Annotated in this window: 86 protein-coding genes (2 of these 86 running past the window's edge); 46 read left to right on the top strand and 40 right to left on the bottom strand. The window is 36.1% G+C overall.

The features are described from left to right. From BBI01_RS00965 to BBI01_RS22980, 3 genes are all read left to right on the top strand, one after another. On the top strand, positions 1-1,631 hold the 3' portion of the coding sequence (locus tag BBI01_RS00965; RefSeq protein ID WP_065392822.1) for a T9SS type A sorting domain-containing protein. Its footprint begins 1,000 nt before the window's first position; 1,631 of the gene's 2,631 nt are visible here — the last part of the coding sequence; the start codon falls outside the window, past its left edge; the stop codon is at positions 1,629-1,631. 124 nt (positions 1,632-1,755) lie between these two features. After that, on the top strand, positions 1,756-2,889 hold the full coding sequence (locus BBI01_RS00960) for a hypothetical protein (protein ID WP_065392821.1): 1,134 nt from the start codon (positions 1,756-1,758) through the stop codon (positions 2,887-2,889). Between the two features lie 655 nt (positions 2,890-3,544). Next, positions 3,545-4,351, top strand: a complete 807-nt coding sequence (locus tag BBI01_RS22980; protein ID WP_185114336.1) for a phospholipase D-like domain-containing protein — start codon at positions 3,545-3,547, stop codon at positions 4,349-4,351. Between the two features lie 87 nt (positions 4,352-4,438). Here the strand turns inward: BBI01_RS22980 and BBI01_RS00940 are convergent, their stop codons facing one another. From BBI01_RS00940 to BBI01_RS00920, 5 genes are all read right to left on the bottom strand, one after another. Next, positions 4,439-6,298, bottom strand: a complete 1,860-nt coding sequence (locus BBI01_RS00940; protein ID WP_065392818.1) for a T9SS type A sorting domain-containing protein — start codon at positions 6,296-6,298, stop codon at positions 4,439-4,441. Positions 6,299-6,372: 74 nt separating this feature from the next. Continuing rightward, positions 6,373-8,241, bottom strand: a complete 1,869-nt coding sequence (locus BBI01_RS00935) for a T9SS type A sorting domain-containing protein (RefSeq protein WP_065392817.1) — start codon at positions 8,239-8,241, stop codon at positions 6,373-6,375. 77 nt (positions 8,242-8,318) lie between these two features. Further along, on the bottom strand, positions 8,319-10,184 hold the full coding sequence (locus tag BBI01_RS00930; protein ID WP_065392816.1) for a T9SS type A sorting domain-containing protein: 1,866 nt from the start codon (positions 10,182-10,184) through the stop codon (positions 8,319-8,321). 78 nt (positions 10,185-10,262) lie between these two features. After that, positions 10,263-15,158, bottom strand: coding sequence for a PKD domain-containing protein (locus BBI01_RS00925; RefSeq protein WP_065392815.1), 4,896 nt, complete (start codon positions 15,156-15,158; stop codon positions 10,263-10,265). A 397-nt stretch (positions 15,159-15,555) separates the two neighbouring features. After that, positions 15,556-16,266: a hypothetical protein gene (locus tag BBI01_RS00920; RefSeq protein WP_065392814.1), complete on the bottom strand. Its 711-nt coding sequence runs from the start codon at positions 16,264-16,266 to the stop codon at positions 15,556-15,558. A gap of 135 nt (positions 16,267-16,401) precedes the next feature. Here BBI01_RS00920 and BBI01_RS00915 point away from each other — a divergent pair, with 135 nt between their 5' ends. The 15 genes from BBI01_RS00915 to BBI01_RS00845 all read left to right on the top strand — a co-directional run bounded on the left by BBI01_RS00915 (position 16,402) and on the right by BBI01_RS00845 (position 44,286). Next, a complete protein-coding gene (locus BBI01_RS00915; RefSeq protein WP_065392813.1) occupies positions 16,402-16,683 on the top strand; it encodes a hypothetical protein in 282 nt (93 codons plus the stop codon). Between the two features lie 63 nt (positions 16,684-16,746). Continuing rightward, a complete protein-coding gene (locus BBI01_RS00910) occupies positions 16,747-18,075 on the top strand; it encodes a putative hexosyltransferase (protein ID WP_123862039.1) in 1,329 nt (442 codons plus the stop codon). A gap of 168 nt (positions 18,076-18,243) precedes the next feature. After that, positions 18,244-19,257, top strand: a complete 1,014-nt coding sequence (gene glsA, locus BBI01_RS00905; RefSeq protein WP_065392811.1) for a glutaminase A — start codon at positions 18,244-18,246, stop codon at positions 19,255-19,257. 730 nt (positions 19,258-19,987) lie between these two features. Next, positions 19,988-20,182 (top strand): hypothetical protein, encoded by a 195-nt coding sequence (locus BBI01_RS00900; RefSeq protein WP_065392810.1) that lies wholly within the window; start codon positions 19,988-19,990, stop codon positions 20,180-20,182. 68 nt (positions 20,183-20,250) lie between these two features. Beyond that, on the top strand, positions 20,251-27,291 hold the full coding sequence (locus tag BBI01_RS00895; protein WP_065392809.1) for a type I polyketide synthase: 7,041 nt from the start codon (positions 20,251-20,253) through the stop codon (positions 27,289-27,291). 19 nt (positions 27,292-27,310) lie between these two features. After that, complete coding sequence (locus tag BBI01_RS00890) at positions 27,311-31,576, top strand: type I polyketide synthase (protein WP_065392808.1); 4,266 nt, start codon at positions 27,311-27,313, stop codon at positions 31,574-31,576. After that, positions 31,564-31,863 carry an acyl carrier protein gene (locus BBI01_RS00885; RefSeq protein WP_002977699.1) on the top strand — a complete coding sequence of 100 codons (300 nt, stop codon included), beginning with the start codon at positions 31,564-31,566 and terminating at the stop codon, positions 31,861-31,863. The genes BBI01_RS00890 and BBI01_RS00885 overlap by 13 nt, the downstream gene beginning before the upstream one ends. Then, a complete protein-coding gene (locus BBI01_RS00880; RefSeq protein WP_065392807.1) occupies positions 31,854-32,636 on the top strand; it encodes an alpha/beta fold hydrolase in 783 nt (260 codons plus the stop codon). Before BBI01_RS00885 ends, BBI01_RS00880 begins: the two co-directional genes overlap by 10 nt. Continuing rightward, a complete protein-coding gene (locus BBI01_RS00875) occupies positions 32,629-35,031 on the top strand; it encodes a glycosyltransferase (protein ID WP_065392806.1) in 2,403 nt (800 codons plus the stop codon). Before BBI01_RS00880 ends, BBI01_RS00875 begins: the two co-directional genes overlap by 8 nt. 3 nt (positions 35,032-35,034) lie before the next feature. After that, a complete protein-coding gene (locus BBI01_RS00870; protein WP_065392805.1) occupies positions 35,035-36,318 on the top strand; it encodes a condensation domain-containing protein in 1,284 nt (427 codons plus the stop codon). Further along, positions 36,315-37,565, top strand: a complete 1,251-nt coding sequence (locus BBI01_RS00865) for a condensation domain-containing protein (RefSeq protein WP_065392804.1) — start codon at positions 36,315-36,317, stop codon at positions 37,563-37,565. Before BBI01_RS00870 ends, BBI01_RS00865 begins: the two co-directional genes overlap by 4 nt. After that, positions 37,562-38,095, top strand: coding sequence for a hypothetical protein (locus BBI01_RS00860; protein WP_065392803.1), 534 nt, complete (start codon positions 37,562-37,564; stop codon positions 38,093-38,095). The genes BBI01_RS00865 and BBI01_RS00860 overlap by 4 nt, the downstream gene beginning before the upstream one ends. 186 nt (positions 38,096-38,281) lie before the next feature. Next, a complete protein-coding gene (gene hsdR / locus BBI01_RS00855; RefSeq protein ID WP_065392802.1) occupies positions 38,282-41,500 on the top strand; it encodes a type I restriction-modification system endonuclease in 3,219 nt (1,072 codons plus the stop codon). A gap of 9 nt (positions 41,501-41,509) precedes the next feature. Next, the gene (locus BBI01_RS00850; RefSeq protein ID WP_065392801.1) at positions 41,510-42,970 is read left to right on the top strand and encodes a class I SAM-dependent DNA methyltransferase; all 1,461 of its coding nucleotides are present in this window, start codon (positions 41,510-41,512) and stop codon (positions 42,968-42,970) included. Next, a complete protein-coding gene (locus BBI01_RS00845; protein ID WP_065392800.1) occupies positions 42,967-44,286 on the top strand; it encodes a restriction endonuclease subunit S in 1,320 nt (439 codons plus the stop codon). Before BBI01_RS00850 ends, BBI01_RS00845 begins: the two co-directional genes overlap by 4 nt. A gap of 59 nt (positions 44,287-44,345) precedes the next feature. On the opposite strand, the gene BBI01_RS00840 is transcribed toward BBI01_RS00845, so the two are convergent. Further along, complete coding sequence (locus tag BBI01_RS00840; protein ID WP_065392799.1) at positions 44,346-44,753, bottom strand: helix-turn-helix domain-containing protein; 408 nt, start codon at positions 44,751-44,753, stop codon at positions 44,346-44,348. Between the two features lie 210 nt (positions 44,754-44,963). Here BBI01_RS00840 and BBI01_RS00835 point away from each other — a divergent pair, with 210 nt between their 5' ends. The 7 genes from BBI01_RS00835 (at position 44,964) to BBI01_RS00805 (ending at position 53,342) form a co-directional block, all read left to right on the top strand. Beyond that, positions 44,964-45,470: a hypothetical protein gene (locus BBI01_RS00835; RefSeq protein ID WP_065393320.1), complete on the top strand. Its 507-nt coding sequence runs from the start codon at positions 44,964-44,966 to the stop codon at positions 45,468-45,470. 381 nt (positions 45,471-45,851) lie between these two features. Next, a complete protein-coding gene (locus BBI01_RS00830; protein WP_065392798.1) occupies positions 45,852-47,021 on the top strand; it encodes a PDDEXK-like family protein in 1,170 nt (389 codons plus the stop codon). Between the two features lie 157 nt (positions 47,022-47,178). After that, positions 47,179-48,027 carry a GIY-YIG nuclease family protein gene (locus BBI01_RS00825; RefSeq protein WP_065392797.1) on the top strand — a complete coding sequence of 283 codons (849 nt, stop codon included), beginning with the start codon at positions 47,179-47,181 and terminating at the stop codon, positions 48,025-48,027. 568 nt (positions 48,028-48,595) lie between these two features. Next, positions 48,596-49,729, top strand: a complete 1,134-nt coding sequence (locus BBI01_RS00820; RefSeq protein ID WP_065392796.1) for a 1-acyl-sn-glycerol-3-phosphate acyltransferase — start codon at positions 48,596-48,598, stop codon at positions 49,727-49,729. Between the two features lie 416 nt (positions 49,730-50,145). Continuing rightward, on the top strand, positions 50,146-51,174 hold the full coding sequence (locus BBI01_RS00815; protein WP_065392795.1) for a hypothetical protein: 1,029 nt from the start codon (positions 50,146-50,148) through the stop codon (positions 51,172-51,174). Positions 51,175-51,177: 3 nt separating this feature from the next. Then, on the top strand, positions 51,178-52,104 hold the full coding sequence (locus BBI01_RS00810; protein WP_065392794.1) for a hypothetical protein: 927 nt from the start codon (positions 51,178-51,180) through the stop codon (positions 52,102-52,104). Beyond that, the gene (locus BBI01_RS00805) at positions 52,104-53,342 is read left to right on the top strand and encodes a hypothetical protein (protein ID WP_065392793.1); all 1,239 of its coding nucleotides are present in this window, start codon (positions 52,104-52,106) and stop codon (positions 53,340-53,342) included. The genes BBI01_RS00810 and BBI01_RS00805 overlap by 1 nt, the downstream gene beginning before the upstream one ends. A 78-nt stretch (positions 53,343-53,420) precedes the next feature. Here BBI01_RS00805 and BBI01_RS00800 read toward each other — a convergent pair whose 3' ends face one another. Genes BBI01_RS00800 through BBI01_RS00790 form a run of 3 tightly spaced genes read right to left on the bottom strand, consistent with a single transcriptional unit; the run spans position 53,421 to position 62,175 of the window. Beyond that, positions 53,421-59,552 carry an alpha-2-macroglobulin family protein gene (locus BBI01_RS00800; RefSeq protein ID WP_165602195.1) on the bottom strand — a complete coding sequence of 2,044 codons (6,132 nt, stop codon included), beginning with the start codon at positions 59,550-59,552 and terminating at the stop codon, positions 53,421-53,423. A gap of 25 nt (positions 59,553-59,577) precedes the next feature. Further along, positions 59,578-60,915: a hypothetical protein gene (locus BBI01_RS00795; RefSeq protein ID WP_065392791.1), complete on the bottom strand. Its 1,338-nt coding sequence runs from the start codon at positions 60,913-60,915 to the stop codon at positions 59,578-59,580. A 54-nt stretch (positions 60,916-60,969) separates the two neighbouring features. Then, positions 60,970-62,175 (bottom strand): hypothetical protein, encoded by a 1,206-nt coding sequence (locus tag BBI01_RS00790; protein ID WP_165602194.1) that lies wholly within the window; start codon positions 62,173-62,175, stop codon positions 60,970-60,972. 287 nt (positions 62,176-62,462) lie between these two features. Here BBI01_RS00790 and BBI01_RS00785 point away from each other — a divergent pair, with 287 nt between their 5' ends. Next, positions 62,463-63,008: a hypothetical protein gene (locus BBI01_RS00785; RefSeq protein WP_065392789.1), complete on the top strand. Its 546-nt coding sequence runs from the start codon at positions 62,463-62,465 to the stop codon at positions 63,006-63,008. Positions 63,009-63,122: 114 nt separating this feature from the next. Here BBI01_RS00785 and BBI01_RS00780 read toward each other — a convergent pair whose 3' ends face one another. The 3 genes from BBI01_RS00780 to BBI01_RS00770 form a co-directional block, all read right to left on the bottom strand. Continuing rightward, positions 63,123-63,980, bottom strand: a complete 858-nt coding sequence (locus tag BBI01_RS00780) for a GLPGLI family protein (protein ID WP_165602193.1) — start codon at positions 63,978-63,980, stop codon at positions 63,123-63,125. Positions 63,981-64,072: 92 nt separating this feature from the next. Continuing rightward, on the bottom strand, positions 64,073-65,563 hold the full coding sequence (locus BBI01_RS00775; RefSeq protein ID WP_065392787.1) for a serine hydrolase domain-containing protein: 1,491 nt from the start codon (positions 65,561-65,563) through the stop codon (positions 64,073-64,075). Positions 65,564-65,650: 87 nt separating this feature from the next. Further along, positions 65,651-66,250 (bottom strand): helix-turn-helix domain-containing protein, encoded by a 600-nt coding sequence (locus BBI01_RS00770; protein WP_065392786.1) that lies wholly within the window; start codon positions 66,248-66,250, stop codon positions 65,651-65,653. Between the two features lie 165 nt (positions 66,251-66,415). Here BBI01_RS00770 and BBI01_RS00765 point away from each other — a divergent pair, with 165 nt between their 5' ends. Next, positions 66,416-67,051 carry a LysE family translocator gene (locus BBI01_RS00765; protein WP_065392785.1) on the top strand — a complete coding sequence of 212 codons (636 nt, stop codon included), beginning with the start codon at positions 66,416-66,418 and terminating at the stop codon, positions 67,049-67,051. A gap of 77 nt (positions 67,052-67,128) precedes the next feature. Here BBI01_RS00765 and BBI01_RS00760 read toward each other — a convergent pair whose 3' ends face one another. Then, positions 67,129-68,847, bottom strand: a complete 1,719-nt coding sequence (locus BBI01_RS00760) for an amidohydrolase (RefSeq protein WP_065393319.1) — start codon at positions 68,845-68,847, stop codon at positions 67,129-67,131. 263 nt (positions 68,848-69,110) lie between these two features. On the opposite strand from BBI01_RS00760, the gene BBI01_RS00755 reads away from it, so the two are divergent. Both BBI01_RS00755 and BBI01_RS00750 read left to right on the top strand, forming a co-directional pair. Next, positions 69,111-69,974, top strand: a complete 864-nt coding sequence (locus BBI01_RS00755) for a helix-turn-helix domain-containing protein (RefSeq protein ID WP_065392784.1) — start codon at positions 69,111-69,113, stop codon at positions 69,972-69,974. Between the two features lie 101 nt (positions 69,975-70,075). Beyond that, positions 70,076-70,798: a siderophore-interacting protein gene (locus tag BBI01_RS00750; RefSeq protein WP_065392783.1), complete on the top strand. Its 723-nt coding sequence runs from the start codon at positions 70,076-70,078 to the stop codon at positions 70,796-70,798. Between the two features lie 46 nt (positions 70,799-70,844). Here BBI01_RS00750 and BBI01_RS00745 read toward each other — a convergent pair whose 3' ends face one another. The 4 genes from BBI01_RS00745 to BBI01_RS00730 form a co-directional block, all read right to left on the bottom strand. Further along, positions 70,845-71,423, bottom strand: coding sequence for an NAD(P)H-dependent oxidoreductase (locus BBI01_RS00745; protein ID WP_065392782.1), 579 nt, complete (start codon positions 71,421-71,423; stop codon positions 70,845-70,847). Continuing rightward, on the bottom strand, positions 71,420-72,445 hold the full coding sequence (locus BBI01_RS00740; protein WP_065392781.1) for an NAD-dependent epimerase/dehydratase family protein: 1,026 nt from the start codon (positions 72,443-72,445) through the stop codon (positions 71,420-71,422). Before BBI01_RS00740 ends, BBI01_RS00745 begins: the two co-directional genes overlap by 4 nt. 53 nt (positions 72,446-72,498) lie before the next feature. Continuing rightward, positions 72,499-73,065: a Crp/Fnr family transcriptional regulator gene (locus BBI01_RS00735; protein WP_065392780.1), complete on the bottom strand. Its 567-nt coding sequence runs from the start codon at positions 73,063-73,065 to the stop codon at positions 72,499-72,501. Between the two features lie 289 nt (positions 73,066-73,354). Then, positions 73,355-75,124, bottom strand: coding sequence for an aminopeptidase P family protein (locus tag BBI01_RS00730; protein ID WP_065393318.1), 1,770 nt, complete (start codon positions 75,122-75,124; stop codon positions 73,355-73,357). A gap of 343 nt (positions 75,125-75,467) precedes the next feature. Between BBI01_RS00730 and BBI01_RS00725 the strand changes: the two genes are divergently transcribed. Both BBI01_RS00725 and BBI01_RS00720 read left to right on the top strand, forming a co-directional pair. Beyond that, on the top strand, positions 75,468-75,905 hold the full coding sequence (locus BBI01_RS00725; protein WP_065392779.1) for a DUF6526 family protein: 438 nt from the start codon (positions 75,468-75,470) through the stop codon (positions 75,903-75,905). Between the two features lie 202 nt (positions 75,906-76,107). Further along, positions 76,108-77,214 (top strand): DNA topoisomerase IB, encoded by a 1,107-nt coding sequence (locus BBI01_RS00720; RefSeq protein WP_065392778.1) that lies wholly within the window; start codon positions 76,108-76,110, stop codon positions 77,212-77,214. Between the two features lie 197 nt (positions 77,215-77,411). Here the strand turns inward: BBI01_RS00720 and BBI01_RS00715 are convergent, their stop codons facing one another. From BBI01_RS00715 to BBI01_RS00655, 13 genes are all read right to left on the bottom strand, one after another. Beyond that, positions 77,412-78,302 carry a helix-turn-helix domain-containing protein gene (locus BBI01_RS00715; RefSeq protein WP_065392777.1) on the bottom strand — a complete coding sequence of 297 codons (891 nt, stop codon included), beginning with the start codon at positions 78,300-78,302 and terminating at the stop codon, positions 77,412-77,414. Positions 78,303-78,441: 139 nt separating this feature from the next. After that, positions 78,442-80,688: a TonB-dependent receptor gene (locus BBI01_RS00710; RefSeq protein WP_065392776.1), complete on the bottom strand. Its 2,247-nt coding sequence runs from the start codon at positions 80,686-80,688 to the stop codon at positions 78,442-78,444. 198 nt (positions 80,689-80,886) lie between these two features. Then, the gene (locus tag BBI01_RS00705) at positions 80,887-81,774 is read right to left on the bottom strand and encodes an urea transporter (RefSeq protein ID WP_065392775.1); all 888 of its coding nucleotides are present in this window, start codon (positions 81,772-81,774) and stop codon (positions 80,887-80,889) included. 249 nt (positions 81,775-82,023) lie between these two features. Next, positions 82,024-82,725 (bottom strand): hypothetical protein, encoded by a 702-nt coding sequence (locus tag BBI01_RS00700; protein WP_065392774.1) that lies wholly within the window; start codon positions 82,723-82,725, stop codon positions 82,024-82,026. Between the two features lies 1 nt (position 82,726). Continuing rightward, the gene (locus tag BBI01_RS00695; RefSeq protein ID WP_065392773.1) at positions 82,727-83,524 is read right to left on the bottom strand and encodes an urease accessory protein UreD; all 798 of its coding nucleotides are present in this window, start codon (positions 83,522-83,524) and stop codon (positions 82,727-82,729) included. Continuing rightward, positions 83,525-84,163, bottom strand: a complete 639-nt coding sequence (gene ureG / locus BBI01_RS00690; RefSeq protein ID WP_050020179.1) for an urease accessory protein UreG — start codon at positions 84,161-84,163, stop codon at positions 83,525-83,527. It lies immediately after the preceding gene. 130 nt (positions 84,164-84,293) lie between these two features. Beyond that, on the bottom strand, positions 84,294-84,992 hold the full coding sequence (locus tag BBI01_RS00685; protein ID WP_065392772.1) for an urease accessory protein UreF: 699 nt from the start codon (positions 84,990-84,992) through the stop codon (positions 84,294-84,296). After that, on the bottom strand, positions 84,985-85,494 hold the full coding sequence (gene ureE / locus BBI01_RS00680) for an urease accessory protein UreE (protein ID WP_065392771.1): 510 nt from the start codon (positions 85,492-85,494) through the stop codon (positions 84,985-84,987). The genes BBI01_RS00685 and ureE overlap by 8 nt, the downstream gene beginning before the upstream one ends. Beyond that, positions 85,484-86,131: a hypothetical protein gene (locus tag BBI01_RS00675; protein ID WP_065392770.1), complete on the bottom strand. Its 648-nt coding sequence runs from the start codon at positions 86,129-86,131 to the stop codon at positions 85,484-85,486. The genes ureE and BBI01_RS00675 overlap by 11 nt, the downstream gene beginning before the upstream one ends. 84 nt (positions 86,132-86,215) lie before the next feature. Further along, entirely contained in the window at positions 86,216-87,937 is a 1,722-nt protein-coding gene (ureC, locus tag BBI01_RS00670) for an urease subunit alpha (RefSeq protein WP_065392769.1), read from the bottom strand. Between the two features lies 1 nt (position 87,938). Beyond that, a complete protein-coding gene (gene ureB, locus BBI01_RS00665) occupies positions 87,939-88,307 on the bottom strand; it encodes an urease subunit beta (protein ID WP_065392768.1) in 369 nt (122 codons plus the stop codon). A gap of 13 nt (positions 88,308-88,320) precedes the next feature. Continuing rightward, the gene (ureA, locus tag BBI01_RS00660) at positions 88,321-88,623 is read right to left on the bottom strand and encodes an urease subunit gamma (protein WP_065392767.1); all 303 of its coding nucleotides are present in this window, start codon (positions 88,621-88,623) and stop codon (positions 88,321-88,323) included. A gap of 153 nt (positions 88,624-88,776) precedes the next feature. Continuing rightward, the gene (locus BBI01_RS00655) at positions 88,777-89,142 is read right to left on the bottom strand and encodes a hypothetical protein (RefSeq protein ID WP_065392766.1); all 366 of its coding nucleotides are present in this window, start codon (positions 89,140-89,142) and stop codon (positions 88,777-88,779) included. Positions 89,143-89,552: 410 nt separating this feature from the next. On the opposite strand from BBI01_RS00655, the gene pruA reads away from it, so the two are divergent. The 3 genes from pruA (at position 89,553) to BBI01_RS00640 (ending at position 92,178) form a co-directional block, all read left to right on the top strand. Further along, on the top strand, positions 89,553-91,178 hold the full coding sequence (gene pruA / locus BBI01_RS00650; RefSeq protein WP_065392765.1) for an L-glutamate gamma-semialdehyde dehydrogenase: 1,626 nt from the start codon (positions 89,553-89,555) through the stop codon (positions 91,176-91,178). A gap of 370 nt (positions 91,179-91,548) precedes the next feature. Continuing rightward, on the top strand, positions 91,549-91,695 hold the full coding sequence (locus BBI01_RS00645; RefSeq protein WP_228393914.1) for a hypothetical protein: 147 nt from the start codon (positions 91,549-91,551) through the stop codon (positions 91,693-91,695). 282 nt (positions 91,696-91,977) lie between these two features. Beyond that, entirely contained in the window at positions 91,978-92,178 is a 201-nt protein-coding gene (locus BBI01_RS00640; RefSeq protein WP_065392763.1) for a hypothetical protein, read from the top strand. A gap of 388 nt (positions 92,179-92,566) precedes the next feature. Here BBI01_RS00640 and BBI01_RS00635 read toward each other — a convergent pair whose 3' ends face one another. Next, positions 92,567-94,198 (bottom strand): tetratricopeptide repeat protein, encoded by a 1,632-nt coding sequence (locus BBI01_RS00635; RefSeq protein ID WP_065392762.1) that lies wholly within the window; start codon positions 94,196-94,198, stop codon positions 92,567-92,569. A 294-nt stretch (positions 94,199-94,492) separates the two neighbouring features. Here BBI01_RS00635 and BBI01_RS00630 point away from each other — a divergent pair, with 294 nt between their 5' ends. Continuing rightward, a complete protein-coding gene (locus tag BBI01_RS00630) occupies positions 94,493-95,653 on the top strand; it encodes a thioredoxin family protein (protein WP_065392761.1) in 1,161 nt (386 codons plus the stop codon). Between the two features lie 70 nt (positions 95,654-95,723). Here BBI01_RS00630 and BBI01_RS00625 read toward each other — a convergent pair whose 3' ends face one another. Beyond that, complete coding sequence (locus tag BBI01_RS00625; RefSeq protein WP_065392760.1) at positions 95,724-96,746, bottom strand: 3-oxoacyl-ACP synthase III family protein; 1,023 nt, start codon at positions 96,744-96,746, stop codon at positions 95,724-95,726. Between the two features lie 73 nt (positions 96,747-96,819). Between BBI01_RS00625 and BBI01_RS00620 the strand changes: the two genes are divergently transcribed. Beyond that, positions 96,820-97,719, top strand: a complete 900-nt coding sequence (locus BBI01_RS00620) for a magnesium transporter CorA family protein (RefSeq protein ID WP_065392759.1) — start codon at positions 96,820-96,822, stop codon at positions 97,717-97,719. Between the two features lie 178 nt (positions 97,720-97,897). After that, positions 97,898-99,484 (top strand): patatin-like phospholipase family protein, encoded by a 1,587-nt coding sequence (locus tag BBI01_RS00615; RefSeq protein WP_065392758.1) that lies wholly within the window; start codon positions 97,898-97,900, stop codon positions 99,482-99,484. A gap of 43 nt (positions 99,485-99,527) precedes the next feature. Here BBI01_RS00615 and BBI01_RS00610 read toward each other — a convergent pair whose 3' ends face one another. Continuing rightward, the gene (locus BBI01_RS00610) at positions 99,528-100,058 is read right to left on the bottom strand and encodes an NAD(P)H-dependent oxidoreductase (RefSeq protein ID WP_065392757.1); all 531 of its coding nucleotides are present in this window, start codon (positions 100,056-100,058) and stop codon (positions 99,528-99,530) included. Between the two features lie 91 nt (positions 100,059-100,149). Between BBI01_RS00610 and BBI01_RS00605 the strand changes: the two genes are divergently transcribed. Next, complete coding sequence (locus BBI01_RS00605) at positions 100,150-100,527, top strand: winged helix-turn-helix transcriptional regulator (RefSeq protein ID WP_065392756.1); 378 nt, start codon at positions 100,150-100,152, stop codon at positions 100,525-100,527. A gap of 114 nt (positions 100,528-100,641) precedes the next feature. Further along, positions 100,642-101,151, top strand: coding sequence for a hypothetical protein (locus BBI01_RS00600; RefSeq protein WP_065392755.1), 510 nt, complete (start codon positions 100,642-100,644; stop codon positions 101,149-101,151). Between the two features lie 116 nt (positions 101,152-101,267). Here BBI01_RS00600 and BBI01_RS00595 read toward each other — a convergent pair whose 3' ends face one another. Beyond that, entirely contained in the window at positions 101,268-101,819 is a 552-nt protein-coding gene (locus BBI01_RS00595; RefSeq protein ID WP_065392754.1) for a DNA-3-methyladenine glycosylase I, read from the bottom strand. 307 nt (positions 101,820-102,126) lie between these two features. Between BBI01_RS00595 and BBI01_RS00590 the strand changes: the two genes are divergently transcribed. The 3 genes from BBI01_RS00590 to BBI01_RS00580 are packed head-to-tail and all read left to right on the top strand — an operon-like array spanning position 102,127 to position 104,505. Then, the gene (locus tag BBI01_RS00590) at positions 102,127-103,041 is read left to right on the top strand and encodes an alpha/beta hydrolase (RefSeq protein ID WP_065392753.1); all 915 of its coding nucleotides are present in this window, start codon (positions 102,127-102,129) and stop codon (positions 103,039-103,041) included. 17 nt (positions 103,042-103,058) lie between these two features. Beyond that, positions 103,059-103,436, top strand: coding sequence for a hypothetical protein (locus tag BBI01_RS00585; RefSeq protein ID WP_065392752.1), 378 nt, complete (start codon positions 103,059-103,061; stop codon positions 103,434-103,436). 52 nt (positions 103,437-103,488) lie between these two features. After that, entirely contained in the window at positions 103,489-104,505 is a 1,017-nt protein-coding gene (locus BBI01_RS00580) for a TQO small subunit DoxD (protein ID WP_065392751.1), read from the top strand. Positions 104,506-104,740: 235 nt separating this feature from the next. Here the strand turns inward: BBI01_RS00580 and BBI01_RS00575 are convergent, their stop codons facing one another. From BBI01_RS00575 to BBI01_RS00560, 4 genes are all read right to left on the bottom strand, one after another. Next, positions 104,741-106,318, bottom strand: a complete 1,578-nt coding sequence (locus BBI01_RS00575; RefSeq protein WP_065392750.1) for a DHA2 family efflux MFS transporter permease subunit — start codon at positions 106,316-106,318, stop codon at positions 104,741-104,743. A 147-nt stretch (positions 106,319-106,465) separates the two neighbouring features. Then, positions 106,466-107,569, bottom strand: a complete 1,104-nt coding sequence (locus BBI01_RS00570) for an HlyD family secretion protein (protein ID WP_065392749.1) — start codon at positions 107,567-107,569, stop codon at positions 106,466-106,468. Between the two features lie 16 nt (positions 107,570-107,585). Continuing rightward, positions 107,586-108,902, bottom strand: a complete 1,317-nt coding sequence (locus BBI01_RS00565) for a TolC family protein (RefSeq protein WP_065392748.1) — start codon at positions 108,900-108,902, stop codon at positions 107,586-107,588. Further along, positions 108,886-109,512 carry a TetR/AcrR family transcriptional regulator gene (locus BBI01_RS00560; protein WP_065392747.1) on the bottom strand — a complete coding sequence of 209 codons (627 nt, stop codon included), beginning with the start codon at positions 109,510-109,512 and terminating at the stop codon, positions 108,886-108,888. The genes BBI01_RS00565 and BBI01_RS00560 overlap by 17 nt, the downstream gene beginning before the upstream one ends. A gap of 108 nt (positions 109,513-109,620) precedes the next feature. Here BBI01_RS00560 and BBI01_RS00555 point away from each other — a divergent pair, with 108 nt between their 5' ends. Beyond that, on the top strand, positions 109,621-110,730 hold the full coding sequence (locus BBI01_RS00555) for a hypothetical protein (protein ID WP_065392746.1): 1,110 nt from the start codon (positions 109,621-109,623) through the stop codon (positions 110,728-110,730). Between the two features lie 153 nt (positions 110,731-110,883). Here BBI01_RS00555 and BBI01_RS00550 read toward each other — a convergent pair whose 3' ends face one another. Then, positions 110,884-112,002 (bottom strand): DNA polymerase III subunit, encoded by a 1,119-nt coding sequence (locus BBI01_RS00550; RefSeq protein WP_065392745.1) that lies wholly within the window; start codon positions 112,000-112,002, stop codon positions 110,884-110,886. 315 nt (positions 112,003-112,317) lie between these two features. Between BBI01_RS00550 and bamG the strand changes: the two genes are divergently transcribed. The 3 genes from bamG to BBI01_RS00535 are packed head-to-tail and all read left to right on the top strand — an operon-like array spanning position 112,318 to position 115,243. Continuing rightward, a complete protein-coding gene (gene bamG, locus BBI01_RS00545; protein WP_065392744.1) occupies positions 112,318-113,598 on the top strand; it encodes a BamG family beta-barrel-assembly machinery protein in 1,281 nt (426 codons plus the stop codon). Further along, positions 113,598-114,188, top strand: coding sequence for an LPS export ABC transporter periplasmic protein LptC (gene lptC, locus BBI01_RS00540; protein ID WP_065392743.1), 591 nt, complete (start codon positions 113,598-113,600; stop codon positions 114,186-114,188). The genes bamG and lptC overlap by 1 nt, the downstream gene beginning before the upstream one ends. A gap of 11 nt (positions 114,189-114,199) precedes the next feature. Continuing rightward, positions 114,200-115,243, top strand: coding sequence for an anhydro-N-acetylmuramic acid kinase (locus tag BBI01_RS00535; protein WP_065392742.1), 1,044 nt, complete (start codon positions 114,200-114,202; stop codon positions 115,241-115,243). A 56-nt stretch (positions 115,244-115,299) separates the two neighbouring features. Here the strand turns inward: BBI01_RS00535 and BBI01_RS00530 are convergent, their stop codons facing one another. Further along, positions 115,300-115,343 carry the 3' portion of an orotate phosphoribosyltransferase gene (locus tag BBI01_RS00530; protein WP_065392741.1) on the bottom strand. Its footprint extends 346 nt past the window's final position, so only the last 44 of its 390 coding nucleotides appear in the window; its start codon lies off the right edge, out of view; the stop codon is at positions 115,300-115,302.

Genomic DNA, 115,343 nt, shown 5'->3' with positions numbered 1-115,343 from the left:
TAAGAATAAATCAGACATTTGGATTTAATTTAGGAACGTTAAAGGTATATTATGCATTTGAGGAACCCGTAACATGTAATAATTGTAATGAGTACCTTCAGACATCAGGTTCTTCTCAAAAAGGCGATATTGTTTCCGGTTATAACTGGACTGGGCAATCTGGAAATTTCATTTTTGATTTTACTAATATTCAGAATCCTGAAAGAATTGTTGATACTAACGTCAATAATTATGCTACAATTAATGTTGCTCCAATCAACATATTTATTCCAAGAGCTTATGCTACTGTAAAAAATACAGAAGGAAAGGTATATCCGAAAGGAACATTTGCCGGATTTAATGTTATAAAAAGCGCAACACTAGCATCAATCGATTTCTTAAGAATGGTTACTATTGAGCTATATAAAGGAGAAACACTGGTAGGAAGTAAATCTGCTGGTGAATTGTTTAGTGGACAATTTTTCGTAGCACAATCCAATATGTATTGGGTGGCAATGACTGCTCCCGCACCTTTTGACAGAATGAAAATTACAGTTGCTCCTGGGTTAACTTTTGGTACCGGACATCAATATTATATTTATAATTCTTTTGTACAGGTAGATTCTGATGGTGATGGAGTTCCGGATTGTAATGATAAATGTCCTGGTGGGAATGACGCTATTGATACTAATGGTAATGGTATTCCTGACTGTGCTGAAAAATGTAGCAATGTAAATGACAAGTCTAATTCTACAGACTCAGATGGTGATGGCTTTAAAGATTCATGTGATGAAGATTCGGATAACGATGGTATTCCTGATGCTGTTGAAGACACCAATAAAAATGGTCTATATACAGATGACGATAAAGAGGGTGATTTGAATTTCATCAGTACGTTAGGAGATTCTGTACCGAACTACAGAGATTTAGATTCCGACAATGATGGTATTTTAGATCTTTTTGAATCTGGTATTCCTTTATCTGTAATTAATACAATTGACAAAGATAAAAATGGGGTTATTGATTCTGATATTGCAGTAGGAAATAATGGTATTGCAGATATTCTGGAGACTTCTCCTGATTCAGGAGTGATGAAATATCCTTTAGCTGATACAAATGGTAATGGTATTCCTGATTATTTAGATGTTTCAAGTAATTCTAATACATATGACCTGTATGCTATCGGAAAACAAAACCTTGATTTAATAGGAGCCGGATTTATTACTCCAATTGTGGATGCGGACAATGATGGTATTATGGATGCAAGAGATGCTTCTGTAACGGATCCTGCAGATACAAACAAAACTATATTTGGGGCACCGGGTTCACCTTTTTCACCTTATGCTACGGCAAAAATGACAGCTAATTCTTTCAAAAGAACTATGACTGCTTCATTAGAAGAAGAAAAGAAAGTATTGGGAGATTTTAAAATCTATCCAAATCCTGTAAAAGCAGGTGAAGATATTGCTTTTGGTTCTACTGATACACTAGAAGGACAATTTGTAATTTATGATTCCAGAGGTGCTGTTGTAAAATCTGGAGATATTCAGACAAGAGGTAGGATTTCTACTGATACTCTTACTGCTGGTCTTTATATTCTAAAAGTAAACGCTAATGGCATTACAAAATCATTCAAATTAATAGTAAAGTAATCTGAACTTACTTCAATGATAAGAGGCAGCACCAAAGGTGCGCCTCTTTTTTATCTTTTTCCAGAACACTTAAAACCAGAACACCTCTTTAGATATTAATTATATGAATGTAAAATTTTAAATAATGAAAAAAATATTATTAATCTCAATCCTTACATCAGGTTTCTTATATTCTCAGAATAGAGAATATAATTTGAATGTAAAATTCAATGAAAAAGATTTTCTTTCTAGCTTCCTTACAAGCAATTTAAAAAATGAAATAGTATCTCAGATTATTGCAGAGTCAGATTCTGTATGGATAAAAAAAACTGACCAAAACTATGTTTCAGTACTCGGAAAAATACTTGTTGATCGAGCCAAAAAGCAAAATGATAAGAATACGAATCTATTAAGTAAACAAGATAAGGAAGAATGGGAAGCGATGAAACCTGAAATTGCGAAATCTAATATGATTGAAATGTATCAGGATGTAGTAAACAGAACATTTGATATTTCTTTTATGAAAAATGCCCTGCAAAGGAATAACATCCATGATTTCACTTTAGAAAAACCTTCTTATAATGAATTTACCATTCATTTTAAAACAGATACAGAACGAAAAGCTGGAGAACGTGTAATCAAAGAAAATATCTTAGCCATCTACCCTATTCCGGATGAGAAGATTACTCACACTGTTTATAATTGCATTCAAGATCAAATGAAAAAGAAAAAAATAGTAAATAGTTCTATTGAAGGCAACTATTTATCTTTTCCAAATGACGAGCAAATAGATTATAAAACTTATTTTAAAGAATTTAGAAAGACTTGTTCAACTACTGATAATGACCTTTCTTATTTTCTCTTAACACCAAAAGGAAGTGATTACACAGCTAATATTTATGTTGGAAAAAAAATAAATTCCGTGCTTTTATTTCAAAACATGAAAATTGTAAAGGCTGTATATGATTTAAATTATAAAGGAAAAGAACAAATCTCGGAGGAACAGGCGGCAGAATACCGGAAAAAAGATAAAGTTTTATTTAGTTTTAAAGAAAATAAAGAAGGTGATGATTTAATGAAAACCTTAATAAAATCTGATAAGAACAATGGCTATATTCTAACTAAAAATAATACTGATATTTTGCTTCCCATTCAAAAAATAGAAAGTCAAAATAACGGAATCTATAGCTTTGAAATTACAGCTGCTCAATACAATTGGGAAAACATTTATGAAGACATTTTGTTTGAAGTTTTCAAAAACTCTGTTACCTTAAAATAGTATCATATTCTGTACAATAAATATTTTCAATCATCAAAAAAGGTTGTTACAGTAATAGTAGCAACCTTTTTTATATAGATTAAATTTAGATTATTAACTATAAAACCCAATATCTAATTGACTTTTTTACACTTTAAAAGTATAACTAAGCGCAAACCACCACAGAAAAAGACCGAACACCAAACAAATACTATTGCCAATGATTAGCAAAACGCCTAATAAAGTTATTCTTGATTGTATAGCTAAAATTAAAGCTGCTATGACTAACGAAATAAGAATAAATATGGCAAAATTTTCCAGATCATAGGTATATAACAATTCATCACATTTAAATAATAATATAGTGAAAAGAATATGGATAACAGTGAGAAGAAGACTTAATTTTAATGTTTTAGACATAGTTTATTTTATGATGGTTTTGTCTCTAATTACAATAATATTGTGGTAAAACAGAGTTTAATTCTTTACAAATATATTGAAATAGTGAAAAGAATTGTATTGATTTATGGGAAACCGTAAAATACGCGTTTAAAAGAAATGTAAGTTTGATCTTTAAAAAGTATGAAACCAGATTCTATTTCAAACGATGCTTTTTTTAAAGAAAAATGTATATTTGACGCCCGTTTAGCCGGGATGCAACCTAAGAAAAATAAAAGTGTCTAGAGAAAACAAAAGATTTTATTTTAAAATTGATACTGAACCCAGTGAAGGAATTGAGGTTTTTGTGGGACAAAATGCGGGAACTCAATTGAATAATGATATTCTGAACGCAAAAGAGGAAGTTTTAATTATCTCACCTTATATTGATGAAGTAAAACTGGATGACCTCATCGCTTTAAAAAACAGAAATATAAATGTAAGGCTGGCATTCAGTGATCTCCGTCCGGAACAATACAGGGAAATTCTTACTAAGTTGATTCATCAACATAGAGTGACTGATGTTAAGAAAAAAGAGAAAAGAGATAGCCAAAAAAACATGCTGTTCTTCTCCTCTATTGCCTTATTCTGTCTGGGAATTTTCTCACTTATTTATTTTGGGATGCACGTTGTGGATGACTTTACTGATTCCAATAATTTTCTTTCTATCCTTGTTTCTTTGGGGTCTTTTTTTGGTTTTTACAAATGTTGGGAGATGAAATCGGTTGTTGAAAAAATGGAAATTTACACGTATCATTATTCTGAAAAACTGAATTTCAAATTTATCCGAAACAGTCGTTATGACAGTAAATTTATTCATTCAAAAATTTATGTGATTGATCGAAAAGTGGCGTATCTCGGATCATTGAACTACACGAAAAGTGGATTTACTACTAATTTTGAATCGCGTATCCGAATTACACAAAGAGAAAAGGTAAATGAATTGGTAAGCTTTGTTCATGACATTTTTGAGGATAATGTAAATGTCCGAAGACATGAGCTTTTTTATCTTGGGAAAAAAATTTATAGTGAGGAAATGTATTAATTAATGTATTTTCTTGTATTTATAAAAACATCAGCGGGCTCCTTCGGAGCCCGCTGATTCTTTAAAGTAACTATTATCGAAAAGGGTTTATTTTTTAATGATTTTCTCTGTTACAACCGCTGATTTTGTTTGAATTTTAATATAATATATACCTATCTGAAGTGAAGAAAGGCTTATTTTTTCTTCTGTTGCTGATAAATTGCCTTGTGTTATCAATTGTCCGGTAGATCCATAAAGTTCATAGGAAACTAATGGTTCCTTACTTTTAATGTAAAGAATATCCTGTACGGGATTCGGATACAATTGTATTCCTGCTTGGGAAGCTGGAATTTCTGCTACAGAAAGCTGACTGCATACTGATTTTCCATATTTTGCAAAGAAAGCCTGAGACTTGCTTCCTATTACATTTTTAGTCATCATATTTAATCCATCACTAGGGTTTGCGAATAAATTATTGTGGAAAAAACCTCCCAGAATATAATTTCCATCAAGATCTGTGGTAATAGCTGTGAATTCATCCCAGCTTCCTGGCTGACTATGAATCTCCTGAGTGCCTATTATTGCCCCGGTATTTTTATTAAGACGTACAATTAAAGGATCTGCATAAAGACGGGCTTCCATTGCGAAGTTTCCCCAAACATCAGATCGGCTTCCTTTTGCGAATGCAATCTCATCTCCATTAAGTGTCAATCTTCCTTTTGCAAAACGGAATCCGAAATTGTTTGTCATTGTTTCCGGTGTTGTTGTCCATTGTACAATTCCGTCTGCATTAAGCTTCATCACAAATGGAATCGTTTCATTATAACTTCTCGGAGGAAAGGTATAGTTTCCAAAGGTAGCAGGAGCCGGTGTTCCATTAAAGTAATGTCCTGAAAGATAAAGATCTGAAGAACCGGAATCTTTTATGATGGAGTGAATTTCTTCATCCGCCACAGTATATCCGCAATTCAATTCTTTTCTCCATATTTCGGCACCGGTTGTACCATCAAATGCCAATACAAATGCCCCTTTTGTAATGGGAGTATTGTTGTATGAGAAATCTTCCAGCATGCTGCTTCCGTTAAGCCTGTTTCCTTCCAGATAATAACGGTTTAAGTTTTCATCATAGATTAAATTTGTTTTACCATTAAACATCCCTATCGCTATACCGCCAGTCATTGGTAACAAAAGTGGTGTAGCCATTGTCATATTACCATTATCATAATTAAACTTCACCAGATAATACTGATATTCCCAAGTATATGTTGAAGGCACAGTAACAGTCCCATTCAGATGAGTTCCTGCTCTGAGTCCTATAATAGTATGGATATTTTTGGATGAATCCATATACATCAGATAAGAATCTGTATTCCGTGTCTGAACACTCACATCTCCCTGTAAAGGTTTACTCCAAACTAAATTACCATTGGATGTATTATATTTCAGTAAATATGATGCTCTTAAGTTGGGATCTACCGTAGTTTGATCAACATAAGTAAAAGGTGGAATAATATGAGTGTCATCAAAATGAATAGGTACACCAGTGGGATCACCGACCATGGCTGCATTAAACATAGTAGATAAAATATATAAGCCTCCATTATTATCCAGCTTTATATTCCAGCCATATTCTCCGTCCTGTGAGCCTCCTATTGCTCTTGACCATCTTACATTGCCGGCACAATCAGTAGAAAAAAGGAATAAATCTCTGAGTCCATAATTGGTAACAGGTATCCCATCCACATTTTGACTCTGGGAATTCATAGACATCAAATAATAGATATTATTGTTATTATCCACCGCAATATCTTTAATAGACTGGTCATATATATAATTGAACCCCCAATCAACAGAACCGTTTACTCCACCTGCCTGTTTTGCCCATTGCCACTGGTAATTCTGGCTAAAGGATAATACAGGTAATAGTAAAAGAAATAACTGACATATATTTTTTCTAACTTGTTTCATAAAATTCATTTCGTTGTTTATACAATTACTTCTGTGAGAAGTAAAACTGTAGTGATTATTGTTTTTAAATGAGATTACTTTTTGATTATTTTTTCTGTTACTGTAGCAGATTTTGTCTTAAGCTTAATATAATATATACCTGTCTGGAAAGAAGATAGCATTAACTTCTCCTGAGTTGAAGTCAAATTGCCTTGTTGTACATACTGTCCTGTAGATCCATAAATTTCATAGGAGATCAGAGGTTCCTTGCTTTTGATGTGAAGAACATCCTGTACAGGGTTTGGATACAGCTCTATTCCTGCCTGAGAAGCCGGAATCTCTTCTACAGACAACTGGATGCATGCAGATTTAGCAAATTTTGTAAAAAACGACTGAGACTCACCTCCAATCACATTGACTGTCATTGTATTGACTCCATCATTAGGATCTACAAACAGATTATTATGAAAAAAGCCTCCCAGAATATAATTCCCGTCTCTGTCTACAGCGATTGCCGTAAACTCATCCTCTTTTTTAAAATCACTTAAAATTTCAGCTGCTCCTATTACATCTCCTGTTTCTTTATTGAAACGCACTAATAAAGGATCCTGATAATCTCCATTAGGTCTGGACATCGCATAATTTCCCCAGATGTCATTCCAGCTTCCTTTAGCAAATCCAATTTCATTTCCGTTAATAGCAATTACTCCTTTCAGACTTCGGTATCCTCCGAAAGAGGTAATACCATCGGGAATTTTCGCCCATTTTACTGCTCCGTCTGCCCCAAGTCTCATTACAAAGGGGGTTTGTCCTCCATAAGAACGTAAAGGAAAAGTATAGTTTCCAAAAGTAACATCCGTAGTAAGATCGTAATAACGTCCTGAAATATAAATATCTGAGGAAGAAGTATCTTTTATAATAGAATGAATTTCATCATCTTTTGAATTTGGCGTAGTGGTTGTAAATTCTTTTCTCCATAATTCTGCTCCGGTAGTTCCATTAAAAGCCAGCAGATAAGCATTTTTGGTAAATGGAATATTATTGTATGAGAAGTCTTCAAACTGAGTGGTATACTCACCCCATATTCTTTTTCCGGCAAGGTAATATTGATTTAAGCTTTCATCATATAATAAATTCACACGTCCAAATGGTTCCGCAGCACTTATTCCTCCCGCGATTGGAAGAAGCAGTGGCGGTTGAAGGGTCATATTTCCATTATCATAATTAAATTTAACCAGATAATATTGATAGGATGAGGTATAACTATCAGGTACTGTGATCATCCCATTCAGATGAGTTCCTTTTCTAAATCCCATGATAGAATGTATATTTTTAGCAGAATCCATATAAGTCATATGAACATCACAAAAGCGGCTTAAAATGTTCACATCACCCTGTAAAGATTTGCTCCAGGTCAGTTTTCCATCAGATGTTTTGTATTTTAACAGATAAGCAGATTTATATCCCGGGTCTGTTGTATCCATGTCTACGTAAGTAAAAGGAGGAACAGTATGGGTCTCATCAAAATGGATCGGAATACTATTTGGGTCAGTAGTATCTGCAAAACTATAAAGTGTAGTCAGTATATATAATCCACCATTGTTATCTAATTCAATATGCCATGCACTTTCTTTATTTCCTGAGCCTCCTATCGTGGTAGACCATCTTATATTTCCTTGACAGTCGGTAGAAAAAAGCAATAAATCTCTAACTCCATAATGTGTAACTGGTATTCCGTCTAAGTTCTGATCCTGGTTACCAATTGTTGTAAGATAGTAAACATTATTATCATTATCCACTGCAATATCACGGATGGATTCATCATACGAATAATCAAACCAACTATCCGGAGATCCAAAAGCACCACCAACCTGTTTTGCCCATTGCCACTGGTAATTCTGACTGAAAGAAAATATTGGCAGCAGCAAGAGTAGCATCCAGCCTAAACTGTAAAGTTTTCTCATAGCTCTAGTTTTAGTTTTGATAAAAGACAGTGCCCTTTTCAAAGGACACTATCTGGTAAAGTAATTAATTAAAGGTTTTATTTCTTGATAAATTTTTCAGTGACCACTGCTGATTTTGTTTTAAGCTTCATATAATAAACTCCTGTCTGAAGAGAGGATAATATTAATTGCTCCTGTCTTGAATGTAAGCTACCCTGTTTTACAGCCTGTCCTGTTGCTCCATAAATTTCATAAGATTCCAAAGGTTCTTTACTTTTGATATAAAGAATATCCTGTACAGGATTCGGATAAAGCTGTATTCCTACCTGAGAAGCTGACGTTTCTACAACTGACAACTGACTGCATGCAGACTTGGCATATTTTGTAAAAAATGATTGAGATTTTCCTCCACTTACATTTACGGTCATGGTATTTACGCCATCATTTGAATCTGTAAATAACTGGCTATGAAAAAAACCTCCCAGTAAATAGTTCCCATCTCTGTCTACTGCAATTGCCGTAAATTCATCCTGAACTTCAAAATCACTGTGAATTTCTCCAGCTCCTATTACAGAGCCATCTTCTTTATTTAAACGGACTAGTAAAGGGTCTGCCAAATCTGTATCCTGGCGGATCATAGCATAGTTCCCCCAAATATCATTTTTGCTACCTTTTGCAAATGCAATTTCATTTCCGTTGAGGGCTATCTTTCCTTTCATAAAGCGATATCCTGCACCACCTGTTATTCCGTCAGAGATCTTTGCCCACTTCACATTACCGTCTGCGCCAAGTCGCATTACAAAAGGAGTCTGCCCTTGATAATTAGATGAAGGAAGTGTATAATTTCCAAAAGTTGTAGCGCTGGTTCCTTTATAATAACGTCCGGAAATATAAATATCAGAAGTATTCGTATCTTTAATAATGGAATGAATTTCGTCATCTAAAGGAGTAATACCTGTATTGAATTCTTTTCTCCATACTTCTGCTCCGCTAGTTCCGTCAAATGCCAATAAATAAGCATCTTTCGTAAAAGGAATGTTATTGTATGAAAAATCTGCCATTGCATTTCCGTAATCTCCATACATTCTTTTGCCTGCAAGATAATAGCGATTCAGGGTTTCATCATACAGTAAATTTACTTTTCCGTCTACTACTCCTAAACTTAAATCTCCGGTAATAGGAAGTAATAATGAACCTGCCGGTGTCATATTTCCGTTATCATAATTGAATTTTATCAGATAATATTGATATGGTAAAGGGTAAGAAGCCGGAACATTGATCATTCCTCCTAAATGTATTCCCGTTTTAAAACCTACAATTGCATGAATATTTTTAGCAGAATCCATATACATCATCTGTGTATCAGACTGACGTAATGCCAGACTTACATCTCCCTGTAAAGGCTTGCTCCAAGCTAATGTACCATCAACTGTATTAAATTTCAGCAAATGACTGGTTTTACTTCCCGCATCTACCGTATTCTGATCAACAAAAGTAATGAAAGGCATTGTATGAGTATCATCAAAATGAATAGGAACAGCATTAGGATCTCCTGTATAAGCTTCATTAAGAAAGCGTCCCATAATGTATAACCCGCCATTGTTATCTACTTCTATATTCCAGGCAAATTCGTTAAACCCACTACCGCCTATAGTTCTTGACCATCTTATATTTCCCTGACAATCGGTAGAAAAAATAATAAGATCACGAAGCCCATAGCTGGTCACGGGTGTATTGTCTAAATTTTGATCCTGGTTCCATATACTTGCCAGATAATATGCATTATTGTTACTGTCTACAGCAATATCCCTTATTGATTCATCATCCAGATAATTAAAAAACAAAGTGCTGGCACCTGCTTGTCCACCTGCCTGCTTTGCCCATTGCCATTGATAATTTTGGCTAAAAAACAATACCGGCAGCATAAAAAACAACAGCCATAGTCTACTTTTAGATTGTTTCATAAAATTCAGTTTTAATTATTATGTATTATAAAAAGCAGTGCCCTCCAGAAGGAGAACACTGTTTTTTTAAATAATTTATTAATTCTTAATCAGCTTGCCTTGCAGTGATACATCTCCTGTCTGTACAATGACAATGTAAACACCCTGTAGCCAATCTGAAACTTCAAGCTCTACTTCACCGGAAGCGGCTTTCAGTTCTTTACGGTATTTGATAGTGCCTCGGGCATCAAAAACTGTAATTTGATTAGCCAGTATTCTTTCACTGCCTGTATTATAAGAGATTCTTGCTTTTTCCTTCGCAGGATTTGGCATAATTTTCAAAGAAGACTCTGATTTGATTTTCGCTGTAATCTCAGGATTCGTTACTGTGGTTTTTCCAAAGCTTTGTACCCCTGCAACTACTTTACAATCACCAGATGCAAATAATATCTCATCCATACCTCCAGGGAAGCTGGCATTCGGATAGAACAGCAATGGATTGGTGCTAAAATCATAAGTTCCTCCTCCCGGAATGGTAATTATAGACGGTACATAAGTTCCATAGCCATTAAGACTGGAAACCGTAACGCTCATTGGAAACCATCCACCATTGGATATAGAACCAAGAACTACATAGTGATCACCTTCCCACTTCATGGTTTCAATACTAGGAACCAATCTGCAGTCATATTCTATTCCACAATCCTTACTTGGGTAGTAATTCATAGGTCCTGAAGAAAACTCACATCCAAAATTCTCAATTTTAAGCCTATAAGTTCCTATAAAATCTAAATTCAGTGGATGGATAACATCATTAGTACCACTCTGAATATTGTTTGTAAACAATTGCCAGTCATGATGCTTAAATATTCCTTTCGGTCCTAAAATTTTACGCTCTTTATCAGGACATTCATCATAACATCCTGTAGGGAATACCCACATCAGACTTTCAAGACTTAATGGTACAACCACCTGACTAGAAACCTTACAACCACTTGGAGCTGTATAGATCACCTCATAGGCACCTCCTTCATTCACTGTAATCGTCTGTCCGGTCATTCCATTGCTCCAGTTATACTCTCCTACAGACGGTCCTGATGCTGTAAGCTGAACCGTATATGGCTGACACTGAGCTAAAGTATAAGTAATATTAGGTGCCGACGGCGGATTACTTACTGTAACCGTAAAGTTTTTGGATGCAATACAGCCTCCTGCTCCTGGGGTACGAACTTGTAATGTATACGTATAAGTACCCGCTGATAATGCTGGCGTAATATAACTGATCGGAGAAGTAGCAAGCGTCCAAGGTCCTAATATAGTAGAGCCTATACTCCATTGATATTCCAATGTATTATCAGTAACAATACCTGCTAATGTTGCAGAGCTTCCTGCACAGATATTTGATTTTCCTGAGATACTTACATACGGAGCTGTTTTTATAGTAACAACTGCCGGCGTAACACTCATACTATAATCTCTACATCCTTCTAATGATACCATGATAGGCCAGTAGCTTCCTGATTGAGTCGGTGTGAAAGACATCGCATTAGGAGCTCCGTTTACTGGCTCAGAACCATTCATCCATATATATTGTGTAGGGAAACCTAGTGATGGATTATGTACTATAGCTGGTACACTTCCTTCACATGCAATCAGGTTTGGCGGCGTAAGGCTTCCTCCAAAATTAGCACTTATTACTGTAATATTTTTTTCAGCTGAGCTATAAACACATCCTTGAGGAGTCTTCACTTCAAGTCTGATGGTTTTCGGACCCGCTGTGTTGTATGTAATATTAGCCGTAGAGCCAGGTGCTATATATGCAGTCCCGTCAAAGTACCATGTATAAATATTAGCAGGGTCATAAGATCCTGCTGTGAACGTATTCACACTACCCATACATGTAAAAGCTGGAGATAAGAAGCTCGTACTTGGAATAGGCTTCAATGTAATAGTCTGTGTAATCGTACACGGTTGAGTATTCGATACAGACGGTGCAGACATCGTCATCGTGAAAGTATATGTACCTGGTGCAAGATTATTATAAGTTACAGTTTGTCCGTTTTGAACAGGAAGTCCGTTACCGCTGAACGAATAATTAATTGCATTTGGATCAATATCAAATATTGTAGATGTATTATGCAGGGTTACATTATATCCGTTACCATTACAAGTCTGGCTGATATTAAATTTAGGTTCATAATGTTTCTTAACCTCTCTGGTAAAGCTATACCAGCATGATCCATATCTTAGACGAACAGTTACAATATGCGCTCCTGCAAGATTGGTCTGATATTGAGCTGTATTCTGCCCTTGAGCACTCACCAAAGTAAGCACACTGTCAGATCCCCATTGGATTTCATCTGGAGTAAGGTTATAAGTTAAATTATTTACAGAAATGGTATTACAACCAGTCCATTGAGGCTCAAATAAAACCTTAGGAGGAGCAGTACACCCCGTACCTGTTCCACAAGACTGGAATACAGTGATATCCTGTGAATAAACAATACAACCGTTAATATCCTTAGCTCTTACTTTGTACACACCAAAGATAGGTCCGCCACCACCAATGGTGTAAGAATTTGAATTGGCTCCTAGTATTTCAAGACCATCGTGTAACCATTGCCATTCCTGGATATTGGTAAGACCGGTAGAACTATTCGCTGTAAAAGTATAATTAAACAGATTAGGATCACATACTCCAATGTTGTACACTGGTGAAATTGTAATCTTGGTTTCCGGAAGAATAATAAAGTTAGCCGTTGCTGTAGGCTTATATTTACATCCGTTTGTTCCTGAATAAGTTACCGTAACCGACTGAGAAATATCTGCTCCCGTATTATTCTGAATATATCCATTTGGAATAGTATAAGTTCCGCTTGCATTAAATGTTGTAGTATAAGTAGAATTATTCGCAAAGGTGAACGTAACACCTGAAGCTGAAGTAATTGTTCCCTGATCAACAGTAAAAGTGATTGGTGAACCTAAACATATTTTTCCAACATTTGTAAAGTTGACTACCGGAAGCTTTAGCTTGGATACCGGAATAAAGATAATTCTTTCCTGCCCGCACTTTACAATTCTTAAATACAATCTTGTACCATATACATTCCCTGAAACTTCGTTAAGGTTTACAACAACATCTGCTGTACCCTGTCCTGAAGCAAAACTTCCGAAATTAGGGCTATCAGTGAATTTCCATTCCATAAAGTCTGGAACAATACCATTAAGAATAGCTGTAAATTTCTGCGTACTACTTGGACAGAAAGGACCAGGATTAGGCTTAATCGAAATCGATTTAAGATCTATAGGTAATATCTTTCGGCTTATTGCAGAAGAAAGACAGCCCGCTGTTCCCAACGTTCTGTAGCGTACTGCTACTTCATATGCTGAAGGTCCGGGGTTAAATATAACCGTTACAGAATTTCCTGTATTACTTCCTTGAATTGTTCCTCCTCCTACACTCCATACTGGTATTCTTCCTGGTGGAACCAGATCCAGTTTATAAATATAAGGTTTACCCGGGCAGATCAATTCATCCCCGATAATAGGTCCTTTAGGAGCATCCGGAGTTTCAACCACTTTTATAAAGATTGGTTTACTTTCACATCCTCCACCTTGATTAATAGCCGTAATCACATAAGAACCATAAATTGGAAAATTATAAGTAAGCGGACCTCCTCCTACTGGTTGTGTAATATTCACAGGCACTCCCCCACGGGTTACTTTCCATACAACAGGTACATTAGGTGTTGCGGTAAAAGTCTGATTTGTTCCTTTACAAATTTCGTCCGCTCCTCCGCTTATTACTACAGGTTCTTCTACAGTAATAGACATTTTTGTGTCTCCTTTGCAGAATAACAATGTATTTTTATAACTCGCTTCAAGGGTATAATTCCCTGGCTGAGTAGCTGTGAAAAGAATTTCGTTTCTCTGTTGATTAAAGGTCAGCTGACCACCTGTAGGACCATATAAATTCCAGGTAATATCAGTGGTAGGCCATTGTGGAAGAGAGTATTTGTATTGTTTATTCATACATACAAACTCTTCACCTTTGATTTTTGCATTTTTTAAAATGACAGGAATCTTAATGGTAGTCCATTCAGGGCATCCGCATTCAGATTTATACATTACGTATCCAAATCCGTCAGAAGGATCTACCTGATCCCATCTTACTTCAATTTCTTTACCATAATTATTCTGAATGGTTCCTCCGATTACCTCCCATTTACCTTCTCTACAACCATCCTCAACACTATATTTTTCAACGCTTCCTTCACAAACCACTGATGCGCAGTTGATTTGTACCGGTGGAGATTCCAGAATCTCAATATCTCTTTCTGTGGTAGACGAGCATCCACATTTGTTAGTAACCGTTAATTTAATAGTCTTGATTCCTGGAGAACTATAAGAATGAGAGGGCTCGAAAGCTGTAGAAGTCGTTCCGTCTCCAAAGTCCCAGAAATAGTTGATAATATCTGCACCTCCATTTTGTTGAGAAAGATTATCAAAATGAATTTCCGTGTTTTTACATGCGAATTTTTCCAGATTCATCAATTTGAAATCCGCAATTGGGCTATTCATCTTTTCAATGCAGATATTCTGTGTTTCGACATTTCCGTCAGTAAAAGTAATAACAGCCTGTACAGAACCGCTTCCGGGATCTCCCCAGGCTACTTTTGCCTGCATACTTCCTGTAGCCGGAACCACAGATAAATTGCCTCCTGAAGCAGTCCATTCAACTTTAGCAATATTAGTACCGTTCAATGTATACTTTACAATACTTCCGGCACAGACACGGACACAGTCTCCGGGTTTTATACTGGGAGTAGAGGTTCCATTGTTATCCTCTCCTTTCTCTCCTCGGAATTCCTGACATCCGACCTGAGAATCCCATGTAATAGATGTTTGGGCTCGTAATCCCCAGGGAATCAAAAGCCAACAGAGTAGCAGCCATCCGAAGACGCGCTGTCTACTGACATAAGTGGTGTTTTTCATGGTTATTAAAATGTATTAATTTTCATTTGAAAAATAACAAAAATAACAACACAAAAATCATTTATATGTGAAAAATATAAACAAAATACAACTTATATATCAACAATATAACAATTATCGTAGTTATATGTTATTTCACGCACGTTGTAATTATCTTTCAGAAACTAATTTATTTTCATTCTAATAAAAATTAAAGGAATTTTATTAACTTTTTTAAGATAAATCAAAGTAAAAAATTCACAAAATACAAACGCGAAACGCAATAATTACACAAATACCCACAAAAACATTACAAAAATAAACATGAAAAATGCTCAATAATAAACAATACCAAAAACAAAAAAAATCATCTTCACTCCTGAAAACGATTTTTACTATAACAGCATATCATTTCATACTATTCATTATCTAAATACACAAAATCTCCGGTATTCAGCTTTCCAAAAACTTCATTCTTAAAAGCCGGATTAATGACAAACAGATAACTTTTAAGATGCGGGTTCTTTTTACCTTCAGCAATCTTTGTCTTTACCGGATCAATTTCAATTTTCAAAGTACTTTCTTCATTATCACGAACAGTTACAAATCTGATGATCCGATCTTTCTTAGCCCATTCAAAAATAACCAGCCCATCTTTCCAACTTCCATTTAGTTTTTTAGGAGCTCCGTATTTTGTATTTAATAATTTTAGAAGTTTATTATTATCAGCCGATGATATCCCGTCTGCTACAGCACCAATAATCTTTATCTTTCCATCCATCGTAGCGGCAAGATTTATTTTCTGAAAAGAATATTCTTGAAAATCAGCCAATGAATATCTTGAACTCCAGTTAATCTGTCGGTATTCAAAACCAATAGGTTTTCTGCTTTCAGAGAAGACAAACGTGGTATCTTTTTGGAACATAAACGTCTCCGAATCATTCGCTTTTATTTCAAATGCATTATCATAGGTTTTAACTTTATTTTTCTCAGGGAATAAAGTTGAAATCCCTGTATTAAAGTCAAAACTCTCAAGATTTAAAGGTTCTTCTCCAATAGGATGAACTTGTTTTTGTCCTTTACAGGAAACAATCAACGTAAAAACAGAAAGTAGCAATATTCTTTTCATTATATCTTTATAATTCAACAAGTGATCAAAGTGATATTTATCTATAATAAAGGTAATATTACAAAAAAGTTTTAAACCTATTTTTATTTGATTTATGAATCCATTATTTTTATAAATTTAATCAATAGCCTCGTCATGAAAACAGATATAAATCAAAAAATCAATATTATCAATAACATTGTAAATGAATATTTTACAAACAATACTTCAATAAATAAAATTCCGGCAAAAGACTTAATGTTTCTTTTTGTTCAGGCAGGCGTTTTCACAAAAGACTATAAAAATGGACTTCCATTAAGGAAGCTATTGAGACAACTGGATACCGTATCCCAACTTAATCTTTTACCTAATATAGTAGCAGAAAGAAAACCTATTAACACCTATTGGTTTTTTCAAAGATCGAAAACTCTGGCTTAAATCTTATAATCCCATCGATTTATAATATAAAAAGAGCTTATTTTGCGAAAAAAAATGCCTGCTATGAAAAAATACTTCAAGGAAATAATGATCGTTTTCGTTGTAATTCTGTCACGATTGCCTTTTATTTTCAATAGCCTTGGCTCAGATTTGGATGGCTGGAGAGAAGTATACACCGGAAAAGTATTACATGAAGAACATATTTACCAGGTATCCCGCTTTCCCGGATATCCGTTTCCGGAATTTTTGTATTCATTAGTATATAACGCTCCATATTGGTGTATCAATTTATTATCAGTTCTTTTCACAGCCGGTTGCAGTTTATTTCTTTTTAAAATCCTGGAGCTCATAAAAGCAAAATTTTCACCGCTCATTCCTATCGTATTTACTTTCATTCCGGTTATTTACCTGAACAGCACAATAGCAATGGAATATAATTGGTCCCTGTTCTTTTTATTAGGTGCTATCTATTATATTTTAAAGAAAAACATCTGGATATCAGCACTTTTTTTCGGACTGATAGTCAGCACAAGGTTTAATAATATTATATTCCTTCCTGCACTTCTTTTCCTTACTTACTTTTACATAGAAAAAAGCATTAAAAAGGTTCTTTTATACTCTTTTTTATCCATTCTTTTTACTGGCATCTTATTTTCACCTGTCATCATAAAATACGGACCTCATTTTCTGCAAAATTCAGGAGATTCAGAATTTAATTTAGTAAGTATTCTGAGCTTAGCTACATTATATATATATGGCGCTATAGGAACTCTCGCTATTGGTCTGGGTTTAATAATGCAATTTTTCACAGGAGGCTATCAAAAAATAAAAGAATTAGGCAAAAATCATTTCATAACATTCTCTGCTATTCTGATCATTTCCAATTTTATTTTCTTTATCAAATACCCATTAGAACCAGGCTATCTCATTCCGTCGGTTCCCTTTGTTTTGATTCTTTTACAATATATAATGAAAGAAAAGATGATGAAATTTGTTTTATTTACCCTATTTCTATCACCTTTTTTTATTCATATCACCGCTGAAAAAATTCGTTTTAAAGGAATGGTATTAACAAACGAAGATTATGAAGATCAGGGATTACAATATTGCAGCAACCTGGTACAAGAGATAAAAAAACTCTCCAAAGATCATCATACCATCTTTCATGTAGGCAATCTCTCAGAACAGATTATGTTAGTAGGAAAATTTGATAAAACCTCTCATACAAAAATCGTTAAAAATCTTTCCAAAGAGCAGGAAAATGCTATTATTAACAAGAAAGTAAAACTCTATTACATCAACACAATTGATGGTAAAATTGAGAACGAGAAAAACCACATACTAGATCAACACGGAATATTGTTTTATAAAGATTTTGAATTAAACAGATAAAATTGAGATCCTTATTGAAATTCTCATTATAAAAGAAGAAAAAAACACCATTTCCATCTTCCAGAGCCCTCCTACCTGAATCTCGAACAAACCTTGCATAAAAAATGAAATACCTTATCTTTGTTTTTTCGAGACTTACATTTAAACTTTTATTCGAAAATATTCTACATGAAAAAAAACAGCATTTTATTTTCTGCAAAAGGAATCCTTATAGCCGGGTTTTTGTCCCTGAACACCGTAATGCATGCTCAAAAAACAGCAGACACTTCTACCATCTCAGAGAAAACCTTAAGTAATATTCTGGAAAAAAACAGAACCTATTCTTCCCAAGGGAAAGTAGCAGATTACATTCCTGAACTTGGCAAAATGGATGCAAAAGCTATTGCCTTTTCAGTAGTAGATCAAAATGGCAAAGTATTCAATACAGGTGATGTGAGCAAAAAGTTCACCATGCAGAGTATTTCCAAGATAATCGCGTTAATGGTTGCCGTTAATGAAAAAGGTGAAGCCAATGTTTTCGATAAAATGGGATACTTCGGTTCCGACAGACCTTTCAATCATTTTTCCAATCTTGAAACAACAGGAAAACCACTTAATCCAATGATGAATGCGGGAGCTATCCTTACAACATCCTTGATTTCCGGAGAAGGAGAAAAACCATTTTTAAAAGTCCTGGATATGGTTCGCTATATCACTAAAAATCCTACAATTGATTACAGTAAATCCGTATATGAATCTGAGAAATCTACGGGACACCGTAACCGTGGAATGTTTTACATTATGAAAAACAGTGGATTGATTTCAGGAAACGAAGATCAATTAGACAATTATTTTAAACAATGCTCCATCGAACTAACCACTGAGGATTTAGCTAAAATCGGTTATTTCTTTGCCAATCAATGCGTTCGTTATGATGGTGATTCAAAATATAAAAACGCAGACCTTGCCAAGCTAATAGAATCTCAAATGCTGACTGCAGGAATGTACGAATTCAGTGGAGAATACTCAAGAACCGTAGGTCTACCAAGCAAATCCGGTGTAGGCGGTGGGATTACCGTAAGTGTTCCGGGAAAAATAGGTATTGGAGTATTCAGCCCGGCATTGGACCAACATGGGAACTCTTTAGCTGGTTATCACATGATTTTAGATTTAGTAAAACAGTATAATTTAAGCATTTTCTAGTCACAAAACTTTCATTAAACAGAAGAAAGAACATTTTTCACTCTTCTTTTTTTGATTACAATACAGAAAAGGTAGCTCTAATTTGAGTTACCTTTTTTCATTTTCACCCAAATAATTCACAAACTGTTTACAATATATTTATCTGAGTAAAAAAATAATCAAAAATCTTCACTTTTTTTCAAGATAACACAACTAACCACTTACTTATTGATACAAAAACAAGACCTATTAATACAATAGACTAAATCCATTAAGATTAAAATTATCATTTCCTTAATCAAACCGATCAAATAAGTCACAAATCGCATCATTTTTTTTTCCCTCTATTCTATTACAATTCAATTTAATGCGACATAATTCAGGATTTTTTACACATTTCACAAAGCTTGTTTTTGTAGATTTCATCGACTTCTCCGAATGTTATTATTATGTAACATATAAAAAAACAAATCTCTACTTTTTGAAATATTTTATTTTTTATTTATATCTTTGCTTGACGTTCCTTTAATTATAATTATTTATATTTTGTGATTACTGTAATCGTACCGGCTTGTTTATAAGAATAAGTAATAAAACTATGTATTTTAATAGCATTTGAACAATTAATATTTTTGTGTTAAAAAATCATTATCAAATTGTATTTATGGTTGAAAATATATTATAATTTTATTATTTTTATTCACTCATAATTGATAATTACTCTTTATCCCTACAGGATTAAAGATAATTTATGAGACAATATATTATTTTCAATACTATAGATGAAATGAAAAACTTGACCAATGTAAGGCTAACGCCTTTTAAAAAGCCGAAAATCAACCTTACCCACAATCACTTCTGGGTTGATAGTTCATTATTACAAAATAATCATCAAAAAGACTTTATTTTTAAAGATACAACAAGAACCAATTTTATTTGTTCATAATAAACATCGCTCTATACGTCAAAGAGTTAAATGTTTGTTATGTAACTTTTTACTAACATATCAACGCCATGAAAAACTTAACTATTATCGGACTAACGCCTTTTGAAAGGCCGGATGTCAATCTTATGCCTAAGATGCATCAGGCGGGTATATTTCCTGTTCTGAGCTTAGGGTATGAATTGGCAACTGCCGAAGAAGCCTTAAGTCAAATTGACCAATTCGATATACCTTCTTATGGTATTCACATTTCTAATGAACATTTTTTGGCAATTCAATTTCCCGAGAATGTGAAATTTGTAATTCTGCCATTCGGTGTATCAATCAATCAGAATTCTTCTCTGGATATTATCTATCAGGTTACCAGTTTAGAAGAAGCAAGACAAGCTGAACAAGCAGGAGCAAAAGGGATTATCATCAAAGGAAATGAAGCCGGAGGAAAAATCGGATACGAGTCTACTTTTGTATTGTTTCAACGTATTATCAAGGAAATCAAGAACATCCCTGTATGGGTGCAAGGAGGAATAGGACTTCACACCGCAGCAGCTTTAAAAGCATTAGGTGCAGCAGGAGTTATTCTGGATAGTCAACTTGCTTTATTTCTTGAAAGCTCTGTTCCACAAGACATTAAGGATCTATCCTCAAAGCTGAACGGAACAGAAACCAAAATCATTGCCAATCACCGTGTATTAGTAAGACCTAACTCACCTGCGTTACCTGAGGATGTGAAAGCAGAGGTTCTTCAACAGTATTTTACAAATCTTGATATTAGCAAGAGCTACATCCCAATGGGACAAGACATCTCATTAGCTGTAGATTTGTATGAAGAGTTCAGAACTCTGAAAAAGCTTGCATTTGGACTTAAAGAAGCAATGCATGGGCACCTGAAACAGGCAAAAGCCCTTCAGGTGATCGATCAGAACAATCCATTAGCACAGGAACTTGGGCTTACTTATCCAATCGCACAGGGACCTATGACCCGTGTAAGTGATGTTCCCGGATTTGCCAATGCAGTAGCAAAAGCAGGAGCCTTACCTTTTGTTGCTCTATCCTTATTGAAAGGAAACTCAGCAAAGTCTTTAGTAATGGAAACCAAGGAGTTGGCAGGTAACAAAACATGGGGAGTAGGAATTTTAGGATTTGCCCCTCAGGAATTAAGAGATGAACAAACCTCTTACATTCTTGAAGCTCAGCCACCAGTAGTTTTAATTGCTGGAGGAAGACCGGCACAGGCTAAAGTATTTGAAAAAGCAGGAATAAAGACATTCTTACATGTTCCATCTCCTGCCCTATTGGACATTTTCCTTAAAGAAGGTGCCAAAAGCTTTATTTTCGAAGGTCGTGAATGTGGTGGACACGTTGGTCCGTTATCCAGCATGGTTCTTTGGGAAAAACAAATTGAAAGAATATTAAAAGAAGACCATCCGGAAAATATCAGTGTATTTTTTGCGGGTGGAATCCATAATGATTTCTCAACTGCATTCGTTTCCATCATGGCTGCTCCATTAGCTGCCAGAGGAGTGAAAGTGGGTGTTTTGATGGGAACTGCTTATCTGTACACTCAGGAAGCTGTACAGACCGGAGCTATTCAGGAAGAGTTCCAGCTACAGGCGATGCAGGCTAAAGATACTGTTTTATTGGAAACAGCTCCAGGCCATGAAACCCGTTGTTTAAATACTTCATTTGCCAACCACTTCAATACCGAGAAAGCTAAACTTTTAGCTGCCGGAACTGATAAAAAAGTAGTTTGGGAGCAATTGGAAAAATTAAACGTAGGCCGTTTAAGAATTGCAGCTAAAGGAATTGAACGCCAAGGAGATCAGTTAGTCAACATTCCTAAAGACGATCAATTGGATCTTGGAATGTACATGATTGGGCAGATCGCCACGATGCAAAACAAGGTGCTTACGCTTGAAGAGCTTCATCAAAACGTTAGTATCAACAACTACGAATACATCCAAAACGCTGAATTAGCAGAACTGCCAACATCCAGCGAAAAACCATTGGATATCGCTATCGTAGGAATGGAATGTATTTTCCCTGGTGCTAAAAACCTGGATGAGTTCTGGAGAAATATCATCCTTGGAAAAGACAGCGTTACTGAAGTTCCGGACGAAAGATGGAATAAAGAGCTTTATTATAAACCAGATTCAGACGAAGCAGACGTATCTCACTCAAAATGGGGTGGTTTTATTCCAAAAATTGATTTTGATCCATTAGCATTCGGTATTCCGCCACAATCTCTGGCTGCTATTGAGCCTACACAATTGCTTACTTTATTAGTAGCAAAACGTGCGATGGAAGATGCTGGATATGGTGAAAAACATATTAATAGAGAAAACATTTCTGTAATTATCGGAGCTGAAGGCGGTAACGACCTTGCCAACAGCTATAGTTTCAGAGGGTATTATAAACAAGTCTTCGGAGAACTTCACGAAGAAGTAAAAGAAGCTTTTCCACATACTACAGAAGATTCATTCCCAGGTATTTTGGCGAATGTGATCGCAGGTAGGATTACGAATCGTCTGGATTTGGGTGGAAGAAACTTTACTGTAGATGCAGCTTGTGCTTCATCTTTAGCTGCCTTAGATTTAGCTTGTCAGGAACTTGTGTTAGGAAAATCCGATATGGTTCTTGCCGGAGGTGCAGATTTACATAACGGAATCAACGATTACCTGATGTTCTCCAGTACGCATGCCCTTTCCAGAAAAGGAAGATGTGCTACATTTGACAGTGAAGCAGACGGAATTGCCCTTGGAGAAGGAATCGCGATCCTTGTTCTAAAAAGATATGAAGATGCGATCAACGATGGTGACCGTATTTACTCTGTAATTAAAGGAGTTGGCGGATCCAGTGATGGTAAAGCCCTTGGATTGACTGCTCCTAGAAAAGTAGGTCAGGTAAGAGCATTAGAACGCGCTTATACTCAAGCAGGAATCAGTGCAGCAGCAGTAGGATTGGTAGAAGCTCACGGTACAGGAACTGTTGTTGGAGACAAAACAGAATTAAGTGCTTTAACCAACTTATTCAGCCGTTCAGGTGCATTACCGGGACAAACGCATCTAGGTTCTGTGAAAACTCAGATCGGACATACTAAATGTGCCGCAGGATTAGCAGGTTTAATCAAAGCTTCTCTTGCTGTTTACCATGGTGTGAAACCTCCTACCCTTCACCTTAAGAATCCGAACGCTTATTATAACGCACAAACCAGCCCATTCTCTTTCCATGCGGAAACGGGGTTATGGACTGAGAAAAACAGATATGCGGGAATCAGTGCTTTTGGATTTGGAGGAACAAACTTCCACACAGTCATTGCGAACCATCCGAAAAAAGATGACTCAATTGCAATGCAGTCTTGGCCTTCAGAATTATTTGTATTCCGTGGGGATACTTATGAAGAAGCAAAAGGACAATCAAGCCAGATCAAAACATTATTGGAAATCAATGATGAGATTCCATTAAAAGATATTGCTTACAGCTTAAGCATCAATTCAGAAAAGCCAATTCAGTTCAGTATTGTAGCTGATACTGCGGTAGACCTGATGATGAAGATTGAGTTAGTATTGCTAGGGATAGAGACTAAAGATACTTTCACTGTCAGTAAAAAAGAAGGTAAGGTAGCCTTTACATTCCCTGGACAAGGAAGTCAGAGAATCAATATGGCTCGTGATCTATTCGTAGTCTTCCCGGCTATGCGTCAGATTATCGATAACTATCCTGAGCTTGAAAAAGTGGTTTTCCCTTCTACAACATTCAATGAAGCGGATTTAAAGCAACAGAAAGAAACCATTAAAGATACCCGTTTAGCACAACCACTTTTAGGAATTGTTGATCTTGCATTGGCTAAATTCTTAGAATCATTAGGAATCATTCCTGATATGCTTGCTGGTCACAGCTATGGTGAATTACCAGCTTTATGTTTCTCAGGGGTATTTGCAGAAGATCAATTAGTTGATTTAAGTATCCGTAGAGCTCAATCTATTCTAAACTCAGTAGAAGATGGTGATCCGGGTTCTATGTTAGCTGCAAGTGCTACTCACGAACGTTTACAACCGATTATTGCTAGGGTTGAAGGATGCTATCCGGTTAACTTCAACTCGCCTACTCAATGTGTTATCGCTGGAAGTACGGAAGCTATCAATAAATTGCTGGAAGTACTTAAACAAGAAGGTATTTCTGCTAAAAAACTAGAAGTGGCATGCGCATTCCACAGCCCGTTATTGGCAAAATCTAAAGGTTTATATGCTGATGTATTAAAAGACGTTCCTTTCCAGGAAATGCAGATCCCTGTATGGTCTAATACCACAGCAAACGTATATCCTTCGAATCCTTCTGACATCAAAGAAAGATTGACTGACCACTTGGTACAGCCTGTGAGATTCGTAGAACAGATGCAGGCGATGTATAACGATGGAGCGAGAATATTCATCGAGGTAGGACCAGGAAAAGTCCTTACAGGATTGGCAAAATCATGTCTTGAAAAAGACCAGTTGACTTTATATGTTGAAGACAGCAGCCGTAATAAATTCACTCATTTATTGTGCATGTTAGCACAGTATTTAGGAACAGGACGCAGCTTTAACATTGAGAAACTTTTCGATGGTCGTTTCGTTCAGATTGTTGACATTAATCAACCTGAATTGTACAAGAAAAGCCCTGCCATCTGGCGTGTTAACGGACAAGCTGCACATCCGACAACAGGTTCATTACCTGCTAATGGTGCACTCCCTATTATAAATCCTATTCCCATGAACAATTTTACCAATCATAATACGCAAGCTCCTGCACCGGAAGGTCTATCTACGGCAGAACGTATGCTGCAGGAATATTTAAACAGTATGAAACTAATGATACAGGCACAACGTGATGTGATGCTTTCCTTTATGGGACAGAATCCTCAGGTGAACCCTATGCCTGTTTACAATACTCCAATGCCAGCTCCTGCACCTGAACGTACCATTCCGGTACAAGCAGTTCAGCAGGAAAGAACTGTTGCAGTGGCTGCTACTGCTGTTGCCGTAAAAGCAGCTCCAAAAAGAGATATAAAAGCTTTATTACTACAGGTTGTAAGTGATAAAACTGGGTACCCGCAAGAAATGCTGGGTATGGAAATGGACCTTGAAGCTGATTTAAGTATCGATTCTATTAAAAGAGTGGAAATTATCGGTACACTTCGCAGTGAATTAGGCACACTAGCCAATGGTAATACCAATGAAGATATGGTGATGGAACAATTGGCAGCCATCAAAACGTTAAGCGGATTAGTATCATGGCTTACTGAATTCTCAGGAACTGAAACAACAACCGCTACTGAAAAAAACGGAACAGCTACTGAAGCGACTTCAGCACCACAGGCTAAGTCTGCATTATCATTAGAAGACCTTCAAAACGGTATTTTAAATATCGTAAGTGAGAAAACAGGATATCCGAAAGAAATGCTAGGTTTAGACTTAGATTTAGAAGCAGATCTTAGTATCGATTCCATCAAACGTATGGAGATCATTGCAGATCTTAAAAACAAGATCGGTTTCGGAGAAAATCTTGAGCAGGCGGATGATGTAATGGAGAAATTAGCAGCTATTAAAACCCTTCGTGGATTGGCAAGCTGGATCAGTGAAATGAGCGGTGACACTACCGAAACAAAAAACGAAGTAAAGAAAGTTAATACTCCTGAAGCTACGAATAATGTTTTATCTCGTCTTCGTTTTGACATCACGCCTACAGATGCTTCTTCAGTACAAAATACAGATATTCTGCAAGGAAAACGTTTCGCTATCACTCAGGATGACAGCCAACAAACCTCAGCTATCAAAAACGAATTGGAAAAACACGGAGCTATTGTAGAATTGGTAGAGGCAGACAAAGATCTTTCCAATGTTGACGGATTAATCATGCTGGACCTGTTCTCAGCAACCGATAAACCAAGCATTATTGATCATGTTGATTTAATTAAAAAACTGGATTTTGATAAAGCGAAATGGGTATACTTAATCTCCGATATTGCGGCTCATATCCAGAAAGTAACTGATGTAAGTGTTTTACGTCATCATCAAGGGTATCCTGGACTTTTCAAAAGTTTAGCTAGAGAATTTGATCACACCACTTGCAGATTCATCAGCTTAAGTACTCCTCAGGAAGTAGATCAGATTGCTGATATTACTCTAAAGGAAATTTTAACCAACGATAAACCTGCTGAAGTTATTTACAAAAACGAGCAAAGACATAAGGTAGACATTATCCCTTCCCCGTTGTCAACAAGTTTAAATGAAGCTCACATTCAGTTGGATCAAAAATCAGTAGTATTGGTACTTGGTGGTGCACAGGGAATCACTGCAGAACTGGTGAAACACATGTCTCAGGCATATCCATGTACTTATATTTTAGTAGGAAGATCAGCAGACCCAAGAAATGAAGTTTCTGCAAAAGAATTCGAAGGAATGAAGACTAAGGAAGAAATCAGAGCTTATTTGATTAAATCCGGAAAATTCACTTCTCCTGCTGAGATTGAAAAAGAGACCACAAAAATTTATAAAAACAATCAAATCCTACGCACCATCCGTGATATGGAAGCGCTTGGAAACACAATTATTTATCAGTCTTTAGATCTTTGTGACGAAGAAGGATTAAGCAATTTAATCAGCAGTATTTATGAAAAATACAGCCGTTTAGATGGAGTAATCCACGGAGCAGGTCTTTTAGAAGATAAATTATTCAAACAAAAAACGACCTCTTCTTTCGGACGTGTATTCGATACCAAAGTAAAACCACTTAGAGTATTGGCTGAACAACTTCGTACAGACTGCCAGTTCGTTGTGTTATTCTCAAGTATTGCATCCGTATACGGTAACAAAGGTCAGACAGATTATGCTGCGGCAAACAGTGTATTGGATGATTACGCTAACGCTCTGAATAAAAGATTAAAAGGAAAAGTAATCTCCATCAACTGGGGACCTTGGAAAGGAGCAGGAATGGTTTCTTCCACCCTTGAATCTGAATACGAACGTAGAGGTATTTCCATGATTCCATTGGATGAAGGAAAAGAAATCTTCCTTAACGAAATAAAATACGGAACTGAAAGCCAGGTGCTTATCATGTCAGGAAATAATTGGTAACCCTCTGTATACACTAAGCATGAAAAAAACAGATGTTGCTGTAGTTGGACTATCCTGCGTCTTTCCCGGGGCGCAGGATGCCCAAACTTTTTGGCAGAATATTGTCAATAAAGTAGATTCTACCCAATCCGCCCCAGCTGATAGGATAGATCCGGTGCATTTTAGCGATGCCACCAACCCTCTCGATCGTTTCTATTGCAAACGAGGCGGGTTTATTCCTGATTATGAGTTTAATCCTACCACTTTTGGTATTTTACCCCTTGCGGTGGAAGGAACAGAACCTGATCATTTACTGACCCTTGATTTAGTTCAGAAAGCTTTAGAGGATGCCGGAGTATTTCAAAAGAATACTTCCCTTGAAAAGACCGGAATTGTCATTGGGAAAGGAAATTATACAGGACCGGGAGCTACCCGTGCCATTGAAATTGTAAGAACCGGAGAACAGATTTCCTCTTTATTGCAGGAATTGCTGCCTCAGGTATCTTCTGCTGATATTGAAAAAGTAAAACATGCTTTCCAGGAACGCAAAGGACGTTTCGCAGCCGATACTGCCATGGGATTAATTCCCAATCTGGTAGCTTCATTGGTTGCCAATCGTTTTGATCTTGGAGGCGTTGCTTTTACCGTTGATGCTGCCTGTGCCAGTGCTTTAATTGCCGTAGATCACGCCGTACAGGAACTTCAGAGAGGTCGTTCCGATATGATGATCGCCGGAGGAGTTCACACCGGACAAAACGCTGCTTTCTGGAGTATTTTTGCTCAATTAGGAGCAATGTCCCGCCAAGAACAGATCAAACCGTTCAGTATGGATGCTGATGGATTACTGATTGGGGAAGGCTGTGGTTTCGTCGTGCTAAAACGATTGGAAGACGCCGTTCGAGATCAGGATAAAATCTATGCAGTGATTAAAGGTGTGGGCGTAAGCAGTGACGGTAACGGAACCAGCGTAATGAGCCCATCCATAAAAGGTCAGTTGAAAGCTTTAGAACAAGCCTGGATCAATGCTGATCTGGATAAAAATAAAGTAGGCTATCTTGAAGCTCATGGAACCGGAACTCCGCTTGGAGATAAAACAGAACTTCAGACCTTAGCACAGTTCTTTGGAAAAGAAGAAGCTGCCCCGGTAGCAGGAATTGGTTCTGTAAAGTCCAATATCGGACATGCCATGCCGGCTGCCGGAATTGCAGGACTAATTAAAACCTGTCTGGCTTTACATCATGATACTTTACCGCCAACATTGTACTGTGAGAATCCTACTGCTGACATGCAGAACACAAGATTTGAACCGGTACAGGAAGCTAAAAACTGGTCAAAAACCGGATTACCAAAAGTAGCCGCGGTAAACGCTTTCGGATTTGGAGGAATCAATGCTCACGTTGTTCTTGAAGGCTATGATATGCCTAAAAAAGACAAAGTATTGCTATTGGCAAGACCGACTCATGCAGAATTGGTTTCTGCATTACAAAATAACGATACCACTTTAGGAGAAGGAGATTTCAGAGTAGCGATATTCGATCCAACTCCTGCAAGAGTAGAAAAAGCCCTTAAAATTGTTTCTAAAAACCTGATCTGGAAAAATAAACAGGACATTTGGTACACTTCTACCCCATTGTTAAAAGATGGCGGTAAAGTAGCCTTTGTATTCCCTGGTTTAGATGGTCTGGCAAAAGGTGAAGTAGACAGCGTTAGCCGTTATTTCGGATTAACAGCGCCTATAGAAACTGAAGGTGAAGGTCTTTTAACCGATGCTTTAAACATCTTCAACAACTGTAGCATCCTTGATAATTCATTGAAAAAACTGGGAATCATTCCGGACATGAATGCAGGACACAGTTTAGGAGAATGGCTGGCAGGATATTCCTCAGAATTAGCAGAAGCCAATTCTGTAAAATCTTTAATTGATGTATTGAATCCTGAAACTTTTGAATTAAAAGATTCTAAATTCATTGCCATCGGAGCCGGAATTGATGTGGTACAGCCTTTTATTACTGAAATTTCAGACCTATATATTTCTAATGACAACTGCCCTAACCAGGTGATTCTTTGTGGCAGCAATGCCGCATTGGATGAATTGGTTCCGTTATTAAAATCAAAACAGATCTTCCATCAGGTACTGCCGTTCCAGTCTGGATTCCACTCTCCTTTTATTGCTGATAAACTGGATGTAATTCTTGCCGGAATGGAAAAAGCACAGTTCCAGAAAACGAAGATTCCGTTATGGTCTGCAACGACTTTAGAACCTTATCCTGCAGATCAGACAGCGATCAGAAAACTGAGTGCCGAGCATTTGGTAGAGCCTGTTCGTTTCCGTGAACTGACAGATAAATTATATGAAGAAGGCGCCAGAGTATTCATTCAGGTGGGTACCGGTGGTCTGATCGGATTTATTGATGATACCTTGAAAGGAAAAGCATTTAGTACGATTCCTTCTAGCGTTCCTGCCCGTTCTGCATTGGCACAACTACAACGTGTTGTCGCTTCGTTATTTGTAGAAGGGAAAACAATTGCTCTTGACTTCCTGGAAGTTCAGCAGCAATCAAAAAAAGTATCAGGAAAAGGCATTAAACTGGAATTAGGATCACCTATTATCCGAAACTTTAAAGAAGTAAAAGCCTTAGCTCAAGCCTTTGAAACACCAAAACAATACACCGCCTCAGCTTCAGCCATAACTGCTAAAAGTGGTCATCCGCTGGTACAGGCATTCCAGGACAATGTTAATGATATGATCCGTATGCAGGAAGAAGTTATTACTTTATTCCAGAACCGTCCGGAGATTACGATTCCACGTCCTGCTCAGGTGGCTCCTGTAGCACAATATGCTGCTCCACAAGCACCGAGAAGTACAACCTTCACAAAAGATCTGTACGTAACGCTGGAAAGTCATCCGTATCTGATCGATCACAGCTTATTGAGACAGCCTAAAGGATGGGCTCATGTAGCCGATATGGAACCGGTTATTCCGATGACCATGATCTTTGAACAGCTTGCAGAAATTGCAGAAGCAGAAATCCCGGGAACATTGGTTCATAAAATCATGAACGTAAGTGTATTCCAATGGATGAACGTAGCACAACCTTTTGAGAAAACCGTAAAAGGACAATGGCGTGGTGAAAATCATGCGTATCTGGATATTGAGAACTTCGCCAATGCAGAAGTTACCTTAAAATCTGGCCCGATTCCTACTCCAACCTTCAATCTTTCCATTGGTGATCTTTTACCCATTGAAAGAACTCCTGAAGAAATCTACGACATGCACATGTTCCATGGTGACAAATACCAGGGAATTACTGAAGTTTCAGCGGTTGGAACCAAAGGAATCATAGGAAAGATCAAAGGAAATGGTGGAAAAGGATCTCTACTGGACAATGCCGGACAGTTATTTGGGCTTTGGTTACAGCTTACTTTAGTGAAAGACCGTATCGCTTTCCCGGTGAAGATCAGGGATATTGAATTCTTCGGAGATATGCACGATCAGGATGGTATTTTTGAATGCACTTGTATGCAGACTGAACTTAATGATGAGTTTGCCATCGCAAATATTATCCTGAAAAGAGACGGAAAAGTATGGTGTGCCATCACAGGCTGGCAGAACAGAAGACTGGAAATTGATGCCGCATTATGGAATGTTTCCATGTCGCCATTGCACAACCGACTTTCTGAAGAGATTGCTCCGGAAGTATTTTTCTTCCACCAGGCTTATACCAGAGTCGCTTCATGGGATTTTATCCTGAAAAGATATTTCAACCAAACGGAAAAACAACATCATCTGCAATTATTACCCAACAAGAAGAAAAACTGGATGGTAAGCCGTGTAGCCGTGAAAGATGCCGTGAGAAACCTTCTCCGTCAGGAAAAAAATCACGCCTGCTTCCCGATCACCTTTGAAATCCGTTCCGATGAAGTGGGAAAACCTTACCTCATCAGTGATTTTACAGAAGACATTCATATTTCACTCGCTCACAAAGGAAAAGAAGCCGTGGGTATTGCAAGATATGGCAAATCTGTAGGAATCGATATGGAGCTTATGGAAGAACGCAGCGAAGGATTCTATGATCTGGTATTTACAGACAATGAATTAGCCTTATTAAAAGGAAAAGACCAGGCAGAATGGACGACCCGTTTCTGGGTAGCGAAGGAAGCCTACGGAAAATTCTTAGGAACCGGATTGAAAGGAAATCCAAAAGCCTTCGAAGTAGAACAAATAAAAGACGATCACTTGTGGATCAACACTATTGAAATCAAAACTATTAAACATAAAAATTATATTATCGGATGGACACTGTAAACGCAACATTAAAAATGAACCACGAAGAACTTTTTACTTTATTAAAAGGTTTTATTACTGAAGTGATAGGTGCTGAATTTGTAGAGGAGATGGACATTACTCCGGAAAGTTCATTCACCAAAGATCTTGAAATGGACAGCATTGAGATTGTCTCTTTCTCTGAAAAGATCAAGGCGCATTTTGGCGATCAGATCGACTTTACAGGTTGGTTATCTTCTATGGATCTAGACCAGCTTATTAATCTTGACCTTAGTATGATCATCAATTATATCTACGAATGCCAATAATCACTGTCAATAACAGACAAGTTCATATACAGGAACTCAATAAAGGAGCCGAACAAACCGTGGTCTTAATCCACGGTATGTTCAGTAACCTGTCCATTTATTATTTTAATATCGCCCCTATTCTGGCAAAACATTTCCATGTGGTGATGTACGATCTGAAAAGTCACGGTATGAGTGAACGCTTTTTGGATGGGTACGACCTTGAAAACATGTCATCCGATCTGATTGGTTTAATAGATCACCTTCAACTGGAAAAAGTACATCTTGTAGGCTATAGCTTCGGCGGTCTTATTGCTTTAAAAACAGCTTTAAAATACCCTGAACGTGTTAATCAGCTTGTGGTGATGGAAGCTCCGGATCCTCAGGACGAAAAAGCCCGTAATATCATTGATGAATACAGCAAGGAATTCCTTGAGCATTATGTAGCCAATTTTACAGATACTACCAAAGTACAGATGGGCAAAAGACAAATGGAAAAGAACCATCGTATGTATGAGTTTTTGTTTAATCAAACCAGCATCAAAGCAGATATGATTAAGGAAAAACATTTCCTTGGTGAAGCCGATTTCAATGGATTGACAGCTTCCACGTTATTGCTTTACGGTGCTGATTCCAACTGCAGACCTACAGGAGAATGGCTGCAGGCTCAAATCGGTTCATCCGAACTTGAATTAATCTCCGGCGATCACAATATTCCGATTCAGGAACCTCAGCTTATTGCAGAGACGATCGCTCAGTTTTTATCTAATATTTTAACGAAGAACCATGGCTAAATTTGCATTTATAGTTCCACCCTTGACAGGACATGTCAACCCTACCCTAAGCATCGGTGCTACTCTGTTGGAAAGAGGGCACGAAGTAGCCTGGATCAGCCTTGACCCTACGTTAGAGGCTAAACTTCCGGAGGGCGGAAAATTATTACTGATCCAATACGATCAGACCGACGCAGAAAAGAAAGAAAGCGAACAATATCTCGATATTATTTCCAAAAAAGTAGTCTACGGAATCGACAGCGTGAAGTTCCTTTACGAAGAGGTTCTTATTCCACTGAACAGACATTGCTATAATGGAATTGTTGCTTTATTAAAGACATACCAACCCGATTTAATCATCGGTGACCACCAGTTATTTGCCGCTCCGGTAGCAGCCAAAGTATTAGGAATTCCTTGTGCAACTTCCGTTACCGCTCCGGCTGCCATTAAAATCATGAATGAACTGCCTAAAGTTCATGAATGGGAAGTCAATCAGATCATTGATCTACAGAAAGAATTAGGCTTTGATGAAGAACGCTCTTTGGCCACTTCAGATCTTTTAACCCTTGTTTTAACCTCGAATTATTTCTTTGGAGAAATGGACAATCTGGAACCTCAATACAAATTCACTGGACCCGTTCTTACCGAGCGTCGTATCTCTTGTGAATTCGATTGGGACAGATTGAAAAATGCTACCAACAAAAAGATTTTAGTAAGTATCGGAACCACTTTCGATCACGATCATAAAAAAGCATTCTTCCAAAAAGTTGTGGATGCTTTTAAAGAGGAAGATTTAACCGTTGTGGTGGTTTCTGATCCACAGCTTTTCGAGCAATGGCCGGATAACTTTATGGTGTATCAACAGGTTCCTCAATTGGATCTGTTACCTCATCTTGATGGCGTAGTTTGCCATGGCGGTCACAATACCGTTTCTGAAACTTTATCCAACGGAATTCCTTTAGTCGTGATTCCTATTGCGTATGACCAGTCGCATGTTGCAGGACGTGTGGTGCGTACGGAAGCAGGGGAAAGACTTAATTTCAACAGATTTAAAGCCAATCATCTGAGAGAGGCAGTGCAACAAATATTAAATAACCCGAGCTATCGTGAGGCAGCTCAAAAAGTAGGACAATCTTTTATGGAAGCAGGAGGAGCATCTACAGCAGCTAATTTATTGGAAGAAGCCATCACAAAGGCTTCAAAACCAGAAAAACCATCTAAATTTCTATTCGTTGTTCCGCCGTTTTTCGGACATGTGAGCCCTACATTAAGTGTGGGAGCCAGTCTGATTGCCCGTGGCCATGAAGTAAAATGGTTCGGAATTACGCCTTTAGACAGCAAACATATTCCGGAAGGAGGTTCTTACTTCTATCCTGAAGAAGATCTTATTCCGTATCAGGAAGAAATCGCCCGTATTTTAAAAAGACAGGATGACGGACCGGCTTGTTCAGGTCCTGAAGTGATGAAATTAGCACTGGAAGAAACGTATGTTCCTTTCGCTAAAATGATGATGCCGGGATTAACCCGATTAACAGAAAGCTGGATGCCTGATGTGATCGTGAACGACTGTATCACTTTCGGAGGTGCGCTTTTCGCTCATAAACACAATATTCCTTGCGTAACGACTACCCCTGTTCCACCGGACGTGATGGGAGATACTGAAAAAAGTGCCCCTAAAATCTGGGAATGGCAGCAAAACCTCATTAAAGACCTGCAAAAAGAAGTAGGCATTCATGAGGAAGGTATTTACATCCACTCACACAAACTGAATATGGTATTTACATCACAGGCATTTGCCGGTTTTGATACCGTACCATCGCATATGAAATTCGTAGGTCCTGTAAAAGGTCGTCCGAACGATGCCCCATTTGACTGGGATAAATTAAATGCTTCTACCACTCCAAAGATCTTCGTATCGCTGGGAACGTTGTTGGTAGACATCAGAAAAGCTTTCTTTGAAAAAATTATTGCTGCATTTAAAGATCAGCCAGTAACGGTGATTGCCGCTACTCCACCGGAAATCTTTGAAGAATGGCCGGAGAACTTTATCGTGAACAGCTTTGTGCCTCAATCTGCGGTGATGCAAAGAATGGATATGGTCATTTGCCACGGAGGTTTCAATACGGTAAACGATACTTTCCGTAACGGATTACCAATGTTGATCACGCCTATCGCTTACGATCATTTCCATATTGCGAAATTAATTGAGCAGGCAGGTTGCGGAATCAGCATCCGATACAAGAGACTGCGTGTAGAAGCTCTTCGTGAAACCGTTTTTGAATTACTGGAAAATCCTAAATACAGAGCTGCTGCTCAGGAGGTTCAAAATACATTCAATCTTGCAGGAGGTAATGATAAAGCGGTAGAGTTGTTAGAAAACTTTGTACAGGAACATTCCACATTAGCGTCTGTATAGCCTATGAACCAACCTATTAAAAGAAGATTATTATTTGGTGAGCGAATGTTACTGGGAGACGGAACAGAACCGTTCAATGCGGTGATCCCTTTCAGGCTCAGAGGTACCTTTGCATTAAAGGATATCCAGCAGGCTTTGGCTCAGATCCAGCAAAAACATCCGTGGCTAAGAGCCCTTATTGCTCACGATGATCAAAATATCCCCTGGTTTGATGTTCCTGAAAATCCGATCTCCATTCCGGTGCGAATTATTGCCAGAAAAGGAGAAGATCAGTGGCAGGAAGAATCCAAAAGGGAATGGAATACTTTATTCGATCCTAAAAAATTACCTCTTATCCGGTTTGTCTGGATCAAGGGGGAAGACGTTTCTGACATGCTGTTTGCGTTCCACCATTGTTTATGCGATGGTGGTTCTGCAATGGCTTTCCTTCATGAGTTTTTAAAAGTATTGGATGATCCAAAAGCCGATATTGGGATAGAAAGCCCTATTTTAGGTATTCAGGACGTAGTTCCGGCGAATATTTTAAACAGCCGAAAGCAAAAACTAAAAGCCAAATTCATTGGAAGATTAGCGGCTACAGCCATTAAGGTTATTCCAACCGGTAAAAAATCCATTGATCGTCAAAATGATTATTTAATCAATTGGAAAGTAGATGAAACCGTAAGCCAGCAACTGATTTCCTATTGCAAAGCCAATGGCGCTACAGTAAACACGTTCTTAAGCGCTGCTTTGCTTCAGGCATTCAAAAAAGTAAAAGGAACCGGAGCTTTCAATAAAGTATCCTGTCCTGTAGACATCAGACGTTTTGCTACCCAGGTGAAGAACGATCATATTTTTGCTTTTGGATTGATGATCGTAGTTTCAGCCAATGAAAAGCTGAGCTTTATAGAAAATTTACATGCGATGCAGGCTACTGTAGAACGTAAAACCTCTAAGCTTAACCCTTATATTACCATGATGGTGATGGAATCCGGACATGATGCGTTGAATAATTTCACAAAGCTTTTAAAGAACGGTAAATCGTCTAATGACTGTATGTTTTCCAATCTGGGACGTATTCAGATTCCTCATGAGTATAAAGAATTTAGTGTAGATACTATTTTCAGTCCGTCAGTCATTGGACCATTAGGGAATACGACAACACTGGTAGTTTCTACTTACCGTGGAAAAATGGATTTTTCATTTGTAGGAAGTGAAGGATATTTACCGTATAACGATGCCCTTTCCATCCGTGATGAAATCATGCAGATCATTAAAACCCAACTGGAATATATCGCTGTATCATGATCAAAAGAAAGCTAATGATGGTGGAAAGGATCATGTATGTAGATCCCGAAACGCCCGTAAACTGCATATTTTCAGCCAAAATAAAAGGAGAACTTCCGGAGCAGAATTTTAAAACTGCTCTGGAAAAAATCCAGCAGAAACATGCGCTATTAAGAGTGGTTATAGACTCTAAAACTGAGAAATATCCCTTTTTTATAGAAGAAAAAGAGATTGCTCCTATCCCACTCCGCATTGTAGAAAGAAAAACAGACCAGGACTGGCTGACAGAGTCTCAAAAAGAATGGAAAATTTTATTTGAGGAAGAAAAAACACCGCTAGCCCGCGTAGTCTGGGTAAGGGGACAGGATGTTTCTGAAGTATTTTGGGCTATCCCACATTGCATTTCAGACGGAACCACAGGAGTGACATTAATGAAAGAGCTTCTTCAGCTTTTGGACAACCCTGCTTTGGAATTAGAACCTTATGAAGCTTTCACTTCAGTAGATGAATTTCTCCCTTCCAACTTTAATGTAAAAAGTAAAAAATTCAAAGCCAAACTTTATCTGACCTTTGCCAGATTCTTCTTTATGCTACAGCAAAAAAGCAAAAAGAGAAACCTTGGAAAAAACTATGTTCTTCACCAAAAACTGGATCCGGCAACTACGACTCAAATCACTCAAAAATGTAAAGCCAATGGCATTTCCGTACATGCTTTATTGTGTTCTGCGTTCATGCAGGCATTCCAGGAAGTAAAAGGGAAAGAAGCCAAAGGGAAAGTCATCAGTCCGGTAGATGTGCGTCATTTTATTCCGGAGATCAAAGAAGATCATTTATTTGCTTTTGCCCCAACGGTTGACCTTGCGATTAAAAAAGGAAGTTCCGACTTGTTGAACAATGCCAAGCAGATTAAAGAAGACCTCGTTCAGAAAATAGGAAAAATGGAAGCCCGCGAACTGCTGTGGATGGGTGAACAGATGCACCCGATTGTTGATCGTATGATCTCCATGCTTAAATCAAGCAATGGCGGCCATGATGTAACCCTCTCCAATATGGGCAGGATCAATATCCCGAACGATTACAAAAACTTCAGCATTGAAACCATTTTTAGTCCTACCGTAGCCTTTCCATGGCTGAACTCAAACACTTTGGTGACGAGTACGTACAACCATCAGATGGATTTTATATTTTTGTCCAACGAAGATTTTCTTCCTAAAGCGGAAGCCGCCAAAATAAAAGAGAAAGCCATAGCGCTAATGACCACCTCATGAAATTGAAATTTAAGCCGAAGCCGCCTAAAAAGCTCAAAAAAACTACCCTTAAACGCTTTCTCATCAAGCGTACGATTTATTATGTCCTTCCGAATGTATTTTTCAATTTCATCATCGCCTATGCCAGCTTCAAAGAATTAGGCTACACCCATTTTTTCTCCGGCGAACAAAATCTGGCCCGCCTTACCCTCCCCATGGCCTTATTTCTCCCCGTTGTCCTCACCATAGACATTATCAAAAGAGTAACCGATGCCGCCGGACAAGGCGCCATTGAATTTACCGTAGATGAACAGTTGAATATTAAAAAGTTGATGACCAAGCTGAGTATTCTGCATGGGGTGATTACCTGTTCTTTGGTATTAGCGATGCTTTTCTTAGGGCAATATAATTTTTCTAAGGATTATAAGTTGGATGCAACGGCGATGGCTGTTGTTGTAGGGATATTGGCAGGAGTGCTGTCTGTGGTGTTTGTGTATTTGCCGGTGTGGAGGTTGAGGAGGTGGATGTGTAGGAAGAGCATAGCTATATGAAATATACTTTATAGAAAAGTAATCATTATAATCTTGGTTCTAAGCATTTTTAATGAACTTTAGAAAAGAAGTTTCTACTTATGTTTTAAAGCCAAGATTCTTTTATTTATAGTAGGTTTTTAGTAAGTTTGTCTTTTATTAGTGATTTTTTTAAAAGACAATAACCTATACTATTAAAAACACCTAATGCCATCAAAATTTTTATTTCTAAAGGATCTTTATCCTGAGCTTTTTAATTGTGCAAGATTAGCAGAAACTTTGTATTATATAGATGCCAGTTCATCAATATCAAAATCAAGATTATTTTGTGAAAAACTGGTTGGTTTAATTGCTGGTTTTGAATCAGAAGATATTTCTCATTTAAATCAACACGATGCTATACAGTATCTGAATAATTATGAGATCTTACCTGATACAATAACTGATATTTTCCATGTAGTTAGAAAGTCAGGTAACAGAGCCTCTCATAATGGTTATAATAAATCTGATGAAGCTTTATTTATTTTAAAAAAAATATTTAGTCTGACTAAGTGGTTTTTTGAAACTTACGAAGAAGATACCATTGAAAACCTTGTCTATGAATTACCGCCCAATAAATCTGATGAGGAAATAGCCTCCTTAACAGATAAAGTTGATGAATTAACCATTCAATTAAAAAACTATGAATTAAAAATTCAATCACTGAATGTTTCAGAAAGTGGTATAAAAAAGAGAAGAGAGAAAGCTCAATTTTATGCTGATAAGATTAATCTAAGCGAGCTTGATACAAGAATCCAACTGATAGACGTTCAGTTGAGAGCTGCCGGATGGGAATGTGATACAGAAAATATTAATTACAAGAATAAAAAAACATTACCCGAAAAAGGAAAAAATAAAGCAATTGCAGAATGGCCATGCGGAGGAAAGTATGCAGATTATGCTTTATTTATTGGTACTGAACTCTACGGTTTAGTTGAGGCTAAGAAATATAATACTGATATTTCTACCAACCTTCGGCAGTCTAAAGTATACTCAGAAAATATCCATCCGCTAGCTGAAATTACTTTATTGGGGCAGTGGGATACTTATAAAGTTCCATTTCTGTATTCTACAAACGGGAAAAAATATTTAGAACAACTGAAAACTAAAAGTGGAATTTGGTTTCAGGATATAAGAAAGTCTACCAATCGTCCATATGCTTTAAAAGGCTGGTATTCACCGGAAGGTTTAAAAGAGCTATACAACAGAGACTCGGATGCAGCCAAAGAAAAACTCTTAGAAAGTGATTATGACTATTTGGCTTCTCCAAGCGGTTTAAGTCTTCGTGATTATCAGATAGAAGCTATCCAATCTGTTGAAAATAAACTGGCCGAAGATCCCTTTGATAAAAGAGCCTTACTTGTTATGGCTACCGGAACAGGGAAAACCAGAACTATCAATGGATTAATATATAGACTGATAAAAGCCAACAGATTTAAAAGAATTCTATTTTTAACAGATAGAAAGCTTCTGGCAACTCAGGCACGTGACAGTATTAAAGAAAATAAAGTTGAAGCTCAACAGTCTTTTGGTGGAATTTATCAGTTTGATGACCTCGGGACAACCATTCCGGACTCAGAATCCCGTCTCCATTTTGCCACCGTTCAGAGTATGGTAAAAAGACTCTTCTATAATGAAGGAGAGCCATTAACTGTGGACACTTATGATTGTATTATTGTTGATGAAGCACACCGTGGTTATCAATTGGATAAAGAGATGAATGAAGATGATTTTGGAATCCGAAATGAAGACGACTATGTAGCACAGTACCGTAAAGTTCTTGATTACTTTGATGCCTTTAAAATAGGAATGACTGCTACTCCAGCCCTTCATACAACAGAAATTTTTGGAGAATCTGTTTATAATTACTCTTATAGAAGAGCTGTAATAGACGGCAATCTGGTAGATCATGAACCTCCATTTAATATTAAAACTTATCTTAATACCGAAGGAATTACATGGGAAAAGGGAGAAAAACCTCAGGTATATGATGGCGAAACCGGAGAAATAACAGATTTGGATGAGCTGGAAGATGAATTGAAATTTGATGTAGAGCATTTCAATAAACAAGTTCTTAATGATAATTTCAACAGAGCTGTAGTTCAGGAGCTTGTTAAACATTTAGATCCTGAAGGTAATGAAAAAACAATCATCTTCGCAGCAAGAGACAGTCATGCAGATACCATAATCAATATGTTGGGTGAAGAGTTTGAAAAAATTGGAGTTGATGTTCATGAAAAAGCTATTCAGAAAATTACGGGTACTGTTTATGATAATGCACAATTAACCAGAGATTTCAAGAACGAAAGATATCCGAATATTGTTGTTACAGTAGACTTATTAACTACCGGAATTGATGTTCCATCTATATGTAATGTTGTATTTATGCGTCGTGTACGTTCCCGTATATTGTACGAACAAATGTTGGGAAGAGCCACACGTCTTTGCCCTGAAATAGGAAAAGAATCTTTTAAAATATTTGATGCAGTTCGTTTATATGAAGCATTAAAAGATTACACCCAGATACAAACAGTAGGAAATCCTTCTTATAGCTTCCAACAATTGGTAGAAGAAACTGAGAGAATTTCCGATGAGCAGCGTTTATATAAACAAGTTGAACAAATCATTGCAAAATTGCAACGAAAGTCCAGAAACCTAACGACTGAACAAAAAGAGCATATTTCTTATCATACAGATGGAAATACTATTGAAGGATTAATACAAACTTTGAAGAATACAGCCAGTTCTGAAATAAAAAATACAGTAGAACAATTAAGCTCACTTTGGAATTATCTTGATACAAAAGTATACAAGAAATATTCTCAATTCGTTTCTACCCATGAAGATTCTGTAATGGAAGTTACCCGTGGGTATGGAAATGCAGATAAGCCTGAAGATTATATAGAAGGTTTCAAAAAATTTCTTCAGGAAAACAGCAATACGATTACGGCAATCAATATCATTTGCAATAAACCTCAGGAGCTAGACCGTAAGTCATTAAAAGAATTAAAGTTACTTTTAGATGAAAAAGGTTTTAATGAAACTTCTCTAAATACTGCTTGGAAATCCACAAAAAATGTGGATATTGCGGCCGATATTATAGCTTATATCAGAACTCTTTCTATGGGAATTGACCTCATAACCCCTCAGGAACGTGTTCAGAGAGCCATTAGCAAGTTAAAATCAAAACATCAGTGGACTGCTGTACAATTAAGATGGATAGACCGTTTTGAAAAGCAGTTGATGGCAGAAACCATTCTTACAAAACAGGACTTAGATTTAAGACCATTTGTAGATGAAGGAGGTTTTACAAGGCTAAATAAGATATTTAATAACGAATTAGAAGAATTGATAACAGAGCTGAACAGTGAACTGTATTCAGCATAGAGATGTAAAATGAGCGCACAGGAAATAGCCAATAAACTTTGGAACTTATGTAATGTGTTGCGCGATGACGGCGTAACGTACCACCAATATCTTAACGAACTTACTTTTATCCTTTTCCTTAAATTATCTGAGGTAAAAGGATTTTCAGATCAAATCCCTGAAGAGTACAGATGGAGTAAATTTGTAGAGGAAACAGATAATGTAGAAGCTTTTAGATTATACCGTGATTTTTTAGCTAATGTAAGTAGCAAGACAGAGAGTCCATCTATCAAAGACATCTACACTAATGCCTCTACTACACTTACTAAACCTGTAAACTTCAATACTTTGGTTCAGGCTATCGATAAGCTTGATTGGTATGAAGAATCTGACCGTGACGTGATGGGAGATATCTACGAAAGTTTGTTGGAGAAAAATGCAGGAGAAAAGAAAAGTGGTGCTGGGCAATATTTCACTCCACGTCCATTAATTAATGTAATGGTAAAACTCATGGCTCCAAAATTAGGCGAAAGATGGAATGATCCTGCCTGTGGAACCTTTGGATTCATGATTTCTGCAGATCATTATCTGAAAGAAAAATACGATTACCGTTACGTTCTCTCTTCTGAAAAAATCAAATTTCAGGAAGAAGAAGCGTTTTCTGGAGTAGAACTTGTTGCAGATGCCCATCGTTTAGCTCTAATGAATGCAAGATTACACCAAATGGAAAGCAACATTCTTTTAGGTGATACATTAACCAGTTTAGGTGAAACTCTAAAAGGTTTTAATGGTGTATTAGCAAATCCTCCGTTTGGCACAAAGAAAGGAGGAGAAAAACCTACCAGAACAGACTTAAAATATATATCTAGCAATAAACAGCTTAATTTCTTACAGCATATTTACAGAAGCCTTATTACTGATGGGACTGGACGTGCTGCTGTAGTTTTACCGGATAATGTTCTGTTTGAAGATGGTGACGGACAACGCATCCGAAAAGATCTCATGGAAAAATGTAATTTGCATACTATTTTACGTTTACCAACAGGTATTTTCTATGCAGCAGGTGTAAAAACCAATGTTCTTTTCTTTACCAGAGGAAAGAAAGAAGAAAGAAATACCAAAAATGTATGGTTCTATGATATGAGAACCAATATGCCAAACTTTGGAAAAAGAACACCTTTTACAGAAAAAGCATTTGAAGATTTTATCAAAGCTTATACCGGAGGATTAACTGCTGAAAACGTAGTAAAAGAATATGAAGGAGCAATAGATGAAGAAAAAAGAAACCAGGTAAAAGACGAGCGCTGGCAATGCATTTCTCGTGAAGAAATTGCAAAGAAAAATGATTCTTTGGATTTAGGATTGATTGCAGATGAAAGTTTAACAAAATCATCCGATATAGGAGACCCATTAGATATTGCTAACGATGCTTTAAAGGAGCTTTTACTGATACAAACTGAGTTGGAAAACTTGATTAAAGAACTGAAATGATTACAGAGTTACCAAAAAATTGGATTGAAACAAATCTAGGAACTGTAACAACTAAACCACAATATGGATGGACTACAAAATCACAAAATTTTGGGGACTATAAATATTTAAGAACAACAGATATAGGTAAAGGAAATATTAAGTGGGATGAAGTTCCATTTTGTGTTGATTTACCTAAAAATCTTGATGACTATATTTTAAGCAAAAATGATATTGTCATTTCACGTGCAGGATCAATTGGATTTAGCTATTTAGTTGAAGAAATTGAATCCAATGTTTTATATGCATCATATTTAATTAGGTTTAAGCCTTTAATTTATCCTAAATTAATTTCTTATTTCCTACAATCAAATTCATATTGGAAAGCTGTATCTGATAGTGCGGTTGGAATTGCTGTAAAAAACATTAACGCCCCTAAACTACAATCAATACCTTTTCCTCTCCCTCCGTTACCAGAACAAGAACGTATTGTAGCAAAGTTAGATGCTTTATTTGCACAACATGAAGCAATGAAAAACGCATTGAAGCGTATTCCTCAATTGCTTAAAGATTTTCGTCAACAGGTTTTGAGGCAAGCAATTACTGGTAGATTGACTGAAAAATTGAGAATGGAGAAAAACACTCATAAATGGGAAGAGATTAATTTTGAGTCAATTATGATAGGTACTCCTAAAAATGGGGCATACTATCCAAGAAATCAATATGGAAGTGGTACAAAAATAATTAGGATCGACAACTTTTATGATGGTAAATTAAAAGATTGGGAAGTAGTTCAAAAAGTTGAAATTCCAGAAAAAGATAAAGAATTCTATAAACTTGAGACTGATAATATTTTGATCAATAGAGTAAACAGTATTGAATACCTTGGAAAATGTATGCTCGTTGAAAAAATACATGAAGATGCTATTTTTGAAAGTAATATGATGAGGATCATCTTAAATAAAAATAAAGTTTCCCCTCAATTTATAAAAACTTTTTTAGTAAGTCCATTAGGGTTAAAAGAGTTAAAAAAGAACGCAAAAAACGCAGTAAATCAAGCAAGTATAAATCAACAGGACATAAAAAACGTTCGAATTAATCTACCGCCGTTAAAAGAACAACAAGAAATCGTTTCTCGTGTAGAAAGTCTCTTTGCCAAAGCAGATACTATAGAAAAGTACTATAAAACTCTAAAAGAAAAAATAGATAGTCTTCCACAAGCCATTCTACACAAAGCTTTCAAAGGAGAGCTTGTACCGCAACTTCCTACGGATGGAGATGCAAAAGACCTTTTAGAAGAAATTCTAAAACTGAAAAAAGAATTGAAGAAGAAATAAAAAACATACAAAAAAAGCTCAACGAAAATGTTGAGCTTTTCAATTTATAATATCTTAAGTTATCCCTTCTCAATCAACCTCTCCATCATCTCATCCTTCTCCTTCAGCATCCTTTCATAAAGAGCAATCTTTTCATCATACAATTCCACAATTTTATCTATTGGATTAAATGTACAATTATAGTTCATAGCAGAAGCTACAGAGTTATCTTTAAAATCGTGGAATGTATTTGAAATTATATTGATAGCTTGTTCCTCGTTAAAATTCTGAAATGCTTCCACCGGAATTTTCAATACTTCAGAAATTCTTTTCAGTAAAGGGTCTTCAATAATTTCTTTCTGTTCCAGCAGAGAAACTTTCTTCTGGTTCCAGTCGTCCCCAAGGTCAAGAGTCAGTGCTTCCTGCTTGATACCCGGCATTTCTCTGAATTGTTTTACATTGCCTTCTTGATGTATTTTGTGTTCGATGATGCTACTTGCTTTACTATTAGCTTTTGATCAATCTTCTTTATTTTTCTTTTTATGAAGTCTTTTTTACATCAAAAATCTTCAAAATGCAAACCCCATTATCCCGTTTTCACTATCTCATGAATGACCCCTGAAAAGTTATGGTGTCACCGCTTTTCCAGACCTCTTCCTTATTATATTTGGAAGGAACAAATCAAAAAACATGATCTTATGGCACTAGACAATTTAATCAGTGTAAGCTTTTCGAAAAGCGACTTAGAAACTATTGATAAGGCTATTCAGGACATCCAGACTGTCCTTGTAGGAAAAACCATTAACCTTACTCCGGACCAGAGACAACAGTACGGGAGAATTGCAGAGCAGAACAAGCTTTTTGTAAATAAAGCCAAAAGCTATATGGAACAGTATGCCCAACATGTTCCGGGATTTCTGGACAAAGCAGAATTTGACAGGGATTATATCGCCCGGGAGCAGGTAGAACAAAGGTTACAACTATTAGATTCCATCACAGAGCAACTGTCTGATACCAAAGTATTATTAGATCATGACAACTACCACAATGCGATCAGTTTTTACAGAAATATCAGGTTCCTGTCTGAAGAGAATGTTCCGGGTACCAATGTTGTCTATGAAGATATGAAGCAATTTTTTATAACACCACAGCAGCCTCAATCTCCTCCACCACCGCCCTCTAATAATGATAATCCGCAAGGATAATATTGAAATAACAGTTACATTACAAAGCACGTTTTCACGTGCTTTTTTCATGCCCTCCCCCTTCACTCTGCCTTTAAAGTCCCTCTAAGGAGTTATACAAGTAGCTCCAGACCCTTAAACAACGGTCTACAGCCCTTTCACAAGCCCCGATAGCCGTTTATGCAACCCGAGATATCCCCTTAGGTAAGGGGGTATCGCCACTTCCCCAAGGGACTAAAGGTTCTTCCAAAGTGCCTATAGATGGGTATTGAAATACCTCGAGATACTTTGGAAGTGGCTAAGCCCTTTTTAATGATTGCATTAATCACCTTTTATGCTTTCCCGCAAAGAAAAACTAGATATTTTTCTTATTATTGCTAAAATGAAATTAACTAATATACCATGAACGATCATATTTCTTTTTTCCGAGAGATCCAGGCACGTTCTAAGTTTGAGATTGAATATGAAAAGAGACATTCTAAAAAGCTTGCCACTCAATTTAATGCGATGAAGTTCCTGCACTGGAACGAAAATAAAGTTTCAGAAATATTGGCGTTTTTTCTAAACCCTAATGAAGATCACGGTCAGGGAGATATTTATTTAAAATTGTTTAAAGAAGAATTAGGGCTCCATTTTCCCTATGATAATCCGAAAAAAGTGCAGGTAATTTTGGAAGATTCCACTTTCGAAAAAAGAAGAGTGGATATTGTTTTAAAAAATCAAGATTCATTACATGTGATAGGAATCGAAAACAAAATCTACCCATGGACAAAAGATCAGAAAAATCAGGTTCAGGATTATTTAAAATATTTACAATACATCAGTACCCATCATTACCAACTTCTCTATTTAGCTCCAAAATCCAAAGAATTAACAGAATACAGTGGTGGAGAGGAAATTGAAACTCTTATAGAAACAGGACTTTTACGCTTAATAAATTATGAAGACGATATTATTCCTCTTTTAAAAGAATTTATTAAAAATACAGAAAATGAAAGGGTACGTTGTTTTCTGATGGATTTTGAAAATCAACTTATTGAAAATTATATGGGAAAAGAAAATTTAGATCCAGGGTCATTGAGCCATTTTATGACTGAAACAGAAGATAATATAGAAACGGCTTTTCAGATATCCAATACTTTACATTCTATTAAGCAAGACATGAAAGGCCTGGCTGACCAGCAAATGCTTCAGCTTGCTGATGAATTATCAGAAGAATTGAATATAAAGGTTATTTATGACGAGCAATATCATCAGTTTGGGATTTCCGTTTTAAAAAATGTATATGTTAGGTTTAATTATGAAGAAGGCGGCGTTATTTATGGCCTGGTAAAAACACCTGTCTTTATGGATCGGTATAGGGAAAAAGTATATTTCGAAGACCTGCGAAATTATTTGGGAATCAAATTTCGAACATCCCACTTATGGCCTCTATATTTTTTACAATACGGTAATATAGATCATAATGCAGAATTTTGGGTTGATATTAAAAACGGAAATTTCAAACTGTTTATGAAAACATTTATTATGAAGGTTTTAGAAGCTCCTGAAGACATCATAAAAGACCTGTAATAACATCTTCTTTTTAAAAGCCATTTTATATATCAGTATACCTCATAAATTTATACCTTTTCTTTAGAAAGATTAAAGATTTTTCTTATTATTGCCGCCATTAAACAAACATTCTTGAGTCATTAGTCATTCATGATTCAAAACATTAAAACTAACTATGAATACCTTCGGAAAAACCATACGCCTATTCTTCGTGGATGGCACTCCCAACAGTCTCACCACCGCAGAACTCAGCAACTGGACGGGAATAGGCATCAGAGTTCCCCGTATCAAAGTAAGAGAATTCAGCAATCGTACAGAATTTAGAAAGCCTGGTGTCTATATCCTGATTGGTAAAGGAGATAATAATGAAGACGCAGCCTATATTGGAGAAGCTGAAGTGATTGCTGATCGTCTTGCCCATCATATAGCCAACAGAGATTTTTGGAATGAAGTCTTATTCTTTGGAAGCAAAGATCAATATCTGAACAAAGCAGGGGTAAAGTATTTGGAAAATCGTTTGTATGAACTGGCCATGCATGCAGAGCGCTATACTATTAATCAAAATATTCCTACCCGACCGGAATTATCCGAAGCAGAACAAGCTGAATTGGAAGAATTTTTATCTAATGTAAAAATATTGACGGCTTCACTAGGACATAAAATATTTGAGTCTGTGGAAGAAACTATTGAACAAAATGAAACCAATCAGCTGGTGTTATTCTGTAAAAATGGAGCCGGAGCAAACAGTAAAGGAAGCCCTTCTACTGAAGGTTTTGTTGTCTATAAAGATTCTCTACTGATGGTAACAGAACAACCCTCGTTAAATGAAGGTATTGTATTGGAACGAAATAAAATGATTTCAGACGGAATATTACAACTGGAAAACGGGTTCTATAAACTCACTAAGGATTATATTTTTAATTCATCCTCAAGAGCAGCTTCCGCTACGTTGGCAAGATCTGCAAATGGACCATTGGAATGGAAAACAGAGACAGGAATTCAGCTAAAAAATTTAGAAATATAATTTGAATACTATTGTTGAGATTCCTACGGAATGACAAAGTGTGCGGATAAATAAAACGCTGTATTTGTCATTCCGCAGGAATCCAAATTCACCTATTGAGTATTTTAATTTTGAACCATTAAGAAAAAATTAACGTGATAAGAGTCTTAAGAAGAGCTTCGTTTTAAGAGTATTCTAAAGAAAATCTTTGATTTTCATCTTAACTTTTCTTAATAACTTCACAGTTCTTAATGGTTTAACCACAAAAGAATTAAACACTTAAGTTATTTCAAGCGACAAGCTTTACGCATAAGAAGTACACTTAAGGTTTTGAAAATCTCTGATTTTCTTCTTATGTGAACTTATTATACAGTATCCTTCTCAACTTACTTAAGTGAACTAAAGTGGTTTAAATAAAACTTTTGTGACTTTTGTGGTTAAAATATACTCGAATAAATAGAGAAGTCTGCTCCGTTCATCAGATGATTTCTCTAAGTTCTACGCCATTCATAATACTTTAACAACCTTTATAGCCTATCCCCAGATAAATTTTCGTTCTTTTGCAAAAAGTTTTAATTTTTACCATAACATGTCGAAGTTTGATGAAATCCGGTATTTTCATGATCATGAAGTGAATGAAAAATTGCAGAGTGTAGCCCGTGATCCGATGATGAAAGCACTGATGACCTTTACTTTTCCCGGTGTGGATGAGCAGGTTTGGCTGGAACAGTTTAAAGAGGTTCATTCCATAAGTGATTTTCAGCATCAGTTTGTTGCGTATGCGGTTCGTCAGATTCTTGCTAAGAGTTCTGAAGGATTAACGACTTCAGGTTTCGATAAACTTGATAAAAACACTTCTTACCTTTACATTTCTAATCACAGGGATATTGTACTGGATACTTCCCTGCTCAATCTGGTTCTGCTGGAAGGAGGTTATGTTATGACGGCTTCAGCTATCGGAGACAATCTTGTAAAAAGAAACTTTCTGAATGTACTGGCTAAACTAAACCGTAATTTCTTAGTTCAAAGAGGCTTATCCATTCGTGACCAGCTTAAAAGTTCACAAACCCTATCTGAATATATTGACATGCTTCTGCACGAAGAAAACCGTTCCGTATGGATTGCCCAGCGTGAAGGTCGTGCTAAAGACGGGAATGATGATACTCAGCAAGGAGTTTTAAAGATGCTTGCCATGGCAGCTGGGGACCAATCTCTAATAGATTATTTTAAAACATTAAAGATTGTTCCTATCTCTATCTCCTACGAATATGATCCTACTGATTCCTTAAAAATGCCTCAATTACTGGCACAACATAGAGAAGAGGAATACATTAAAGGGAAAAATGAAGATTTTACGACAATACTTAGCGGAATTTTAGGACAAAAGAAAAGAATTCATATCCATGCCGGTGATGTTATTGATACTGAACTGGATGATATTGCCGCCAATATTGAGAATAAAAACAAGCAGCTGCAAGCTATTGCTCAACTTATAGATCAATCAATCATCGAAAACTATAAGCTTTGGCCCACAAAATATATAGCCTACGATCTGATGAACAATACAGATACCTATGCTTCTCAATATACAGAACAGGAAAAGCAATTGTTTATCCGAAGACAGGAAATGCGTATCGATCCGTCTGATCCTGTTTCTAAGGAATATTTCCTTGCCATGTACGCGAATCCTTTGGTAAATAAATTAAAGGCAGAAGAAAAGTAGTTTCTTTAAATACAGATATTCTTTTAGCCACTAATGCACGAATAAGAAGGAAAAATTCGTGAATTAGTGGCTAAAATATTGAGGGTTATATAAACGCAAAGGTTTTACCTTTATTTCGTAAGATTTCAAGGGAGCAAAAGGTGGAATCAATAAAATTGATTATTACTAAGCGTACACATAACCATGATGCTTCTTGTGCTTTTCTGTAAATTCAGAATATTAAATATTTTGATCATAAAAATCTGCTTCATCTGCAAAATCTGCGCGAGAATACATTCATAAACACCATTCAGACTAGATCATAAGCACTTCTACTTACGGGTTCCCGTAATTTTCTTCTGCTCGTTGTTTGTAGTTTCGAACATTATAAAACAGCATGTTTTTATAAGCTTATTCAACAAAACAACGAATACATTATGAATAAAAAAACGACTCCTGCAGATCTCTTTTTGGGAATTCTTGCTTTATTACTGATCAGTGTAAGTTTTTATCAGACCTGGCTGGGTCTGCAACAGATTTTTGGTCCGGCATCATTTGTCATTGCTTTAGTTCTATCATTGCTTCTTCTGTTCCTTTGCTGGATGTTGAGAAATGCAAAATTGGAAGGAAAACCTACCAACAGCCTTGTCTGGATCTACATTTTCATTGCTTCTTTTTGCTTCATTGCTAATTTCAATGCCTTGTATACGAGGTTTATGAAAACGGATATTTATACCGACGAGCTTCGTGATATTAATAAAAATTTCACGACACTAGAGAATGATGTGGAATCAAAATTAAGTTATAAATACAATAAAGCGACTACTCAAAATATTGAGATCAAGAAGAAACAGATGATGGAACAGATCAAGGATCCCGGAAATAAAGGAATCGGAAGCAGAGCTCAGTTATTGATCAAGGATATAGAGAGATTAACGGGTCAAAAGGTTGACCTTCTGACTCCTGTAGGTGAAGATTATGAAGATCTTTCGGAAAGAATGGGAAAACAGATTGATAATATCGTTTCGGATTTATCTCCTGAGGAAAGAGCGTTGAAATCGGATATCAATACGGCGGCTTTCAAATGGAATAAAACGATTCAGGATCTTCTTCTTTTATCAAAAAAGGAAAAAGACGGATTGTCCCAAGGGCTGATTGATGAATCACTTTCGGATTACAATAAACTGGGAAGCCGTGCCCAGACGGTTCTTGGAAATGATAAGATACATTTTGAGCCTATTGTTTCAAAAACACAGCAGGTGGGTAAAATCGGGTTTGCTTTTGAGCATGCGATTAAAAATTTCGGAATGTATCAATTTGTAGTGCTGGCGGGTTGTATTCTGCTTGATTTTGTTATCGTTATTATCATTTTACTGGTAACGGATTCAGGAAATTACAACGGAAACAATAACAGAAGTGTATTTAATAATAAAAGAAGCGGTAAAACCATCATCCCTAATAACTAAACTATGGAAACTCATGATCATTTAAAACCTCTGAATTTTGAAACTGAGGAAACCTTAAAACCTCTTTCGTTTGATTTTCAAAATGATACAAAGGAAGATTTTGTTCCTATTGCAAAAACGATTTCCAACGATATCAAAAACAAGGAAAGTAATTTTGTGTTCTTCTTTGGAACTGCCGAATCAGGAAAGTCTGTGATTTTATCGTCAATGCTTTATTATTTAAGGTCATATGCCGGAGTTTTAAGACCTAAGCTTGGAACGCCAAACTCTAAGGAAGCAAATGTTCTTCTTTCTGATTTCTTTGAAAATATAAGACAGGGCGTTCTTCCGAACAGAACGACAAGGGATCAGGTTACCCGTCTGGATCTTGTTTTTGAACCGAATAACAAATCAAAAAGAGTGGTTCCTATTGATCTCACTTTTTTGGAAACGTCAGGAGAAAATCATAATGATATCAGACGAGGAGGAAACTATCACAGCAGCATAGAGACTTTCCTTAATGCGAATATTCCTCTTACATTCATTATTGTGACGAGCTATGAGTCTGCTTATAATGACGATTCTTTAATCAATGAATTTCTGGATGAGCTGGAAAGAAAGGGAAAAAACTTAAAGTCTGTGAATGCTATTTTGGTGATTTCCAAATGGGATAAATCCGGAAGGATGGATGTGGAAAGTGCCGAAGCGCTGGACAGTTTTATCTCTGATCATTTACCAATGACTTCACAGCGTATTGATACGTATGGGCTAAGTAAAACCTATTACACAGTGGGAAGTGTTCAGAATGCAACCGGAAATGAAAGAATCAGCCTGTTGAATCTTTCTACTGCTGAAGTACTTTCAAAATGGCTGTACAGAAGCATTGTGGGCTACGATCTTGATTATGAAGGAACATTTTGGGAACGTTTAAAATTTAGCTTTACAAATTAATGAGCAGTACTTATTTTTTCTCGGCATTTGGTACATTCGGAAACCCGAATGGCTTCAGGCAATCTTTTTTTCTGGGCGGAAATAAAGCGATAGCGAAAGAGATCAGAACGTTTGATTTAAAAACTGATGCTATTAAACTGTTTCCGCAAACCAGCGTCTATTCTATACGAAAGGATTATGCCGGCGGATGTAACCTCATCTCCTACTCTGTTTATACATTTGCTAAGGAACAGAATTCTGACAGAGGCGGAACATTTATTGGTTCAAGTCTTCTTTTTGTTGATAAAATAACGTCAGAAAGTCTTATCATCAATACCCTGAACGATTTTCACAGTAATCTTGAGAAAAGTAATGTGCAGGACGGAATTATTACCATCAATCATTCTGATCAGTTTTCCATTCATAAGCCAATGGATTTTGATAAGATCGGTTTTAATATCCGGGAGATGGAAGATCTTAATTTTACTCAAACCAGCAATAATTATCTTGTAGTTTATTGTGAAACGAATGCAGCACAGTTGCAGAGTTTTTTTAATCAGGCTTTTGAGCTTCTGAATATGTATGACACGATCTTTTTTACACAAAGCCACGAAATCGGTGAGTTTGTAAGACAGAAAGGAATTTTTAAAATTGTTGACGCCAATGGTTTTAAGAAAGAAATTGAGAATCTTCATGAGGAAAGACTTCGGGCAATTCAAAATTCTATTGCTGATCTCGAAAAGGAAAAAGAAAGTTTAAAGGATGAAAAAGCACAACTTCTGGAACTCCTTAACAGCCAGGTTTCACAAAACGAAAAAAGACATCAGGACAATGAAATCAGGATAAAAGAGTCTAAAAACGGAATTGAGATCATTAGTAAAGAATATGATAAGTATTCAGAGAAAATAGATGAAGTAATACGTTTCCTTACAACTGAAGGAAAGATAGAGTCTGCGAAAAAAATACATCAGGAGAATAAACGGTCATTTGCCAATACCATCAACCAAAATAAAGGTATAGAAACACTTCCTTCTTTATCATCCGTTGCAAGAACTCAGGAAAATCCCCGAAACAACTTACCTTACGGAAAAGACATTGCAGAGTTTTACAGCTCAGGCAGAAATCATCCTCAAAAAGAGTTCAGATTGGATGGTTTTAAGGTGGCTACGTTAATTTTATCATTGTTGTTAATTGCAACATTAGTGGTATGCTTTATGTGGATGCCAAAAGAGTATGTAAAGGTATTTTCTCTATCTTAATTTTACTATTATAAAAAAATAAAAACCCATCTCAACTAAAGCTGAGATGGGTTTTTATCATTGATCTAGTATGAAAGTTTACTTTACTATTTTCACTCTCATCCCTTCTGAATGAGCGCCCATTGCCGGAGCATACATGTTCTGGAAGGAAGTGATTCCATTTGAAAATTCGCCTGCATTATTGGCTTTTACTTCGTATTCGAAAACATAGGTTCCTTTAGGTAAATCATTAAAAAAGAAATGGGTGGCAGCATCTTTGGTGCTTTCATAGTATCCTGCTCCGTTCTGCCATTTGTAGGTAGAAAGAACATTCACGGGCTCAAAACCACTTGCCCGCATATCTTTGAGATGAATATACTGCATATTTTTATCGGTATGGATCACGATTCTGACAACAACTAAGTCTCCTAATTTAATTGGAGTTTCCGAAGTCACTTCTTTAAGCTTACCTTCTTTTCCGTCAAACGTTTTCAGGAAGAGTTTCTTTTCAATGGAAACATTGGAAGAGTTGTTTGCCATCACTTTGTCCATATTCTCATAATACAGTCGGTACATTCCGCCCCATGCTACTCCCGGGCTGTTTTTTTGAATCTCTAAATTCCCTTTCTCCGGAGTGATGTCTTTCCAATAGTAAGATTTCTTAAAGAATCCTGCTTCTGAGGTTTTTGATCCGTCATGAGCGGGGAAAATAGTTTCGTTTCCTAGTTTCATGGTAATTCCTTTCTCTGCATCCAGCCACGATTTCCCGTAGTTCAGTAGTGCGTAGACCGCTTCAGTAGTAGATTTAGTAGTACCCCAGCCTTCTGTCTGTTTATTTTTTAAAAGCCAGACTTTCATTTCTTCTACACTGGCTGTGTCTTCCGGCGTAATCTCTGAAAAGGCTTCGATAAGCATAGCCTGGGTTTCAATAGGTGCCTGATACCAATACCAACCGGAATAATTATTCTCCCAGTACATTCCGTTTTCTTCGGATTTTCTTGATGTTTTCTTCAGGTCTACAATACATTTTTTAGCTAAATCACGATAACCATAACGTTGTAACAGCGTTGTGATCATTACCTGATGATAGAGACTGTATTCTTTAAAATCCTTTGTATAGGTATTGGCTAAAGTAGGAAGTATCTTTTTCAGCTCTGCCGGAATTTCTTTTTTCGTCCAGAAGCTTCTATAGTAAAAATAGGAAGAATAGTCATTGAGATCTAGTTCCTTGTTTTCTTTTTGATTTTTAACGAGTTGTTCTTTGTATTCTTTATCCAGATAATCAACGGTATTTCTAATAACATGGTTGATTTCGTTGGTGAAATACTCGCCGGATTGTCCTTTCAGCATTTTGTCAAGCTTTCCAAAGCCTGCAAGAATGTGTCCGGAAATGGTTTTATCTTTACCGCCACCCGGGAACCATGAAAAGCTTCCATCAGGATTTTGACGGTCTACCAGATCCCGTTGGGCTTTTTTAAGATCGCGCTGCATTTTATTCATATTAAAGAATAGAGAAAGCTGCTGCATCTGCTCGTTCTGATCTTTAATGGTACTTAGCCAAGGAGTTTCTCCTATAAGAATGGCTTTAAGGTTTTCATTTGCTTCCAATGGATTGGATGGCGTTTCTTTGGCATTCCATTCGTCAAATATCTTCTTGATCTTCGGGGATGAATTCATAATATATGTTGAAAGCATATTTCCGTATAATCTGCTGAAAAGCTGCTCAGAACATTCGTGGGGGAATGATCTTAAATACGGAATAGACATCACGGCAAACCATAGCGGATTGGAAGTAAGTTCTACGCTCAGGTTAAAATTCGCGGTTGAAGATGAGGTATTATTTGCCAGCCCTTCCATCGTATAGGTTTTATGCTGTCCTTCTTTGATGGAAATGGGAATGGTTTGTGTCACCAGCATTCTGTCGGAAAGTATAGGCAATACATTTTCTTCTCCGTCTGAAAAGTCTTTGGTTTTGGCAAGAATTTTATAGCCCACATGATCTATTGCATAAGGAACTTTAATTTCCCAGCTTGCCTGTGTTGATCCTTTGGCTGCCACACTGATTTTTTTGAGAGAATTGGTATTTAAAAATGCGGAATCTAATGGCTGGGATGTTTTGGGATCAAAAAGATACAGCATCATGTCGCCTTTCAGTTCTTTGTCTGACAGGTTATCAATTTTTGCTGAAAGTTCGATATGGTCTCCCTGTCTCAGGAACCTTGGCGGATTGGGAGTCACCATAAGTTCTTTCTGAGTCTTTGTTAAGAATTCTGCGGAGCCTGTTTTCAGGTCTTTAGTGTGTGCGAACAGGATCAGTTTCCATTCTGTGAGGGCTTCAGGAGTATTGAATTCCAGTTTAATGTTTCCTTCTGCATCGGTATAAAGATTAGGGAAGAAAAATGCTGTTTCATCCAGATTGGTTCTTGCTTTTACTTTTTTGAGCAACTCTTCTCTCACTGCTCTTTTAGAGGTCACAATATATGCTCCACCTGCGGCTTCACTTCCATATAAAGCTATTGCTTCAGCGCTGTTCAGTTTTTTTATCTCAGCAATTTCATCTTCAGGAATATTATTTTTCATTGGCTTCCCATCAATCACATATAGAATTGGGGTGTTTTCAGATTTCATACTTGAATATCCTCTGACTACAACTTCTTGAGCTACCGCATTAGCTGCTACTGATTTTGTCATGTATGCCGTCCTTACAATTCTAGCCGCCGTATATTGAAAATAAGGTGATTCCGGGGTAGGAAACTTATCTGACTGAATAGGATATCTGTTGTATATCTTATCATTATCAATTGAGTTAAAAGAAATTAATCCATCAAAGAAATCATCAGCTTCTATACGGTAGGGATCATAATCATCATAGCTATCATCTGAATAAGGAGTGTAGTAGGTAAAGCGGTAATCATTTTTGGCAAACACATCCAATGAAGCATCATACATGGAAGCCAATACTTCTGCATTGATCTTTTCTTTATCTTTTCCTTTAACGGTAAGAATCCATTTCTCCGGAACTCCCGGCTGAATTCTATCGCGGAAAACCTGAGTGGTAATTTCCAGGTCTCGGTTGATATTTTCTTTGATCTTGAATTTGATATTCCCTTTTGTGTAATCATTGTCATGCACAAAATCATAATCCAGAAAGAGTTGTTTTTTCAGATCGGTATCGGTTACCGTAAATGTAATATCCACAGATCCTTTGTTCAGGGCAATCTGTTGATAGTCTTCTTTCTTTCCGTTTCGGATGAAACGATAATTGACAAAACCTTCTTTGAAATCTGAATAGAAAGTAACTTTTGCCTTTTCTCCTACCTTATACAGTTCTTTATCTGTACGGATTCCGAAAAATGAAGGTTTCCCGTTTCTGAATGTTATATGATCAAAGACTTCAATTATTTTAAAGGCTTTAATGGTATCCTGGTCTACAATAGATTCTGCTTCCACAAGATATTTTCCGGGTTCAGGTTTTTTTTTGAGTAGAATGGTTCCGGTTTCTTCAGTATTGAATGATTTTGAAAAGAACAGTTCTCCCTTCTGAGTCTTAGAGTTATCATTTTGCAGATAGCTTAGATGCGGGAAGTAAACATCAAAAAGTTCTTTGTCATAAGATGAATATGATAAAGCCTTATCTTCTGTATTTCCGGCATAATAGTTTCTGTCCTCTTCTTTTTCGGTAAACTTAGGTAAAATGATCTTTTTTTCTTCCGGTATTCTGGTGATGGTAAGGTTTCCTTTGCCGTTTATTTTCTGATCATTGAGGTTACTCATTGATATTTTCAGAAATTCCCATTCGTTCTGCAGTACCAGATCAGGTGCATCAACATTGATCTTCGCCTTTACCTCTCCGATATTGATTTTGATCTGTCCGCTCTGTGATTCTCCATTGACATCGGTTACATAAAATGAAACGAAATACTGATAATTTCTTGTATCACCCTTGGTTTTTTCATCTGCTTCTGCACGAAAGGTAATATTGAAATTTCCGTTACTGTCTGTAGTGGTTTCTCCATGAGTAATATCGGTTTCTGTATCGTTAAAAGGTGGGTGATAATATCTTTGATAATAATTTCTCCAAAGGCGGATTCTCTTTCTTTTAACTTCATATTTCACAGTTGCTCCAGGTATATCAGCGCCTGAAAAAGCTTCTGCCTTCCCGCTTACTTTCACTTCTTCCTCCAACTTGTAAGCTTCTTTCACCGGATTGACCACCACACGGAATTTTGGTCTTTTATATTCTTCTACTTTAATATATTTACTTCCAAGGACTATGTTATTTTTATTTTCTTCTGTATCTTTCTGTTCTCCAAAATCAGCTTCCATACTTATATAATAATTTCCTGTAAGCCCTTGTGACGGAATGATAAAGGTTCCGGTAATACTTCCGAATTCATTGGTAACAGCCTCAGCTTTTGAAATATCCTGGTAATTGGAATCTCTCAAAGTCACCACTACCTTTTGTTTTGGGAGAATTCCTGTTTTCTCAAAGTATTCCTGCTTCAGAATTCCTTTGTAGAACATTTTCTGCCCGGGACGGTAAATGGCACGGTCTGTAAAAATGATAAAGTCTCTGTTGATCGGTTCTTTAATTGCCTCTTCTTCTTTTTTTACATTTCTTACTTCATTGTAATTATAATCAATGACAAAATACTTTTTCAGGTGAGGAAAATAAATAATGCTATTATCATATTCCCTGTTTTTTGATTTTGGCAAAGAGAAGATTCCTTGTTTATCCGTAGTTCCGTTTCCTGTTCTTATCAGTTGATTGTCTTTTTTCCTGTTCTTATAATTATGTTCATAATCATAGACGTTCTGATACATTATATATTCTGAATTGTCAATCGCTTTTCCGCTTTTAGTATTAATCGCCTGAAAGGTTACTTTTGTATCGTCTTCAAATCTTTTGACATAAAACAAGTCTGAAACCGCAAACATCGTTGAACGTTCTGAGTCTTCAGAAACAGAATTCATCTCATACAACCCCTCTTCCAATGGTGGAAGAGCAAGAATCGTCTTATGAAATCTGTAATCATCAAACTTCTTTAAAGGGAAAATTTCAGTACGAAAGCTGTGCTCGTCCAATTCATTATGAGTAAAGGAAAACAGTTTTTCTTCCTCATGAAACCCTCTCCATAAAAGTTCTTTATCAAAATCTATAATTCCTGATTTTTTTACCAGTTCTATTTTTACCTTGTCTGTATTTTTATAAGTCGTTTCTAAAGGTATATATTCACCCGGAAGGTTTCTGGTCGGGAAATTGATGCTCATTGAAGAACCTTCAAGTTCATTGATCAATTTTTTACAATGGTTGCTCCAGTCTGAAGACGGAAAATTATCAATTGCTTTCTGACAGACCTTAAAGGCATTGAGAAAATTGTTTTCTTCATTTTCATACCTTAAAAGGCTTGCTGCCTGATACAACAGATAGGCTGAAAAAGGTTCTTCAGGGAAATTGTCAGCCAAGTTTTGGAGTTGTTTTGCCTGTTTTTTGGAATCGCCTTCTATTTCAGTACTTTTCAGATAAAGCAATGCTGTTTTATCCTTATCACTGGCATGAAACTGATTTAAATCCTCTTTGATTACAGCTATTTTTCTCTTCGCAGATTGATCATAATCAAATGGTAATTCATTTAAAAATTTAAGATAATTCGTCGCAATAAGATCGTATAATGTAGGTTTATACTTTGCAAATTCTAAGCGGTCAATAATCTCACTCCATAGTTCAGTTTTTTCAGCCTGTAAAACAGATCTATTGGTAAGCGCGTTAGTATAAAGTCTGTCTGCTTCTCTATAAAAATCATTGACAGCCCATTGCCTGTAATCTTCCGGAAGCTGATCAAGGGGTGTAATATCATTCTTATTTGATGTTCTTCCATAAAAGGTAAGAGAAGAAATATAAATATTGGCAAGATAATATTGAAAAACAGCTTTCCGCAACCCTTTGGATTCGTCTATTTTTTTTCGGAAAATCATAATCTGATCATGCTGTGATTCTATATATTCTTCTTCATCTAAATCGTCTTTCTCCATATTATCTTCACCTACCATCATGAGAATTTCTTTCTGAATAGAATCCCGTAAAGACATTCTGGAATCTGAAGGTTGATTTTTATGTATTGAAACTTTAGGTTTAGACTTATTGCTCTGTTTATACACAGGAATTTGCGAAAACAAATAAGTAAACGACAGCAATGATATAATACAATATATTTTGAATGAAAATTTCATGGAAATCAGTTTTAAAATGGAAAAATTATTCCTGAACATAGTTTGGAATTTCAATAAGGTCGCCTGTAGTTTTCGGAATGAAATACCCGCCATTTTCACGTAGTATCATATATTTTCCGGGAATAAGGCTTATATAAATGAGTACAGATTCCTTATCATTGGTCTGTGTTTTTCCCGATGAAGAATTCTGTATTGTTTTACCCATAAATTCAGGGGATGAAAAGTATATATATTCTGTAAAGGGTTTATTTTTGAAATACGGATTGATCCATTTTCTTTTACCAAACTTTTGAAAAATCTTTTCTATGGATAAGGGTTCAATCTCAGAGACGGAAACAATAGAGGTTTCTGTGTTTTGATATTCCTTCATGGGTTTCCAAGCTTTTTCATTTTGGAAATCCCTTTCTAATCTCATCGTTTGTAAACCATTTTCCGTAAAAAACCGGTACTCAATTTCTCTATATAAGTCCTTTGTAGAATGTTTTTCAAGAAAATTGACAGTTCCCCGATGAAGAATAATGTGACTTACATTTTCCATGGTAACGTTTGAGAACGGGAAGCTTTTGTACTCTATATAAAGCGGTTCATCTATCACTCCACTTTTTTGAGTTCGATAATAGAAACTTTTACCGTTTTTCAAATTTTTACTGGAAATATAATAGGATGTACTGTCCAGCTTCTGAACAAGATTGCCATCTTTATCAAAGTTCATTTCCAATATACACTTTCCGTTGCGATAGGAGTATTCAACGGCAGTTTTCAGGTTATGTTTCCAGTAATAGATCTGCTTGTATTCTGAGTTTTTTTCTTCTTTCTCGGGAAGCTGAACCATATCGTCAGCCTGAGTTTTTTTATTATATGAGCGATATCCATTTCTGGAAAGCAACGTCCCTACAACTCCTGATTGAATATAACCATCTTTATATATGGCTTCTCCTAAAATACTTCCATCCGGTTTATATTCAATGGTCTTACCCACTTTTAAACTGTCTCCGTACTGAATGGTTTTCCAGACTTTGCCATCATCAAAATAATACGTCAGCTTTTTTTGTGCCGTTTTATTGATATAAGAAGTTCCTGATGCATCCGTTTGATCCTGATAAAACCAAAAGACATCTCCAACTTTATTTTTTTCATCTCCAGTCACAAAATATCCCTGCATCTGAGGTGAATCTCCTTTTACATAATGATCCTGAATCAGCTCTAAGTTCCCTAATTTAAGAAGAGGAAGCCGACGGTAATATTTTGCATTGCTTTTTTGCGTTTCCTTCCAGTCTGAATCAAAATAAACGGTTTTATTTTGTGCAAAAAAATGGGTTGGAATATATAATATACTAAGAAGTAAATATCGTTTTTTCATCATTAATTTTTTCGTTTTCTGGTGGTAAGCTTGTTCAATTGAATTCCTACAATACAATCAGAGTTTTTTCTGTACATATACTGAAACGACTTTCCCGTTCCCGTCATAAGTGGTGACTTTTCCTTCGCAGTTTTTGTTGAGAGTTGAAACAGATTTATATTGTATTTTTCCATCAGAAATTGTACTGAATATATCTTTATCGCCAATATTTTCAGTGGTATTTTCAGAAATTATTTTACCTCCTTTTCCTTCTAAGGTCAGTTTTGAGTACATTCTTTTGATGTCAGAATTATATTGATATATGCTCTTGCTTTCGATCTCATCATCTACCATTGATTTCTCATTTAAAACCCGTCCCAGTTTATCATAGGTATAGTAGATTTTTCTTTTAAGCTTGCTTTTTTTATCAAAATCGGCTTTCTCTATGACCTGTCCTTTGGTATTCAGGTGAAATTCTTCTCTGGAACCGAAATTGACATCATGAACGATAAACTGATCAGGGAGATATTTAAAATTCAGTTTCATTTCTCTTTTCCCGTTTTGATTGTAATACGCTATTGAATCCAAAAGCCCTGTATTTCCCAGATAGTACTTCTGTGTACTTTCAATTCCATCCCGCAGATATTCATAACTTAATACTCTTCCGTTTCGATAGGTCACTTTGGAGGTATAGCTTATTTCTTTTTCTTGGGCATCTTTATAAAATATCGTTTCATAGCGTCCATTACACATTCCGCTGTCTTCAAAGAAAGGAAGAGGATAATAAATGGTATTGCTTTTATTAATGATCCTGTCAGCATATTTCTGATCAGGAATAAAAGGAATTGCCCAAATGGAATCCAGAATACTTTTTGTTTCTTTTTTTACTGTTTGGGATTCTTTTTGAGATTGTACCATCTTTTTTAGCTCTTCAGGCATATATTTTTGAACCAGACGCTCATATTTCTTGGTATTGTATTCGATAATCGGTTCGTTTTTTCCATCGAAAAGAATCATCGCTGTACGTTTTGGAAGCTTTTGAACATCTACAAACCAAGTTATATCTCCATTTGAAAATGTAAAAGTCTTGGCATTGGTTCGTCCCACCATTACACGTTCGGTAGCTCCTCCAAACTGTGTATAGATCTTATCAGCGGTATTCTTATGATCATTAATTTGATTTTCTGAAGCAGTACTATTTTCATTTTCTACGAAGAAAACGGCTTTTGTAGGTTTTGAGATTCCGAAATTGGCTTTATCTTCTGAAGTTGCTATTCTGATCATTTTCGGTGAGCAGGAATATACAAACAGAAAAAGGAGTACAGAAAAGAGCGTTTTAAGTTCTTTTGTACACTTAAACATGAAATAATTGGATTTGGTGTTCATCATTATTAATCTTCTTTAAAAATACAAAAAATAGGATGAACAAAATCTTTTCAATAATTTCCAGCTAAAAACGTATTTGAAAAGGTCATGAATCGGATAATTTCATTCTTTCTGTTTTCTGTACCCAGCTTCCCTTATCTTCAAAACTCAGCATAAAATATTATCTTCGTAAAAAATTTGACAATATGAAAAAAATGATATTTCTGGCTTCTGCCGTGCTTGTACTGAATTCCTGTGTGGTAAGAACTGCTACAAAAGTAGTTTCCGGAGCAGTAAGTGTAGGCTATAAAGCGGTAAAAGGAACCGTGAACGGAATAAGCTGGGCGGTGAGCAAAGCGAAAGGTAAAATATCTGAAGACCGTCTGGACGGAACCTGGAAGGTTGTAGGGGTTTATAAAGGTTCTTTTGAAGATTTTTCAAAGGATCAGAATCCTGAAAGTACATTTACTTCTGACTGTACGGAAAGCTTTGATCAGATCATTTTTAAGGCTAAAAAATCTAAATTCAAGCCTGTGCATTGCAGTTCTGAGAAGGAAGACTGGGTAAAATACTCTTTAGAATTCGGGAAAAATCCTATCACGAAGGAAAAAGAAAACTATATTGAATACAATTCCAATAACTATATTTCCGTTATTGACGTCAATAATAAAACAATGGTTCTGGAAGGAAATCTGATGCCTAAACTGGCATTTTCCGGTGCCAAATTATACCTTTTGGAAAAGGTGAAATAAAAATTACAAAGCCTGCTTTCGTTTTGAAGCAGGCTTTATTTATTGTAATTTGTTCTAAAATGCAAAGAATTACATTCAAACTTTAAATATCGATTGGATACCTCTCATACTATTCTAATAAAGCAGATCTAATTCAATGTTATTATTATCCTCTTTTATTGTTTTTTTCATCTGCATTTCTCTTTCCCGGATATAAACACCTTTGTCTACCATTGTTCCATTCATATTTACTTTATCCAGATCATGAAGCGTAATTCTCAGTGACTTGGCTGGATCTTTTCTGGATTCTAAAAAAAGCTGTTTGTATTGATGATAGTCAATATCCACTTTATCTCCAAAGTTAAAGACAAAATTTTCTGTAGGAGATATTTTTTCAATTTCCTGACCTGAAAGTTTTTTGATTCCTACTAAAGTAAAAGAATGACTTCCTTTAGAATCTTCTATCTTCAGGATCATCCCAGGCAGACCTCTGAATTTATAAGGACCATCCTGTACAGGAATATCTGCACAAAACCAAGCTATCCATTTTCTGCCACCAAAATCAGCTGTTGCTTTCTGAACGTTATATCCTTTAACTGTATTTTTTTCGGGATGAACAGACCATTGTATAAGCCGGTTATCTAACACATTATATTTAGTTCGTCCCATTCGGGTAATGAAAAGCTGTTTATTTTCAGTATAATCTTTTATGACAGTATATTTAATTGTATTACTTTTAGAAGCTGCTGATTGCGCTATATTTTCAATTTTTCCTGTTGCTTTCATCTGTTTATCCAGGATTTCTTTCGCAATAGAATCATTCTTAAAGGTTTCTCCGCTGTAATATTTAGAGAACTTAGGCATAACATCCAGATACATCAGTTCTGTTTTTTTACTTTCAAGATTAGCAGAATCCGGAATGTACTGATATTCGTATACGAATCTCTGATTTTGTGCAAAGACATTTACAAATAGAATCAATAAAATAATCACAAGTAATTTCCCTGGATATAACATAACTAAAACTACAATAAGAGCAGTATCAAATATAAGATTTCACTTAAAAACAGGAAAATTAAATATCATTACTTACTGTTTTCTATATCCACAATCTTCTTTCCTTCTTTTCCCAAATAATGAAGAACCAGTTTTTCATAGACTTTGTATCCATCATCTACATTGGTAAAGATCAAAAGTCCTTTTCCTGATTTTGGTAACATAAAAGCAATACATCTTGTTCCTTGATCAGCTCCGCCATGAGATAAAGCATAGTTTTCATTTCCGAGATCATAGATTTCAAAGCCTAATCCGAAGTATTTATTTTCTTTGGTTTTAATCTGTTTTTGGATCATCTCCCGGAATACATCTGATGTCAAACCTTTTCCTTTCATCACATTCACCATAAAGCTTCCATAATCTTCTATTGTTGTGTGCAAATCATCGGCAGCATTGGGTGTTTTATTTTTTTCTGTGGGATATGATATTCCTTTTTCATTGTATCCAACGGCAAATCTTTGTTCATCAATATGCTGATCCCAAATATACCCTGTATCATACATTTTATAAGGTTGGAAAATCAGTTCCTGAGCCAGTTGTTCCAACGATTTCTTGAATTTGGCTTCCAATGCTTTTCGCAGATATTCAAAACCTTCTCCCGAATATTGATATTTCGTTCCCGGTTCAAACTGAAAGTTCAGTTTTTTATCTGTATTCATCCATCTCCAATTGGGGAAACCGGTTTGATGGCTAAGAATAATTCGTGTCGTTAATTTTTTATGTTTTGGATCATTTGAAATGTCAGGATCTATCCAATATTTATCTAAAGGTTCATCCAATTTCCATTTCCCTAAGCTTATCAGACGCAATGCAACCATTGCAGTCACAGGTTTGGTAAGAGAAGCAACGTTGAAATAAGTATTGTAAGGGGCTGGAATATTTTCTTTACTATTTCCAAAAACTTTTACCTGTTTCAATTCTCCGGATTCTATAATTCCCAGTCCAAGGGTTGGAATTTTATTTTCTTTTAACCAGTTTTCTATTTGCTGATCATTATCAAAAACAGTTTTAATGTCCATTGATTCTTTTGCATGATGATCAAAGCTTAAAGATCTCGTTAATTTCCATTCTCCGTTTTCAAGCAACCAAAGATTGGTAAACTTAGCTTCTCCTACTAATTTTTCAATTGATGCTCCTTCTTTTTCATAAAAAAAATGACTACCGTTTTGTATTGCCGCATAAAGTTTCCCGTTCTGATATAATGGAAATATTTGTGTACTTTCATGATCCAATACTCTTCTGGAACGATAGTCTGACGGTGATTTACACAATCCGTTTTTAAAATCTGTAATGAACTTCTTTTTATCTGAAAAACCGCCTTTATCATGGTAAAATTCCAGATTATCGCTTAGCAAAGCTTCTGTCTGTTTTACATTACAGGTATTAAATCCCACCGAAAAAAGCAGACTGTCTTTTGACATAATGGTATTATAAAGCGGATCTGTTTTTGGCAATTGTGCATATAAGCTACCCAAAAACAGGTTGAAGAAAAGGAATATAAAACGAATAGTCTTTGTCATTATTAATTTTTTGACAAAGGTTAGATTTTCGATTCTTTTAAGCCTAAAAATGAACCCGACAATAACCCGACAAAGTACTGACAGGTTTTATATCATGCTGAATTTCAATCTAAAATACAATTTCTTCTTTCTGTCAATCTCTGCTGCATTTCGAAGAATAATACATACATTGGAAAGTACAATAAGGATCATCAGAATAAGGGTAAACTGTCTTCCGAGTTTCAAAAAGATGCCCAGCATGAAAACAATAGGTGCCATTACCGTCCATATCATCTGTACTGAAATAATTTGTCTGGCAAGACTGTTTTTTTGCTTCAGAGTATACATCAGCAAAAGAGGTACGAAAATATTTAAGGGAGGTACAACAGTAAAAAACAATGAGGAAAGATTGATCATTTTGATCTGAGAATAATTGATACCATCTGTTTGTAAGGTTTCTGCATCTTTCTCTTCTGATATTATTGCTGGTTCATCTATTGTTGTGCTTTCCACTTCGGAAATCTTCTCTGTATCCTGTAATAAGGTTTCTTCTATTTCCAGGGCAGCAGCCAATGCTCTCAAGGTATGTCCTTTGGGTTCTGTTCCAGCTTCAATCCGTTGAATTGTTCTTACAGAAATTTTTGATTTTTCTGCCAATTCTTCCTGAGTTAGATTTTTCTGTTCTCGTGCAATTTTTAGCTTGGACATTTGAGGATTCTTAAGAAGTATTTTTTACTATTTTTCTGTTGGCTAATTTACAGTTTTTTCGAGATTTAAAACAAAAGGTTAAAAGGGATTAAGCTGTTATTTTTAAGGCTTATTCTAAAACTATTGTTCATTTTCTCAATTAATAAGATATTTGCATAAAAATTAATGATCCCACTTCACGAACTTTCATTCTTTATTCTGGCTGCTCTTATCTTAGTGATCAGCCCCGGTCCTAATATGATTTACCTGATCTCAAAGTCAATAACACAGGGTAAAAAATCAGGTTTCATTTCATTGACAGGTGTGGTGTGTGGGTTTTTGTTTCACATCATCATGGTGTCTTTTGGTTTAACAGCTGTATTATTGGCGGTTCCTTTTGCTTATACCATTCTTAAAACAATGGGAACGATCTATCTTTTATATCTTGCCTACCAAGCCATTAAACCTAATAGCAAGAACATTTTTGATGTTGATAAAAATACATCGTATGACAGTCCTAAAAAGCTTTTTACCGTTGGATTCCTCACAAATGTCCTTAATCCGAAAGTAGCTGTTTTCTATCTTTCATTTTTCCCGCAATTCATCAAACCGGAATACGGATCTGTGCTCACTCAGAGTCTGGAGCTTGGTGTTGTTCAGGTTCTGGTAAGTTTTAGCGTTAATTTTTTAATTGTGCTGACAGCTTCCAGAGTTGCTTTATTTTTCAGCAATAATCCTGCATGGATAAAAGTTCAAAAGTGGTTTATGGCAAGTGTTCTTACGTATCTTGCCATCAGAATGGCTTTTTCAAAGGCGAAATAATGAATTTTCAATACTGAATACAAAAACAGCATCTTACAATAAGCAAGATGCTGTTTTTGTATTAAAATCGTAAAAATTTAATTTTTCTTATAGACCTGAACTCCATCTTTATAGGTTTCCATTACCCGAATATCTTTTATACCCAATGGATCTATCTTCACAGGATTTTTATCTAAAATAACAAGATCTGCTCTCTTATTCTGTTCCAAACTTCCTTTTTCATGTTCTTCTCCCCATTGCCACGCCGCATTGATGGTAATTGCTTTGAGAGCTTCATAAGGGCTGACACGCTGCTCCGGACCTAATAAGTATCCTGAACGTGTTTTTCTGTTTACAGCAGCATACACGGCAGCAATTAAATCAGGAGGAGTAACCGGAGAATCATGATGGATGGTAAAGCGAATTCCCTGATCCAAACCTTCTTTCAACGGGCTGATTCTCTTTGCTCTGTCTTCTCCCAATACATTTTCACGATGCCAATCTCCCCAAAGATAAACGTGAGTAGGAAACCAGCTTGGCATGATTCCTATTTTCTTATAACGAGGAACCTGATCTTCACGACATACCTGACTATGAATCAATACACAACGCATACTATCGGTAAGTAATTTTTCATTTTTAAGAATCTCCATAAGGCTAAGCCCTTCATCAATAGCCGCATCACCGTTGCAATGAATATGTGCCTGCATTCCTGCTGTAAAAATAGCTTTTAATCCTTTATAAGCATTTTCTCTTGAGTAAATAGGATGTCCTTTGAAGCCTTGTTCTTCCCCATCCGGAGCGACCAGATACTGTTCTTTAAGCCATGCTGATTTTCCCTGCGGAGATCCGTCAAAGGTCATTTTTACACCTCCTATCTTGACACGTCCTGTGTATTTCTGATAATAATCTTTCCAATGTTCAAGTTTATCAGCGTTGGTATCATAATCCGGCAGAATGATATAATCTCCACGCAGGAGTTTCTTGTCATTCGCTTCAAAGATATGATTGATATTAGCCGGTGTGGCACGTCCTTCACAAATGGTCGTCTGTCCGTTAGCAAACCACTCGTTTTCCGCATCCAGTAAAGATTTAAACTTATCTTTTTCTGCAGGCTTGGGTAATTGGCTTGTGAGATACTGTAAAGCTTCAATGTTCGCATTTTCCTGCATTTTTCCGGTAAGTTCTTTGGTATTAGGATCTTTTCCTACAACTCCTCCCGAAATTTCTGTATCATAGGTAACCCCCATATTTTTTAAGAATAATGAATTTCCTACTCCCATGTGTCCTGAAGCATGTTCTATATAAATTGGATTTACAGAAGATACCGAATCAAGTTGCTTTGCTGTAGGGTGTTTATGTTCTTCCATAATAGCATCATCATACCCATTGCCGACAATCATTACACCGGGTTGAATATTATTTTGGATGATAAAGTCTTTAAGAACTTTCTGTAAGTCCGGAATAGACATCACTTTTCCGTAAGGTTCAGGCTGCAAATTAATCATTTGAGATGCAGTAGCATATTGAGAAACATGTCCGTGGGCATCTATAAATCCTGGCATCAGTGTACGTCCGTTCAGATCTATCATCTTAGTGCTGCTGCCTTTCATTTCCAAAGCTTTGGTCTTCGGTCCTGCAAAAGTGATTTTTCCATCGGTTACTACAAGTGCTTCTACATAAGAAGCTTTATCTCCTTTCATTGTGAGGATATCTCCGTTGACAAATATCTGGTCTGCTCCTTTTTGAGAGGTACATCCCATGGAAATAGCAGAAACAGCTGCCGATAACACAAAAAATCGCCAGAGTTTTTTCATTGAATGAGGGATTTTTGACATAGTTTATGGTTTTAAAAGTTTGATTTAAAATTCTTAAACATCAGTTTTCATCATTTGTTTTTTGCTCTACAACAATATTATATCACAAATATGAGATAAATAAAATGTTTTTAAGCCCGTATAAATACGTAATTTCCGAGATGAGTATTTACTCGCAGCAGTGTATTAAATGAAGCAGTCTCATATTAAACTTGGAGCATGATCAGAGTTATTTGTAGTTTTGTAGAACCGATTTTAGAAATATGAAACAGACAATTCCAACGTATGACCTGAGTGATATTTCCAAGCATCGTTTTCACATCAAGAGAATGGATCAGCATACCTATGATACTGAAGACATTCTTAAAGATAAAGGAATACATCGGGACAGCCACTATATTTTTACCTGCATGGAAAGCGGTCACGTAAAAATGATGGTTGATTTTAACATTATTGAAGCTAAAGAATCTACTATTTTCTGTGTATTACCAGGGCAAGTACATCAAGGGCTTTTAATGGATCAGGTAAATGGATGGTTTATTGCTATAAAATCTGACCTGGTTCCTGATTCGGTACGCTCTGTTTTTGAGGAATTTCTGGAAGGAATACAACCCCTAACTATTGATAAAAACTGGGTGGAAAAATTCAATAACACAGCAACTCTACTCCACTCTTTTTATAAGGAAGAAACGCTTGCCTCCAAAGAGGGCTTTATGGTGATTCAATCTTTACTCCATTCTTTTATAGGAATGTTTGCTTTTAAATATTCAATGGAAAATTACTCTCAAACTGTCGGAGAAAGTCGTTCTTTACAACTGACCCGGGAATTTAAAATCATGGTCCGTCAAAATTATAAAACCATGAAAAGTCCATCTGAATATGCTGAAAAACTTAATATTTCAAGAGGCTACCTTACAGAAGTTATACGGGAAATCACAGGAAATCCTGCTCAGCACTGGATTCATCAGGAAATTTTAATTGAAGCAAAACGCTTACTGGCATTCACTCACCTTACGGTAAAAGAAATTGCCTATGAATTAGGTTATACTGAACATGCTTATTTCACGCGGTTATTTTCCAAATTGGAAGATCAGACTCCTTCGGCATTCAGGAAATCTCAGGCATAAAATAATCTACATCTGACATAACCACGAATTGTCCAATCAATACCCTGAAACAACTATCGTTCTACTTTGATTTTACAGCTTTCTTTGCAATAAAAATATTTATGCCAAGCTTACCCAAATGGATCAATGACACCGTAGAAAATGTTTGGTCCTCAAAGTTTAAAGATTGTACCGTTACCAATATCGAAATTATTGCTCCTGATCTTCGAAGAGTCTATTTTCAAACCGATTTACAGAATGTTGATTTTGAACCGGCATACGCTATAGGAATAAGAATCAATGACAGGGATTTCCGTAATTATTCTCCTTTTAATTTTAATAGAGACAGAGGCAGTTTTGAAGTTATATTTCATGTACATGATTCTCATGCTGTGGGTAGTAATTTTGTAAACAGTTTATCTGTAGGAGGTTCTATAAAAATTTTAATGCCACGCGGAAAACGTTTTTTCGAATCCAACGCAAGAATTCACTTTTCTATTGGAGATGAAACATCTTTGGGAAGTTCTCTTTCCATCAAAGAAGCTGTGGAAGAATTGGGATCTCAATTTATATGTCTTCATGAACTGGAAGAGGCTTCTGCTCTTGAAAGCCTTAATCTTTATGGATATCATAGTCCAAAAAACAGTACAATGCGAATGATAGAAGCCTTAACCGACTTTTTGAGAGAAGAGAAAGAATCTATTTATCGTGACGAGGTTGCTTTTTATCTCACAGGAAACGGAGACAGGATGTCATTGATAAGAAAGTTTCTCAAAGCGAAAGGAGTCTCGCCTAAATGCATCAGATCACAGGCATATTGGATAGAGGGAAAAAAGGGATTATAAAGCTGAAACCGGAAGAGAATTGATCTGCTTCCGTTTTTCTTATTCTTTACTTAAGTTTTTCTCCCAGTTTTTTTATTTTTTGAAGCCATTGACCCCTCTGTTCTTCTTTTGAGTTTCTAATAATTCCGATATAGGTTATTTTAACTGGTTTTACGCCACAAAATTCCAACGTTGATTTTTTAAGCTGATTCACACTTGGTCTTCCGTACATAAGTCGGTAATACCATCCCGGCTGATCCAGTGTGGTGATGATATGTCCGGTTTTACCTTTTAAAAGCTTATCCCACCATACCGAGTTTTCACGATATTTATAAGCCATTCCTGGTAAAAAAAGCCGATCTATGAAGCCTTTTGTAATAGCAGGTAAACCACCCCACCAAACAGGATGTACCCAAACTAAATGATCTGCCCACTGAATAATTTCCCAAGCTTTGATAAGATCAGGCTCCAATTCCATTCTTTTTTGATACCCGAATTGTAAACTGGGATTAAAGTTTAAATCTGCAATGACAATTTCCTTTATTTCTGCTCCTGCCTGCATTGCTCCTTGTTTATAGGCTTCAACAACACCAACATTGAAGGATTCTTTATGGGGATGCCCATTGATAATGGCTATTTTTTTCATGATGGAGTATTGATATGAATGGTTTCGTAAGCATTAAGCTGTGCCAATAACAATTGGGGTTCATGCAGCTGATGACTGAAATACACATGATTCTCGTGAGGGTTTCTCAATAATTCTTCAGTATGTAAAACTGCCGATAGAGCAGTAAGTTCTGCCTGTCCTTTTGTACTTTGAAGGCTTAATTTTTTCTCTCCGGTCTTATTCTTCACTACAATTTCGAAAACAGATTGATCTCCATTTCCACTGGCACTAAAAATAGCTCTCCTTTCTTTTAAAGATAAAATATCAAATAATCTGATATACTGAAAACCACCAAGCAGCCATGTGATAAATTTAGAACTATAAGTCATTTTCACATTCACATTGGGCACTCTTTCAACTTTGTTTAGGATATAAAGATCAGGAACATCAAAATTGCAAGCAACTCTTTTTCCTATTCCAAAGGAGAAATCAAAAGTTTCCTTATTCAAAAAATGTCGAACAAAAACAGGTCGATCATTCTTATAATTAGAGAAAGGAACGGACACATTTTCTGCCATAAAATGAGCCGAACTCTCTCCTGCAAGGTCTTTTACAGAATAATATACAAAGAGCTTCACATCTGAAATATCATGAATATTTTTTGAAATCGCGTTCACCAATCCCGGAACAATTCCTCCCATCCAGCCGGAGCTGAAAACAATCCTGCTGTTCACATCAGATTTTCCTGCAAGGTTATAGGCTTTTACAAGGTCTGGAGTAGGCTTCGTTATATCCAGATAATCAATATGGTGATCTATAGCATATTGGAGAACATGATCAGATTTATCATTAACAGAAAGAATAATCAGGTTAATTTTTTTATCGGAAATGATCTGAAGAGATGCCGGATCTGTGACATCAATTTTCAGGTCACGATCTGTCTTTCCTCCTTTTCTTCCCCCAATAAAAATAGTAATATCAGGATTCCGGGATTGTAATATACGTGCTATTGTTTTTCCTACTAATCCGTTTCCTCCAATGATGAGAATATTGTGTTCCATATCTTTTTTTGACAAAAGTATAGAGCCAGAAAACCAATTAACAGGACAAATGTCTAAAAAGAAATTTCCTTTCTGATGCGGCTTAAATGCCTTTGAGTAATCCCAAGATAAGAGGCAAGATATTGCAAAGGAATATTTTGAATATAATCCGGATAATTTTCAAAAAGACTTACATAACGCTGGCTGGCGCTATCTCTTTGTAATTGGAAGAACCTGTTTTCCAGTTCAAGATATTCCTGTTCGGCAATAATTTTTAAAAACTTTGTCCAGTTCAGATTATCCTGTATCATTTTATCCAGTTTTTCTTTTTTCACAACGAAAAGCTCAGCATCTGTAATGGCCTGCATATTTTCTCTGCTCAAAGATCCTGAAATAAATGATGAATACGCAGCCATCATTGTATTGGGAAATCTGAAACAATACGTCATATCTTTTCCATCATCCGAAAGGTAGAAAGAACGGAAAATACCGGATTTGATCAATGCCACTTCTTTACATTTTTCACCTTCCCGGATGAAATAGTCATTTTTATTTACTTTTCTCAATTCAAATAGTTCTAAGAATGCTTCAACCTCATCTTCTGAAAATAAATTAAAATTTTGAAAGAAACCCTGTATCATTATCTTTAGTTATGTAACGAAAATAAAGAAAAAGAGGGACATTCCTCATCATAAAATAAAAAAACCATCCCAGGATGGGATGATCTACCGTTTTGAATTGACTAAGTTATTTATATGAAGATATGAATGATGTTTTTTGCTGTCACAAAGATAGAACCAAAGCTTTTCTTTCTCCTCAGGGGAATCCCTAAAGTTTTATCCGTAAAAATACGGTTGCATAAAAGAAAAGCCCTGCAAGAAACAACTTACAGGACTTTTGCTAATCTAACAATTATTTGTTTAGTATTTATTAAAGTGGGCTTACGAGTTGCAAGAACCATTCTTTCACTTCTCCTTCTAAATAAGGAGCAATTTTCTCTTCACATGTTTTATGGTAATCATTCAACCATGCGATTTCAGCTTCGGAAAGAATTTCTTTTACAACATCATCTTTAAAGAACGGGCAGAACGTTAACGTTTCAAATTCATAGAAAGTTCCATGAATTGTTTTTTCAGCTTCTTTTACCGCAATAAGGTTCTCATGGCGGATTCCGTAGTGTCCTTCAAGATAGTATCCTGGTTCATTGGATAACACCATTCCCGGAAGAAGATCCTGAGGATTCAAATCTTTTCTGATATTCTGAGGTCCTTCATGAACATTCATAAAGCTTCCTACTCCATGTCCTGTTCCGTGATTAAAATCTTTTCCTTCCATCCATAACGGAAGTCTTGCAATGGCATCAAGGTGTACTCCTTTTGTTCCTTTCGGGAATTTTACCATCGATAAACGGATTAATCCCTGTAATACCAATGTAGAGTTTCTTTTAAATTCTTCAGATGGAGTTCCTAATGCAAAAGTTCTTGTAATATCTGTAGTTCCTTCAAGATACTGACCTCCAGAATCTACTAAAATTGTCTCTGCATTGGTAACTTCTTTACTACCTTCTTTTTTTGCAGAATAATGCATGATCGCTCCATTGTCTTTGTATCCAACGATGGAACCGAAGCTTTCTCCTACAAAGTTTTCTCCTTCAGCACGGAAACCTCTCAGCTTTTCGCCGATAGAATATTCATTCATCGCTTCTTTTCCTGCATTGTGAGTCAGCCAGTAAAGGAATTTTACCATTGCTACACCGTCTCTTACCATTACTTTTCTGAAGCCTTCCAACTCAGTTTCATTTTTCTGAGCCTTCATCAGATTTCCTGGTACCGGAGCTTTGATAAATTGATTATCTGCCTTTAATGTTTCAAAAATCTGTTGGTTACTGTTTGGAGAAACCAATACTTTTTCATTTTTGAATGCTTTCAGGTAGTTATAAAATTCTTCGTAAGGCATCATTTTTACGAAAGAATCATCCATTTGTTTTCTTGCTTCTACATCCAGTTTTTCTAAGCCTGTAAATAGAACTGCATCATTTTTAGTGATCACAATATATCCTAAAAATACAGGATTGCTTTGTACGTCACTTCCTCTAAGGTTCAACGTCCATGCAACATCATCTAAACTTGAAATAATATGAACCGTAGCTTCCTGCTCCTCCATTTTCTGACGGATTGCAGAGATTTTATCAGTCACTGATTTTCCTGCTCTTTCTACAGGGTGTACAAAGATAGGATTTGCAGATGGAGCTCCTCTTTCTTTCCATACTTCCTTTAAAAGAGGGATATCCGTAAGGGTTATATTTTTTGAATTAAATTTTTGAGAAAGTAGTTCCCAGTTGGCATTTGAAGCCGCTACAGCATTTACAGCAACTTTACCGCCTGCAGGAATTTCTGAAATAATCCAATCGATATAATTGGGAGTTCCTTCTATTCCGTCTTTGAAAAGGTCGATTCCTGAACCATCCAATTCAATGGCAGCTTGTGTAAAATATCTTCCGTCTGTCCAAAGACCGGCTTTATCTTTAGTCACTACCACAAAACCGGCAGAACCTAAGAATCCTGACAGCCAAGCTCTCTCCTGCCATTCTTCAGGAAGGTACTCACTCATGTGGGGATCTGCAGAATATACGATAAATGCATCAACATTATTTTTCTGCATTTCTTCACGAAGCGCAGCAACTTTTTCCTTTGAAGTCATTCTTTTCATTTTTAAACACCGAAAGTTACAAAAAATTTGAAGTTGAAAGATCAAATCAAAGCCCTATTTTCCTAATAATTGGGATTTTTTCAGATAGGCAACACAGATGATATGTTTTTCTGCCACGAATTCACGGATGAGCTTTATTCATAGAAGCATAGCTCTTGTTTTTTTATCTGTAATCTTTTCTTGTCTATATTTCCTTATTAGAAGTATTTTTTTAACTAAATAGATGATAAATTTAAGCTCAATCCACTCTCTATTTACAAAAAATTCATACCATAAAACAATAATTATTATTAAAATAATAATTTTTTGGAAAGATTATTGCTACATTTCAACTATGAAACAGCAGAACTATAGTAACCACAGAAAATTCTATCCACCACATCATTTTATTTATCTCCCTCTGTTAATTATATTGGAGATTATAGGAATCTATAAAATTTGGGATGATCCCGGTAACCAATTGATCTGGATATTATTTTCAATTGTGATTTTTCTGCTTTTTTACCTTGCATTTATGACGAGACAGCATTATGCATTGGGGCTACAGAATCGTATGGTGATCCTTGAGTTTAAGCAAAGGTATTTCGAAATTTTCAATAGAAGGTCTGATGAAACAGTGGAAAAATTAAGATTTGATCAGATTGCGGCACTGAGATTCACTTACGATGATGAATTTAAAGAGCTTTTATACAAGGCTCTACATGAAAATATTTCAGGAGATGAGATCAAAAGATCTATTAAAAACTGGAAGGCGGACAAACTCAGAATTTAACGTACACCAATAAAATATTATACCTATGAAAAAGTGGAGCATTTACAGTATTACGATATTAAGTTTGTTAACACTAACAAGTTGTGAAGCAGTAGGAACAATTTTTAAAGCCGGAATGTGGTGGGGAATTTTCTTAGTGGGTATAATCATAGTGATTCTTTTCCTTATTTTTTCGAAGGGTAAAAACTCTTAACCATTTTTTATGGAGAAGAATACGGATCTGGAGATTATCTCCCACCTTAAGCCATCAAAGATTGTTAAAATCATGAAGGATCCGGAAGCATCTGCAAAGGCGGTACATCTTGTATATACCACCGATGCGGAGACTGCCGGAATTACGCGTAAGAAAACCGGTAAAACATATTCTTATTATAAAGATGGTGAAAAGGTCAGGGATAAAGATGAAATAAGCCGTATCAACAAACTGGTTATCCCTCCGGCATGGGAAAATGTATGGATCTGTGCTCTTGAAAACGGGCATCTTCAGGCAACGGGTTTTGACGTAAAGAAAAGAAAGCAATACCGATATCATTCTTTATGGAGTGCGTTGAGAAATCATACAAAATTTTACAGAATGCTCCAGTTTGGATATGCTTTGCCTACTATCAGACTTCATGTGGAGCAGGATCTTGCACTAAGAAATTTTGAAAAGCGAAAAATACTGGCTTTAATCGTAAGCCTGATGCAACGAACGAATATCCGCATCGGAAATAATATCTATGAAAAGCTTTATGGATCTTTTGGATTAACAACTCTAAAGGATAAGCATGTTAAAATTAAAGGGCAGAAAATCACTTTTTCATTCAAAGGAAAGAAAGGAGTTATGCATCATGTGGATCTCAGAAGTAAGAGATTGGCAAGATTGGTACAAAAATGTAAGGATATTCCTGGAAAAGAACTTTTCCAATATTTTGATGATGAGGGAAACCGTCATTCTATAGATTCCGGAATGGTGAACGACTATATCAAGGAGATTAGCGGTGAAGATTTTACTGCTAAAGATTTCAGAACATGGTCGGGAACCTTAAGTGCTTTGATTGCCTTTAAAGAAATCGGGTATGCCGAAAATGATTCGGAATATAAGAAGAAAGTGAAAGAAGCTTTAGATATCGTAGCTGAGCATCTTGGAAATACAACTGCGGTATGTAAGAAATATTATGTTCATCCTTTAGTCATCAACCTTTACGAAAACAATTCTATAAAAAAATATCTTGACGAGCTGGAAAACATTGAAGAAAATGACGGAAAAGCGGATCTGACGAAAGAAGAAAAATTGGTGATTAAGATTTTGGAAAAGGAAAAAATGTAGTTTTTGAGCTGGAAGAGGGAAGCTGGAGGTGCTATTTGTATATGAGATTCTTCCTTCGTCAGAATGACAGAAGACCATGAGTACATAAAAGTTATCCAATAAGCCTGTAGATGAATATAAATCTGTAAAGAGTCAACAATTGATTTTGGAGACTTCAAAGACTTCCAGCTTCCCTCTCCCAGCATCTAACCTCAGAATTACAACTTCACTCTACTATTGCTCAAAAACTGAGTTCTGTATTCCTTTGGGGTAATCCCTGCAATTTTTTTGAAAAGCTGTGTGAAGTGAGATGCTGTATGAAAGTTTAATTCGTAAGCTATCTCAGCGATATCTTTACTTGAGTGAAGCAATGCTTTACTGTAATTGATATCAATTTCGTTAATCCACTGTTTCGGTGATTTTTGGGTCACGCTTTTCACACATTTATTCAGATAACTTTCTGTTACGGATAATTTATCAGCATAGAATGCTACCCGTTTTTCTCCCACGTGATATTTGAATAAAAGATCTCTGAACTGAAGAGACAATTCCATAGGACGCGTGGCAGATTTATGATGGGTATCTGAATCTGTGCTTAACATTTTAATCAGAATCAGATGTAGCATGGTAACGACAACATCATTTACATTGAGATTATTCAACCATAATTCCTGTTCCATGATGGGAAGAAGCTGGGTAATGGTTCCATAAGTAAGACTATCCAGATTCAGGAAAGGAGTCATGAAGAAAATACTGCTCTTATGTTTGGGTAATTCCTGTTCAGAAAGAATATTATTTTCATACGCGAGAAAAAAACCTTCAATATCGTCGGAAAGTTCTACGGTTGCAGTAATTGTTCCCTGTTTGATAAAGATTACGCCGCCTTTCTCAGCATGATATTCTTTGTTTTCAAGATATTGTTTAATGTGTCCGTTGGTAACGAAAATAATAAAGTTAAAGGTTGTACGGTATGGAATCACAGGCATTAAAATCCCTTTGAGGTAATTTTCTATCCGGTAAAGCTGTATATCCGCATTATTGGCTAATATTTTCTCCGTGATATTCGGCAGAAATAGTTTTTTGTACTGAAAATTGGATAATACTTCCATATCCGATATTATGATTAATTAAAGTTAGACAAAATTTGTAATGTAGAGAAAAGAGAATTTGAAAATTTGAGAATGAGTTAATTTGAAAATGGCTTTACCCACCAACTCTAAAGCTCTCAAACCCTCTCACTCTCCCACTCTAAAACTTATAATACACTCCCACTCGTACACCAAACGGACTTCCCGGTGTATAGGTAAGGTCTGTAATAGGTTCGGCTTCTCCTTTCAGTTGAGTTTCTGTGGCGAATTGCGCTTCATTCCATTTTACATTGAAAAGGTTATTAACCTGAATATTCGCTCCCCATTTCTGACGGTTATAAGAAAGCATAAGATCATTTACAAAATAAGCTTTCGTTCTGATGCTGTTATCTTCTACTGCTGGTCTTTCTCCAAGATAGCGGTACTGAAGTCCTAAAGAAAATCCGTGAAGAAAGTCCCAGTTTACAGATCCTGTACTGGTAACTACTGGTGCTAGCGGAATATAGTCCTGTCCTTTTTCTTCCTCAATGGATCTTCCGTGGGAATAATTGATATCAGCATTTAGGTAGAAGTTTTCCAATGGCTGGAAGCGGATTCCCAAATCTGCTCCAAAACGTCTGGATTTTCCAGATGGTTCTACTACAGCATCGTCCCCCACATACACAAACTCTTGTTGCAGATCCATATACCATACAGTGGGAGTAATGATTAATGATTTAAACGGATGTAATCTTACTCCGAAATCAGCTCCGATTGAATAAGGAAGAGTATTCTCGTTTTTATTCGTCACTACCACTCTCATATCATTGGAATGGAAGCCCATCCCTGTTTTCAGGAACCACATTACATTATCACTCTGAGCGTAGGAGAAATTCAGTTTCGGACTTACTCTTGTGGCTTCTTTTGATTGTCCGGAAGGTAATAGCTCAGTATCCAGCAGATTATGCATATTAAAGATAAAATGATCTACTCTCACCGCTGGATTTATCGTCCATTTCCCAGTTTTCCAAACCAGACCTGAATAAGCATGAAGATTGGTTTCCGTTCCGTTTACGTCAGACATTCTATTCAGCAGCATATCCCTGTGATAAACGTGGTTCAATTGTAAAGTATTGATATCATCGTTTCTTAATCCAATTCCCGAAATCCAATTTAATGAGCTGTTAGGAAGAGAAAAGCTTTTGGTATATTTTACTTCTGCGCCATAGATATTTCTTCCATCCGTTTGTTGAATTTCATCTCCGTGATCTTTATCTTTTAAATAAAACGTAAAATCCGAATACAGATTGAAATTATATTTTGAATAGAAAGCCATGGCATCAATCTGTTCAGAAGAAGAAATAATATGCTTAAAGTTCATCTGAAGATTGGTTCTTGAAGTTTTTCCACCTTCTGTAGGATCAATACTTCCCCATCTGCCAATGATTCCTTCATCTACTGCACGCTCCGGAATCTGTCCCGAGGCATTCCATGAGGAATTGAAGGTTGAGAATTGAATATTGAAATAATCGTTATCGGTAATCCATTGATTGTATTTCCCAAAAATATTGACTCTGTTGAAGTTCTGTTTTACATCGAAAGGACCGTCTGTATAATTATATTCTGCTGCGATATAGGCATTTTTTCTTCCCTGATCATCATGCAGAATATTGAACATTCCCAATACTCTTTTAGAATTAAAAGAACCGCCCTCAAGTTTAATCATACTGTTTTTCAACCCATTATACGTTTGAAAATCTACATAACCAGCTGTGTTGAAATCTCCACGATCCATATAATAAGATCCCTTTCCAAAATCGATATTATTTACCGTTTCAGGAATTACGAAATGAAGATCAGAATACCCCTGTCCATGGGCATGAGACACAATATTTACAGGCATTCCGTCTACATTTACGCTTACATCTGTTCCGTGGTCGGCATCAAACCCTCTTAAGAAAAGCTGTTCAGCCTTTCCTCCTCCGGCATGCTGGGCAATAAATAATCCAGGTACTTTTCTTAATAAATCCTGTGCTGAATTAACAGGGAATTTATTCAAATCAACTTTGGTAATAGCAGATAGAAAAGAACTGTGGTTAATGGCTACTTCCGAAATCTGAAAAGGTTTATGCTGTAAAAAGATCACTTTGTTTTTATCATCATCATTGGTAACTGCCCATTTCACCTCATCATATCCCTGACGGCTGATAACCAGTGTATCAGGCAGCGACTGAACAGGAATGGCAAAAGTTCCGTCTGTTCCTGTATGAGTATGGCTGTTTCCGTGATTATATTTTACCAAAACATCCGATATTGGAAATTTATCATCTGTATCTTTTACCGAGAATTTTTTTTCCGTTTCCTGAGCCATTGCAATTCCGCTAAGTCCCATTACCAGGAATAAGGCTGCAATTTTAGTTATTTTCATTTTTTGTTTTAATTAAATTAGATAAGAGATAATAGACGGAGAGATGAGAGACATGTAGACTTAAAGATCAATAATCAATTTGCTTTGCAAGTGAATGGTTAATTGTAAGTCACCTGTAAAAGGATAGCAATATTAAACTACAAACATTTATTTTTTCTACTCTAAAACCCTCAAACTCTACAACTCTCAAGCTTAAGTCTACGCTTTGGTTTTAATAAATACTTTTTGAATTAAAAGGGTGATCCATGTTCCAGCTACAAATGGAAAAGTAAAGACTCCACCTACTACGTCCAGACAATGATTATCGATTAAAAGATCATCAATTATAATAGTTAACAAAACAGCGATCAACACCCATAATCCGTCTGTTTTTTTAACTCCGGAAAATACAATAGCTGAAAGCACTGCATTGAATCCGAATAATCCCATGTGAATTTCTTTTATAGGTTCTCCGTTTAACTGTGATAATCCCGCACCCAAAATAGAGGCTGCAAGTCCGTATAGAGCAGCAATTGGAGAACTGATAAAAACAGCAACAAAGAAAATAATCCCTGAAAGCACTCCTCCCTGAAAGATTACTTCTCCAAAACCATTGGTACAGGTAAGAAAATCATCATATTTTGAAGGAACAACCTCAGCACTCAACATTGCAGAAGGCTGAATATGGGTAAAATGGTGTAATGCAAATACCAATACCCACGTAATGATAATAAAAGGAAAGGTAAACACCGGAATTTTCTTCTGGATAAAGAAATGCTGAATAACAGCAGCCAATGCTCCACCTAAAATGATAAGCCCCCAGATGAGTAAAGTTGTATCAAACAGAAAAGCCAATGCCACCCCTACCAACGCAGCACTGAAACCATATAATCCGGCATTGATTTCAGATTGAGCATATTTCAGCTTCATTGCGGTAAAAGTTCCGGCTGCTGTTGAAAGCAAAACGGCTACTCCACATTGCCAGCTTCCCATAAAGATACCTATCAGAAACAGAAGCCCTGTCCATCTGTTTTCCTGAAGCATAATCTGCCCGATTCCTTTTAAAATGTTGTCAATAAAAGGTATTTTTTTGAAAAATTCGTTCATAGTTTTTTTTAATTGTAATATTGATTGGAAATAAAGACTTATAGATGAGAGATAATAGACAAAGAGATGAGAGACATGTAGACTTAAAGATCAATGGTCAATTTTGTTTTGCAAGTGAATGATGAATTATCAATCATTAATAAAAGAGAGACAACCTTAAATTTTAACCTTTAAACCTCCACACTCTCTAACACTCAAACTCTCCGACTCTCTAACCCCGAAATCAGGATCGCAAAACCCGCACCTCGCCTACCATCCAAGAAAGACCATCCCGACTCCGCAAACTGTTACCACAGCTCCGCTTACTACACCCATGTATCTTTCCAGTTTTTCGGTATTGAATAATGTTGAATAACCGTAACGCCCAAGAAGAACCATTCCAAGCATCGTTAAAACGGTAGTCACAGTGAATGAAGTTACCAGAACAGCAATTTCGGACATGGAATGCTTTACTCCTGAATAGAATAATAAAGGAATTAAAGGTTCACTTGGTCCCATTACGAAGATCATAAAAAGAACAAGTGGCGTTACTTTTATTCTTTTCTGAGGCATTACAATCTCGCTATGATTGTGTTCATACACGTAAACATCATCACCCATGACATCGAAATGTTTATGCGGTTTGTTTCTGATCGCCTGAAACAAACCATATATTAAGTAGATTCCACCAAAAATAAGCAATGCCCAACCTGAAAAATTACCTCTTATATCCTGAAACCAGGAAATTTTATTCAATTGCCAGCCAAGAAACACTCCGATAAAGCCGAGAATCAAAGAGCTCAGAACATGCCCCAGCCCACAAACTACAGTTAAAACTGCGGTTTTCATTCCGCTCCATTTTTTGGATTTTGAAATCACAATGAAAGGCAGATAATGATCTGGTCCTGAAGCGGTATGTATAAAACTTATTGAAACGGCACTTAAAAGAAGCGCCCAAACTGTACTGTCCATTTTAATTGTTTTTGTCTAAATCCCAAAGAATTTCCTGAATATATAGGAAGAAGTTGTACATCAATTCTCCGCCATGCCCTAAAGCTCTTACGACAAATCCATTATCTTCCATTGCAGACACTCCCACCTCCATTTCTTCGATATACTGAGCTGCTGCTTCAACGATTTGTTCAATCAATCCATTTTTATCCACATCTTCTTTTGTGCTATAAAAGATTAATGTTCCCTGATGAGTATATTGCTCTAGATTACCGATGCTGCTTATCGGAATCAAATCTGGTTCAATTACAACATTATCTTTTACAACTAATTTATCGTCGTGATAAATTTCCATGAGGTTTTGAAAGCGCTTTAGTTTGAAAACTTCGCCATAATGCTTTCTGCCACAAGTAATAATTTCGCTAATAATAATCTGGCTGTTTTTTCCGATATGTATTTTAGCTTTACTTGTAAAGTTGGAATCTTCATGCGGAACAATCGGATGCGGAACGTAGGCAAAGGATGTATTGTCTTCCATGGTTACTTTCATATCCTGAAGCGCCTTGTCTCTCATATTAAAAAGCCTCTGATACGATTGCGACTGTAGCTGTAGTGAAGATTTTTCTTCAAGTTTTATATCCAAATGATAATGGTCTCCATCCAAAATTCCGGGTGAAGAACTCATCACCATCTGGTACAATTTTTTATCTTTTTTACGCTGTCCCACCGATACTACTCTGAAGGGAAGTGTAACGTAAAGATCTTTCACAAATGATTCTCCTTCCTTGAATCCTGCAATAATTTTTAAATGGTTATCCATCTATCTTACTAAGTTCGGTTCTTCAATTTCTTCTAAAAGAGCATACTTTTTAATCCACCCAATTACTTTATCCAAACCTTCATCAGTTTTCAGATTGGTGAACACAAAAGGGTTTCCTTTTCTCATTCTTCTCGCGTCATTTTCCATTACCTCAAGGCTGGCACCTACGTGTGGAGCAAGGTCTATTTTATTAATAATCAAAAGGTCGGATCTTGTAATACCAGGACCTCCTTTTCTAGGAATTTTCTCACCTTCTGCAACATCGATAATGAATATTGTAACATCTGCAAGGTCTGGGCTGAAAGTTGCTGAAAGATTATCACCTCCACTTTCAATAAGCACCAATTCAATGTCTGGAAAACGTGCTGCCAGCTCATCTACTGCTTCAAGGTTCATACTGGCATCCTCACGAATAGCGGTGTGAGGGCAGCCTCCTGTTTCTACTCCGATAATTCTGTCGTGGGGAAGAAGACTGTTTTTAGCCATAAATTCAGCATCTTCTTTTGTATAAATATCGTTGGTAATTACCCCAAGGTCATAAGTACCGAATAATTTTCTGCTTAAACGTTCCAACAATGCGGTTTTTCCTGATCCTACAGGACCTGCAACTCCTACTTTTATGTATTTTCTGTTTTCCATTTTTTTAAAATTTTGTTTTGTTTTTTTAACGCTATGGGCGCTAAGTTTTTTGATTGATTATGAAGATTTTTCTTTCGCAAGGGTATTTCACTCTGCAAAGGCACCTTCATTCGTTTTTTAATTTACTTTTCTAAGACATATAAAGTCTTGAATACAATCTTTCGTGCTGCATACATCGGATGTCAAAGGCTGTATTACAAAGCCCCACCAGATCTCTATCCAATTCTATTGTTTCTAAAACTGTTTTTTCCATTACAGGATATAGTTCAAATAAGATGTCCTGCCCGTCAAGCTGTCCCAAAGGCACCAATTTCACAGCATTGGTAATCATTCCTGCAATAGAGGTATAATAAAATCCTAATAATGCTTCGTACAGAGGGATTTTCATTAAATAGGCATAGATTCCAAATACAATACAGTAATGAGAATTACTTTCTTTATTCTGAATTGCCTTTTCAAAAGCCTCCATCAAAGGAAAACTTTCTCTTCTTTTAAAAATTTTGATGAGTCTTAATCCTAATTTCTGACTAGCCTGTCGAATTTCTTTTGGACATTTTATCGCATTACATTCATTATCAAGATCTAAAAGCGTCTGTAAATCGTTATTTTCAGCAGCCTGATAAGCCAGTTTTACAAAAGCTCCATCGTTGAATTTAAGGTTGTACTGAAGCATGTTCTGTACAAATTCTTTTGCGGTTTCTACGTTGTGTACAATTCTTTCCTGTACATAGGTTTCCAATCCGTTGGAATGGGTATACCCCCCGATGGGAAGCGTTGGATCTGAAAGATGAAGCAATCCTGACAGAAAACTAATGTTTGTATTATTCATCTTTTGGAGCGGCAAGTTTTAAGATTTTAGTGAAAATTGTGGAACCAAGACTTCCGTGTCCATGAGGTTCTACATTGGATTTAAGGAGATTCAGCAGTTTTACGGATTGCTTTTCCGGTTTAAAACCGCTTGCTTCCAGCCATCTGAACATCGGCATTTCAAAGGGAAGCAACACTTTGTCATCCTGAATGAAAAGTGGAATATGCTTGTTTCCAATTTCGTAGCACATGGTACCCATTTCCAGTAAAGATCCGGGAACCATTACAATAGCCTCTGTTTCCAGAACATTGATGGCTATTACTGTTTCTGCATCTTCAAAAAGAATATCTCCTTCACGTAAACGCTGTCCTTCTTTTAAAAATTTGATGGCAACATCTACTCCGTTTCTGGTTTTTTTACGTTGAATTCTTTTGGTGGTTTCAAACCATTCCAGATCCAGATAATCTATGGTTTTCTCCGTAGGATTTTCAGCGAGATTGCCTATGGTTTGATTAATTATCATTTCTCGATTTTTTTCTGAAGTCTAAGTTTTTAGAAATACCAACCCCGAATGTTGAACCACTGATTCCTGCTACATAGCTCTTAGTCCAGCCTTCTTCTTTGGTTTTAGTCTGAAGCATTGAAAGTTCTGCAAATTTGAATTTCAGAGCCCAGCCTCCTCCTAATAATATTCCGATCAAAGGATAAGCACGAAGGCGGAATCCGTTGAAATTCTGCATAGCATCCGCTGCTGTTGCTTGCTGCTGTCCCCAAACGTAGTGAGCATCTACCTGACCTATCAACACAAAATATTTCCCCAGCATTACTGACGGACTGTACCAAATCCCAGTTTCGTTTTGCTTGTATACCACATTATGATTGACAGAGTTTTGAGAGTAGGCATAATTAACCCCGATCAGGTCATTATTATTGATAAAATATCCTACTCCAAGCGGCGCACTGGAAACGGTACTACTGCTATTTGACCGTGTTGTAACTTTTGAATAATCTAATGAGCCATAGACCATAAATTGTCCTTTCGGTCCATCTTCATCACTTTTCAGTCTGTGCCCTCCTAAAAACTGAGCATTCATATTCCCTGAAAGCAAAGACATACCGGCTACAGCAAGAGAAAAAACTGTTGTATTTAAATATTTCATTCTAAACTTAGTTGTATAATTGTTTTATTTTTTTTTGAATAAACCTTATAGATTTTCAGAACCTATAAGGTTTAAGAATTTATCTTAGAACAAGTAATACAACTGAGTTAAAGGAAGTTTTTCTGCGGGTTCACAAGTGATATATTCACCGTCTACCGTTACTTTATAGTTCTCAGGATTTACTTCAATTTCAGGAGTCTTATTATTATGAATAAGGTCTTTTTTGCCAATATTTCTACAGTTTTTCACTGGAAGAATCGTTTTTTCTAATCCATAAGAAGCAATCGTTCCGTTGTCAATAGAAACCTGAGAAACAAAGGTAGCGCAAGTACCAAACTTAGCTTTTCCGTGAGCCCCAAACATATTTCTATAAATAATTGGCTGTGGTGTTGGGATAGAGGCATTTGGGTCACCCATTTTAGCACCCACGACAACACCTCCTTTGTAAATCATCTCTGGTTTCACCCCAAATAATGCAGGTTTCCAAATCACTAAATCTGCTAGTTTACCTTCTTCGATAGAGCCTACATATTCCGAAATACCATGGGCAATAGCTGGGTTGATAGTATATTTAGAGATATATCTTTTAGCGCGGAAATTGTCATTATCTGCATTTTTATCTTCTTCCAAAGCACCTCTTTGCTCTTTCATTTTGCTTGCCGTTTGCCAGGTTCTTGTCACCACTTCTCCAACTCTTCCCATTGCCTGAGAATCGGAACTCATGATACTGAAAACACCCATATCCTGAAGAATATCTTCTGCTGCTATGGTTTCAGGACGAATACGAGAATCTGCAAATGCCACGTCTTCAGGAATATTTTTACTTAAATGGTGACAAACCATTAACATATCCAAGTGCTCATCGATTGTATTAACCGTGTAAGGACGTGTAGGATTGGTAGATGCAGGTAATACATTTGGGTACATCGCTGCCTTGATGATATCCGGCGCGTGACCACCACCCGCTCCTTCTGTGTGGAATGTGTGGATGACCCTTCCGTTAATTGCTTTCATTGTATCTTCCAGGAAACCAGCTTCATTCAAGGTATCGGTATGGATAGCCACCTGAACATCATATTTATCAGCTACTTTCAGGGATGCATCGATAGTTGCAGGTGTAGCACCCCAATCCTCATGAATTTTCACTCCTAAAGCTCCGGCTTCTACCTGTTCTTCAATAGGCTCCTCTGCTGCACAATTTCCTTTTCCGAAAAAGCCTAAATTCATTGGATATTCTTCAGCTGCCTCAAGCATTTTTCTCATATTGAATTTACCTGGAGTAACCGTTGTTGCATTGGTTCCGTCGTTTGGACCTGTACCTCCGCCAATCATGGTAGTAACACCACTGTATAATGCGGTATCAATCTGCTGAGGGCATATGTAATGAATGTGAGTATCAATACCTCCAGCTGTTACGATATATCCTTTTCCGCCGTGTACTTCGGTAGAAGCACCGATAATCATATTGGGAGATACACCGTCCATGGTATCAGGGTTTCCTGCTTTTCCGATTCCTACAATTTTACCATCTTTTACACCTATGTCACCTTTTACAATTCCCCAGTGATCGATAATTACAGCACCTGTGATACAAAGATCCAAAACGCCTTCGTCTCTTTTAGCGGTAACATTTTGTCCCATACCATCACGTACGGTTTTTCCACCTCCGAAAACGGCTTCGTCTCCGTAATGGGTGAAATCTTTTTCAATTTCGATAATGATTTCCGTGTCTCCCAGTCTGATTTTATCTCCAGCTGTAGGTCCTAATATATTAGCATATTGTTTTCTGTCTACGTTTAAGCTCATTTTACTGATTTTTAAAGTTTAATTTTTCAGCTTTTTCAAGGCTTTTTCTTTTTTGCTCCTCAGAATCTACCTGCCCATCAACAAGGTTATTGAAGCCCATTGCTTTTTTGGTTCCTCCTATTTCTACCAATTCCACTTCTTTTTCTTCTCCCGGTTCGAAACGAACTGCAGTACTTGCAACAATGTTCAGTCTTTTTCCGAAAGCTTGTTCGCGGTTAAAACTCATTGCTTTATTCACTTCAAAAAAATGGAAGTGTGAACCTACCTGAATAGGGCGGTCTCCTGTATTGGTTACTTTTATTTTGACAGTTTCTCTGCCTTCATTGCAGATAATGGTGCCTTCTTTTACAAAAATTTCTCCTGGTATCATGATAAAATAGGAATTAACGGATTGGGTTATGTACGGTTACCAGCTTGGTTCCATCGGGGAATGTAGCTTCGATCTGAACATCGTGAATCATTTCTGCCACGCCAGGCATTACATCTTCTTTGGTAAGAAGTTGCGCGCCTTCCTGCATCAGTTCTGCTACTTTTTTTCCGTCTCTTGCTCCTTCAAGCAGAAAGTGACTGATGAGCGCAATAGATTCTGGGTAATTTAATTTAAGACCTCTAGCCTTTCTTTTTAAAGCGAGTTCTCCTGCCAGAAATAGCATAAGCTTTTCCGTTTCTCTCGGTGTTAAGTGCATAGTATTTTTATTTAAAATTGGACAAACAGTATTCTGTCTGCCTTTCTAAAAAGGCAAATAGAAGTGTTCAAAAGTGTAAAATGAAGTAATGATGTTCACAGATCAGTATTATAGAATACAAATCATAATGAATCATTAAAAGTTAAAAAAGAATTAGCAGCCCGCTATCTGCAGGGAATGATACAGGATGTATCTTGGTGCTGTAATATAAACTCCGGTCTGAACCGCAGCAACTTTGATATTATATGAATAACCCGCAAAGAAATAGTTAAGCCATTGCTCTCCAAGTATTGAATAATCAAATTTTATTTTCTCCCAATCATTGCCATCCTGTACATCCTGAGCATCTGAAAAACTGTAAATTTCAGGCTGAGTCTGCTGGTCTGATTTTTGTTGAAGAAGTTGGATTTTTGATAAGAGATCAGAATATGATTTAGCTTTCCCCGTATGTGTAAAAAGACCTACACATAAAGCTGAGAAAAACAATACAAAAGAGAAAAATATGACTCTTTTTTTCATACCTGATTATAATGGTGTAAAATTAGAACAATATTAAAATTCCGGCTATCAAAAAAATTATTTAAAATGTTCAAAATCGCAACAAAGTGAATTTTATATAAATTTAACATTTCTTTATAAATCCTTTATTTACAACCATTAAGAGTATATTATCAACTATGACAAATATATCTTTGTCCTTATTCCAATAATTATCATAAACCTATATGTTTTTTATTTCTCTACAACATATTAAATAAATTCAGTATAAATATTTAATATTTATCATCAAAAAAGCGATATATAGTAACATTATCAAGTAAATAAAATTAATTTAACAAAAATACACGGGATTTTTTCTTTCTTTATAATTATCGTAAATTTGTATACCAACATACTTATTTAATTTAATAAAAATAATAAAACGTAATATGTCAAAAGCAATTTCGCAAGTACCATTAGCGGTAAACGAGCCGGTAAATTCTTATGTACCGGGATCTCCGGAAGTTAAAAGCCTTATCGACACTTATAAAAAGATGTGGGCTGAGAAGGTAGAAATTCCAATGGTTATCAATGGAAAAGAAGTAAAAACTGACACAAAAATACAGCTTCAGTCTCCTCAGGATCATGCTCACGACTTCGGATTTTATTACCAAGGTGGTATGCAGCATGTGGATGACGCTATCAACGCGGCATTGGCAGCTAAAGAAGCATGGAATGCGCTAGGTTGGGAACAACGTGCAGCAATTTTCTTAAAGGCAGCTGATCTATTGGCAGGTCCTTACAGAGATGTAATCAATGCAGCTACAATGATCGGACAGTCTAAAAATGTTCACCAGGCTGAGATTGATTCTGCTTGTGAGTTCATCGACTTCTTAAGATTCAACGTAGAGTTCATGACTGAAATGTATTCTGAGCAGCCGGTTTCTGACAACGGAATCTGGAACCGTGTAGAGTACAGACCATTAGAAGGATTTTGCTTTGCGGTAACTCCATTCAACTTTACAGCGATTTCAGGAAACCTTCCTACTTGTATGGCAATGTTAGGAAACGTTGTGGTATGGAAGCCTTCTGATAAGCAGGTTTATTCTGCAAAAGTAATCATGGATGTATTAATTGAGGCTGGTCTTCCTGCTGGGGTTATCAACATGATCTTTACAGATGGTAAAGAAACTGCTGAAAAAGTATTGGCTCACAAAGATTTTGCAGGTCTTCACTTCACAGGTTCTACGAAAGTATTCCAGGGAATGTGGAAAATGATCGGTGATAATATCCACAACTACAGAACGTATCCAAGAATCGTGGGAGAAACTGGTGGTAAAGACTTCGTAATTGCTCACCCTTCTGCAAACGTAGAAGCTGTAGCTACTGCTTTAGTAAGAGGTGCTTTCGAATACCAGGGGCAGAAATGTTCTGCGGCTTCAAGAGCTTATGTTCCTAAATCTCTTTGGGCTGATGTGAAAAAAGTAATGGAAGCTCAAATGGCTACTATTAAAATCGGTTCTCCTGAAGATCCATCAAACTTTGTAAACGCGGTAATCGACAAAAATTCTTTCGAAAAATGTAAAGGATATATCGACAGAGCAAATGCTTCTGGTGAGGCTACTGTAGCTATCGGTGGAACTTGTGATAATTCTAAAGGATGGTTTGTACACCCAACAGTAATCGAAACTACAAATCCTCAATACGAAAGTATGGTAGAAGAAATCTTCGGACCAATCTTATCTGTATTTGTTTACGAAGATCAGGATTGGAAAGAGACTCTTAAATTAGTTGATTCTTCTTCTCCTTATTCATTAACAGGTTCTGTATTCTCTCAAGACCGTTATGCAATTGCTGAAGCTTACAAGGCGTTAGAAAATGCATCTGGTAACTTCTACATCAACGATAAACCAACTGGTGCCGTAGTAGGACAGCAGCCTTTCGGTGGTGGTAGAGCTTCAGGAACTAATGATAAAGCGGGTTCTAAAATGAACCTTCTTAGATGGACGTCTGTAAGAAGTGTGAAAGAAACTTTTGTTTCTCCAAAAGACTACAAATATCCATACCTAGGATAATTATAAGTAATGAGTAATAGGGATGAGTAATTGTCGCCTGTTCTTTCAATACAGCCTCGGAATTTCGGTTTCGGGGCTTTTTTATGGAGTATTACGAGGTACGGGATTCGAGATTCCGAGGTTTGAGGTTGACTCTAACTATCAAAGGACCTTAGTTAACGCCTACTCTAAATACTCTAACCCTCAAACTCCACTTACCTAACATCTTTTAACAAACTTTACCTATATTTTACGACTTTACGATGCCTATTAGGAATAATAGTTGTTTTTTCATCAGTACACCCCAAAATAAAATTGTATGAAAAAGTTATTGCTAGCAGCCATCGGAATAGTATTATTTGCAGTGAGCTGTGGAACCAAAGAGTCATCAATGTCAACGAGTAACAGCGATTCAGTAAAAGTAGATACTATGCGTACAGTATCGCCTGCTACAACAGACACTATGACTACAAAGAAGATGAATCCTGACAGTATTAAAATGAAAAAGGATTCAATGGCAACACCTCCTGCCAAATAGTATTATCATATACGTTTAATTAAAAATGGAAAATCTGCAGTTGAAAGCGCTGCAGATTTTTTTGATGTAGATTCAAGGATAAATACTTTAATTAGTTATTGGATAAAAAAAAGATTTTGGCTAAAGCCAGATGAATGTTGATTATATGAGAGCGGGCTAAAGCCCGCCCTGATATCCAGATGAATAATTAGATAATTGATGATAGTTGTTTAACGACTTTATCTTTTATCTTTATTAATAATTCATTATATTTGATTAACACCAACCATAAAAAATAGTATTATGAAAAAAATCTGGATAGGGGCAGTTTTAGGACTTCTTTTCCTAGGAAGTTGTGCTCAAAACAAAGAAAAAAGAGAGGAATACAAAGATGCTCATAATAAGGAATCTATGAGAAATAGTATGGGGGATTCTGCAGTAGCTAATTCCAATCCGTCACCAGATACTTTAAAAATCAAAACCGACAGTACAAAATCTAAATAAAATCGCAAATCCACAGACTTTCTGTGGATTTGCACTTAAAAAAACTTGACTGAAAAAAAACCGGGCAATCAACCCCGATTATTTGGTATAATTTATATTCCTTATCAGAATATTCTGTGACATAAAAGAGGAACCGTGATTATTTCATGGAAATAAAATATACACGTGTTCCATATCTAAAGTTTCATGGTTTGACTTGCTGTAGGTTCTCATCGTTAATCTTATTTCAGAAAGTAAAGTATTCCTTGAAAAATGAAAGAGATAAGATGTAGTATAAACGTAATCATTTCCGTAAAGCTGTCGCAAAGATATAGCAGGAGCAGTCTTACGAAAAACAATAGGTTATCCATTTTCGCGAAAAATGGTAAACTAGCATATAAAATCTTATTTATTTTTTATCATTTTCACGAAAATGAACATTTTTATCTGATTGATTTTCAGCATCAAGATACTTAATATATGCAGATGGAGAAAAGTCTGTAACTGCTTTGAAGACAGCAGCGAATTTGCTGTGAGAAGAGAAGCCGCATTCGTCAGCAAGAATACTGATTTTATACTGTCTGTACTTCTCATCATTGATAAGTTTGTCTACAATATAATTGATTCTTAACCTGTTGATATACGTTTTGAAATCAGAACTTTTATGCTGGTTAATTACATAAGAAAGATATTTTGTATTGGTATTGAGCTCACCGGCAAGGAAAGAAAGAGACATTCCTTTATTGTTATAAAGATCTCCTTTTTCAAAGTTATCAAGAAGCTCAAGCAATTTGGTTTCTGTTTCGGAGGTCATCAGGGATTCGTTTCTTTTTCGGTCTGTTTCACTATCTTTTTCATCAATTTCCTCCACGGATATATTTGAAAATTCAGGGCTATCAGACAGTGACCTTAACATCGGGTTTCGGTGACTATTAAGCATGTTTATCTGACTTCTTATAATATTCCTGAGTTTTGAACGCTGTTTCTTTTGTTTGGTTCTTATAAATATAATTAATCCCACCAAGGAAACGAAAAGAACAATAATAGCAGCATTTTTTGCTATATTCATTTGTCCTGCCTTTCCGGTTTTTGCTGCTGAAATATTTGTTTTTCCTGTGAAAGCCTGATTACGGGCTGCAATACTATCGTATGCTCTTACATATTTAACAGCGTACAGAGAAGCTTTATAATTATCACCGGTTCCTTCATAGTAATCATTAATATTGGAATATACAGCTTTCTTCAGTTTTAAACTTCTTGAAGTGTCTGCAATTTTCTCTGCTTTTTTTAGATATACTTCAGCATCTTTCCAGTTCTTTTGTTTTACACGAATTCCACCCAGTCCATTATAAACCAATCCAAGAGTGCAGCTTCCTGCTTTAAGCAATTCTTCTGCTTTTCTATAATAGCTTTCAGAGGTTTTATAATCGTCCAGTTTAAAGTAAACATCTCCCAATAATTGATAAGAAGCTGCCTCTGTACGATCTTCAATCTTACTGTTTATTTTTTCAAAATTCTTTAGTGAAAGCTGGATGTGGTCTATAGCATTAGTATAATTTCCCACTTCCATCTCATAGAAAGCCATTTCCTGATTCAGTAGCCCTTCAGCTTCATTTTTCATTTGAAAATCAGGGATTTTCCCAGCCGCTACAAGCCCTTTGAAGATGTATTTTTTTGCTCTTTCGTATAACCCTACCTGTCTATATTGCCTCGCCAATAATCTGCTTACACTAGCCATCCGTTCTGCATCATTACTCTGATTAACTAATGAATGTGCATTTTCACTGTAGCATATTGCTTTTTTTATTTCTCCTGCGTGATGATAAAGTTCTGATGACAACATAAGACTCTTCACTTTTTCTGAAGGTTTCTGAGCTGACATATAAAGGGAATCTGCTGTTTTTATTGCTTTTGATAAGTCTTTATAAGCAGTAATAGTAGAAGTTTTCTCACAAGCTTGGTCGAAGCTGTTCTTTTTTTGAGCAAATATGGGGATTGCTGTGATCAGCAAAAACAAAATTTTCAGTAGATTATTAGACATAAAAAAACAAATTATTATTCTTATAATAATTCATCATTTTTTCACGAGTGTCTTTTTGTTTTTTACAAAATTACTAATATTTTGCTTTTAATTAAAATATTCTACTGAAATTTAATCATTTAACTAAATTTACAATTTACATTAATTTTAATAATAAGCTTGAAACAATAGACGATTAACTTTTATACCAGCCTAAATCTGTATTAAAAACAAAGTTCTCTGATAATTATTTTCAATGTGAACTGCTCAAATGTCATCATATTTATTACATTTGCAGGGAATAAAAAGTTTATAATGAAAAAATTAACGATACTTTCAGCTCTATTTATAGGTGCATTTGCATGGGCACAGGGCATCAAATTCGAGGAAGGAAACTTTGCATCTATCCTTGCTAAAGCAAAAAAGGAAAACAAATTGGTCTTTATAGATGCTTATGCTTCATGGTGCGGACCATGTAAACTTATGGTGAAAAATATTTTCCCACTTCAGTCTGTGGGGGATTATTACAATTCTCATTTCATCAATGCTAAAATTGATATGGAAAAGGGGGAAGGAATTGAGATTGCAAAAAAATATAATGTAAAAGCATTCCCAACGTATCTATTCATTGACGGAAATGGTGAGGCTGTACACAGAACCTTGGGTTACGTGGAAGAAAAAGATTTCATTCAGTTTGCAAAGGATGCAGGAGATCCAAGCAAAAGACTTACTTCTTTAAAGCTTCAGTTTGAAAAAGGAGAAAAAAATCCTGAGTTCTTAAAAAATCTTGCGATGCTTACTATGTATAATGATGCTGAATTCGCAGGTAAGGTAATGAACCGTTATTTTGAACAGAAAGCAACTCTTGATCAGGAAGATATTCAAATGCTTATTGCCGGAACACAAAGTACAGAAAGCCCTTTATATAAAATCTTCCAAAACAAAAAAGCTGACTTCATTAAGTTTTTCCCCGGAGATCAGTATGAGAAACTGGATAAAAATATAAAACTGAATACTGTTGCTAAAAAAGCATACAATGCTGATACAAAAACATGGGATGATGCCTATTTTATGTCTGCAACACAATCCTTTTTAAGTAAAGAAGAAGCCGACAAGATTCTAAAGAGAATGAAGGCAAACAGAGCTTTAAAAAACAAGGATATTCCAACTTATGAAAAATTAACGCTGGATCTTTACAAGGACTATTCTACAGCAAAATCTGATGAATTGAACTCTCTTGCATGGAACTTCTTTGAAAATGTAAGTAATAAAGCGTCTTTGGAAAAGGCTATTGCATGGGCTCAGGAATCTGTAAAGAAAGATCAGAATTATGCCAATACAGATACACTGGCTAATCTTTATAACAAAGTTGGTGACAAGAAAAATGCAAAGATGTGGGCTGAAAAGGCGATTGAACTGGCAAAAAGCGCAGGACAAGACTCTTCTGAGACTGAAACATTATTGAAAAGTCTTTAATTAACAATTAATGATAAAACAAAAACCGCAGAGTGATCCGCGGTTTTTTATTTTCTGTGAAAGCCTGATATTAATATTCAAATAGTACACTTCCCCAAGTAAATCCACTTCCGAAAGCAGAAAGAAGTACTAAATCTCCTCTTTTTATTTTCCCTTGTTCAATTGCCTCACTTAAAGCAATTGGAATGGAAGCTGCCGTTGTATTTCCGTATTTCTGGATATTGTTGAAGATTTTTTCATCCGGTAATCCAAATTTCTGCTGAACAAACTGAGCGATTCTAAGGTTCGCCTGATGTGGGATAAACATATCAAGATCCTCAATTGTTTTTCCTGCCTTGTTTAAAGCTTCCATCATCGTTTCCGGGAATCTTGTAACAGCATGCTTGAATACAAAGTTTCCGTTCATGATTGGATATACTTCCTTATTCGTTACATTTTCAGGATCTTTTCTCATTCTGTCACTCCATCCGAACTTGGAACCTGGGAACTGAGTACAAAGATCGTCTGCATATTTACCTTCAGAATGCATATTTACAGCTAAAACGTCTCCTGCATTTTCATCTTCGCTTGCAGAAAGTACGATTGCTCCTGCCCCATCACCGAAAATAACAGAAACTCCTCTTCCTTCATCTGAAAAATCCAGTCCAAAAGAATGGATCTCCGCTCCTACCACAAGGATATTTTTGTACGTTCCGGACTTGATAAACGCATTTGCCACACTCATAGAATATACAAATCCTGAACACTGGTTCCTTACATCTAAAGCTCCAACGGTATCACAACCTAACATTTCCTGAAGCAAAACACCACATCCAGGGAAATAATAATCCGGCGAAAGGGTTGCGAAAATAATATAATCGATATCTTTTGAGGTAAGCCCCGCATTCTGAATTGCTTTTTCAGACGCTTTGAAACCTAAATAAGCGCTGGTTTCCTGAGAATCATACCTGTTTTTTCTGTGTCTTCGTTCCTTGATGCCTGTTCTTTCCGTAATCCATTCATCATTAGTAGTCATTAGTTTGGCTAAATCATCATTTGTAACAACGTTATCAGGAACATAAAATCCTACTCCTTTTATTGTACTTTTAATCATATAGTTTTATAATTTTGGCAAAGATAAAACTTATTTAAAACATAGTATTTCAAAATATTAGTATTTTTACTTTATGTCAATTGATACAGTATATAGAAGCACCCATTGTGAATGGGTAGATGTAGAGGCTCCTACCGCAGAAGACCTTAAGTTTCTTCATGAACGATATGAAATCAACAACCTTCTTCTGGAAGACACTATAGACCCCAATCACTTACCTAAATATGAAGAAGATGGAAATGTAAAATTCTTCCTTCTTCGTGAAAGCACCGAGCTTGAAAGGAAAAACCTGAATACCATCAGTGATATCAGTACGAAGATCGCCATATTTATCCTTGATAAAACGATTATCACCATCCATAGGATGAAAACCAGAAGTATTACTGAGACGAAAAAGCAACTTTCCCTTTCACAGGAAGAAATGACTCCTCATAAAATTGCTTTAATGATCACAATTCTGATTATGAAAAGCTTCGATGATGAATCAATCAGTCTATTGGAAACCATGGACAATATTGAGAATGAGATTTTTCTGAAGAATACCAATCATACCAGCCAGATCCGAAGATTATATAAATTAAAACGAAAATCGGGGCTGAATTCCCGGGTATTGGTCATTTCTACGGACGCTATTGATAAATTTAAGCTTTTAGATTTACAGGACTCTGAAATAGTGGATTTAAAAGACAAACATAAGGATGTAGTTGCCGATTTTGATCATTTGAATATACAGATCACCAACCTTATTTCGATGTTCCTGGCATTATCGGATCAGAAAGCCAATCAAGTCATGAAAGTTTTGGCTATTTATTCTGTCTACTTCTTACCGATTACCTTTATCGCAGGAGTTTACGGAATGAACTTTGACTTTATGCCAGAGCTTCATCATAAATATGGTTATTTTATCACAATAGGAGCAATGGCAACGGTAGTTATCAGTACATTTATCTATGTGAGACGTAAACAGTGGTGATTTAGTCTATCGTGGATTACGCTATGCTTTGTACTCATTTGTAGAAAAATTTGTAATATCTGTGTTTAAAGAATTTACTGCAACAACTGCATAAATAGTCTTTTGATTTCCAAATAAACAGTAATTTAGTGACTGCTTACGAGGTTAATAAAAACCTTTTGCCACCAAACAAATTACTATGAAAACTGAAGATCTTAAGACTATTCTGGAAGACCAATCTCTTTCGCAGGCATCAAAAGATAAGCTTATTGCACTGCATGAAAACATTTCTAAAAAGGAATTTTCTGATCTTTTGGATGCGGATGGAAATCAGTATATAGAATTTGTACAGGAAGGTGGTGGCGTTTGGGGCAGCGCATTAGTGGGATACCTTTACGGACTTGAAATCTTTGGAATCCGTTTTCTGAAAATAGCCGGGACAAGTGCAGGAGCGATCAATACCATGCTTATTGCAGCCTGCAAAACCAAGGAAGAAGCTAAAAGTGAACTGATTAAAGATGTTCTTTTCAGTTGGGATTTTGCGGATTTTATGGATGGTAAAACCTATGTAAAAACTACTCTCCATGGAATGTTGAATAACAAGAGTTTCTTTAAAATCAACACGATTATTGCGGCTATTTTATTCATTATTCTCGTCAGTATTCCTTTTGCTGCTCCATCCAATAGTATTTTGGGTGCTAAACTGATGTTTTTAATTCCTTTGGTTCCGGCTATCATCCTTTTCTTCTGCATCAAAAAACTGTATCATAATTTTAGAAAAGAAAACAGCGGACTTAATCCTGGGAATGTTTTTCTGAATACGATGAAAAATGCTTTGGATAATTTCGGAATAAAAACTGTAGCTAATCTTAATGAGAAATTCATTCAGAAGGAACATGATCTCAATCTCAATTACCGCTATGGAAACGCGCAGGAATACTATACAGCTGCTTTAAACAATATTGAAAAAATTAAGACTAAAAACCTTGAACATATTGATCAGACAAGGTATAAGATCTTTTATGACAGTGCTGTAAATAACGATTACTATAAAAACAATCCATTTTATTTGCTTCAATCCGAATATGTGATTGTCACTACAGATATCAATGCCAAAATCAAAGTAGAACTTCCTACAATGGCAAATTTATATTGGTCGGAAGAAGAATTGAAACACACCAGCCCTGCAGAATTTGTAAGAGCATCAATGTCTGTCCCTTTTTTCTTTGAACCATTCCAAAAAAGGATCGATAAGAATGATGATTCTGTGAAATATGCATGGAGGTTCTGGATGAATACTAAACAGGAAGATATCAATCCCGTCGGCGTTTTTATTGATGGTGGAAGTATTTCCAATTTCCCTATAGACCTATTCCATGCGGATGAAGTTTTTTATCCAAGGATGCCACTTTTTGGAGTACAATTGACCAGTGATTCTGATATTCTTTCTGATAAGGGAAAAACGAGTGAAGAAATTCTTAAAACACCTTTCAGCTACGCCGGAAATATCATCAGCACATTAAAAGGGTTTAATGATAAAACTTTTCTTACCAAACATACTTTCTACCGCTTATACAGCATCCAGACTGTAAATTGTGGTACAAGCAGCTGGCTGAATTTCTTTATGAAAAGAGAAGAAAAAGAGGAACTTTTTAACAGAGGTTTTCAGGCAGCACTTGATTTCCTGAATCAATTTGATTGGGAAAAATACAAGTATGAACGAATGATGCTGACCATGAAAGAGAAAAAAATATTGAAGGAAGAGGATACGCCTACTGTAGGATAGGAATCTATCTGAAAAAGACCTCCAGATAGATTCCCATTATTTTTTATAAATTCTCTAAAAATTCAAGGTACATCGGAACACTTTTTCCAATCCATTCATCTGAAGGATCTCGCTCTATTCCATAGTAAACAAAAGGTTCTTCATATTGTGCCTTAATATAATCAAAGGTCAGCTCATAAGGTCTGAGAAGTTCCTTCATTGTATATTTATATTTTCCTGAAGCAGAATATACGTCTTCATCTATTCCGGCAGTAACAGCTAAAGTCATTTTTTTTCCGGCAAGCTTATAGCCACTGCTACTTCCATATGCCCAACCATACAAAATAACCTCATCCAGCCATTGCTTCAAAAGAGGCGGGCTGCTGAACCAGTAAAAAGGAAACTGGAAAACAATATTATCATGAGCCTCCATAATCTCCTGCTCTTTAGCAACATTGATTTTTCCATCAGGATAGGCTTTATACAATTGATGAACAGTGTATTTTTCCGGGTATTTATTTAACTCTTCAATCCATCTTTTGTTTATAACAGATTCTTCTATATCAGGGTGAGTGACAATAATTAATGTTTTCATTATGTTTAAATTTCTACAACAAAAATATTACATATTACTTACATTTCGTACATTAGCAACCTATTGTAGGGTACTATAAAAAATGTAAGTAATGACTAAAATAAAGGAAACCTCAACCAATTTTGCCAATAAAAAAGCTCTTGCAGACGAATGTCCGGAAGTTTATGCATCTAACATTATTGGTGGGCAGTGGGCGCTTGCCATCTGTTGTTACCTCGTCAATGGTAAAATGAGATTCGGAGAATTAAAGAAACATCTTCAGAACATTACAGAACGTATGCTAACACTACAACTTCGCAGATTAGAAGAGGATAAAATTATTACAAGAACAGTATATGCCGAAGTTCCTCCAAGAGTAGAATATGAACTTACAGAAATTGGGTATAAACTGAAGCCTATTATTCTTGAATTTGAAAAATGGGGAACAGCACATAGACAATTAATAGAACAATCCTTTGAAGAAGAGTAAAAGACAAAGCTTCTCAAAAATAAAATACACAAATACAATAACTTAAAAGTAAATTATACTTCATTTTGTTATTTTACATACATTTAATATTCAACAATCACACAAATTAAGATCATGAAAAACCTGACTTTTTTATTTTCCCTCACGACAGTTTTCTTGCTAGGAATCTCAGCAAATGCGCAAAAGATTTCTGATGGTCAAACTATAGACGTTAATGGTATGAGTGTCACCTTCAATATTCTCAACAAAGAAAGCGTTGAATCAGGTGGAAAGCAATATGACCGTTATAAAGTTTCCGCTTCTGTAAAAAATAAATCGGATAAAGGATACAATATCAGGCTGTCTGCTTTTCCTCAAATTGTAAGTAATATCGGATTGGCAGAATTAGATTGTATTAATGCAACCGGTGCTAGACTTACTTCTAAAAAGATTGAGCTTAAAATGAAAGCCCAAATGATCAATGTTACTTATTCAGCCTATGATAAATCAGGAAAATTTACTACAAGTACAATTCCTGTGACCGGAAGTTATTATTTTGATCCGGGAGATACTATTGAGGATAATGCTATTTTTATTGTCCCTCAAGGTGAGAAACCTGATGTTACCATAAGAAGCTTAAAATAAGTGTTACTCTTACAGTTCAAACTTATTTTTTATGTGCCTATGTAGCAATTTTTCAACTACAAAGGCACATAGATATTTGCTCAGAATTATTTGTCATTCGTGGCATCTGAAACGTTCTATTTCTTTTTCCATAAAGGATTTTGTTCCAATACTTTTGCGTGAATTGAGCAGGTTTCGTGGTGTGCGCCTTTCAGATAACCTGTACTCATCAGGAATTCATTTACAATCTCGCCACCGGTAAATTTGAATGTTTTCTTGAAAAGTTTCATCCATTCCGGCAATGTTTTGGGGTGATGATGCTCCAGCCATTTTTCAAATGAACCGAATTCTTTTTGCAGTTCGATAATTGTTTTTGCATTTTCAATTGCGGCATTCACTTTCAGTTTATTTCTGATAATTCCGCTATCACTCAAAAGCCTCTCACGGTCTTCTTCTGTATAAGCTGCTATTTTTTGAATATCAAAATTATCGTAAGCTTTCCTGAAGCTTTCTTCTTTTTTTAAAACAGTTTCCCAACTCAGCCCTGCCTGATTAATTTCCAAAATCAGTCTTCCGAACAATTCATTATCATCATGAATTGGAAATCCGTAATAATTATCGTGATAGTTTTTGTGCAGTTCTTTTCTTCTTTCAGGCTGCATTCTGTCTATTGCCAAACAATAACTCATTGAAATATTTTTTTAATATCGTAGTAAAGATAAGGCAGGTTTGTGACAACTGTTAGTCAGTAGTACTTATTTTTTAAAGAAAGGAAGATAGAAGTAAAAAAAGTTTGAAAATTACTCCTGATAATTTATTCAATAACCTATTTTCCAAGTCATCCGTAAAATCATAATTGAAGGTGTGAAAATTCTCATCCATTGGAGAGATGGCAAAATTCAAATAATTTTTGAGGGGTGGTTTACAACATTCCACCATAAAATTCTCCTCAATCCTCAAAAATATTAATTAGATTAGCAACCTCAAATACCAGCTATGAAATCATTCTTATCCCTTCTGTTTTCTTTATTTATAATTTCAGTACATGCTCAGAATATTTATTCAAAAGCTTATGGCAATCAAAAGAATCCTGCTGTTATTTTTATTCATGGCGGACCCAGTGGAAATGCAACTTTATTTGAAGGAACAACCGCTCAAAATCTTGCCGATAAAGGATTTTATGTCATTGTCTATGACAGACGAGGTGAAGGACGCTCAAAGGATGAGAATGCCACGATGACATTTAAGGAAAGTTTTGATGATTTGAATCAAATTTACAGTGCCTATCATCTAAAAAAGGCACATATACTCGCTCATAGTTTTGGAGGAATCATCGGTACTCTTTTCACTCATCAATTTCCTGAAAAAGTAAAAACATTAACACTCGCAGGTGCATTATTTACCCAACAGGAAACGTATAATCATATTCTGAATCAGGCAAAAGAACATTTCAAAAACGATCCGGTTCAATTAAAGGAAATTTCTGAAGTAGAAAGCCTCGATAAAAACTCTGCAGCTTACAGAAAAAGGTGCTACGAAATAGCGGGGAAAATGAACTTTTTTGATATGCCCATCCCTACTCCGGAAAGTGAAAGTTTGAGAAAACAATATAAAGATGGTGAGTTTTATAAAAACAACATCAGAAATGCCAATTCGCCCATTACATTTTATCAAAATGAAAAACGTAATAACCTTGATAATACAAGTGTTTTAAAAGAAATCAAAAGAAAAGGTATTTCCATCTTTGCTGTTTATGGAAAAAATGACGGAATATTCTCTCAAAAACAGTTGAACGACCTTAAAAATATTGTCGGAAAAAATAATTTTAAACTTATAGATAACTGTTCTCACTATTTATTTGTTGACCAGCAGGAGGAATTTTTAAAGTTTATTGAGTTGAAATTAAAATAAAGTGTAGTTTTGTAGTAATGTCAGACACCAAGATCCATATGAAGACCTACAAAGCCATCATAATGATGCTTATATTGGCGTTTTCATTATCTCCATGTTCTGTAAAAAGGAATGTTCTTGATATTTTTGACATTCAGTACATCAGTGGCTTAAATAAGGTTAAAACAACATCTAATCTTGTATCAAGCTGTGATTTCACCTCTATTTCCTCTAAAATATCGGTTTCAAAAATAGTCATTAAAGCTAAACACTGTAATGCCTTTTTGGACTCTACTGTTTCTGTGAAAAATATCCACGAAGGAAATCTTACTTTCAACGACTATTCAGGGCATACTACCGGAAACAGCCCACCAAAATATATTTTATTTAAAAGACTGAAATTGAATCTGGTTTAAAAAACTTTTTAATCCGTTACAATCAGTTTTTTACAATATAATATTAATTTCAATGAAACATATTACAAACAGTCAGTCTTCTAATCTGGCTGGTTTATATACTTTATCCCTCCGTATGGTTATCGGATGGACTTATTTTTCTGCTTTCTGGCGCAGACTCATCCTTGAGAACAAGCTTATTCCCGATGAAAAAGGATATATCGGAGAGAAATTCAATCATTTTTTACCCAATGCTTTAGGAATAAAACCAATTATAGAATATCTGGTTACTCATCCTGATGCTTTACAAAGATCTATGATGGTGTTTACAATCATTGAGGCTATTGTAGGGCTATTTATTATCCTTGGGCTGTTTACCCGCTTGATGAGTATCGGTATTTTCAGCCTTGCTTTGGGAATTTTATTAGGTTCAGGCTGGTTGGGAACTACCTGCCTGGATGAATGGCAAATCGGAGTTTTGGGAGTTGCTGGTGGCTTTGTTTTGTTCCTTAGCGGAAGTGGTGATTATTCTCTTGATAATTATTTGATAAGGAAAAATCAGACTTTTACTCAAACGAAGTGGTTTCAATGGCTGGGATCCGGAAAACTTCCTATTTCTCAACCGAAAACTTTTGTGTTAATAGGTTCACTTATCATTTTTGGGCTTACGCTTTACACCAATCAGTATTTTCATGGCGGTGTTTGGGGAACATTACATAATAAGTCTGTAAAACCGAAACTTGAAATCTCAAATATTTCGCATAATAGTTCGGATTTAAAATTTGAGGTCTACAGAACAGAAGGCGCAGATGTATATGGCTCTTTCCTCATAGGCATCCACATTTTGGATAAAAACGGAACGATTTTAAAAGAAATAGACCATAAAGAACTTTCAAAGTTATCTAAGCAGAGTATTAAAAACCATTATGTAGCTAAAGTAAAACCCGGAAAACATAGTCTTGTTATTCCGTTGGGAGCAAAGGCGGATATTAATATCAGTATTGATGATATTCTTCAAAAAGAGGAAATGCATACCTTAAAACTGATTGACATCAGTGGAATTGAATGGTTACAATCTATACAACAATAGTTTATAAACGAATGTTTTTACATTTTGGCTAAAGCCGAATGGATATGGAAATTTATAATGAGAGCGGGCTAAAGCCCGCTCCTATTGATATTGATATTGATATTGATATTGTTTCTTTCAAAAAACAGCTACTCTAATAAGAAAGATGAAAAATGGGAATTATATATGATAGAAAATACTCCTGTTTTTGTTTACAAAAAAACCTCCGAGAATATCGGAGGTTTTTGATTAAAATTTAGTGCATGGCTTCACTCAAATCTATCTTTTCTTTACTTTTTCTTTCTTTAATAAATAAGATAAACGGAATACATATTAAAAATATTACCCCGAGGTAAAGAAATACATCCATATAAGACAGTACGGTTGCCTGTTTGGTTACGGATAGATCAAGCATTTTATAAGCTGCATTCAGTGCTGCATCAGGTGTCATTCCTTTTGCTATAAAGTTTGCTTTTAAAGCATTAATTCTTTGCTGAACTTCAAAACTATTTGAATCCAGATGGGAAATCAAATTATTCCTATACGTCTGCCCGGCATTCGCAATAAAGGTTGTGATGGCTGCAATCCCAAAAGATCCGCCCAGCTGTCTCATCATCCCTGTAAAAGCTGCTCCCTGTCCGATTTCCTGCCCTTTTAAGGTACTTAATGATAATGAGGTAATTGGAATAAATAATAGTCCTAAACCAGCCCCTCTCACAATAAGCATCCAGAAGAAGGCTTCTTTACTGGTATCGGGAGTCAGAATTTTATATCCCCAGAAGCTATAGATAAAGAAGATGAACAGTCCCAGAGAGACCAAGATCTGCTGTTTTGCGCCTTTCGTCAGTAATTTTCCGATAATCGGCATCATGAAAGCTGTTGTCAGAGCTGCCGGAATCATCAATGCTCCCGACTGAAGCGCCGTCCATCCCAAAATACTCTGTGTATAAAGCGGAACGATAAATGTAGATCCATACAACCCAAATCCCAACACAAACGACATCACCGTTCCGATTCTTAAATTTCCGTTTTTCAATACCCTGAGTTCTACAATAGGATATTTAAAAGTAAGTTCCCGCCAAAGGAATAATATAAATCCTAATACGGCTGCTACTGTAAAGGTTACAATCATTCCACTTTCAAACCAGTCTTCTTCATGCCCTCTTTCCAGGATGAACTGTAATGAACCTACCGTCACCGCCAATAAAGCAATACCAATCCAGTCTACATCTGAAACTCTACGTTTTTCAGCATATTTCGGGCTTCTTACGAACTGAAGCGTCATTAAAGTTGCTGCAATCCCGATCGGAATATTGATATAGAAAATATACGGCCAGCTGTAATTATCAACGATATAACCTCCCAACGGTGGTCCCAATGTAGGACCAATGATTACTCCCAATCCATAGATTGCCTGTGCCATACTTCTTTTTTCAATAGGGTAAGACTCTGTAATAATCGTCTGTGACGTTACCAGAAGTGCTCCCCCACCAATTCCCTGCATCAGTCTGAAAAATACCAATTCCCAGATATTCGTTGCATTACCACAGAGAAATGAAAATATGGTAAATATGATAATAGAAGCTGCAAAGTAATTTCTACGTCCGAACTGCTGTGAAAGCCAGCTGGTCATCGGTACGATAATTACGTTTCCGATCGCATAGGCAGTAATCACCCAGCCTACTTCCGAAAGTGTAGCCCCAAGGTTACCCTTCATTTCATTAAGGGCAACGTTCACAATCGTGGAGTCCACAATCTCAAGCAGAGCACAAAGAATTGCTGTGATCGTAATGATCACTCTTCGGGCTCCATATTCTACTAATGATTCTTGCATAAGTTTTTTACGATGTGAAAAAGTCAATGATCAATTTTTACTTTGCTAACGAATAGTATGTTGAACAACCGTTTATTTTATACTTGATTACAAAAACGGATTTTCTATTCATGACAAAGTTGCTTGACTTTTAAACAGTTTTAAGTATTATTTCAATGAAACTTCTGCTTTCACATTCATTCCTGTTCTTAATCTTTTTGCAATATTTTTATCAAGATTTACAAAATCGATTTTTACAGGAAGTCTCTGAACTACTTTTACGAAGTTACCGCTCGCATTATCCGGAGGAAGAATAGAGAATGTAGCACCTGTGGCAGGAGAAAATGAGCTTACTACTCCATTAAATTCCTGATCAGGGAAAGCGTCAATTTCAATTTTCACTTTTTGTCCTTCCACCATTTTATCAACCTGCGTTTCTTTAAAGTTTGCCACTACCCATTTCTGATCGTTTTTAACCAAAGCAAACAATTGAGCTCCAGCCTGTAAATACTGACCAGCCTGTGTAGGTACTTTGCCAACATAACCGTCTTCAGGAGCTAGAATTACCGTATATGATAAATTTAATCTCGCATTTTCTACGTCTACTTCTCTTTGTTTTGCAACAGAATTCGCAACACTGATTTGTTGAGAGCTTGCTGCTGTCTGAGAAGAAGCAATAGTAGTTTGCTGAGCAATTTGATTTCTTTGCTCTACCAATACCTGTAGTTGTTTATCCGCAGATTGTTTTGCGGCTAAAGCCTGCTCATATTGCTGTTCTGTAATGGAGTGATCTTTTACAAGGTTTGCGTATCTCTTTAAATCCTGAGATGTTTTCCAAACATTTACTTTGGCTGCTTCTATCTGTGCGTTGGCGGTAGCTACTGCTGCTTCAGAACTGTTGATATTCTTAGAGGTAGCTGTAGTAGTAGCTTCTGCTGTAGAGATATTGCTTTTTGCAGTTGTTAAAGCTGCCTGAGATTGCTCAAGAGCCATTTTCTGATCTCTGTTGTCTAAGATGACAAGGGTATCTCCTTTCTTTACGAATTGATTATCTTTTACCTTCACCTCAGCTACATATCCTGAAATTTTGGAAATTACCGGTGCCATATTGGAAGCAATCTGAGCATCGTCAGTTTCTTCGTGATACTGTCCGTAGCTATATGCTCTGTAACCGTAGATACCTCCCCCGATTACTACAGCTGCTAAAATGATTGGAAAAACTAAACTTTTTTTCTTTTTAGGTTCAGCTGCCTGTGTATTATTATTTTCCATTTTGGTTTCGATCTGATTATTTAAATGTTAAAGTACCTGTTGTTTGTAATAGTTTTCTGTAAGCTAAAGCGGCATCTGCTTTTGCATTGATTACGCCAACGTTAGCTGCAATCTGAGCGGCGTCTGCATCCAGTAATTCTGTCATGGTTGCAAGACCGTTGTCGTATTTATTTTTTGTAATTCTGTAATTTTCATTAGCCTGTTCAGCAGATTTCTCAAAAACTGCGATTCTTTTATGAGAGTAATCGTTATTCTGATATTCTCTGTTTACGTCAAGCTTAATGTTATCATTCAGTAGTTCATCGGTAGCAGCAAGTTGTTTTTCTCTCGCCTGAGACTGCTTTAATGATGAATTTTCTTTCCAGATATTGGATAGATTATACGAAAGTCCGATTCCTACATTCACAGCATTATAAACTGTAAGAAACTTAGGAATATCTGCTGCTACATATCCACCTGTAAATGCCAATGAAGGAAGATTTTCTGCTTTCGCTGCTTTTGTTCCTAATTCTGCTGCTTTTCTTTGCTGAGCCAAAGCCTGAAGATCTTTACGATTTTCTCGGGCTTCATTCACATAGAAGTTAACAGGTTTTACTTCCGCACCTTCTTCAATATAGTTCTCATCCACTTCAAGCTCTGTGGTTTCAGGAAGTCCCAATAACAAATCCATATTGATATTCGCAATATTGTAGTTATTTTTGGCTTCAAGTAACTGAAGTTCAATATTTGAAGTCTGAAGATTCGCTTTTAACCTGTCATTTCTGGCAATCAATCCGTTATTTTCCATTTTCATGAAAGTCTCGTCTCTCTTTTGAGAAGCTGCAAGGTTTTCTTCAAAAACTTTGATGGATTGGTTGGCTTTAAATAAATTATTATACGCCTGAGCAACGTTGTAAGCAATGGCTATTTTGTCATTTTCCGTACTTAATTTTGAAGCTTCTACCAGATATTTTGCGGACTGAATTCCGTATTTTATCCTTCCACCACTATAAATCGGCACACTTAAATTAGCAGAACCATATACTACCTGATGTATTTCCGGACCTCCTGCTCCACCGGAAACTCCGGGAAGTTTAATATCTACGTTTGGCTTTATCGGAAGATACATATAGCTTCCTGAAATCTTCAATTCCGGAAGTTGTCTGTTTTTAGCTTCCAAAAGGTCAGCTGTAGCCTCTTCGATCTTGGCTGCATCGATCTTGAGATTTTTGCTGTTCTGGATTCCCAGCTGCACAGCTTCGTCAAGAGAAAGGGTCTTTTTCTCCTGAGCATTTGCATTTGCTATCCCTACGAATAGTGATAATGCAATCACTGAGTTATTTATTCTCTTCATAACCTAAAAGGTCTTTTAGTAAATGTTTTATATGTCTATTAAGTTCTGTATAAAATTTTTCGTCAAAAGTATCCTCATCATCTGTATCATTTAGGAATTCCTTGTACATTTCTTTGGCATTGAATGCATAAAAAAGAGTTCCGCTTATCGTAGAATGAAGCAGGTAAATAGGAGGATTTTTTGTAAAAACGCCACTTTTCAATCCGCTTTCCAGTATTCTGGAATACATAGAAAGAAATGACATTTTGGTCTCTTTCAAAAATGCTACAATCTGAGGATTGTCTGTGTGAAGCTGTTCACGCTGCATAATCCTGTAAAAGCATTTCTGTGTTCTTATTCTGTTTGAAAACTGATCTATTATTTTTTCAATTTTCTGCCAGTCATTAAGGTCGGTTCTTTCCACGATATCTCTTGAGAAAAACTGTCCTTCATTCATTCTGTATTCAACTAATTTTTCATAAAGTTTTTCTTTTGATCCAAAATAGTAAGAGATCATCGAGATATTTACATTCGCCGCCTTGGATATTTCTCTTGTAGAAGTTCCATCAAATCCCTTTTCTGCAAAGAGCTTTTCTGCAGCAAATAATATATTTTCTTCTTTTGAAATCATATCACTTCCATTTTTCAGGCTGCAAATTTACACAACTTCTTTATAAAATCAAACGATTGATTGATTATTTAATGAAGATTTAATTTATATTTACAGAAAACTAGTTATATGGGCTTATTTGACTTCCTTTTCAAGAGGAAAAAAAAACAAACAAATGAAGTAATTTTTAAAAATGATCCTCCTCAAAATGATTTTCAGGCTGAAGAGATTCCTATTTCATCAAAAGAAAAAACGACTCCAATAGCTGAAGTAACAAATTCTCCATCAGCTGAAAAAAGTATTGCTGTAACTGAAGAAACTACTGCTCCGCTTATACATGAAGATGGTAATCGTTTTGATCTGGAAATTGTTGAAGGTTTCAGACGGTATTATTCTGATCCTGATATTGACATCAGCATAGATATTAAGGATGATAGAGATCAGAGTATCGCTCCGCATCAAGCATATAAAGAACTTTTCAATGAATGGAAAGGAATTCAATCAAAATGGGATCGTATATCATTGTTTTATCGTTTTTGGGATCACTCACAATTTGAGAAACTGGAACACTGGCAGGTGATTGAAAGGTTTGTGAAAGACCGCTATCCTAAAAAAGCTCTTCAATATTTTGAGAAAAATATGTCTGATAAAAGACATTTTACTAAAGAAGAACTTGTTTCTCTGTCAAAACTTCACCGAACATTACTTGATAATGCTGCCGCAAGGGAATATATTGAAACGGCATATCATGATAACCCTGACGATGACTCTGTAAAAGTAGAATATGCAACACTTCTTCATATAGTAGGAAATCACTCGGAAAAAGAGCTTTCTCATCAAATATTTCATGAAGTACTTGATAAAAAAATAAACCGAGAGGATACGGAATCTGTTTTTGATTGTTTTAAATTTTCTAAAGGTTACACAGATTCTTCCATTTTCGCTATGCTCTATCTGATGAATACAGAGGCAGATGATATTACATGGGACTATGTTGCTGAAGAATATTACTATTGTCCTGTTTTCAGGTATGAACATGCTGTGCATTTATCGCAGTCTGAAACCCCAATAAGAGCACTGGCAAAACTTACTTCTTTAAGCCAGGAGTTTCCGTGGTTCAGATTGGCTGTTGAAAGCACTATTGGTAATATTAAATCTATGAGGAAACAGCTCAACAATCCTGATTTTATGGAAAAAGAACTTCAGGAGTTTCAGGCATCGTTAAAAGCCCACAAATAAATTTGAACTTGAAAAAAATTTTGATTGCAAAGGCATTTCACTCAGTCATGAATGCTCAGAAATAGATAAAAAACAGCTAAGGATAAGAAAACAGCTTATTTTAATTATCTCAAAAAAACAAAAAACTCCGGAAAATATCCGGAGTTTTATATTTTATGTACTTTTATGAATATATCTTGAGAGCTTTATTCCAAGATCTGTCCATACTATTTTAGGATTACCGTTTCGGGTAAGATGCAGATCTGCTGTATTGATTTCTTCCAGAATACTTTCAATATTAGCACCACTGATAAACTTTGAAAAACCAGCCCAATTGAACCCGTTCGCATTGATCTTTTTATAGACAAGGTTTTCCGACTGATAATTCTGAAGCAATGCAAGCCTGAAAATTTCAGAGCAATAGTTTAAAAAGTTCTTTTGCTTTTCTCTGTTCCATCCTGCTATTTCTCTTGCCCAGAAAATGATACTTCTGAGATATTCAGGTTTCTTTTTTACCATAAAAGCGTCACGTACCCACTGTACAAACAGTTTTTCAAATTCGTTGCTTTTATCTCCCGAATTCAACAATTTTATAGCTTCATTAAGATTCCCCTGGGCTTCATGAACAATCTCTCTTACTTTATCATCTGTAACTGCAAGATTCTTTTTTAAGTATTCTTCAAGGTCTTCATCATTGATTCTTGGAATTTCCACTACTTGTGTTCTCGAAAGAATAGTCGGAAGAATATCATTGGTACTTTCAGCAGTAAGAAGAATAATGGTTTTTGCCGGTGGTTCTTCTAAAAATTTTAAGAACTTGTTTGATGCCGCAATATTCATTTTGTCAGCTCTCCATACGATAAGAATTTTCGTTCCTCCTTCGTAGCTTTTTAATGAAAATTTCTGATTCTGATCATCAATTTCATCTGCGGAGATAAAAAGCTGTTTATTTTCTGACTCCAGAAAAGCTGTCCAGTCATCATAGCTTGCATAAGATGAGGCAAGAATCATTTCCCGGAATTCATCAAATTTATTTTTACTTAAGGAATTTTTATTATCTGTAAAAACAGGAAAACTGAAATGTAAGTCCAAATGGTTCAGATGCTCAATCTTTGAAGCAGCATGTTCATTTTCCTGGCTTAGAATCTCTTTTGCATATGCCAGTACCATGGGCAATGTTCCATATCCCTCCTTTCCTACAAAAAGTTGGGCATGGCTTACTCTGTTTTCGGCAATGCTTTCTCTAAGAAGTTTTTTAAGATTCTCCTGTCCGGCGATATTTTCCCAATTCATGTTTCAAAGATAAGAAATAGGGAATAAATTCTGGAATGGTCAGTTGTCAATTTTTGCTATGTAAAATCAATAATGAACAGATAAATAAAATAAATTCACAAATGAAACATGTTGATTATATGTGATTAACATCAATGTAAATAGTGAATTATAAAAGATGGCAAACAGCATAAACCAATGATTCACAATTACCATTAATTTGTCTATAAAGACAAAAATTCCCCATTATATCAGCCCTTAACAAACTTTAACCACATATAATTTTTACAATTCATTAATATTTAAGATATTTGCGCATTGTTTTAAAAATAAAGAATGAAAAAAATCTTTGTAGTATCATTCATATCAGTAGGCTATTTTCTGAATGCACAGAGTCTAAGTAACTCTCCCTATGCAAAATATGGAATTGGAGATGTAAAATATGATAATACGATCGAAACTGCTTCCATGGGAGGTATATCTACTGCTTTTATAAGTGATTTTACCAGTAGTTTCAACTTTGCAAACCCTGCAAACAACGCTAACTTCGAATTGACAAGTATCAGACTGGAAGCTACCAACGAAAACAATTATTTCAAATCGAACCTCAACGATATGAAATCTACAAAGCATTCTACGTATCTTTCTAATATATCTCTGGCATTTCCTATTTCTTCGAAAATCAAAATGGGACTTACCTATCAGCCATACAGCTCAAAAAGCTATGATATTGTAACTGAAGATCAAAAAGAATCTGTTTTTTATCAAAACGGGTTTAAAGGAAGTGGTACAATAAATACTGCTGCCGTAGCTTTGTCTTACAAAATCAATCAGGAGTTTTCAGTTGGGGCAAGAGCAAACTTATACTTTGGTGATCTTTATGACCTTACTGAGTTCCGTGCTTCAAACGCTGAATATGTAAACGGTTTTGAAACCAAAAACAGAGTAAGAAACTTCAACTTCACGTTAGGTACCAGCTACCAGAAGCTTAATACACGTACTGATAAGAAGTTAACGATTGGTGCTACTGCTACATTTGGAAATACCAGCAATATGATAACTGAGTATACCAACAGTACATACAGATATAGTGATCCGACAGCCGGAACTAAAACTGACATCAGCATCATTGACCAACAGGATGTAAAATCTAAAAACCTTATTCCTTTACAGGCATCCGTGGGTGTAGGATATGGAAGTGAAAATCACTGGTTCCTTTCCGGACAGCTTGATTATAAAAAAGGAGAAAACATCTCTTATTTCGGAGATACTTTTAATCTACAGGATACTTACAGAGTTTCTGCCGGAGGATGGTATTTGCCAAACTACAACAACTTCAGAAGTTACTTCTCAAGAGTAATCTATAGATATGGTGCTTTCTATGAGAAAGGAAACTTAAAAATAGATGGAACCAACATTAATAAATTTGGTATCTCAGCCGGAGTAATGCTTCCGTTCAAAAACAGTAGTATTACCAGAATGAGTGGTCTTGAAATAGGAGTAGAAGTAGGTAAAAGAGGTACTGTTAAGAATAACCTGATCAACCAAAACTTTATCAACCTGAGAGTCGGCTTCAATTTTGCTGATAAATGGTTCAGAAAGTCACTTTATAACTAATGAACTTTTCAAAAAAAATATCATATAAAAATATAGCATGCCTTTTTAGTTGTGCTATATTTTTTATATTGACATCCTGTGAGGAAGATCTTACCAAGAGAAATGGAAATCAAAGTAAAAATTTCCCTTCACAGATCATCAATAATGCTGACATCGTGCAGCGTGATTCCGGTTTTGTAACTTTAAAAGCAAAGGCTCCTATTATCGAAAAATACGAGTTAATAGACAGCCCTTACGTTGTCGCAAGAAAAGGAATCAATATCGAATTCTTCGATAAAAAGAAACCAAAAGTTCCTGGAAAGATCACAGCAAAATACGCCCGTATTTTTGAATATAAGAAATTCTATGAAGCTAAAGGCGACGTAAGAATTACAACAAACGAGGGACAAAAATTTGCTATGCAGACCATCTATTGGGATCAGAGAAAGAAAAGAATCTACACCAAGGATACAGTATATGTAACCATGGAAGACGGTTCTACATTGGTAGGAGCTAATGGAATGACAGCCAAAGATGATTTTTCTGAGTATACTTTTTATAACAACACCGGGGACTTTAATTCTAAAAGGATTTCCGAGAAGAAAAAATAAACTTCTTTACCATGAAAACCCTTGCCATTGGACTAATGTCAGGAACAAGCCTGGACGGTCTGGATATTTGCTTTGCTGAATTTAAGAAAAAAGAACAATGGGCTTTCCGAATCATAAAATCAGAGACCATATCCTACTCCACTGACTGGGAAAATAAGCTTAGAAATTCTATTCACCTTTCTGCTCCTGATCTTTTAGCCCTTAATTCTGAATATGGTTTTTATTTGGGTAAGCAGGTCAAAGAATTTACAACAAGACATCAGCTTGAGCACATAGACCTTATTGCATCTCACGGTCATACCATATTCCATCAGCCACAAAGAAAGTTCACTCTTCAGATTGGAGATGGAAGAGCAATTAAATTAGAAACTAATGTCCCTGTAATTTATGATTTCAGAAGCCAGGATGTTCTAATGGAAGGAAACGGAGCTCCGTTGGTTCCTATAGGTGACGAACTGCTTTTTTCAGAGTATGGTGCCTGTCTTAATCTGGGAGGTTTTTCAAATATATCATTAAAGTTAAATGATAAAAGAATTGCTTTTGATATAGCTCCTGTGAATATCGTTTTGAACCATCTTGCTCAACAATTAGATAAAAATTTTGACGAAAACGGAAATCTGGCAAGAAAAGGAAAAGTAAATGAAATTCTATTAAACCAGCTTAATTCTTTAGACTTTTATAAGCAGCAACATCCTAAATCTCTGGGTATAGAATGGTGCAATGAACACATTTTCCCTAAGCTTACCAACATTGATACTTTTGATTCTTTAGCCACATTCACAGAACATGTAGCTCAGCAAATTTCAGCTGTTATCAATCAGAATAATATCAAAGATATATTGATAACCGGAGGCGGTGCTTTTAATGCTTTTTTAATTGAAAAAATAAAGGAAAAGACTACTTCTGAGATCATCATTCCGGAAAAAGACATTGTGGAATACAAAGAAGCTCTGATCTTTGCGTTTATGGGTGTTTTAAGAATACAAAATGAAATGAATGTTCTGTCCTCAACTACAGGAAGTACATCCAACCATAGCTCAGGTATTATTGCTTAAAATAACACTCTATTTAAAACATAAAAAAACCTTCAATTTTGAAGGTTTTTTATTTATTATTTATAAGCTTCGATCTTATCTGTCAATGTATTGATAAAGT

This window comes from Chryseobacterium artocarpi (assembly GCF_001684975.1).
Taxonomy (GTDB): domain Bacteria; phylum Bacteroidota; class Bacteroidia; order Flavobacteriales; family Weeksellaceae; genus Chryseobacterium; species Chryseobacterium artocarpi.
Note: the sequence above shows the minus strand (reverse complement) of the source record. Positions and strands in the feature narration are given on the sequence as shown.

Coding starts and splice junctions, on each gene's coding strand:
- BBI01_RS00960 (WP_065392821.1), top strand. CDS start 1,756: ATGAAAAAAATATTATTAATCTCAATCCTTACATCAGGTTTCTTATAT.
- BBI01_RS00940 (WP_065392818.1), bottom strand. CDS start 6,298: ATGAAACAAGTTAGAAAAAATATATGTCAGTTATTTCTTTTACTATTA.
- BBI01_RS00935 (WP_065392817.1), bottom strand. CDS start 8,241: ATGAGAAAACTTTACAGTTTAGGCTGGATGCTACTCTTGCTGCTGCCA.
- BBI01_RS00930 (WP_065392816.1), bottom strand. CDS start 10,184: ATGAAACAATCTAAAAGTAGACTATGGCTGTTGTTTTTTATGCTGCCG.
- BBI01_RS00925 (WP_065392815.1), bottom strand. CDS start 15,158: ATGAAAAACACCACTTATGTCAGTAGACAGCGCGTCTTCGGATGGCTG.
- BBI01_RS00920 (WP_065392814.1), bottom strand. CDS start 16,266: ATGAAAAGAATATTGCTACTTTCTGTTTTTACGTTGATTGTTTCCTGT.
- BBI01_RS00915 (WP_065392813.1), top strand. CDS start 16,402: ATGAAAACAGATATAAATCAAAAAATCAATATTATCAATAACATTGTA.
- BBI01_RS00910 (WP_123862039.1), top strand. CDS start 16,747: ATGAAAAAATACTTCAAGGAAATAATGATCGTTTTCGTTGTAATTCTG.
- glsA (WP_065392811.1), top strand. CDS start 18,244: ATGAAAAAAAACAGCATTTTATTTTCTGCAAAAGGAATCCTTATAGCC.
- BBI01_RS00900 (WP_065392810.1), top strand. CDS start 19,988: ATGAGACAATATATTATTTTCAATACTATAGATGAAATGAAAAACTTG.
- BBI01_RS00895 (WP_065392809.1), top strand. CDS start 20,251: ATGAAAAACTTAACTATTATCGGACTAACGCCTTTTGAAAGGCCGGAT.
- BBI01_RS00890 (WP_065392808.1), top strand. CDS start 27,311: ATGAAAAAAACAGATGTTGCTGTAGTTGGACTATCCTGCGTCTTTCCC.
- BBI01_RS00885 (WP_002977699.1), top strand. CDS start 31,564: ATGGACACTGTAAACGCAACATTAAAAATGAACCACGAAGAACTTTTT.
- BBI01_RS00880 (WP_065392807.1), top strand. CDS start 31,854: ATGCCAATAATCACTGTCAATAACAGACAAGTTCATATACAGGAACTC.
- BBI01_RS00875 (WP_065392806.1), top strand. CDS start 32,629: ATGGCTAAATTTGCATTTATAGTTCCACCCTTGACAGGACATGTCAAC.
- BBI01_RS00870 (WP_065392805.1), top strand. CDS start 35,035: ATGAACCAACCTATTAAAAGAAGATTATTATTTGGTGAGCGAATGTTA.
- BBI01_RS00865 (WP_065392804.1), top strand. CDS start 36,315: ATGATCAAAAGAAAGCTAATGATGGTGGAAAGGATCATGTATGTAGAT.
- BBI01_RS00860 (WP_065392803.1), top strand. CDS start 37,562: ATGAAATTGAAATTTAAGCCGAAGCCGCCTAAAAAGCTCAAAAAAACT.
- hsdR (WP_065392802.1), top strand. CDS start 38,282: ATGCCATCAAAATTTTTATTTCTAAAGGATCTTTATCCTGAGCTTTTT.
- BBI01_RS00850 (WP_065392801.1), top strand. CDS start 41,510: ATGAGCGCACAGGAAATAGCCAATAAACTTTGGAACTTATGTAATGTG.
- BBI01_RS00845 (WP_065392800.1), top strand. CDS start 42,967: ATGATTACAGAGTTACCAAAAAATTGGATTGAAACAAATCTAGGAACT.
- BBI01_RS00835 (WP_065393320.1), top strand. CDS start 44,964: ATGGCACTAGACAATTTAATCAGTGTAAGCTTTTCGAAAAGCGACTTA.
- BBI01_RS00830 (WP_065392798.1), top strand. CDS start 45,852: ATGAACGATCATATTTCTTTTTTCCGAGAGATCCAGGCACGTTCTAAG.
- BBI01_RS00825 (WP_065392797.1), top strand. CDS start 47,179: ATGAATACCTTCGGAAAAACCATACGCCTATTCTTCGTGGATGGCACT.
- BBI01_RS00820 (WP_065392796.1), top strand. CDS start 48,596: ATGTCGAAGTTTGATGAAATCCGGTATTTTCATGATCATGAAGTGAAT.
- BBI01_RS00815 (WP_065392795.1), top strand. CDS start 50,146: ATGAATAAAAAAACGACTCCTGCAGATCTCTTTTTGGGAATTCTTGCT.
- BBI01_RS00810 (WP_065392794.1), top strand. CDS start 51,178: ATGGAAACTCATGATCATTTAAAACCTCTGAATTTTGAAACTGAGGAA.
- BBI01_RS00805 (WP_065392793.1), top strand. CDS start 52,104: ATGAGCAGTACTTATTTTTTCTCGGCATTTGGTACATTCGGAAACCCG.
- BBI01_RS00800 (WP_165602195.1), bottom strand. CDS start 59,552: ATGAAATTTTCATTCAAAATATATTGTATTATATCATTGCTGTCGTTT.
- BBI01_RS00795 (WP_065392791.1), bottom strand. CDS start 60,915: ATGATGAAAAAACGATATTTACTTCTTAGTATATTATATATTCCAACC.
- BBI01_RS00790 (WP_165602194.1), bottom strand. CDS start 62,175: ATGATCAGAATAGCAACTTCAGAAGATAAAGCCAATTTCGGAATCTCA.
- BBI01_RS00785 (WP_065392789.1), top strand. CDS start 62,463: ATGAAAAAAATGATATTTCTGGCTTCTGCCGTGCTTGTACTGAATTCC.
- BBI01_RS00775 (WP_065392787.1), bottom strand. CDS start 65,563: ATGACAAAGACTATTCGTTTTATATTCCTTTTCTTCAACCTGTTTTTG.
- BBI01_RS00770 (WP_065392786.1), bottom strand. CDS start 66,250: ATGTCCAAGCTAAAAATTGCACGAGAACAGAAAAATCTAACTCAGGAA.
- BBI01_RS00765 (WP_065392785.1), top strand. CDS start 66,416: ATGATCCCACTTCACGAACTTTCATTCTTTATTCTGGCTGCTCTTATC.
- BBI01_RS00760 (WP_065393319.1), bottom strand. CDS start 68,847: ATGAAAAAACTCTGGCGATTTTTTGTGTTATCGGCAGCTGTTTCTGCT.
- BBI01_RS00755 (WP_065392784.1), top strand. CDS start 69,111: ATGAAACAGACAATTCCAACGTATGACCTGAGTGATATTTCCAAGCAT.
- BBI01_RS00750 (WP_065392783.1), top strand. CDS start 70,076: ATGCCAAGCTTACCCAAATGGATCAATGACACCGTAGAAAATGTTTGG.
- BBI01_RS00745 (WP_065392782.1), bottom strand. CDS start 71,423: ATGAAAAAAATAGCCATTATCAATGGGCATCCCCATAAAGAATCCTTC.
- BBI01_RS00740 (WP_065392781.1), bottom strand. CDS start 72,445: ATGGAACACAATATTCTCATCATTGGAGGAAACGGATTAGTAGGAAAA.
- BBI01_RS00735 (WP_065392780.1), bottom strand. CDS start 73,065: ATGATACAGGGTTTCTTTCAAAATTTTAATTTATTTTCAGAAGATGAG.
- BBI01_RS00730 (WP_065393318.1), bottom strand. CDS start 75,124: ATGACTTCAAAGGAAAAAGTTGCTGCGCTTCGTGAAGAAATGCAGAAA.
- BBI01_RS00725 (WP_065392779.1), top strand. CDS start 75,468: ATGAAACAGCAGAACTATAGTAACCACAGAAAATTCTATCCACCACAT.
- BBI01_RS00720 (WP_065392778.1), top strand. CDS start 76,108: ATGGAGAAGAATACGGATCTGGAGATTATCTCCCACCTTAAGCCATCA.
- BBI01_RS00715 (WP_065392777.1), bottom strand. CDS start 78,302: ATGGAAGTATTATCCAATTTTCAGTACAAAAAACTATTTCTGCCGAAT.
- BBI01_RS00710 (WP_065392776.1), bottom strand. CDS start 80,688: ATGAAAATAACTAAAATTGCAGCCTTATTCCTGGTAATGGGACTTAGC.
- BBI01_RS00705 (WP_065392775.1), bottom strand. CDS start 81,774: ATGAACGAATTTTTCAAAAAAATACCTTTTATTGACAACATTTTAAAA.
- BBI01_RS00700 (WP_065392774.1), bottom strand. CDS start 82,725: ATGGACAGTACAGTTTGGGCGCTTCTTTTAAGTGCCGTTTCAATAAGT.
- BBI01_RS00695 (WP_065392773.1), bottom strand. CDS start 83,524: ATGGATAACCATTTAAAAATTATTGCAGGATTCAAGGAAGGAGAATCA.
- ureG (WP_050020179.1), bottom strand. CDS start 84,163: ATGGAAAACAGAAAATACATAAAAGTAGGAGTTGCAGGTCCTGTAGGA.
- BBI01_RS00685 (WP_065392772.1), bottom strand. CDS start 84,992: ATGAATAATACAAACATTAGTTTTCTGTCAGGATTGCTTCATCTTTCA.
- ureE (WP_065392771.1), bottom strand. CDS start 85,494: ATGATAATTAATCAAACCATAGGCAATCTCGCTGAAAATCCTACGGAG.
- BBI01_RS00675 (WP_065392770.1), bottom strand. CDS start 86,131: ATGAAATATTTAAATACAACAGTTTTTTCTCTTGCTGTAGCCGGTATG.
- ureC (WP_065392769.1), bottom strand. CDS start 87,937: ATGAGCTTAAACGTAGACAGAAAACAATATGCTAATATATTAGGACCT.
- ureB (WP_065392768.1), bottom strand. CDS start 88,307: ATGATACCAGGAGAAATTTTTGTAAAAGAAGGCACCATTATCTGCAAT.
- ureA (WP_065392767.1), bottom strand. CDS start 88,623: ATGCACTTAACACCGAGAGAAACGGAAAAGCTTATGCTATTTCTGGCA.
- BBI01_RS00655 (WP_065392766.1), bottom strand. CDS start 89,142: ATGAAAAAAAGAGTCATATTTTTCTCTTTTGTATTGTTTTTCTCAGCT.
- pruA (WP_065392765.1), top strand. CDS start 89,553: ATGTCAAAAGCAATTTCGCAAGTACCATTAGCGGTAAACGAGCCGGTA.
- BBI01_RS00645 (WP_228393914.1), top strand. CDS start 91,549: ATGTCAACGAGTAACAGCGATTCAGTAAAAGTAGATACTATGCGTACA.
- BBI01_RS00640 (WP_065392763.1), top strand. CDS start 91,978: ATGAAAAAAATCTGGATAGGGGCAGTTTTAGGACTTCTTTTCCTAGGA.
- BBI01_RS00635 (WP_065392762.1), bottom strand. CDS start 94,198: ATGTCTAATAATCTACTGAAAATTTTGTTTTTGCTGATCACAGCAATC.
- BBI01_RS00630 (WP_065392761.1), top strand. CDS start 94,493: ATGAAAAAATTAACGATACTTTCAGCTCTATTTATAGGTGCATTTGCA.
- BBI01_RS00625 (WP_065392760.1), bottom strand. CDS start 96,746: ATGATTAAAAGTACAATAAAAGGAGTAGGATTTTATGTTCCTGATAAC.
- BBI01_RS00620 (WP_065392759.1), top strand. CDS start 96,820: ATGTCAATTGATACAGTATATAGAAGCACCCATTGTGAATGGGTAGAT.
- BBI01_RS00615 (WP_065392758.1), top strand. CDS start 97,898: ATGAAAACTGAAGATCTTAAGACTATTCTGGAAGACCAATCTCTTTCG.
- BBI01_RS00610 (WP_065392757.1), bottom strand. CDS start 100,058: ATGAAAACATTAATTATTGTCACTCACCCTGATATAGAAGAATCTGTT.
- BBI01_RS00605 (WP_065392756.1), top strand. CDS start 100,150: ATGACTAAAATAAAGGAAACCTCAACCAATTTTGCCAATAAAAAAGCT.
- BBI01_RS00600 (WP_065392755.1), top strand. CDS start 100,642: ATGAAAAACCTGACTTTTTTATTTTCCCTCACGACAGTTTTCTTGCTA.
- BBI01_RS00595 (WP_065392754.1), bottom strand. CDS start 101,819: ATGAGTTATTGTTTGGCAATAGACAGAATGCAGCCTGAAAGAAGAAAA.
- BBI01_RS00590 (WP_065392753.1), top strand. CDS start 102,127: ATGAAATCATTCTTATCCCTTCTGTTTTCTTTATTTATAATTTCAGTA.
- BBI01_RS00585 (WP_065392752.1), top strand. CDS start 103,059: ATGTCAGACACCAAGATCCATATGAAGACCTACAAAGCCATCATAATG.
- BBI01_RS00580 (WP_065392751.1), top strand. CDS start 103,489: ATGAAACATATTACAAACAGTCAGTCTTCTAATCTGGCTGGTTTATAT.
- BBI01_RS00575 (WP_065392750.1), bottom strand. CDS start 106,318: ATGCAAGAATCATTAGTAGAATATGGAGCCCGAAGAGTGATCATTACG.
- BBI01_RS00570 (WP_065392749.1), bottom strand. CDS start 107,569: ATGGAAAATAATAATACACAGGCAGCTGAACCTAAAAAGAAAAAAAGT.
- BBI01_RS00565 (WP_065392748.1), bottom strand. CDS start 108,902: ATGAAGAGAATAAATAACTCAGTGATTGCATTATCACTATTCGTAGGG.
- BBI01_RS00560 (WP_065392747.1), bottom strand. CDS start 109,512: ATGATTTCAAAAGAAGAAAATATATTATTTGCTGCAGAAAAGCTCTTT.
- BBI01_RS00555 (WP_065392746.1), top strand. CDS start 109,621: ATGGGCTTATTTGACTTCCTTTTCAAGAGGAAAAAAAAACAAACAAAT.
- BBI01_RS00550 (WP_065392745.1), bottom strand. CDS start 112,002: ATGAATTGGGAAAATATCGCCGGACAGGAGAATCTTAAAAAACTTCTT.
- bamG (WP_065392744.1), top strand. CDS start 112,318: ATGAAAAAAATCTTTGTAGTATCATTCATATCAGTAGGCTATTTTCTG.
- lptC (WP_065392743.1), top strand. CDS start 113,598: ATGAACTTTTCAAAAAAAATATCATATAAAAATATAGCATGCCTTTTT.
- BBI01_RS00535 (WP_065392742.1), top strand. CDS start 114,200: ATGAAAACCCTTGCCATTGGACTAATGTCAGGAACAAGCCTGGACGGT.